The organism is Fodinibius salicampi, from assembly GCF_039545095.1.
In the GTDB taxonomy this organism is placed as follows: domain Bacteria; phylum Bacteroidota; class Rhodothermia; order Balneolales; family Balneolaceae; genus Fodinibius; species Fodinibius salicampi.
Map to the genome: position 1 here is coordinate 1095760 of NZ_BAABRS010000001.1, position 115343 is coordinate 1211102.

General features: G+C 42.5%; 75 protein-coding genes and 1 pseudogene (1 of these 76 running past the window's edge). 26 read left to right on the forward strand and 50 right to left on the reverse strand.

The annotated features are described in order from the left end of the window. The 11 genes from thrS to ABEB05_RS04615 all read left to right on the forward strand — a co-directional run. Positions 1-883, forward strand: the 3' end of a protein-coding gene (gene thrS, locus ABEB05_RS04565) for a threonine--tRNA ligase (protein WP_265787923.1). It extends 1058 nt beyond the left edge of the window; only the last 883 of its 1941 coding nucleotides appear in the window; its start codon lies beyond the left edge, outside the window; it ends in the stop codon at positions 881-883. 30 nt (positions 884-913) lie between these two features. After that, the gene (gene infC / locus ABEB05_RS04570) at positions 914-1474 is read left to right on the forward strand and encodes a translation initiation factor IF-3 (protein ID WP_265789035.1); all 561 of its coding nucleotides are present in this window, start codon (positions 914-916) and stop codon (positions 1472-1474) included. A 144-nt stretch (positions 1475-1618) separates the two neighbouring features. Then, positions 1619-1816 carry a 50S ribosomal protein L35 gene (gene rpmI / locus ABEB05_RS04575; RefSeq protein WP_265787925.1) on the forward strand — a complete coding sequence of 66 codons (198 nt, stop codon included), beginning with the start codon at positions 1619-1621 and terminating at the stop codon, positions 1814-1816. Positions 1817-1864: 48 nt separating this feature from the next. Then, positions 1865-2212 carry a 50S ribosomal protein L20 gene (gene rplT / locus ABEB05_RS04580; protein ID WP_265787926.1) on the forward strand — a complete coding sequence of 116 codons (348 nt, stop codon included), beginning with the start codon at positions 1865-1867 and terminating at the stop codon, positions 2210-2212. A 174-nt stretch (positions 2213-2386) separates the two neighbouring features. Next, positions 2387-3403, forward strand: a complete 1017-nt coding sequence (gene pheS / locus ABEB05_RS04585; RefSeq protein ID WP_265787928.1) for a phenylalanine--tRNA ligase subunit alpha — start codon at positions 2387-2389, stop codon at positions 3401-3403. A gap of 112 nt (positions 3404-3515) precedes the next feature. Then, complete coding sequence (pheT, locus tag ABEB05_RS04590; protein ID WP_265787930.1) at positions 3516-5924, forward strand: phenylalanine--tRNA ligase subunit beta; 2409 nt, start codon at positions 3516-3518, stop codon at positions 5922-5924. Positions 5925-5927: 3 nt separating this feature from the next. Beyond that, entirely contained in the window at positions 5928-6191 is a 264-nt protein-coding gene (locus ABEB05_RS04595; protein WP_286668720.1) for a coiled-coil domain-containing protein, read from the forward strand. Continuing rightward, positions 6188-6481: a cell division protein ZapA gene (locus tag ABEB05_RS04600; protein ID WP_265787932.1), complete on the forward strand. Its 294-nt coding sequence runs from the start codon at positions 6188-6190 to the stop codon at positions 6479-6481. The genes ABEB05_RS04595 and ABEB05_RS04600 overlap by 4 nt, the downstream gene beginning before the upstream one ends. 87 nt (positions 6482-6568) lie before the next feature. After that, entirely contained in the window at positions 6569-7390 is an 822-nt protein-coding gene (locus tag ABEB05_RS04605; protein ID WP_265787934.1) for a TIGR00282 family metallophosphoesterase, read from the forward strand. A 3-nt stretch (positions 7391-7393) separates the two neighbouring features. Further along, positions 7394-8071 (forward strand): ABC transporter ATP-binding protein, encoded by a 678-nt coding sequence (locus ABEB05_RS04610; protein WP_265787935.1) that lies wholly within the window; start codon positions 7394-7396, stop codon positions 8069-8071. 66 nt (positions 8072-8137) lie between these two features. After that, a complete protein-coding gene (locus tag ABEB05_RS04615; RefSeq protein WP_265787936.1) occupies positions 8138-8824 on the forward strand; it encodes a tetratricopeptide repeat protein in 687 nt (228 codons plus the stop codon). An 83-nt stretch (positions 8825-8907) separates the two neighbouring features. On the opposite strand, the gene ABEB05_RS04620 is transcribed toward ABEB05_RS04615, so the two are convergent. Continuing rightward, entirely contained in the window at positions 8908-10071 is a 1164-nt protein-coding gene (locus ABEB05_RS04620; protein ID WP_265787937.1) for a Gfo/Idh/MocA family protein, read from the reverse strand. A 182-nt stretch (positions 10072-10253) separates the two neighbouring features. Between ABEB05_RS04620 and ABEB05_RS04625 the strand changes: the two genes are divergently transcribed. Both ABEB05_RS04625 and ABEB05_RS04630 read left to right on the forward strand, forming a co-directional pair. Next, a complete protein-coding gene (locus ABEB05_RS04625; RefSeq protein ID WP_265787938.1) occupies positions 10254-11975 on the forward strand; it encodes a GMC oxidoreductase in 1722 nt (573 codons plus the stop codon). Between the two features lie 81 nt (positions 11976-12056). Next, positions 12057-12626 (forward strand): gluconate 2-dehydrogenase subunit 3 family protein, encoded by a 570-nt coding sequence (locus ABEB05_RS04630; RefSeq protein ID WP_265787939.1) that lies wholly within the window; start codon positions 12057-12059, stop codon positions 12624-12626. A 35-nt stretch (positions 12627-12661) separates the two neighbouring features. Here ABEB05_RS04630 and ABEB05_RS04635 read toward each other — a convergent pair whose 3' ends face one another. The 5 genes from ABEB05_RS04635 to ABEB05_RS04655 all read right to left on the reverse strand — a co-directional run bounded on the left by ABEB05_RS04635 (position 12662) and on the right by ABEB05_RS04655 (position 18580). Beyond that, positions 12662-14239 carry a glycoside hydrolase family 10-like protein gene (locus ABEB05_RS04635; RefSeq protein ID WP_265787941.1) on the reverse strand — a complete coding sequence of 526 codons (1578 nt, stop codon included), beginning with the start codon at positions 14237-14239 and terminating at the stop codon, positions 12662-12664. Between the two features lie 117 nt (positions 14240-14356). Beyond that, a complete protein-coding gene (locus tag ABEB05_RS04640) occupies positions 14357-15073 on the reverse strand; it encodes a 3-keto-disaccharide hydrolase (protein ID WP_265787943.1) in 717 nt (238 codons plus the stop codon). A gap of 39 nt (positions 15074-15112) precedes the next feature. Beyond that, the gene (locus ABEB05_RS04645) at positions 15113-15727 is read right to left on the reverse strand and encodes a gluconate 2-dehydrogenase subunit 3 family protein (RefSeq protein WP_265787945.1); all 615 of its coding nucleotides are present in this window, start codon (positions 15725-15727) and stop codon (positions 15113-15115) included. 82 nt (positions 15728-15809) lie between these two features. Then, positions 15810-17522: a GMC family oxidoreductase gene (locus tag ABEB05_RS04650; protein ID WP_265787947.1), complete on the reverse strand. Its 1713-nt coding sequence runs from the start codon at positions 17520-17522 to the stop codon at positions 15810-15812. 122 nt (positions 17523-17644) lie between these two features. After that, a complete protein-coding gene (locus ABEB05_RS04655; protein ID WP_265787949.1) occupies positions 17645-18580 on the reverse strand; it encodes a sugar phosphate isomerase/epimerase family protein in 936 nt (311 codons plus the stop codon). A gap of 305 nt (positions 18581-18885) precedes the next feature. Between ABEB05_RS04655 and ABEB05_RS04660 the strand changes: the two genes are divergently transcribed. From ABEB05_RS04660 to ABEB05_RS04670, 3 genes are all read left to right on the forward strand, one after another. Continuing rightward, a complete protein-coding gene (locus tag ABEB05_RS04660; protein ID WP_265787951.1) occupies positions 18886-20139 on the forward strand; it encodes an MFS transporter in 1254 nt (417 codons plus the stop codon). Positions 20140-20340: 201 nt separating this feature from the next. Continuing rightward, a complete protein-coding gene (locus tag ABEB05_RS04665; protein WP_265787953.1) occupies positions 20341-23763 on the forward strand; it encodes a HEAT repeat domain-containing protein in 3423 nt (1140 codons plus the stop codon). A 33-nt stretch (positions 23764-23796) separates the two neighbouring features. Next, positions 23797-24621 carry a 3-keto-disaccharide hydrolase gene (locus tag ABEB05_RS04670; RefSeq protein ID WP_265787955.1) on the forward strand — a complete coding sequence of 275 codons (825 nt, stop codon included), beginning with the start codon at positions 23797-23799 and terminating at the stop codon, positions 24619-24621. A gap of 90 nt (positions 24622-24711) precedes the next feature. Here ABEB05_RS04670 and ABEB05_RS04675 read toward each other — a convergent pair whose 3' ends face one another. The 5 genes from ABEB05_RS04675 to ABEB05_RS04695 form a co-directional block, all read right to left on the reverse strand. Then, on the reverse strand, positions 24712-28011 hold the full coding sequence (locus tag ABEB05_RS04675; RefSeq protein ID WP_265787957.1) for a VCBS repeat-containing protein: 3300 nt from the start codon (positions 28009-28011) through the stop codon (positions 24712-24714). 136 nt (positions 28012-28147) lie between these two features. Next, on the reverse strand, positions 28148-28753 hold the full coding sequence (locus tag ABEB05_RS04680; RefSeq protein ID WP_265787959.1) for a hypothetical protein: 606 nt from the start codon (positions 28751-28753) through the stop codon (positions 28148-28150). A 55-nt stretch (positions 28754-28808) separates the two neighbouring features. Continuing rightward, positions 28809-32165, reverse strand: coding sequence for a VCBS repeat-containing protein (locus ABEB05_RS04685; protein WP_265787960.1), 3357 nt, complete (start codon positions 32163-32165; stop codon positions 28809-28811). Positions 32166-32409: 244 nt separating this feature from the next. Continuing rightward, the gene (locus ABEB05_RS04690; protein ID WP_265787962.1) at positions 32410-34065 is read right to left on the reverse strand and encodes a RagB/SusD family nutrient uptake outer membrane protein; all 1656 of its coding nucleotides are present in this window, start codon (positions 34063-34065) and stop codon (positions 32410-32412) included. 22 nt (positions 34066-34087) lie between these two features. Further along, a complete protein-coding gene (locus tag ABEB05_RS04695) occupies positions 34088-37147 on the reverse strand; it encodes a SusC/RagA family TonB-linked outer membrane protein (RefSeq protein ID WP_265787963.1) in 3060 nt (1019 codons plus the stop codon). A 462-nt stretch (positions 37148-37609) separates the two neighbouring features. Here ABEB05_RS04695 and ABEB05_RS04700 point away from each other — a divergent pair, with 462 nt between their 5' ends. Further along, the gene (locus tag ABEB05_RS04700; protein ID WP_265787964.1) at positions 37610-41089 is read left to right on the forward strand and encodes a HEAT repeat domain-containing protein; all 3480 of its coding nucleotides are present in this window, start codon (positions 37610-37612) and stop codon (positions 41087-41089) included. A 121-nt stretch (positions 41090-41210) separates the two neighbouring features. On the opposite strand, the gene ABEB05_RS04705 is transcribed toward ABEB05_RS04700, so the two are convergent. The 3 genes and pseudogenes from ABEB05_RS04705 to ABEB05_RS04715 all read right to left on the reverse strand — a co-directional run. Beyond that, positions 41211-42584: an alkaline phosphatase family protein gene (locus ABEB05_RS04705; protein WP_265787965.1), complete on the reverse strand. Its 1374-nt coding sequence runs from the start codon at positions 42582-42584 to the stop codon at positions 41211-41213. A 42-nt stretch (positions 42585-42626) separates the two neighbouring features. Further along, a complete protein-coding gene (eboE, locus tag ABEB05_RS04710; protein WP_265787966.1) occupies positions 42627-43838 on the reverse strand; it encodes a metabolite traffic protein EboE in 1212 nt (403 codons plus the stop codon). A 33-nt stretch (positions 43839-43871) separates the two neighbouring features. Next, positions 43872-45062 (reverse strand): annotated as a pseudogene (locus ABEB05_RS04715) (3-dehydroquinate synthase); the annotation flags it as partial. A gap of 201 nt (positions 45063-45263) precedes the next feature. On the opposite strand from ABEB05_RS04715, the gene ABEB05_RS04720 reads away from it, so the two are divergent. The 3 genes from ABEB05_RS04720 to eboC all read left to right on the forward strand — a co-directional run bounded on the left by ABEB05_RS04720 (position 45264) and on the right by eboC (position 48130). Then, positions 45264-46169: an EboA domain-containing protein gene (locus ABEB05_RS04720; RefSeq protein WP_265787969.1), complete on the forward strand. Its 906-nt coding sequence runs from the start codon at positions 45264-45266 to the stop codon at positions 46167-46169. A 61-nt stretch (positions 46170-46230) separates the two neighbouring features. Beyond that, on the forward strand, positions 46231-47166 hold the full coding sequence (locus ABEB05_RS04725) for a TatD family hydrolase (protein ID WP_265787971.1): 936 nt from the start codon (positions 46231-46233) through the stop codon (positions 47164-47166). 43 nt (positions 47167-47209) lie between these two features. After that, a complete protein-coding gene (gene eboC, locus ABEB05_RS04730) occupies positions 47210-48130 on the forward strand; it encodes a UbiA-like protein EboC (RefSeq protein ID WP_265787973.1) in 921 nt (306 codons plus the stop codon). Between the two features lie 24 nt (positions 48131-48154). Here the strand turns inward: eboC and ABEB05_RS04735 are convergent, their stop codons facing one another. The 6 genes from ABEB05_RS04735 to ABEB05_RS04760 all read right to left on the reverse strand — a co-directional run bounded on the left by ABEB05_RS04735 (position 48155) and on the right by ABEB05_RS04760 (position 61786). Then, positions 48155-50188, reverse strand: coding sequence for a plastocyanin/azurin family copper-binding protein (locus ABEB05_RS04735; protein ID WP_265787975.1), 2034 nt, complete (start codon positions 50186-50188; stop codon positions 48155-48157). A gap of 42 nt (positions 50189-50230) precedes the next feature. Next, a complete protein-coding gene (locus ABEB05_RS04740) occupies positions 50231-52147 on the reverse strand; it encodes a 3-keto-alpha-glucoside-1,2-lyase-like domain-containing protein (RefSeq protein WP_265787977.1) in 1917 nt (638 codons plus the stop codon). Between the two features lie 132 nt (positions 52148-52279). Beyond that, entirely contained in the window at positions 52280-53143 is an 864-nt protein-coding gene (locus ABEB05_RS04745; protein WP_265787979.1) for an RnfABCDGE type electron transport complex subunit D, read from the reverse strand. Beyond that, positions 53136-54944 (reverse strand): CRTAC1 family protein, encoded by a 1809-nt coding sequence (locus ABEB05_RS04750; RefSeq protein ID WP_265787981.1) that lies wholly within the window; start codon positions 54942-54944, stop codon positions 53136-53138. The genes ABEB05_RS04745 and ABEB05_RS04750 overlap by 8 nt, the downstream gene beginning before the upstream one ends. 27 nt (positions 54945-54971) lie before the next feature. Next, positions 54972-58436: an FG-GAP-like repeat-containing protein gene (locus ABEB05_RS04755; protein ID WP_265787982.1), complete on the reverse strand. Its 3465-nt coding sequence runs from the start codon at positions 58434-58436 to the stop codon at positions 54972-54974. Between the two features lie 68 nt (positions 58437-58504). Next, positions 58505-61786, reverse strand: coding sequence for a VCBS repeat-containing protein (locus ABEB05_RS04760; RefSeq protein WP_265787984.1), 3282 nt, complete (start codon positions 61784-61786; stop codon positions 58505-58507). A 392-nt stretch (positions 61787-62178) separates the two neighbouring features. Between ABEB05_RS04760 and ABEB05_RS04765 the strand changes: the two genes are divergently transcribed. Continuing rightward, positions 62179-63180: a LacI family DNA-binding transcriptional regulator gene (locus tag ABEB05_RS04765; protein ID WP_265787986.1), complete on the forward strand. Its 1002-nt coding sequence runs from the start codon at positions 62179-62181 to the stop codon at positions 63178-63180. A 279-nt stretch (positions 63181-63459) separates the two neighbouring features. Here ABEB05_RS04765 and ABEB05_RS04770 read toward each other — a convergent pair whose 3' ends face one another. The 6 genes from ABEB05_RS04770 to ABEB05_RS04795 form a co-directional block, all read right to left on the reverse strand. After that, positions 63460-63867 carry an RraA family protein gene (locus ABEB05_RS04770; protein ID WP_265787987.1) on the reverse strand — a complete coding sequence of 136 codons (408 nt, stop codon included), beginning with the start codon at positions 63865-63867 and terminating at the stop codon, positions 63460-63462. A 455-nt stretch (positions 63868-64322) separates the two neighbouring features. Then, positions 64323-65573 (reverse strand): glycan-binding surface protein, encoded by a 1251-nt coding sequence (locus ABEB05_RS04775; protein ID WP_265787991.1) that lies wholly within the window; start codon positions 65571-65573, stop codon positions 64323-64325. An 86-nt stretch (positions 65574-65659) separates the two neighbouring features. Then, positions 65660-67297, reverse strand: coding sequence for a RagB/SusD family nutrient uptake outer membrane protein (locus tag ABEB05_RS04780; RefSeq protein WP_265787993.1), 1638 nt, complete (start codon positions 67295-67297; stop codon positions 65660-65662). 30 nt (positions 67298-67327) lie between these two features. After that, positions 67328-70747: a SusC/RagA family TonB-linked outer membrane protein gene (locus tag ABEB05_RS04785; protein WP_265787995.1), complete on the reverse strand. Its 3420-nt coding sequence runs from the start codon at positions 70745-70747 to the stop codon at positions 67328-67330. A gap of 83 nt (positions 70748-70830) precedes the next feature. Further along, on the reverse strand, positions 70831-71883 hold the full coding sequence (locus tag ABEB05_RS04790; RefSeq protein ID WP_265787997.1) for a FecR family protein: 1053 nt from the start codon (positions 71881-71883) through the stop codon (positions 70831-70833). Between the two features lie 297 nt (positions 71884-72180). Then, the gene (locus ABEB05_RS04795; RefSeq protein ID WP_265787999.1) at positions 72181-72813 is read right to left on the reverse strand and encodes an RNA polymerase sigma factor; all 633 of its coding nucleotides are present in this window, start codon (positions 72811-72813) and stop codon (positions 72181-72183) included. Between the two features lie 677 nt (positions 72814-73490). Between ABEB05_RS04795 and ABEB05_RS04800 the strand changes: the two genes are divergently transcribed. Beyond that, positions 73491-74486: a LacI family DNA-binding transcriptional regulator gene (locus tag ABEB05_RS04800; protein ID WP_265788001.1), complete on the forward strand. Its 996-nt coding sequence runs from the start codon at positions 73491-73493 to the stop codon at positions 74484-74486. A 97-nt stretch (positions 74487-74583) separates the two neighbouring features. Continuing rightward, positions 74584-75360: an endonuclease/exonuclease/phosphatase family protein gene (locus ABEB05_RS04805; protein ID WP_265788003.1), complete on the forward strand. Its 777-nt coding sequence runs from the start codon at positions 74584-74586 to the stop codon at positions 75358-75360. 18 nt (positions 75361-75378) lie between these two features. On the opposite strand, the gene ABEB05_RS04810 is transcribed toward ABEB05_RS04805, so the two are convergent. The 4 genes from ABEB05_RS04810 to ABEB05_RS04825 all read right to left on the reverse strand — a co-directional run bounded on the left by ABEB05_RS04810 (position 75379) and on the right by ABEB05_RS04825 (position 84061). Then, positions 75379-76164 (reverse strand): carboxylesterase family protein, encoded by a 786-nt coding sequence (locus tag ABEB05_RS04810; RefSeq protein WP_265788005.1) that lies wholly within the window; start codon positions 76162-76164, stop codon positions 75379-75381. A gap of 97 nt (positions 76165-76261) precedes the next feature. After that, positions 76262-79735 carry a methylmalonyl-CoA mutase family protein gene (locus ABEB05_RS04815; protein WP_425558399.1) on the reverse strand — a complete coding sequence of 1158 codons (3474 nt, stop codon included), beginning with the start codon at positions 79733-79735 and terminating at the stop codon, positions 76262-76264. Positions 79736-79831: 96 nt separating this feature from the next. Next, entirely contained in the window at positions 79832-82426 is a 2595-nt protein-coding gene (gene mprF, locus ABEB05_RS04820) for a bifunctional lysylphosphatidylglycerol flippase/synthetase MprF (protein WP_265788009.1), read from the reverse strand. A gap of 15 nt (positions 82427-82441) precedes the next feature. Continuing rightward, positions 82442-84061, reverse strand: coding sequence for an Ig-like domain-containing protein (locus ABEB05_RS04825; protein WP_265788010.1), 1620 nt, complete (start codon positions 84059-84061; stop codon positions 82442-82444). Positions 84062-84250: 189 nt separating this feature from the next. Between ABEB05_RS04825 and ABEB05_RS04830 the strand changes: the two genes are divergently transcribed. From ABEB05_RS04830 to ABEB05_RS04840, 3 genes are all read left to right on the forward strand, one after another. Then, positions 84251-85687 carry a nicotinate phosphoribosyltransferase gene (locus ABEB05_RS04830; protein WP_265788011.1) on the forward strand — a complete coding sequence of 479 codons (1437 nt, stop codon included), beginning with the start codon at positions 84251-84253 and terminating at the stop codon, positions 85685-85687. An 11-nt stretch (positions 85688-85698) separates the two neighbouring features. Next, positions 85699-86313 (forward strand): bifunctional nicotinamidase/pyrazinamidase, encoded by a 615-nt coding sequence (gene pncA / locus ABEB05_RS04835; RefSeq protein WP_265788012.1) that lies wholly within the window; start codon positions 85699-85701, stop codon positions 86311-86313. Between the two features lie 208 nt (positions 86314-86521). Beyond that, positions 86522-87616, forward strand: coding sequence for an NAD(P)/FAD-dependent oxidoreductase (locus tag ABEB05_RS04840; RefSeq protein ID WP_265788014.1), 1095 nt, complete (start codon positions 86522-86524; stop codon positions 87614-87616). Positions 87617-87778: 162 nt separating this feature from the next. Here ABEB05_RS04840 and ABEB05_RS04845 read toward each other — a convergent pair whose 3' ends face one another. The 20 genes from ABEB05_RS04845 to ABEB05_RS04940 form a co-directional block, all read right to left on the reverse strand. Further along, positions 87779-88864, reverse strand: a complete 1086-nt coding sequence (locus ABEB05_RS04845; protein ID WP_265788015.1) for a hypothetical protein — start codon at positions 88862-88864, stop codon at positions 87779-87781. A gap of 639 nt (positions 88865-89503) precedes the next feature. Next, positions 89504-92707, reverse strand: coding sequence for an efflux RND transporter permease subunit (locus tag ABEB05_RS04850; protein WP_265788016.1), 3204 nt, complete (start codon positions 92705-92707; stop codon positions 89504-89506). 48 nt (positions 92708-92755) lie between these two features. After that, positions 92756-93937, reverse strand: a complete 1182-nt coding sequence (locus ABEB05_RS04855; RefSeq protein ID WP_265788017.1) for an NHL repeat-containing protein — start codon at positions 93935-93937, stop codon at positions 92756-92758. A gap of 11 nt (positions 93938-93948) precedes the next feature. Continuing rightward, on the reverse strand, positions 93949-94983 hold the full coding sequence (locus tag ABEB05_RS04860; protein WP_265788018.1) for a hypothetical protein: 1035 nt from the start codon (positions 94981-94983) through the stop codon (positions 93949-93951). A gap of 33 nt (positions 94984-95016) precedes the next feature. Continuing rightward, positions 95017-96171 carry a 6-bladed beta-propeller gene (locus ABEB05_RS04865; RefSeq protein ID WP_265788019.1) on the reverse strand — a complete coding sequence of 385 codons (1155 nt, stop codon included), beginning with the start codon at positions 96169-96171 and terminating at the stop codon, positions 95017-95019. A 129-nt stretch (positions 96172-96300) separates the two neighbouring features. Continuing rightward, positions 96301-97539, reverse strand: a complete 1239-nt coding sequence (locus ABEB05_RS04870; protein WP_265788021.1) for a 6-bladed beta-propeller — start codon at positions 97537-97539, stop codon at positions 96301-96303. 33 nt (positions 97540-97572) lie between these two features. Beyond that, positions 97573-98766 carry a 6-bladed beta-propeller gene (locus ABEB05_RS04875; protein ID WP_265788023.1) on the reverse strand — a complete coding sequence of 398 codons (1194 nt, stop codon included), beginning with the start codon at positions 98764-98766 and terminating at the stop codon, positions 97573-97575. Between the two features lie 338 nt (positions 98767-99104). Then, positions 99105-99962, reverse strand: a complete 858-nt coding sequence (locus tag ABEB05_RS04880; RefSeq protein WP_265788025.1) for a hypothetical protein — start codon at positions 99960-99962, stop codon at positions 99105-99107. 270 nt (positions 99963-100232) lie between these two features. Beyond that, on the reverse strand, positions 100233-101165 hold the full coding sequence (locus tag ABEB05_RS04885; protein ID WP_265788027.1) for a 6-bladed beta-propeller: 933 nt from the start codon (positions 101163-101165) through the stop codon (positions 100233-100235). Positions 101166-101469: 304 nt separating this feature from the next. Continuing rightward, a complete protein-coding gene (locus tag ABEB05_RS04890; RefSeq protein ID WP_265788028.1) occupies positions 101470-102705 on the reverse strand; it encodes a 6-bladed beta-propeller in 1236 nt (411 codons plus the stop codon). A gap of 670 nt (positions 102706-103375) precedes the next feature. Next, complete coding sequence (locus tag ABEB05_RS04895; protein WP_265788030.1) at positions 103376-104716, reverse strand: HlyD family secretion protein; 1341 nt, start codon at positions 104714-104716, stop codon at positions 103376-103378. A gap of 87 nt (positions 104717-104803) precedes the next feature. Further along, positions 104804-106993, reverse strand: coding sequence for a peptidase domain-containing ABC transporter (locus ABEB05_RS04900; RefSeq protein ID WP_265788032.1), 2190 nt, complete (start codon positions 106991-106993; stop codon positions 104804-104806). Positions 106994-107017: 24 nt separating this feature from the next. Continuing rightward, positions 107018-108136, reverse strand: coding sequence for a 6-bladed beta-propeller (locus tag ABEB05_RS04905; RefSeq protein ID WP_265788034.1), 1119 nt, complete (start codon positions 108134-108136; stop codon positions 107018-107020). Positions 108137-108435: 299 nt separating this feature from the next. Next, positions 108436-108702, reverse strand: a complete 267-nt coding sequence (locus ABEB05_RS04910) for a hypothetical protein (protein ID WP_265788035.1) — start codon at positions 108700-108702, stop codon at positions 108436-108438. A gap of 121 nt (positions 108703-108823) precedes the next feature. Next, complete coding sequence (locus tag ABEB05_RS04915) at positions 108824-110458, reverse strand: vitamin K epoxide reductase family protein (RefSeq protein WP_265788038.1); 1635 nt, start codon at positions 110456-110458, stop codon at positions 108824-108826. A 196-nt stretch (positions 110459-110654) separates the two neighbouring features. Then, entirely contained in the window at positions 110655-110849 is a 195-nt protein-coding gene (locus tag ABEB05_RS04920) for a cysteine peptidase family C39 domain-containing protein (protein WP_265788040.1), read from the reverse strand. Positions 110850-110950: 101 nt separating this feature from the next. Continuing rightward, positions 110951-112264 carry a 6-bladed beta-propeller gene (locus ABEB05_RS04925; RefSeq protein WP_265788042.1) on the reverse strand — a complete coding sequence of 438 codons (1314 nt, stop codon included), beginning with the start codon at positions 112262-112264 and terminating at the stop codon, positions 110951-110953. A 550-nt stretch (positions 112265-112814) separates the two neighbouring features. Continuing rightward, the gene (locus tag ABEB05_RS04930; protein WP_265788044.1) at positions 112815-113597 is read right to left on the reverse strand and encodes a galactosyltransferase-related protein; all 783 of its coding nucleotides are present in this window, start codon (positions 113595-113597) and stop codon (positions 112815-112817) included. 73 nt (positions 113598-113670) lie between these two features. After that, entirely contained in the window at positions 113671-114771 is a 1101-nt protein-coding gene (locus tag ABEB05_RS04935; RefSeq protein WP_265788045.1) for a lanthionine synthetase LanC family protein, read from the reverse strand. A 133-nt stretch (positions 114772-114904) separates the two neighbouring features. Then, on the reverse strand, positions 114905-115294 hold the full coding sequence (locus ABEB05_RS04940; RefSeq protein WP_265788047.1) for a helix-turn-helix transcriptional regulator: 390 nt from the start codon (positions 115292-115294) through the stop codon (positions 114905-114907). Positions 115295-115343 lie beyond the last annotated feature (49 nt).

Sequence of the window (115343 nt, forward strand, 5' to 3'; positions counted from 1 at the left end):
TGATCTGCCACTTCGACTGGCAGAGTTCGGAAACGTGTATCGGTTTGAGCAATCCGGGGAGTTGAGTGGTATGTCTAGAGTCCGCGGTTTCACCCAGGATGATGCTCATATTTATTGCACACACGATCAGCTTAAAGATGAAATCAAAAACTGTTTGGAACTTACTGAGCTCGTTTTTGGTATCTTTGATATGCCGGTGGATATCCGATTGTCTTTCCGTGATGATAATGAAGAAAAATACGGGGGCAAGACAGAATTCTGGGACCGGGCCGAACAAGAAATAAGAGAAGTGGCCGATGAAGAAGAACTCGACTACACCATCGGTCGCGGTGAGGCCAGCTTTTATGGACCTAAGATTGACTTTATTATCCGTGATGCTATTGGACGAAAATGGCAGCTGGGAACCATCCAAGTTGACTATGTAATGCCCGAACGATTTGATTTGAATTATGTAGGATCCGACAATCAGAAACACCGTCCGGTAATAATTCACAGAGCTCCTTTTGGTTCCATGGAGCGGTTCACCAGCATTCTAATAGAACACTTTGCCGGAGATTTCCCTGTTTGGTTGGCACCAACACAGGTTGAAATAATTCCCGTATCCGATGATTCTAACAATTATGCTTATAAATGTGCTTCAACACTTGCAGAAAATGACGTTCGTGTTGAAGTAGATGACCGAAGTGAAAAAGTCGGAGGAAAAATTCGTGATGCTGAAACGAGCAAGATTCCATATATGTTAATAGTAGGTAGTGATGAAGAGTCGGAAGGAACTGTTTCGGTTCGCCGGCATAAAGAAGGTGATATTGGAACTTTTGATTTTTCTGATTTTATTTCTAATCTCACTGATGAGATTAAAAATAAAGAACTACCACAACACTAACTTAATTTTAATAAAACCACAGAGGTTACTATCGCAAGAACCAGACGACGAAGACCACGGGGCAACGAAGACCGCCCTAATGCTAATGAGGAAATCAGATCATCCAAAGTCAGAGTTATTCATCCCGAAGATGCTGACAAAGAGCACGAGGTTGTACCTATAGATCGTGCTCGTGAAATAGCTGAATCTTATGGGCTTGATCTTGTTGAAGTGGCACCCAATGCTGAACCACCGGTTTGCAAGGTGCTCGACTTCGGCAAGTATATGTACAAGAAGAAAAAGAAGGAAAAAGAAGCCAAAAAGAAACAGCATACGGTACAAGTTAAAGAACTCCGGTTTAGACCTAATACCGACGACCACGATCTCGAATTCAAAACCCGTCATGCTCGCGGATTTCTTGAAGATGGTGATAAAGTTAAGGCGACCGTTCAATTTCGTGGCCGGGATATGCTCTACACTGAACGCGGTAAGGAACTGCTCATGGATTTAGCAGAAGAACTTAACGATATCAGCGAGATTGAAACAAAGCCTAACATGGAAGGTCGCCGAATGATTATGATGTTGGCTCCTTCAGGAAAAGGCGGGGCTTAATTAAAGTAATATCAACGCTTTTGTTGATATTTGGGGATAAAATCTTTTATAATAAATATTCTCAGTATAGAGTTTATTCTCTAAACTCTTATGCTTATCTTTGAAGCCTTTTAATTCCAAGAAATTCTATACAGGTGTTTCGTTATGCCAAAGATGAAATCTAACAGTGGAGCGAAAAAACGCTTTAGAAAAACCAGTTCTGGTAAAATTAAGCGTAAAAAGGCTGGAAAAAGCCATATCCTCACTAAGAAACGAAGTAAAAGAAAGCGTAAACTCGGTAAGACTACTTTGGTCGACAAGACTCAAAAGAAGGATGTCGAACAAATGCTTCCTTACAAATAACGTTTCTATACATTTAAATTAAACATTAACACTTAAACATTAGACAAAATGCCACGTTCAAGAAATAAGGTGGCTTCCCGTCGCCGTCGCCGCAAGATTTTAAAACAGGCGAAAGGTTACTGGGGCAAGCGAAAAAATGTTTATCGTTTTGCGAAAAACGCGGTAGAAAAAGGGATGCTATATCAGTATCGCGACCGTAAAGTTCGTAAACGAGAATTCCGGAAGCTCTGGATTACACGCATTAATGCTGCTGCCCGACAAAACGGTTCAACCTATTCAAGGCTGATGGGGGCCCTTAACAAGAAAGATATTCAGATCAATCGTAAGGTATTAGCAGATCTTGCCGTAAATGATCCGGATGCTTTCACTGCTATTGTAGAAGAAGCATCTAATTAATAGTATTATTCTATATAAAAGCCGATCCGCCAATATTTCTGGATGGATCGGCTTTTTTTATTTTTAAGGATTAGATAAGTTAGACCTTCCCTGCACACCCTGATATCTTATCCTAATTTGTCTGGTTTGCATATACACATAAAAGCATATAATTATATCGATTACTGAAATTTCATGCTCGACGATATCCAAGAACTGAAAGAAGAAGTCATTAATTATAATATCTCCACTGAAGACGAACTAGAGGAGTTTCGGCTGGAATTTCTATCCCGCAATGGAAAAGTCCAGAATATGTTTTCCCGGATGAGTGAAGTGCCCAATGAAAAAAAAGCCAAAGTGGGAAGAGCCATGAATGAAGTTAAAAATCTGGCTCAACAAACATTTAACGAGCATAAAAAACGACTGGCCCGTAAGCAAACGTCTGATATAAAAGCGACGGATGATCTTTCACTTCCGGCTCCGCCTCTCTCCTCGGGCTCCTACCATCCGCTAACCCAAACGATGGAGGAAATGAAAAATATTTTCTATCGCCTCGGTTTTTCTATTGCAGATGGTCCGGAAGTAGAGGATGATTTTCATAATTTTACAGCGCTCAATTTTCCTCCCAATCACCCGGCCCGTGACGAACAGGATACCTTTTTTATCCGGAAAGACGAGAATCCCAATGTAGATGACCTCGTACTTCGCACACACACCTCCCCTGTTCAAATACGACTGATGCAAGAAAAAGAACCACCGATACGAACCATCATGCCCGGGCGTGTTTACCGAAATGAGGCAGTATCACCCAAGTCCTATTTCCTTTTTCACCAGGTTGAGGCCCTCTATATTGATACGGATGTTAGTGTTGCTGAGCTCAAAGAAACCCTTATAAGCTTTGCTAAGCTAATGTTTGGCAGTGATGTAAAATATCGACTTCGACCGGGTTTTTTTCCCTTTACAGAACCCAGTCTTGAAATGGATATCTGGTGGGAAACCCCGAATTCATCGAACGACGGACGCTGGCTGGAAATTTTAGGATCCGGAATGGTGGATCCAAATGTATTGAAAGCAGTGGATATCGATCCTGAAAAATATACCGGATATGCCTGGGGAATGGGCGTTGAACGCATTGCCCTGCTCCGCCACGAGATAGATGATATCCGAATCTTTTATGAAAACGACATTCGATTCTTAGAACAGTTTCACTAACCAAATTCTGAACTGAACGCAGATGATTTAGATCAATCCAAGCGTAGAACCGCTTACCTGAACGGTACCATTCGTTAGATTGATTTAAAATCAATAAACAATGATCAAATAAATGAAAATTTCTTACAACTGGCTTTCTGAATTTATTAATTTAGAACTTACTCCTGAAGAAACCGCCGAAAAGCTCACTCTTATCGGCCTGGAAGTTGAAGAGGTTTCCTCTTATGGAAGTAAGCTGGAAGGGGTAGTAGTCGGTGAAGTGTTAGACGTTAAGGAACATCCCAATGCCGACCGCCTGCGAATATGCTCAGTGAACCTGGGAGATGAAGAAGTACAAATAATTTGCGGGGCCAATAATGTAGCCGCCGGACAAAAAGTCCCCGTTGCAACGGTCGGTACGACGCTTCCTGTCGAAACGGAAAACGGTGAGCCTTTTACCATCCGTAAGGCCAAACTGCGGGGCGAAAAATCTACCGGCATGATCTGTGCTGAGGATGAACTGGGGCTCGGAGAAGATCACAGTGGCATCATGGTGTTGGATGAGCGCCTCAAACCCGGCACCCCCCTTCATAAGGCTATTGATATCTATCAGGATACGGTTATTGACATTGAAATCACCCCCAACCGTCCGGATGCAACCTGTCATCTGGGGGTAGCGCGAGACCTTGCAGCCGCCCTCTCCCTGGATCTTTCCAAACCTTTTGAAACGGATTTTGAAGCTGCCGAGCCTCTGCAGGAAATTGATATAAATATAGAAGCCCCCCAAAAGTGTCCCCGGTACGTGGGCAAGCTGGTTAAAGATGTGACCATAGAGGAATCTCCTACCTGGCTTCAGAATCGGTTAAAGGTCCTGGGCATACGTCCCGTTAACAACATTGTGGATATTACTAATTATGTAATGTTCGAACTGGGGCAACCTCTGCACGCTTTTGATGCAGATACCATTAAAGGCAATAGCATAATCATCAAAGATTTTGATGAAGAAATTACATTTGAAACACTCGATCATGAAGAACGCACTTGTTCAGCCGGAACGCTCTTTATTTGTGATGAGCAGGAACCGATAGCCATTGCAGGCGTAATGGGAGGCGTTGATTCGGAAGTAGGTGACCAAACTAAAAACGTACTGATTGAAAGTGCCTATTTTGATCCCGCTAGCATACGTAAAACAGCCAAAGAGCAGGTACTGCAAACTGATGCCTCCTACCGTTTCGAACGGGGCATTGATCCCCAACTGCAACGTATTGCCGCTGAACGGGCGGCACAGCTAATTGCGGACATATGTAACGGTAAAATAAGCGGTGGTTGTACGGATGTGCATCCGGTAAAGACGGAACCGCAACTACTGGAACTTAGAAAATCATATGTTAATCGTCTTCTGGGAACCAATTTTACCGTCGATCAGATTGTAGAAATACTGGACGGACTGGAACTGGATCTTATTAATCGGGATGAGGAATCCATTACATACAAAATTCCCACTTTCCGTCCGGATCTCGAACGTGAAGTTGATCTTATAGAGGAAATAGGTCGATTATACGATTATAATCGGATTCCACCTCCTAAACATGGTAAATTCACTTCTCCCGAACCTCTTACCGATTGGGAGAAGCTACGTACCAAAGCAAAAGAAACAGCAAAGGGGCTTCGATTCCGGGAAATCTATTCAAACTCACTAATGCCCGAAGCAGATGCAGAATGGCTGGGCGAATTGAAAGGCATGATTCATACGCTCAACCCCATTTCAAAAGAGATGACCACGCTTCGCCCTTCCCTGCTGTACGGTTTTCTTAAATCTGTAGCTTACAATTTTAATCGTAAAGCCCAGCAGCTTCGCTTTTTTGAAATTGGAAATGTTTTTGAGAAATCGGACAATGGTACCTATCACCATGGTATCAAAGAAGAAACCCATATTTTATTTGGCCTGGCAGGTTTTAAAACCATTGAGCATTGGAAAACTGAACCGAAACACTATGATGCCTTTGACTTAAAAGCTTCCGTAAACAGCTTCTTGCAGGAGGTTGAAGTTTTATCTGAGGTGGAAACATTTGTGGATGACAATAATGTACTCACTTATAAAGCAGATGGAGAAAAAATAGGTGAATTAAAAAATATCTCTCAAAAGATGAGAAAAAATTATGAGATAAAACTACCTGCTGTAGCTGCCGAATTTTCCCTGTCCAAGATATTCGATATTAAGCAGCGAACAGAGGGAAAAACTTATGAACCGGTATCCAAGTTTCCCTCCTTTGAGTTCGACTTTGCAGTCATTGTCGATCGGGGAATCAAGGCTGGAAAACTGGTAAAAGCAATTAAAGAAACGGCGGGGGGTAATCTTCATGATCTCCAAATATTTGACGTTTTTGAAGGTCCTTCGCTTGGTGAAAATAAAAAAAGTTTGGCCTTCAGACTTTCATTCTTGGATAAAAACAAAACATTGACTATCAATGAAGTAGAGCCTATAATTAACAAAGTAGTTGAAAGGCTCGAAAAGGAGTATTCCGCTAAACTTCGATCATAATAATTGACCGTGCTAACAGACGACAGTCCATACAAAAAAGAGTTTAATCGACTCATCAATGAGATCCGAAAAGAGGTGACTTCTCTCAGAGAGGAAATTGATGAGCTCGAAAAAGAGAATAGTAAACTCAAGTCGAAACTCCGAAAAATTGAGCAGGGACAAGCTGATATTTTTTCAGAGGTTTCTGAATCAGAGCGGCTGGCCATACGTCATCAGGTATTGGGCTTGATTTCTAAAATTGACAATCATCTGGAGGATAGCCAATGAAATCTGTCAAAGTAACTATTTTAGGCAAGCAGTTTCCTTTAAAAGTAAAGGATTCTGAAGAGGAAACGATGAAACGTATTGCCCATTATGTAGATGATAAATTCCGGCAATACAAAAAAGAATTAAATAAGCAGCCCGATACTACGGTTATGTCGCTTGCTGCTTTAGCGATTGCCGAAGAACTTTTTGAGGAGCGCAAGCAAAACAGAGAGCTTAATCAACAGGAAGAAAAAGTAATGGAAAAGGTAAATGGCTCTCTTGAAGAGTTTGTTGATGAAATAACTTCCTGATTAAATTCCATTCTGAGAAGGCCGTTAATTTCCTTACCTTTAGCTTTTTAATTCATCAGATTTTCCTTTGGCCTAATTTCAGTAGCCATGCCCAGCAAATTACTAAATATACTTTTTGTCGGAGATATCGTTGGCGATCCCGGATTAAGTCTTTTAGAAACTATTTTACCCAGCCTCATCGATAAACATGAAGCGGACTTCGTTATTGCGAATGGGGAAAATTCCCATGAGGGCAAGGGTATCAATCGTTCAATCATTCAGCGACTCTATGACTTAGGCGTTGACGTAATTACAGGAGGCAACCACTCCTTCGCCAAATGGAAGGTCTTTGACTACATGAAAGAAGATGCCAATATTCTACGTCCGATGAATTATCCAAAAGGTAATCCTGGCTATGGATTTGGTGTTTATGACCTATCTGATAGCGACCAAAAAATTGGAGTCCTTAATCTACAGGGACGTACCTTTATGAATGCCATCGACGATCCTTTTTCAACTGCCGACTGGGTTATTGAACGAATGAAGGAGGAAACAGATATAATATTTGTAGATTTCCATGCTGAAGCCACCGCAGAAAAAATGGCGTTGGCCTGGCATCTGGATGGAGAGATTTCTATGTTCGTAGGAACCCATACGCATATTCCAACCAACGATGCCCGGCTTTTACCTAACGGCACGGGCTATATCAGCGATGCAGGCATGACCGGTTCTTTTGATTCAGTATTGGGAATGGATAAAAATACTTCTATGAAACGGTTTAAACTAGGTACTCCCCATCGCTATCGACTGGCAAACGGAAATAATCATCTCTGTGCCGTCTTGGGAAAAGTTGATATTGAAACGGGTAAATGCAAGCATATTGAGCCGATCATTTATCCTTCCTTTCAATCAAATAGCTTAGAAGAATAAAAAATGCCCATTTTAGAAGCTCGTGATATCACCAAAACCTATAATGGTCGAGATGGGAATCCCCTTACCGTTTTAGATAATACTTCCATTGCCATAGAAAAGGGATCGATTGTGACTATTGTTGGTGCGAGCGGATGTGGAAAAAGTACTTTGCTCCATATTCTGGGTGGACTGGATCGTCCTGATTCAGGAACGGTGTTGTGGCAGGAGGAATCAATATATGACATGGGCAAAGAGATACTAGCCAAATTCAGAAACAAAAATTTGGGCTTTGTTTTCCAATTCCATCACCTGTTGCCGGAATTTACGGCTGTAGAAAACATTATGATGCCCGCATTGATTGGCAATGCAACGGAACAGCAGGCCAAGGAAAAAGCATTGCTACTCCTTCGGGATTTTGGTATTGCTGACCGGGCAGAACACCGTCCCACACAACTTTCCGGTGGGGAACAACAGCGGGTGGCCATGGCACGTGCCCTTATCAATGACCCCGATCTTATTTTGGCCGACGAACCTACAGGAAATCTTGATGAAAGAAATACCGAAATTCTGCTCGATCTTCTTTATGACATCCGAAGGAAAAAAGATGTAAGTATTCTCTTAATTACCCATGAAAAAAATATTGCAGAGCGATCAGATTTAGTTTACGAACTCTCTCATGGAAAACTGGCAGAACTTTAGATTTTGCTATCATCCAAAACAATGATATTTTTACCGACCAAAAATAAAGTTTAATCCAATTTTATTATGTCCAAGAAACAAGCGCGCGAAGAGTTAGAAAGCGATCCGCTATTAGAAACTTTTTCCAAGGCACAAAGTTTTTATGACCAAAATAAGTCTGCTGTAATCGGAGGTATTATAGCTTTAATTCTGATTATTGGAGGAGGGATAGGTTATTACTATTATTCCACCTCTCAAGAAGAAAGTGCCCAGCAATTATTATCAGACGCTACAACCTATTATATCAACGGGAATTACCAACAAGCACTTACAGGATCTGATGAGGATTTTGCAGTTGGGTTTGAACAAATCATTGATAATTATCCCCGTACCGATGCTGCTAATTTGGCTCGCTATTATGCTGCAGTAAGTGCATTTAACCTGGGCAACCTACAAGAAGCTATCTCTTATATTGAAGGCTATGAACTTCCTGATGGTATTTTAGGAGTTGGCCCTATTTCCTTTCATGCGATGCTTATGACTGAAGAAGGAAATTATAGTGAGGCTGCGAAGCTGTATATAAAAGCAGCTGAATGGGATGAAAACAGCTCAACAACTCCCTTCAATTATTTAAAAGCTGCCCAGACCTACAACTCTGCCGGAGAAAAAGAACAAGCTAAGGAATATGCTCAGCTTGTTGTAGATGAATACAGCAATAGTCCACAGGCATCTGAAGCGCAACGTCTTTTAGGTACTTTAGCTACCGCCAATTAATAAAAGAAATCAATATAAAAAAGGAGGATTCTCTTCTCAGAATCCTCCTTTAGTTCATTTATTATGAGCTTTTCGATTAAGTATTAACTTCCCGGCGGTTGATAGTCCATATCTACCCACCGACGATTTTTCCCGCTTTCAATTGATTTGTGGATAAAATGAACTCCCCGTGCTCCATCCTGGACTGTTGGAAAATCTTGGGCAAATTCATGAGGCTCCTCTCCTGCCAGTCGGGCAGCAATAGTATCGGCTACATTTGAATAGATGTTGGCAAAAGCTTCAATAAAGCCTTCCGGATGTCCGGGAGGAATACGATTGCCCGCACCTGCTACGTCTGACAAGTATGGATTACCTCTTTTATAAATTTCTTCGGCTCCATCCGGATATTTAACCTGCAGATAGTTTGGATTTTCCTGGTGCCATTCCAGTCCTGCCTTTTCTCCGTAAATTCTAACATTCAGGTCATTCTCTTCACCAACGGCAATTTGCGAGACATGCAAGACTCCCTGAACTCCACCTTCATAATGAATCAGCATATTCGCATCATCTTCCAGATCTCTTCCTTCGCCAAAAGTATTAATATCGGCATACAGCTCCTCCATCTGGAGTCCGGTAATGTATTCGACCAGGTTTTCAGCATGAGTCCCGATGTCTCCTATACAGGAAGATATACCCGCTTTGTCAGGATCTAATCTCCATACCTCATCATCGTTATCACTCTGGGATAACCAACCTTGCGGATATTCCACTACGACTTTCCGAAGCTTACCCAGCCTTCCGTCATCGACTATTTTCTTGGCTTCTTTAACCATAGGATAGCCGGTATAATTATGGGTAAGACCAAAAATAACATCGTGTTCTTCTACCAGCCGGCATAATTCCTCCGCTTCCTCAATGGTATTGGTCATTGGCTTATCACAAACAACGTGAATACCTGCCTCAATAAACACCTTTGCTACCGGGTAGTGCAGAAAGTTTGGGGTTGTAATACTTACAAAATCAATTCGCTCATTTTCAGGCAGTGCAGACTCTTTTTCAGCCATTTCTTCATAAGAATCATATACCCTGTCCGGATCCAGGTGCAGTCGTTCTCCCATTTCCCGGGACTTTTCAGGCTTTGAGGAAAAAGCTCCTGCAATGAGTTCCATCTTACCATCTAGTGCGGCAGCCATACGGTGGACTTCTCCGATAAATGCACCGGGACCACCACCGACCATTCCGTAACGAATTTTCCTATCTATACTCATGGATTAATTCTAATTTTTTTACTTAAAATTTAATTATCGATTGTAATAAGCACCTTTAAAATTGAAAATGCAAAAGTTTAGCATGTCGAAGAAATTTCCAAAATTATTTCTGCAAATTTCTTGCAAATATCGTGCTCCACATATATGTTGATGCAGTAGTATAAGAAAAACAAAAAAGGATCATGAAAAATAAAAATTTCTACGTTTCAGATGCCCAGAGTGAAAACGAATATGATGCTATAGTTGTAGGATCAGGAATTTCTGGCGGATGGGCAGCAAAAGAATTAACAGAAAAGGGATTGAAAACATTGGTTCTTGAACGGGGACGTGATGTAAAGCACGGGGAAGATTATAAAACGGAACACATGCCTCCCTGGGAAGCTGAATTTAGGGGTCGTGGTGACCGAAAGCTCTTTGAGGAAGAGTATCCCCGACAGCTTCGGTCAGATGTTATCAATGAGTATAACTATCATTTTTTCGTAAATGATAAGAAACACCCCTATCAAACTGATGAGGAAGATCCTTTTTTATGGGTGAGGGGATACCAAGTTGGAGGCCGTTCTCTTACATGGGGTCGCCAGGTTTACCGGTGGAGTGATCTTGATTTTGAAGCGAATGCCAAAGAAGGCATAGCTGTAGACTGGCCTATCCGATATGAAGATATTGCCCCATGGTACGATTATGTGGAAGAGTTTATAGGTGTTAGCGGCCAGGAAGAAGGTCTTGACCACCTACCTGATGGAAATTTTTTGCCTCCCATGGACTTAAATTGCGTTGAACAAGACGTAAAGGAGAAGATTGAAAATAATTTTGAATACCGATATCTGACGATAGGTCGCTGTGCAGTATTAACGGAACCACATAAAGGACGCGGCGCCTGTCACTATTGTGGCCCCTGCTCTCGTGGATGTAGTGTAGGAGCATACTTCTCCAGCCAAAGCAGCACCCTCCCTGCTGCACGCAATACGGGAAACCTTACCTTGCGCCCAAACAGTATTGTAGATAGTATCATTTATGATAAGGAAACCAATCGGGCGAAAGGGGTACGCGTTATTGATCGGTTGACAAAGGAGACAAAAGAGTATCATGCTAAGGTCATATTTTTAAACGCCTCTGCCCTTGGCTCTACCCAGATCATGCTGAACTCTACTTCCGATGCTTTCCCAAATGGAATTGCAAACTCAAGTGGTGTAATGGGACATTACCTGATGGACCACCACTTCCGGGTAGGAGCTTCCGGCACTTTTGAAGGATATGAAGATCGCTATTACAAGGGAAACAGGCCTAATGGTATATATATTCCTCGATTCCGTAATATAAACGAAGAAACCAAGCATGATGAATTTATTCGTGGATATGGCTTCCAGGGTCGCGCAAGCAGGGCCAGCTGGGGGCGTGGCACTTCTATGGATGGCTTTGGGAAAGAATTCAAAGAAAAACTGCGTGATCCCGGTCCCTGGAATTTTGGAATGACCGCTTTTGGAGAAATACTTCCCTATGAGGATAATCACGTGACTCTTTCTGAAGAAACTGATGAATGGGGCTTACCCCAATTAGAAATTCATGCTTCCATTAATGAAAATGAAGAAAAAATGCGGGAAGATATGGCTGAAACAGCAGCTGAAATGCTGGAAGCTGCCGGCGGCAAAAATGTAAGTCCCTATTTTGGGGAGTATCTGGTCGGTGAAGGTATCCATGAAATGGGTACTGCACGTATGGGAAGAGATCCGGAAACTTCCGTTTTAAATGCCCATAACCAAACGCACGACGTCCCGAACCTTTTTGTCACCGATGGGGCTTGCATGACTTCGGCAGCTTGTCAGAATCCATCCTTAACCTATATGGCATTAACCGCCCGGGCGGTAGATTATGCAGTGGATGAGCTGAATAAAGGTAATATTTAACGACCGTAATATCAGTGAGGTCTTTAATCAGTTTTTTATTTTTTCGAGAACCTTATTTCATGACTTAAAATTAGGTATACAATGAATAGAAGAGAAGCTTTAAAACAACTTGCACTTTTAAGCGGAGGAGCCCTGTCCCTTACCACTGTAGCCGGGATTATGGGAGGATGTTCGGCAGAAACGAACGGTGGTGCCGGATTTACTCCGCAAACGTTATCACAGGCACAGAATGAACTGGTTACCCAGTTTTCTGAACGTATAATTCCCGCTACCGATACTCCCGGAGCAAAAGCTGCTGGCGTAAATCAGTTTATTGATCACATGCTTACCAACTGGAATACCGAGGAGGAGCGTAAACATTTTTTGGAGGGACTTGACCGCATTGATCAACTCAGCAACCAAAAATTTGACGATGTTTTCGCAGAACTTGGAGAAGCAGATCAAATTACAGTTATGGAAGAACTGGAGCAGGAAGCCCAAAATAACTCTGATGCAGATTTGAAACCGATCTTTTCAATGATGAAGGAGTTTACCGTCGTAGGGTATTATACTTCTGAGATTGGTGCTTCTCAAGAGCTCGTTTCCGACATTGTTCCTGGTTATTACGATGCCTGCATGCCCTATTCCGAAGTAGGCAGGGCTTATTCATAAAATATGGGTGGCATAAATTGAAATCACTTTTATACTTAACTCTCTAAAATCTGGGAGGTACTTTCTTTCCCCAGTTCATTTACCACGGTTACAACGGCCCCGGAAAATGTATTTCCCTCAAAGGTCTCGGGAATAGCAATACTTTGTTTCCAGCCAGGATAGATATCCGTTTCCCACCTATTCCCAAATTTCTTTTTAACAACCCATAGCCATGAATCTTTAGTTGTGTTAAGAGTAAGCACAAATTGATTACCTACCTTTTCAAGCTCTGCATCCGGCTTTTCTGGTAAACCGCCCGGAAGCCAGTCTGTAGAAGGAACCAAAGCTGATGAAGTGTAGACCTTATCCATTAATCGACCCGAAATTTGATCGGGATTCTGCATTAATGCCTTCATGCTAAAGTGTATGGCGCCTTCAGCACCGGGCTGATTTCGTATTATTTGAATTTGCTCTGCAATTTCTTCTGAGGACCATCCATCAGAAGTAGAAAGCAATTTACTTGTATACAGTCCCGGCCAAAGGTGACGATTTTTAATATTCTGCTGTTGCCACCACTCCAAGAGTACAGGAAAACTCTGCGCTTGCTGACTAATTGGCCAATACAGCTGTGGGGTGAGATAATCTACCCACCCTTCGCGCAACCATTTTCTGGCATCAGCAAAGATTTCATTATAGGCATCAAAGCCCTCTATCTGCTCCGGATGTCCCGGGCGCCAAATGCCAAACGGTGAAATACCAAACCTCACCTTCGGATCTATAAGCTTAATTTCTTCATTTAATCGCTTTACAAATGTATTTATATTTTCTCGACGCCACTCATTCCTGTTTCCAGAAGTAGTTTTATCCCTGAATTTAGCATAAGAAGCATAATCTGGAAAGCCGATCGATTGACCGGAATTACTTTTAGCAGGATACGGATAAAAGTAATCATCAAGATGAACCCCATCTATATCATAGCGGCGTACCACATCTGCAATAACGTCAATAGAATATTGCCGTGCTTCTTCCTTTCCCGGATCTAACCACAAATATGACCCATAGGAAACAACAAGATCAGATTTCCTATTCCTAATATGATTTGGCGCCAAAGGTCCACGGGCAGCGGGATGATGCGCACGAAACGGATTGAACCACGCATGCAGTTCGAGTCCCCGACGATGTGCTTCCTCTACAGCAAATTTCAGGGGATCGTAATACGGCTCTGGGGGTTCTCCCTGTTTCCCGGTCAGATAAGCCGACCAAGGTTCATACGGGGAGTTATAAAAGGCATCAGCCGATGGCCTGACTTGGAATATAATAGCATTCAGGTTAAGCAATACCGCCCTGTCCATGATGGCTCTAAGCTCTTTTTTTTGCTCCGAAACCGTAAGACCGGAATCCGAGGGCCAATCAATATTATCTACAGTGGCAATCCAAGCCCCCCGAAATTCTCTGGGCGTCTTGGGAATCTCATCAATATTTATTTTCGTAGCTTTCTCTTCATCTCTCTCTCTTTGTTCAACAATACCTTCGTTCTCTGGCCTCTCAGGTTCACTAACAGGTTTTGTAGTCGTACAACTAGCTGCAACAACAGCAATAAATAAAGTTAGAGATAATGCTCGTTCGAAAGTCATACTTATCAAAAGCTGATCAAGTTAAAGCTACTAAAAATAATATTGGAAATTTCTTTTTAACATAAAATAGGCCATCATAAATAACTATGATGGCCTGAGAAAAAACGAGAAAAAAAATTACAGTTCTTTGATTTTGATATTGCGGAAACTCACTCGATCACCATGATCCTGCAAGCTAATGTGTCCTTCCCGGGGATCGCCAAACTCCGGATGCTCACTAAACTTGCTATTACGTATCATTTCGTACCAATCATTGGTCCACATTTCATAGGTAACCACTTTCTCTCCATTTTGCCAATGTTCTATGGTGGATCCCTTAGCCACGATCTTTGCGCTGTTCCATTCTCCATACGGATTCGCATTCTGTGGTTCGGCCGGGATCAGATCATATAAGGAAGCTGATTTTCGGTTTCCATCTTCTCCCATATCTGCATCCGGATGATTTTCATTATCCAGGATTTGAAACTCGGGAGCAGACCAGTAAATCGGTTGGTTAGGCTGTTCAATCCCGCGGTAAAGAATACCACTGTTGCCACTTTCCTGAACCTTCCATTCGAGTTTAAGTATAAAATCACCATATTTATGGCGAGTGATAATATCACCTCCCCCACCATCTTCGAGCACAGTAAGGGCTCCATCTTCTGCTACCCAACCGTCTTCAGGAAATGTACCGCTATTATAACTGCGCCAGTGATCAAAGGACTCCCCGTCAAACAATAAAATCCATCCCTCCTGCTGCTCTTTCTCTGTTAAGGTATTATGTTGGGCATTACTCATGTTGATACTTAATCCTAAAATTAAAAGTAATGAAAATACGGTAGATAAAAATTTCATAGTGATTCTGTTATTTGGATTTGATTATGATAAAGTAATTCACGCTGAACTAGCTTTGTCAGCTAAATCAATATGTTCAAGTGCCTCGTGGGAGCATCCCTGCCAATCAAAAGGCTGATTACCCATATATCCGATATCCTCAATCCCTATTTTACTAGACCAAAAACCGGATGCCACCAGATCCCGAAAACGATTAAAAAAGGCTACTCCCTGCTGCATTTCTGGTTTTGCCTCCTCCGGATAGGCAATGTCATCAAGTATATCCGTTTTCTCATTCTCCGAACAATCAATAAACTTTTTGTCATATCGCTTTTGACACTGTACATCAAGCCATTGCAAACCACCACGAATAGGCGTCTGGTTTTCGGGTCGATCAAGCATCATAAAATCGATAAATTCGGGGACCCCAGCCTCTTCTGCATTGCCCGAACGCTCGTCTGCGGGAATAATCATATTCGCAAGCTGGCGAACCGTTTCGAACTCATGGTCGGTAAAGAACTGAGTCTCCCATTTTTCCAGATCTTGTTCGGTCACATGCTTCCAAAATTTATGTTCCTTTGCTGCCTCCTGCGGTGGTGTTTCACAGCCGGTAAGGGTAAAACTTGCCGCCAGCGTGCCAAGCGATAAGGTTTTCAGAGCTTCTCTTCTATCCATAGTGAGTTAGATTTTTAGTATAAAGTAGTGTAATGAGCTTGTTTTCGGGTATTAATTCCGGCCTTCTACCTTATACATTTGTTTAAAGATTTCCTTTATTCATTTGATTTGTCATGTACTCCGATGCACGCATCGATAGGGCTAAGATTGTCCACGTCGGATTTTTATGCGGTTGCGATACAAATGATCCTCCATCAACAACAAACAGGTTGTCAACATCGTGGGCCTGGCAATACTTATTCAATACTGAGGTATCCGGATCATCGCCCATACGCGTTGTCCCTACTTCGTGAATGATCTCGCCGGGATTCGTAATACCGTAGCCATCTTCTTTGGAAGGCATATCCCAAAGCGCCTTCCCTCCCATTTGATCGATAATGGAGCGGAAGGTCTCCTGCATGTGCTTGACCTGATTGTATTCGTGATCACTCCAGTTATAATTAAACCGTAATGTAGGAATACCCCATTCGTCAACCATATTGGGATCAATTTCGCAGTAATTATCTTCATAGGCGATGCTTTCGCCCCGGCCAGACATCCCGATAATAGAGCCATAATACTTCCGATAATCTTCTTTTAGCTCCTTGCCATATCCGCCACTGCGTTTAGGGCCTTCTCGGAACATGTCATTGTAATTTTGGATACCTCCCATAAATCCGTAACTCGGCATGCCTCGTCCACCCCACAGCTCAACGTGATAACCTCGTGGAAAGTCCAGCGTACTGTTGTCCTTCCACCAAGGTATATAGAGATGCATGCCGCCTGTTCCATCTTCGTTATGGGCCGGCATATCCATCAAGTCGGGAACCAAACCGGCTACTGAGGTTCCTGTAGAATCCATCAGATATTTACCCACCACACCACTGGAATTGGCCAAGCCATTGGGAAAGTCCGAGGACTTTGAATTCAATAGCAAGCGTGCAGATTCACAGGCACTTGCGGCCAGTACTACAATTTTAGCCCTGACCTTATACTCTTTGTTCTCCGTTTTATCAATATATGAAACACCAGTCGCCTTACCGTCGCTATACGTCACTTCCCGGACCATTGCATTATCTATAATCTCAAGATTACCGGTTTCAAGGGCCGGTGGAAGCAGTACGGAAGGCGTAGAAAAATTAGAATGGGTAGAACAGCTTCGGTTACACTGACCGCAATAGTGACAGGCCGCCCGTCCGTTATGTGGTTCCGTAATGATTGATAAACGCGACGGGATCGCCGGAATTCCCATATCATCACAGGCATCTTTGATCAGATGCTCATAGCAACGGGGCTCCGGCGGATCCATAAAAACACCACCAGGCTCATTGTGAATCCCCTCATTGGTACCAAAAACTCCAATTAGACGATCAATGCGGTCATAATAGGGAGCAATTTCTTCATAACTGATGGGCCAGTCACCCCCCAATCCATCTTTGCTTTTTACCCTAAAATCATCGGGACCAAATCGCAGGGAAATACGTCCCCAGTGATTTGTTCGGCCGCCCAACATCCGCCCCCTAAACCAGTCAAAGGTGGTGCCTTCTGTGGTCGAATAAGGTTCGCCTTCAATATCCCACCCTCCAAAGCAAGCATCAAATTCACCAAATGGCTGCAGGCGGGTGGAAGCACCGCGACGAGGTGATTCATAAGGCCAGGTAAACATGGCAAAATCTTCCGAATCAAACCATCCTCCTGCTTCCAGCATAATGACATTAGCGCCGGCCTTGGTCAATTCATGTGCCGCCATCCCGCCTCCGGCTCCGGATCCAACAATGCACACATCATATTCTTCGGTACTTTCTTTAATCTGCATAGAAATCGGTACTCCTAAGATTTAAACTGAAATTCAGATTGAGGTCTATTTTATATCCAACAGAAAATTAATCGAACTAGTAAAAAAGGTCCTCTTGTACAAAACAACAGGACCTCGCTCGTTTAAGAAAGTTCTTTACCAATAGTCATCAGCAGCTCTTTTGAGGCTTTTACACCTTCAAATTCACTTAGCTCGCTTCCCTCATATTCAATACCGATGTATCCATTGAAGCCAGCATCTTTAACAATTTTGAGCATTTTTCTATAATCAATAGTAGTTTCTTCTCCTTCCTCATTAAAAGCATAGGTTTTTGCACTGACTCCGTGAGCAAAAGGCATAAGTTCTTCCGTACCTTTGTACCGGTCATATTCTTCGACACAGGCACCATCTTCTTGATCAATGCAGAAATTGCCAAAGTCAGGTAGAGTACCACAATTTTCCATGTCGACCTGCTCCATTACATCGGCTAGCCATTTACCATTTGAAGAATAGCCGCCATGATTTTCCACAATCACATTAATATCGTAGTCTTTGGCAAAGGTAGCCAAACGACCTAAACTATCGACCGCTGCCTTTTTTTGCTCTTCAGGGGAGGTATTACCATAAGCATTTACCCGAATGGAATGACATCCGAGGTATTGTGCTGCTTCTACCCATTTATAATGGTTTTCAACCGCTTGCAGGCGTTCCTCCTCATCGGAAATAGCGAGTCCTCCTTCTCCATCAATCATAATCAGCACCTGATCAACTCCCAGATCATCACACCGGCTGTTAAGCTCATCCAGGTAATCGGTATCTTCGGCTTTATCTTTAAAAAATTGATTTACATACTCTACTGCACTAATCCCAAATTCATTTTTGGCCGTTGCGGGAAAATCAAGATTCTCTAGCTTTCCATCGAATAATGATTGGTGCAGGCTCCACTCGGCAAGTGATATATCAAAAAACAATTCTTCCTTGGAAGGATTTGCATTAGAATTACATGCAGTAACCAAACCGGGTACTGAAGCCGAAAAAGCCGCCAATCCACTTAATTGTAAAAATTTTTTTCTATCCATCACAAAGATCCCTTTTAAAGTTTAAGGTTAGTAGCAAATCATTATTAACATTGACTACAGAGAATAAAATGCGTGTACCTAATGATCTTATTCTAGCCTGCTAATAATTGACTACAAAAATATAAAATTTTAATTAACTCTATAATGTAATAAAAGATTCGAGGGATGCAATTCACTGCCTGATATTTTTTTGTAATAATAATGCAAAATTTTTTTACAACAATTGGAGTAATTTTTTTACATACTTAGCTGTTTAGAGAAACAAAACTTTTAACTGAAAATCGCACTAAAATTTAGGGGTATTAATGAATAAATTATTGCAGACCAAGCTCAGCCTCATGATGTTTCTGGAATTTTTTATATGGGGTGCATGGTATTCCACCGTAGCAGTTTACATGAGCGTCAATGGCATGGAAAACCTCACCCATTGGCCCTTTACCGTTAATCCGATCGCAGCAATTATTGCTCCTTTTTTTGTAGGGTTTATTGCTGACCGGTATTTTGCGACAGAAAAAGTTTTGGGTTTTTTACATATTTTGGGTGCTGTTTTTATGTTTCTTACACCAATGGCGGTAAATTCGCCCTTGGTCTTTATCCTACTGCTTTTGGCCTATAATATTTGCTATATGCCAACAATGAGTTTGGCCAACTCCCTCTCTTTCCACCATATTAATGACCAAGAAAAAGACTTTCCTATTATACGAGTCTTTGGTACCATTGGCTGGATTGTAGCCGGATTGGCAATCAGCTTTGGGCTCGGATATTTTTTGGCAGAAAATACAATTCCCGAAGAAACGGCCCTGCCACTTTATTTAACTTCGGCAGCCAGCCTGCTGTTGGGTCTCTATAGCTTTACCCTTCCACATACCCCTCCTCCTGCCGCAGGAGAAGAGGTTTCCGTGCGAAGTATTGCGGGTATTGATGCTATCAAGAAACTGGGAAGTAAGTCTTTTTATGTATTCTTGTTCAGTTCGTTTCTGATCTGTATCCCGTTAGCAGCCTATTATAACTTTACCCAAATATTTTTAGGGGATACCGGCTTTGAAAATATTGCCGCTACCTTGACTATCGGACAAATGTCCGAAGCCTTATTTATGGTACTCATTCCTGCCATGTTTGTCCGTCTGGGTGTAAAATGGATGTTGGCTGCGGGTATGTTTGCCTGGGTTCTGCGTTACGCTTTCTTTGCAGTTGGAGCTACAGACCCTATTATCTGGATGATTATTACGGGAATAGCGCTCCACGGAATTTGCTATGATTTCTTCTTTGTTACGGGACAAATTTATGTGGATAAAAAAGCTCCTGAAAGTATTCGCGGTCAGGCACAGGGACTTATTATCCTTATCACTTATGGTGTAGGAATGCTTATTGGTGCACAGGTTGCCGGACAACTTTATAACCTGTTTTTAGGAGAGGCTTCTTCTCTAAGCTTAGCCCAATGGCATGATTTCTGGTGGATCCCTGCTATTTTTGCAGCAGCTGTTATGGTATTCTTTATCATTTTCTTTAACGATCAGGTACTGGATGAAGATGCTACCGCAGAAGACATAACCGTATAATAGAAATAAATATAAATTTAAGGCCGGCCAACTACTAAAAGTTGGACGGCCTTATTTTTTTAAGTTCGGTCTGAAAAATCTGTTATCAGTACAAGTATAAACAAATCCATTAAAACTGGAAGGGATAGCATTTGTTTTAAAACACTTTTTTGCCTATCAATACTCATTGATAAGTGATCTCAATCAATAGAAAATCTACTAATGCCTTTTTGCTTAGATAAGAACGCTTCTGTTTTAACAAAGATTTTTTACATCTTTTTTTTATTCATCGTTACAAGTTGCAGTAGCCAGCCGGAACCAGAAATTATTTCTATTAATGAGAACGAGGCTTCTGAAAGAGCAAAATCAATTCGTGGAGAAGTATCTGTAGAACTTTCAGATAGCTTAAACTTAAGTTTATGGGCTTCAGAAGAATTGCTAGGGGATCCTATTGGATTAGATATTACTAATACTGGAGAGGCTTTTGTTTCGATCACAAACCGCAGAAGTAGTTCCAAACCCGATATCAGGGCTCATCAAGACTGGAATATTGAATCATTGAGCTGGACCACTGTGGAAGAGCGGTCGGATTTTTTAAAACGCCAATTATCACCTGAAAACAGTGAACAGAATGAATGGCTGGAGGATCTTAACGGGGATGGATCTCACGACTGGCGGGATTTAACTGTAAACAAAGAGGAAATATTTAGAATTTCAGACCAGTCCGGCGATGGCATTGCAGACCACTCCCTGCTTTATCTGCGTGATTTTCATGATAGAGAAACCGATGTGGCCGGTACCGTATTGTTCAACAATGGTGATGTTTTTATCGGTGTAGCTCCCGACCTCTGGCGTACCAGTGATACCAATAATGATGGTGTGGCTGATTCCAAAACGTCTATCAGCAGTGGGTATAGTGTGCATATTGGGTTCGGCGGACATGGGATGTCGGGACTTACTACCGGACCTGACGGGCGTATATATTGGAGTATTGGCGATGTTGGATTAAATGTAGAGGGACCAGATGGGGAAAAATGGGCCTATCCAAACCATGGAGCAATCTTACGTTCCGATCCCGATGGCAGTAATTTTGAAGTATTCGCAACAGGGCTTCGTAATCCACACGAGTTTTCATTTGATAAATATGGGAACCTGATCTCGGTCGATCATGATGGGGATCACGCCGGCGAACAAGAGCGCCTGGTATATATCGTTAATGGATCTGACAGCGGCTGGCGCATTAACTGGCAATTCGGAAAATATACCGACCCCAAAAACAACAAATATAAGGTATGGATGGATGAAAATTACTTCAAACCCCGGTTTGCTAACCAGGCAGCTCATATACTCCCACCCCTAGCCAATTATCATAACGGAGCCGCTGGCATGGCTTACAACCCGGGGACAGCCCTTAGCGATAAATGGAAAGATCATTTTTTTATCTCCGATTTTGTGGGATCACCATCCGGATCTGCTATACATGCTTTTGATCTGAAACCAAAAGGAGCCTCCTTTGAACTGAATACTGACCAGCCTATTATGCAGGGAATTCTCCCAACCGGTTTGGATTTTGGTCCGGATGGTGCCCTATACTTTGCCGACTGGATAGAAAGCTGGAATACTAATGATAAGGGACGTATTTGGAAAATTGATACGCCCGCTGAAACCCATTCTGAAGTCAGGCAAGAAACAAAGCAGCTATTAGGGGAAGATTTTAGTTCACATTCAGATGACAAACTAGCTAATCTTCTGCAACATGAAGATATGAGAGTTCGAAAAGAGGCTCAATTTGAGCTGGTTAATCGTTCATCAAAACAAATTTTGCTGGATGCTATTCAACAACAAGAGCACCAACTCGAGAGAATCCATGGAATTTGGGGAATTGGACAGTTGGCACGAAAAAATAGTGAGGAGGCAGAACCCCTGGTTACTTATTTAAATGATGAAGACCCTGAAATAAGGGCCCAAACTGCTAAAACTTTAGGTGATATCCGATATAAACCAGCAGCTGAAGAATTGCTCCCTCTTTTAAAAGATGAATCGCTGCGAGTACAGTTTTTTGCAACCGAGGCATTGGGCCGCATCCGAGACAAAACCTCAGTGCAGCCTATTGTTAAGATGCTGGAAGCCAATGATGATAAGGATGTCTATTTAAGGCATGCCGGGGCTATTGCACTTGCCCGTATTGGAGATGTAAGTGCTGTTGCTCAGTTAGCAGAGCATCCGTCCGAAGCCGTTCGTATTGCTGCGGTAGTCGCCCTTAAAAGGTTGGAAGCACCCGAAGTAGCACGTTTTCTAACGGATGAAAGCGAATTTGTGGTAACCAATGCAGCTCGTGCGATCAATGATGATGCTTTTATTGAAGAAGCACTTCCTGATTTAGCTCGTATGATTGATCAACAAAAATTTCAGAATACCCCGCTCCTTCGCCGTGCTATAAACGCCAGTCTGTATAATGGCACCGCTGATGATGCCGATCGTCTCGCTTCCTTTGCAACACGCGAAGATGTCACTGATTCCCTACGGGCAGAAGCCATTGCCACGCTTTCCGTCTGGCCAAACCCTTCTGTCTTGGACCGGGTAACCGGCAGGTACCGAGGAGAAATCCACAATAATAAAGAAGATGCTATCCAACCCATAAGCTCAATTATTGATCCTTTACTATTCGGCAAAAATAAAATGGTAAAGATTGCCTTAGTGAAAGCTGTCGGTACCTTAAGAATGGATAATGCCGCATCTGATCTTTATGCACTGATGGAGGGCCCATCCACTCCAGAGGTTAAAATTGCGGTACTAAATTCTCTTCAGAAGTTGGATTATAAAGAAATGGATCAAGCGGTGGCAACTGCTTTGTCATCAGATGACCAAAGGGTGCGTATGACAGCCCTCAGAATGACTCCCTCTCTGCAAATTTCAAATCCGCAGAAAGTAGCGTTATTATCTTCCGTATTGAATGATGGTTCTATAATTGAACAGCAAAGTGCAATAAAAGCGCTGGGAGCCATAGATTCAGAAGAATCGCGGGAAGTACTTCAAAATCAATTTGAAAAATTAATGGATGGTGAACTTCCCAAAGAAATTCACCTTGAAGTTGTAACTGCGGCGGACAGTTCTGGATCCGGGGAACTGACTACCATGCTGGAGCAATATAAAAACACTAAGCCTGAGGACGATATTTTAGCACAATATCAGGAAGCGCTTTATGGCGGAAATGCAGAACGAGGATCACAAATTTTTTACAACGACAACACTGCTCAATGTATTCGGTGCCATGCCGTTGGAGGAGAGGGTGGAAATGTGGGACCTGACCTGTCTGATATTGGAGATATCCTTAATCGCGAGCAACTGCTTGAATCAATGGTAGCTCCCAATAAGCGAATACCTCCCGGCTATGGTTCCGTTTCCATCACTACCGAAAAGGGCCGAACCATACAGGGAACTCTGAAAGAAGAGACGGAAACTTATATAACCATTCAAACAACTGATGGAGAAACAACGCAAATCGCTAAACAAGAAATAGCGAAACAAACAACCTCTCCCTCAGCCATGTATTCAATGGAAGATATCCTGTCGAAGAGTGAGCTAAGGGATTTAGTAGAATTTCTCAGCCGCCGTACCCAACAGACAGATAATCAAAAACAATAGATTATCTTAATAATTTAAAAAAATCCTGTTGATATGAAATTTACTAACAATATTTCCTGCCTGAAAAAGATAGGACTCCCTTTTATTGCTGTGTTTATCACTGTTACAATGGGTTTGATGGCCTTTGAAAAGCCAACTACTCCATCATCTCAGGGTGAATGGATTTCCCTCTTCAATGGGAAAAACCTTGAAGGCTGGACTCCCAAGTTTACTGGCCACGAGCTGGGTGTCAATTATAAAAATACTTTCCATGTGGAAGAGGGACTACTTAAAGTTTCCTACGAGAACTATAAGACTTTTGATGGAAAATTCGGACATCTTTTCTACAAACAACCCTATTCTAAATATAAAATACGTCTCGAATACCGGTTTGTCGGCGACCAAATACCCGGAGCTCCAGACTGGGCTTATAAAAACAGTGGAATTAAATTTCATTGCCAGCCCCCGGAATCGATGGAAATTGATCAGCAATCCCCGGTCTCTATAGAAGTTCAACTTTTGGGAGGAAACGGTGAAAACAAGCGTCCAACGGCAAATATCTGCTCGATGGGTACACATATCGTTATGGACGGAGAACTAATTACCCAGCATTGTACAGAGTCTAGTTCCGAAACCTACCATGACAGTCAATGGGTAGAGGTGGAAGCTAAGGTACGTGGAGATGAAATTATTAAACATTATATAAATGGCAAAGAAGTACTCTCCTACTCAAAGCCTCAGTATGATACCAGTGATCCCAATACAAAAAAACTTATTACAGACCCGGATAATTTATTAATTAAAGATGGATATATAGCTCTTCAGGCTGAAAGCCATCCGGTACATTTTCGTAACATTGAACTTCTCCCTCTTGAATAAAAATAAAAAAAAATTAACAGATAATACTTGCCAGAATAACTAAAAAAAATAAAACGAATGGATGCTTTTGTGGCCTCTAAGACTCAACTTCTATTCAGCGGGAGCTACTATCTCAAACATTTTAAGGGATTTATTATTACGAGCCACAATTAGTACTTCCCTCCCACTATTTAGTTCCAGGCGTTTGATGGCCCTGGTCTGTCCTTCTATTTTAAACCCACTCTCCGAACTGCTCAGATATTTATACGAACGTTCCTTCTTCATCCTAAACACTGACCCATAACTAGCGGCATAATTTCCAATTTCGGGCTTAACCTCACGTAGATTACCGCCCGTGATCACTTCAGGTGAACCATTTTTATTCAAATCGATCGTAGAAATATCATATAAAACAGACAGCTGTGCCCTTAAAGGAAGTGAGTCGATTGTGAATGCTCCTTTGTCCCCCGAATTCCAACCGATTATACTATCCATCCGATAGGCCTTGCTATAATGGGCCTCGTTCAGTTGTTCATCTGTAAAAACTTCACCTAATGTCTTCCCTGCAAAGGACTTGTAGGTGGGAAATTTATTCTCAAGGGAAGGGATTTCTTCAATTAAGTCATGGCGTAAAGCCATCGGGTATCGCTGGGAGTTCTTGTATGTTGAGATAATCTGTTCAATAGATCCATTCTGATTAAAATCTCCCGTCCACATTTCAATTGGTTCTTCTTTTGACGCCTCAAAGCGAGAATTCAATCCATAATTGCCAGCCAGTATATCCAGGTTGCCGTCTCCATCCAGATCATCCATATGAATAGATCTCCACCAGCCATTGGTGGAATCCAATCCTGTTTCTGTGTTATTTTTGAGGAGTTTTCCATTCTCATTTTGAAAGTATGTAAGGGGCATCCACTCTCCAACGATCATCAAGTCAGGATAGCCGTTTCCACTTAAATCCCCCCATCCAGCATCGGTTATCATTCCTGTCTCCATCAGTTCGGGACCAAGTTCTTCAGTAACATCTTTAAATTCACCATTTCCATCATTTTCAAGCAAGTACCCGCGAACCGGATATCCGATTGCAAACGGTTTGAGCCGGACCCCCACAAAAAGGTCCACATCTCCATCATTGTCAAAATCAGCAGGCTCTACCGTACTTGTCGTTTCATAACTCCAACCTGCCAAGGATTGATCCGAGCGTTCAAATTGAAGCTCTCCCTGATTAAAATAGAGACGATCTCGAAGGGAAGAACTACTGGAAGAATATTCATTACTTCCACTAGTGACATAAAGATCCATATTTCCGTTACCAGTCGCATCGAAGAAAGCACAATCGGTATCTTCACTGGATGAATCCTGTTCAAATAAATCCAATGTAATTTGTTTAAATTGGCTTTTATTATTCTGGATAAATAAGCTCCCAGTTTGGCCACGGGCTCCACCTACATAGAAATCATCAAGTCCGTCTCCATTAATGTCTTCAACACAGAGAGCAGGTCCCTCAGTCGACCGCATGTGGAAGAGTAATCGATCTCGTTCAAAGTCTGAATATGCATTTTCATTGTGTTTCCATTCCAGGTCAAACTGATCGGTTATATCCTTTAATAATTTTTCTGCTGATTCTTCTTTGCCAGTAATCTCAAATTTGTTATCGGTCTCGTTTGCATCCTCTTCTCTTAATTCTAATAACTGGTTCGTTTCAACATCTTTGAGTTTGGTGCGCCTACCTGCAGGCCAGCGTATGATTAGTGAATCAAGTTTATCGGTCTCTCCCAATCCCAAATGCAGTCGATGATCCACCGTAGATTGAAACCCCCTGATAGGCATCTGCTCCACGAACCAACGTTTACCGCTATCCCAGGCTGTTACCTGGGTTCCAAAAGCAAAGGTATTAGGAGATTTTCCAGTCAGAGAAACCTGTAGCCAGTTATGATCCGGCCGCAACCTTTTAGCTCTGTTTTCATAAACGAATGCTTTGCTCTCTACATTATTTATAACCAGATCGAGGTCGCCATCATTATCCAAATCACCATACGCAGATCCGCTGGAAAAACCGGGTGTTTCAATTCCCCAGCTGGCTGATGAATCTGCAAACTGCATATTCCCTTTATTATGGAATATATAATTCGAAACCGGATTTGATGGAATCATATCGATAAGCTTTTTAAAATCCACCTCGTTGCCTGTAACTATCTTTTTTACCATATCTCCCCTTGAAATACCGGAAATATAGTCGAGATTTGTCAAGTCCTGGTAGATTCCGTTCGCCACAAAGATATCTTTACGTCCATCGAGATCGAAATCGGCAATATTTGCTCCCCAGCTCCAGTCGGTAGCTTCCACTCCGGCCCATCGCCCAACTTCACTAAATGTGCTATCCCCATTATTGAGTTGTAATGTATTACGCGTAAACTGATGATAAAAATCATTATCCACATGTTTGCGATAGCCTTTCCAGTCATCAAAAGTGGTGTTCAGCTTCAAACGGGACTCCGGTTCCGGCAGCATATCCGTTACAAATATTTCCGGATAACCATCCCCATTTAAATCTGCAATATCTGCTCCCATCGACGCAGCACTAATGCTCTTTATCTGATCCTCAAGAGATTCTTCAAATGTACCATCCTGGTTATTTATATAGAGATAATCCCGTTCAAAGAAATCATTTGATATATAGATATCAGGCCAGCCATCACGGTTTACATCTCCGACGGATACCCCCAATGAAAAACCGATTTCACTGCTGTAAATACCCGATTGTTCGCTCACTTCGGTAAATTTTCCCCCATCATTGCGAAACAGTTTATCCCCTCCCTCCTCATTGTATATGGTTCTGTCTGTTTGCTCCAAATCAAAGCTACCGATAGCCCGGTAGGAATTATTAATAACAAAAAGATCCAGATCACCATCTTGATCATAATCAAAGAAAGTGCCGTGAATAGACAGGCCGCTATCGGCAATGCCATATTGTTCTGCTTTTTCTGTAAAAGTTGTATCTCCGTTATTAATATAAAGTTCATTTTTTCTGTCATCTCCTTCTACAATGCCAGAGTTCGTTACATAAATATCAATTAACCCATCTCCATTAACATCTGCCATACTCACCCCGGTTGACCATTCCCGACTTCCCGTTATGCCAGCCTTGTTGGAAACGTCTTCAAACTGCATATCCCCTTTGTTGAGATAGAGTGAATTGTCATCCATGTTTGCTGTGAAAAAGATATCTATGAGTCCGTCTTTATTTATATCTCCAAGGGCGACTCCACCCCCGTTATAAAAATTGCGATAGCGATAAATATTGAAATCGGGGTTAAACGAAAGGTTATTCTCAAAATCGACATTCGTTTTATCGGGTGATAGGGCTTTAAATAGAGAGTGGTGTTCTTTCTCACCAGAACAGCTGCTCATAACAAAAGAAGATAGACCAAATAATATGCAAATTGATAAAAATCGAAAACTCATTATAAAAACATTGCTTTAAATTCTCTGGGAAACATATATTTCGTTTTCAAAATAAATTCTGATGCCAAGCTTCAATCAAAAATCACTTTTGCTCTTGATCCAATTCACGTTTTACGAATAGATCCAAGAATTCTACACGTACGGTCATCTCATCTTGACGATAAATTGAAATTCTTCTATTGCCATCTACTTTTACCCACGCCTTTTTATTGATCTCGGGAAGCTTAGTTTCTATAAACCCCTTTCCATATTTTTCCCTGTATAAATCAACTAATTCTACCATTAAACTATCGGAAGAAAGACCGGGATTCCAAGGTGCCCACGCCTTAAAAGAAATTTCGACTGGCATTCTGAAAATACGATCATCGTGAAAATCCGGATAAAAAACCATTTGAGCCGGAGAAGATAGCTCGTCCAGATCATGCTTCACCTGAACTCCACCTTCAACCACCTTTTTTTGATTTAATTCCCAGCTATGCTGAAAAAATTGCTCACTTTCCATTCCAAATTCATACCCCAGGAAAAGACTATCATGGCGAACTTCTTTCTCTAATTCTTTTTCAACTAACTGCTCATATTCTGATTTCTGCTCACATGAGATTAACATTAGCAAAGGAATGATTAAAAATATAAATTTTCCCCTTTTAAGATGATCAGTAATCATAATGTTTAGTAATATTTTACTCATATATGTAAGATTACTACTTCCAAATGTGTGTCTGAAATAACTGTAATAACTTAAGCTATTCTACATTCTGTATCTCCAAAAGTACAGGCTTATCATTACTGCGAGCAATAACGATATATTGACGCCCATTGGCTCCTTTTATATCCATGATTGCGCGAATTTCTCCGGTTATTTTCAGTCCGCTTTTATGAGAGGGAACTCCAACGAGTCCGTTCTCTTGTATAGTCAACACTGCCCCATAACTACTCCGGTATGGACCGGCAATAGGTTTAACCCCTTCCAAGTTTCCTCCCATTAGAAGTTCTGGCGTATCATCACCGTTTATATCCCCACTCCAGATCCCATACATCGGTGCTAACTGTGCCCGGAGTGGCAGTTTTTCAATCCGTGCTTGTTCAGGTTTATTCCATACCACTATACTGACCAGCTCGTTAGCTTCGGTTTTATAAGCCTCGGATCGCTCTTGGCTGGTTAATATATCCTGAATTGTTTCTCCGGCATAGCTGTCATAGTCCGGATAATTTTGCTCCAAGGAGGGCAGCCTTTTAAGAAGTTCATCTCGCAGTGCAACTGGATAATCATTTCCGTCCTTAACACGGCTCAATAACTGTGTGATCATACCATTCCCTTCAAAGTCTCCTACCCACATACGCACCGGTTGTTCGGTACTAGCCCGGAAACGGGAATTAAGACCATGATTTCCTATAATAAGTTCCGACCGGCCATCTTCATTTAAATCTGCTGCATGTACGGTATTCCACCAACCCTTAAGTTCTGATAATCCCAACTGCTCAGTTATTTCCTCAAATCCGGATTCTATTTTTCTAAATATTCGTGGAGACATCCATTCTCCCACTACCACCAAATCGTTTCGGCCATCACTATCCCAGTCGGTCCAAACTGCATCAGTAACCATCCCCAACTCTCCAAGTTCGGGAATCCACTCTTCACTTCTGTCCTCAAAGCCCCCCTGGCCGTCATTAATTAATAGGAAACCCCGGGCCGGCCGACCAACAGCAAATAAATTCAAACGTTCCCCAACAAACAGGTCAGGATATCCATCCTCATTAACATCTTCCATGGATACTGTTGAACTGCTCACAAAACTTTTTTGGCTGGGCAACAGCTGCTCTGATAGTACAAATCCTCCCTGACCATCTCCCCAATAAAGCCGATCTAATAAGTCCGAAGAACCAGATGAATAGGAATTCCCACCACTGGTCACATATAAATCGAGATGCCCGTTACCATTGGCATCAAACATTACACAGTCCGTATCTTCTGAATTTGCGTCCTGTTCAAAAGCGGGTTGGGAGCGTCTAACAAAGCCTTGCTCTGTCTGCTGGATAAATAACTGCCCGGCCTGACTGCGTCCGCCTCCCAGATAGAAATCTTCGAAACCATCTCCATTAACATCCCCGCTACATAGAGCCGGACCTTCTGTGGAACGCATGTGTACCAATAATTGCTCGCGATCAAAGTCTGAATAGCTATTTTCCTGGTGGCTCCAGTCAATAGTCCGATCACCCGTTACTTTATCAAGCCAAGGTGTTCCTTCCAGGAAAGGTTCTCCGGGTAAATGAGCCGGAACCTTATATACTGTGTCTTGCCCCCGTTTATTGGCTTCAGATTGGACCAGCTTCAATTCTGCCGGTACCTCTATATTCTCCCTATAGCTGACACTGCCGTCCGGCCAGCGCAAGCGCAGTGAATCGATTTTCGAAACTGTACCTAATCCAACATGCAGTTTCGGATCAACACTCGACTGAAAACCTCGATGTAGCATCTGCTCCCGATACCAATGCTTACCGTCAGTCCATACATCCAGTTGAGCCCCAACAGCCTGAGTATTAGGAGCCTTACCATTCAAATCAACTGTTAAAAAACTTCGATTGGGATAGTGCTGTACTGCCTGATTTCGATATACCCGGGCCGGACCATTGACCTCATTAACGATCAAATCCAGAGTTCCATCTCCGTCTAAATCTGCCCATGCAGCCCCACTTGAAAAGCCAGGAGAATCCAAACCCCATTGTTCGCTTAGATCATCAAAGGATAGCCCTCCCATTCCTGCAAAAGCCTTATTCGCAACCGATTCAGAAGGAATTTTTGACATGAGTTTCATAATGGCGTTTCCGGGAGATGACTGTATCATATCCCGTATCCTTCTTGGATTTGACGCATATTCCAGATAATCCTGATCCAGAAGATCTTTATAAATTCCATTTGTAACATAAATATCATTGTGCCCATTATTATCATAATCCCCTATCAAAGTCGCCCAGCTCCAATCTGTTGCTTCTACCCCCGCAAGCCGGCTGGCTTCTGTAAAAGTGCCGTCTCCATTATTGACCTGCAGCGTATTACGGGTAACTTGATGATGAAATCCCTTTTCTACTCCTTCACTATACTCGTCATATGTCTGATACGTCATTTTTGACTTTTGGCGGCGTTCTGTAAAGGGAAGCATATCAGCCACATAGATATCCGGCCAGCCATCACCAGTCAGGTCTGCTATATCTGATCCCATAGAACTGAAACTGATACTCTCCATCTGCTCGGGAAGTACCTCCCGAAAAGTCCCATCCTGATTATTGATGTAAAGATAATCTCGCTCAAAAAAGTCATTGGCCACGTATATATCCGGCCAGCCATCTTTATTTAAATCGCCAACAGAAGCGCTCAGTCCAAAACCTATTTCACTGCTGTATATGCCGGCTTTTTCGGTGACATCCTCAAAATAATTATCGTTATTTTGGAATAATTTACTTCCTCCATCAGGATCTGGAACTTGGCGTCTTGCTCCCGTTACACTTTCATATTCCCCAAAAACATCGAATGAATTATTTAGCAAATACATATCCAGATCGCCGTCCCCATCATAATCAAAAAAAACGGCGTGTGTAGATAGTCCTACTTCATCCAACCCATATTCTTCAGCCTTTTCTGTAAAGGTAAGATTCCCGTTATTAATAAAAAGCTCATTGTGGCGGTTCTCGCCTTCAGGGGAACCTGATTTTGTTATATAAATATCTAATAATCCATCGCTATTTATGTCTACAAAGCTGACTCCGGTTGTCCATACTCCTTCTGAATAAACACCTGCCTTTTTAGTTATATCCTTAAACTCTAAGTTACCTTTATTAAGATAAAGTTTATTAGGAACCATATTCCCGGCAAAGAACAGATCCGGCAGGCCGTCACCATTGATATCACCTGCTCCAACACCCCCTCCGTTATAAAAATTACGAAAAGTGTACATGTTTAATTCTTCGGTAGGAGATAAGCTGTTTTCAAAATGAATGCCTGTTTCCGATGAAGAAAGCTTCTTGAACAATGTCTCATCTATAGGCTCAGAAGTAGTACATTGAATAGCACAACAGGCAATGGCAGGTACAATAAGAAATTTCAAAAAAAATCGCATCCAGTTAAAAGGAGGTTTCATTAAAAAAGCGACTACCGTAAATACTTATCATGTTAATTTAATATTAATACCTATAACAGATTATCCTATAAATAATTTTCCAACTCTTTCTCAGGTGAGAAGAAATTTATCCTTTCAATAATGGTGCTTTTAAAGCACTAGAACTTAAAAAAAAGAAGCATCCCAAAATAATTTAGGATGCTTCCAATTGCGTTACGTTTTGTTGAAGTATTTAATAGCCAGGGTTTTGAACCAGATTTGGATTAGCCTCCAATTGGTTTTGTGGAATGGGAAATACATTCCGATAGGGATCGGAAGAATCTTTCTCCCACCAAGGATCATTGAACTGTGTTTCCTCAGTATCTCCCTCGAAACGGACCAAGTCCTGTCGACGAACAACTTCATAGAACATTTCCCGGCCGCGTTCAGCAAGGAGCTTATCCGCATCAAGAGAACTAAACGGATCTACATTTGCCCGTTCCCGAACTTGATTTACCAGCATAAGGGCTGTCGGATCATTTGGATTCATTCGCCATAATGCTTCCGCTTTCATTAAGAGTACGTCAGAATAACGATATATTACCATATCGTTATTCATATTTGAACCCGAAAGACCAACCTCCATCTCATACTTGGCAATCCGGGCTCCAGCCTGGCGCCAACTATCAGGGGCCAATTCATTAATATACGGCGTATGTGTGATAGGTGGTCCATTGGGATCGCTAGGAAGTACTCCATCATCTTCGATTTGATTACCTTCCTGATCAAGCAAGGGACCAACCAGAAAGTTATCCAACCGTTCATCGAGAGTTCCAGTAACCGTAGAGCCTTCCGGATCGAGTCCAACGACGTCACCCTGAGGACCCGGATTTTGCTCTGAATCTATATAGGATCCATAAAAATCCGTTACCGTTTGGAAACCATTCCAAGGCTGTGTCCCAAAGTCAAAAGCGGGCTGACTTAATATGTGATTTGTCATCACATGGAGATTAAACCCCTGAAGAAATACCTCATCAAAAGGAATGGTAAATATATGTTCCGGTGAACCCGTATTATCTACGGTAAAGTTATCAGCATAATTAGCCATCAGGTTATAATTACCTGAATCTATAATGGCATTGGTATGGGTCACTACTTCATCCCAGTGTGACTCTCCCGTATATACCTCTGCATTAAGATAAAGCTTGGCTAAGGTCATGTGCACAACCCACTTGTTAACTCGTCCGATGGTTCCACTCACATCTGTATCCACTAGTTCCAAAACATCGAGTAGTTCTGATTCGACAAATTCGAATACCGCCTGTCGACCTTCCTGAAAATTATCACTCGGCTGGGCCGTTTCTGCTGGATCTTGCTCAAAGCTGGTAACAATAGGAACGTTGCCAAAGTTATCCAGCAACTGATAGTAGTAGAATGCTCTGAGCGCTCTTAGTTCAGCGATAAAGGCATTGGCATCTTCTTCGCTTACATTCCCAGACTCGATGACTCTTTGGAATTGAAAGATTAATCTATTTGCATTAGCCACACCACTGAAAAACTCATTCCAGGTGTTGTTTATAATATCGTCGGAAGGTCGAAATGTGTGCCGGTGAAGACGGATCCAGATTCCTCCGTCCTCCCAGTCCGCCCCTTTCTGCGCAACAACTATTTCATCACTGGTCACCTCATTTACCGCGGTAACAGCAAAGTTTCCACCATAACTTGTAAGTGGGCTATAAGCATCACCTAATGCCGAAATAAACTCTTCATCCGTTTGGAAAAAGTTATCAGCCGTTACCTCGTTGTTTACATTCTCCGTCAGGTCAGTACAAGAGGTCATCACTACAAATGACATTAACAGACCCAATATAAAAACACTTTTGAAATCTTTGGTTATTTGTATATCCATGATATTCTACCTATAAATTATTTTAAAAATCGATATTTATCCCGAACGTAAATGATCGTGCCGTATACCACTGGTCGCGACGCTCTATACCAATCGCAAGTGGATTACCGTTGTCCTCCCATCTCACAGAAGGATCAATGCCTTGGTAACCCGTAAAAGTCGCGAGGTTCCTCCCCGAGAGTGACAATCGCAACCTTTTTATAAGGCTTTGTTCGGATAAAGGCACATTATATCCAAGAGAAACATTCTGAATGCGCAGATAGGATGCATCTTCAACATGATAACTGGAATAAGCCGGATCTGATTCCAACTCGGTTATATCAAATGCAGTAGTCGTTACATTATAAGTGCTTATATTTGTTGGATTTTCAAAAAATACACGAGCACTGTTAACCAGATCATGTCCATATACTCCTCGCAGAAATACACTGAAGTCCCAGTTTTTATAATTCACTGAATTGGTCCATCCCACCTCAAAGTCGGGGACTCCGTTACCAATTACTGCTTCATCCTCCCGGGCAATTTCATCACTGGTAATTAATTCTCCGTCGGCATTAAGAAATCTCCATATGCCGTCTTCACCAATTTCGGCGAATCTGGGCCCCCATATTTGTCCAAGTGGTTCTCCTTCTTTTACCCGAACCATTTGAGTATTATTTTGACCGGGTGAACCAACGTTTGCCATATAACGAGGCACATCAGATTCAAACTGCTTCAATGTAATATCAAAAGTGCTGAAGGTGGCTCCGGTATTCCATGCATAATTTGAATTCCGAATGACATCATAATCCAAACTAGCTTCTATACCCTTACTTTCAATTTCTCCCACATTTAAAAATGAGGTTGGAAACAGGTTAGGAGGTACTGGCACTTCAATTTCCAGAATCAGATCGTCTGTATTCTTTTGGTAATATTCTATAGTACCAGAGAGTCGTTCATTCAGCAATCCAAAGTCTACACCAATATTATATTCACTGGTTTCTTCCCACTTTAAGTTGGGATTAGGATTGCTAACCGGACCAAAACTTTGTACAAAGCTTCCTCCTACAAAGAAGTTGCCGGTAGGACCAAATCGCAATTTGGAAATACCGTCAAAGGGCGCATCCTGCCCGGTGACTCCGTAACTACCGCGGAGTCTGAGGCGATCCAGAAAATCAACCTCAACAACATTCATGAGTTCAATCCCGGCTCCGGTAGACCAGAAAGTACCCCATTTGTTTTCAACACCAAATCGGGTAGATCCCTCGCGGCGAACCGTCCCATTCAGGAAGTAGGTGTCATCCCAGTTCAAATTAAGTCGGCCAAACCCAGCAATAAGTTTATTGTCATTTTTATAACTGCTGATATCTCCAAGACCATTATCAAAATCCTGGGCAAAACTAAGGTTATTAAAGCCTACAGCATCAGAAATAAAATCTCCTCCGCCTACGAATGTACCTTCACTTTCTGACTTTATATATGAATAACCAGCAAGTGCTTCAATATTCAAGTCATCCGAAGCTTGGGTCGTATAGTTTAAAGTCAAGTCAAACTGCTCTGAAGTATTTTTATTGGTCTCACGTTCTGCACGTCCCCGACCAAGCGAAGATATTGTCGCTCCCCCGGTAATTTTATTCTCTCTGGCGTAAAAAGTATTACGGGCACCATTATAAGTCTGCAGGGAATAAAATGCAGAAGCTGTTAATCCCGGCATGAGATCATCGAAACTATAATCGGCCTTTAAGGCGGCACTGATATCCCGGGTTTCACGGACATTTTCAGCGGTTTCCAATATAGCTACCGGGTTATACACATCAAACGCAGCTATCTCGGTATAACCGCCGGTATTTTCAAAACCCTCACTTTTAACGGGCGCTGTGGGATTAAAGGTTACCGCATACTGGAATGCATTATTGAACCCTAAATCCTGATCCCGATTAGTAGCACTTAAATCAAATGTTAATGCAAGTTTATCATCCAAAGCTGAATGATTCAGATTCAAGCGACCGCTACGCTGTTGAAAACCAGTCGTTCGGAGCAATCCCTGATTATCTCTAAAATTACCCGACACCCGGTAAGAAGTGGTCTCATTCCCACCCTGAATAGAGAGGTTATGAATTTGGGTGTAATTATCTTGGGTAATTTCCTCAAACCAATCCGTACTGGCACCTAAATCACTTACTGCAATATCTGTGATCTCTCCCAATTCTCTAAACTGATCTGCACTCAATACATCTACTTTATTCTCCACAGTAGATGTAGAAACAGATCCATTATAACTAACAGAAGTTGTTCCGCTTTGTCCTTTTTTAGTAGTAATGGCTATAACACCAGCACCACCCCGGGTTCCATAAATAGCAGCAGCAGATGCATCCTTCATTACATCAATAGACTCAATATCATTGGGATCGATATTATCCATACTGGCCCCTATAATGCCATCTACAACGACCAAAGGTTCATTGTTTCCGAAACTCGAAACACCTCGGAGTCGTAAAGTAGGTGGTTCATTAGGGTTGGCTCCAGGGCTTGAAACCATCAAACCCGGTACCTTTCCTTCGATCAGCTCAGATGGGCTACTAACATCTCCCGAAATAAAATCATCGGAATTAACACTTGATATAGAACCTGTAACCTGCTGGCGGTCCTGTGTACCATACCCCACGACCACTACATCTTCAAGCGCCTGAACATCCGAACTCAACTCTACATTAATAGTTGATCGTCCGTTTACAGGTACCTCCTGTGTCACAAATCCCACAAAAGAAAATATCAGTGTGTCCTGTGGGGAAGGTACCGTCAAGGTATAGTTCCCATCGCCATCGGTAGAAGTTCCCCGCGAGGCCATCCCTTTTACTACGATGTTTACCCCGGGGATGGTCTCGCCAGTCTCCACTTCGGTTACTTGTCCCGAAACTTCAACTTCATTTTGCGTGTCTTGTGCGTGCGTAGTGCTAATAAATGCACTTACTATAATGAATAAGGCTGCTACCCCAATTGAGAACATAAATCGCGAACTCATTTTGATATATCGCAACCAGTTATTCGCATAAAGGCCATTACTAAACAGCCTGTGAATGCTTCGTATCCCATTCTTAGTCATAATTTCCCCTAATTTTTATCTTTATAATTATCAATAGCATTAAATTGAATGGACACCATCCGTATATTTAAATGCTATTTCCCTAAGTGATTCCTTAATGGAGTTTACTCTATATTAGACTACTCAATTATTTAATCTTTTTTACAAAGAGTCAATTTTTTTTAAAAGTATTGAAAATATTTTTCTATAGTTTACTCTGATAATTAAAATTAATGTGTGTTTTTTGTACAACATACAGGAACTTAAATCACTTTAAAGTACGACGGCAATCCTAAACACCATTCCATAGTTATTTTCCTGATAATAATTGGACAGCATGAAGTTCCAAATATTCTAATAAAAATCAGATCTACCTTTGGATTAGTGGCAAATTATTATTTAGTATTGTCCGGCAATTTTTTCAAATTTCAGAAATTGTTAACGCTACCAATAATTATCCTTATCTAAAATTCAATAAACCTAATGAATTTCTTTCGAATAAATGAGATATGTGACAACCCGCTGAAATTAATCAGAAAGTATTCTATTTCTAAAACCTTTCTACTGGCTTTACTACTACTGTTTACGGCCTGTAGCAGTGAAGAACAACCAACACCTGAGGTGATTACCCTTGAAGATACTACAGCAGCCGAGGAAGCGAATGAAGTCCGTAATGAAGTATCTGCAGAATTAGCTGAGGACTTAAACTTAAGTCTATGGGCTTCCGAACAATTGTTGGGAGACCCGATCGGTTTGGATATTACAGATAATGGGGAAGCCTTGATTAATGTTACTAACCGCAGTACCAGCTCGGAATTTGACATACGGGGTCACCGGGACTGGATGATCGAATCCATCAGCTGGGAAACCGTTGAAGACCGAAAGAATTTTTTGCATGAGACCCTGTCTCCGGAGAATAGCGAAAAAACTGCAGATTTTCTGGAAGATTATAATGAAGACGGATCCCATGACTGGAGGGACCTGACGGTCGAAAAAGAGGAAATTTATCGTATAAGTGACCAGTCGGGAGATGGCATTGCAGATCGATCTGAGCTCTACCTGAGAGATTTCCACAGCGAAGAAACAGATGTTGCGGGTTCTGTATATGAAGATGGAGAAGATGTATATGTAGCAGTCGCGCCGGATATGTGGCGAACACAGGATAAGAATGGAGACGGTATTGCAGATTCTAAGACTTCCATCAGCAGCGGCTATGCGGTACATATCGGATTTAGCGGCCATGGCATGTCGGGCATTACGAAAGGACCGGATGGCCGTATATACTGGTCTATCGGCGATATCGGACTGAATGTAGAAGGTCCGGATGGTAAACAATGGGAATATCCGAACCAGGGTGCGATCCTCCGTTCCGATCCTGATGGAAGCAATTTTGAAGTTTATGCGGCGGGCGTTCGCAATACCCATGAATTCACTTTTGACAAATACGGAAACCTCATTTCTGTTGACAATGACGGAGATCACGCCGGTGAACACGAACGATTAGTATATTTAATCAATGGATCGGACAGTGGCTGGCGGGCCAACTGGCAATATGGTAAATATGTGGATCCAAAAAATAATGATTACAAAGTCTGGATGGATGAAAATTATTTCAAGCCCCGCTTTGAAGGTCAGGCCGCTCATATTTTACCTCCTATTGCCCCCTATCACAGTGGACCCGCGGGCATGACTTATAATCCCGGCACCGGACTCAGTGAACAGTGGAAAGATCATTTCTTTGTGGCAGAGTTTGTAGGCTCACCTTCAGGTTCGGCTATTCACGCTTTTAGCCTGGAACCCAAAGGCGCTTCCTTCGAGCTAAAGACCAACCAACCAATCATGGAAGGAGTTCTCGCCACCGGACTTGATTTCGGTCCCGAAGGGAGTCTTTATTTTGCTGATTGGATTGAAGGCTGGGGTACCAAAGATAAAGGACGTATTTGGAAAATTGATTCTGAAGATAAATCAGCTGCAGAAATCCAGCAGCAAACCAAGCAGCTTCTTGCCGAAAACTTTGGAGAACGTCCTGAAGAAGAACTTTTAGAGCTTATGGGGCATGCGGATATGCGCGTGCGAATGAAAGCCCAGTTTGAACTGGTTGACCGCTCTTCAAAACAGTCCTTCATCGACGCGATAAATCAAACAGAGAATCAACTGGCAAGACTACATGGTATTTGGGGCATTGGTCAGCTGGCCCGTGACAATCCTGAGGAAGCAGAAGTCCTGATCGACTACTTATCCGACAGCGATCCAGAGGTACGTGCCCAAGCTGCCAAAACCATTGGTGATGTGCGCTATGAGGATGGTGGCGATGCTCTGCTGTCTCTTTTAGAAGACGAATCCATGCGTGTGCAGCTCTTAACGACCGAAGCTTTGGGACGAATAGCCTATGAGCCGGCCTTCTCACCTATTGTTGATATGCTGGAGGCCCATAATGATGAAGATGTGTATTTACGTCACGCCGGTGCTATTGCGATGGAACGCATTGGCAACACGGAGGCCGTGGCTAAACTCGCAGATCATTCTTCCGAGGCTGTACGTATTGCTGCGGTTGTAGCACTCAAACGAATGGAGTCACCGGAAGTGGCCCGATTTCTTTCCGATGAAAGTGAATTTGTGGTTACCAATGCGGCCCGTGCAATTAATGATGACGCACTACTCAAGGATGCCCTTCCTGAACTGGCTGCTGTGCTAGACCAACAGCAATTCACCAATACGCCGTTATTGCGTAGGGCTATCAATGCCAGCCTCTTTAACGGTACAGCAGAAGATGCCGACCGGCTGGCTTCCTTCGCCACCCGTGAAGGAGTCTCCGATTCACTGCGTTCAGAAGCAATAGCTACATTATCTGTCTGGCCCGACCCCTCTACCCTGGATCGCGTAACGGGACGCCATCGCGGAGAAATTTCTAACAACCGTCAGGATGCTGTGGATGCAATAAGCGGTATCATAGAACCTCTTTTTGAGGGGAACAATGAAATTGTGAAAGTAGCTGTGGTTGAGGCCGTCAGCAGTTTGAATATGCAGTCCGAAATCTCAAGATTATATACCTTGCTTCAAAACGATCCTTCTGCTGAGGTTAAAATTGCTTCTATTGAGGCACTTTCTGAATTAAACTTCGATAAAATTGCCGAAGCCGTTGACTTTGCTTTGTCAACTGATCAGGAAGAAGTTCGTATGACGGCTCTTGGTATCATTCCGGAATTAGATATTCAGGATCAGGAAAAAGCCAATTTATTAGCATCGGTTCTGGAGGGCAACACCACAGATGAAGAACAACAAAGTGCCCTTAAAGCATTGGGAACCATACAAACCGAATCCGCATATACGGTACTTGAAAATCAATTCGACAAACTCCTTGCAGATAACATCTCCCCGGCAATACAATTGGAATTGGTTCAGGCAGCTGAGAATTCTGACTCTGAAGAGCTGCAATCGCTTCTTGAACAATACGAAGAAGCCAAGCCAGAAGATAATCCCATTGCGGAATACCAAGAAGCGCTTTATGGCGGTGATTCAGGAAGTGGCGCCCGTATCTTTTATCGCAACAATGCGGCGCAATGTGTGCGCTGCCATGCAGTGGGAGGCAATGGCGGTTCAGTGGGACCCGACCTTGCCAATATCGGAAATACACTCAATCGTGAACAGTTATTAGAATCAATGGTAGCCCCCGATGCTCGTATCGCTCCCGGATATGGGTCTGTTGAAGTTACGTTGGAAAATGGGGAAACCATTAGCGGAGTGCTTAAGGAGGAATCCGATGCCCAAATAAACTTGCAATCAGCGGATGGGGAGACTCATCAGGTTTCAAAAGATCAAATAACTAACCGAGAGAATTCTCCCTCTGCCATGTTCTCCATGGAGGAGATCTTATCCAAGAATGAGCTGCGTGATTTAGTTGAATATCTCAGTCAGCTGCAAGAAACAAATACCGAAGAGGAAGAGCAGGGACATGGTCAGTAGGAATTGTATAAAAAGCTAGAACAAACACTATTATACTAAAGGGCAGCGTTTGAAACGCTGCCCTTTTTTTATACCTATCACCCAACTTATCCCTCAAACAAATTCACCAAGATGTGCTTTACTACTCAAACAAGTGATTCCACAAAATATCATGAACCTGAACGGCTGAAATTGATTCCTCCGGAATGAGGTCAGCAGATTGTGAGGCTATAAGTGGATTCTTATTTTCATCTTCTTCAACCCGCCCGTGCGATCCTCTAACTCCTTCACCGTTGGTGGGAATCAAGTCCATTACATATCGGAAACCGAGCTTTTTGCGGAGCAACTTCCCGGCCGCTTTCAGCTTTGGGAAACGTATATCGGGGTCAAAGAGCATTTCCGCGGGATCGTATCCCGGTTTGTCGTGAATAGAAACCGTAGGGGCAAAATCCGGTGCTTTATTTTCATCCAGCCAGTAATAGTACGTAAACCAAGCCCCCGGTTCTGCAATGGCGACCAGTTCTCCTGACCGCGGGTGGTCTATGCCCATCTCCTTTTGACCTTCATTCCCAAGAATACGCTCCACTCCGGGAATATTTTCTAAAAGCTCTTTTATATTTTCAGTTTCAGAGGATTTTTCTACGTATATATGGGCTACCTGGTGATCCGCAACCGCAAAGGCCTGACTGGCTCCGGCATCAAAAACCTCCCCACCCAACTCTTCACGAACGGTAATATATCCCTCCTTTCGGAGCACTCGGTTTAAGTGGACTGGCTTATCTACCGATGATATACCATACTCCGACAAAATAATAACCTTCCGTTCCTTTTCTTCATAAAATGAAACCAGGTCTTCACACAGCTCATCAACCTTCTGCATATCTTTTTTGATCACAGAATCATCAGGTCCCACCCGCTGAAGATTATAGTCCATATGTGGGATATAGACCAGGGAGAGCGTTGGATCATATTTTTGGGTGACAATTTTAGCCGCATTTGCAATCCATCGGCTTGACTTAATTGAGGTATTGGGTCCCCAAAAATTAAATAACGGGAATTGTCCCAGCTCCTGCTGCAGCTCATCTCGCAGCGACATCGGATTTGCATAGATATCCGGGACTTTTACTCCATCCTTGCAATACATAGGACGTTCAATAACCGTATAGTCTGCCCCGGAATAGGTAGCATACCGCCAAAAAAGATTGGCGCAGCTAAAAGAAGAATCTCTCTGTTTAGCCCGGTCCCAAATTTTTTCTCCCTGCATTAGCTTTCCGGACCGCATCCATAATCGTACTTCTGAGGTATCTCGGAAGTACCAGCCATTGGCAACAATACCGTGCCCCGAAGGCTTTTTCCCGGTTAAATAGGTTGCCTGCACTGAACAAGTAACAGCCGGAAGCATAGATTGTACGGACGCAACTTTTCCCTGTGAAAACCACTCTTTCAAAAAAGGAGTATGCTCTCCTATTAAATCAGGGGTCAATCCAACAATATTTAGAACCGCTGTTTTATTCATAACTTATATATTCTATGTGAAAATCATGTCTGTGAATGATTATCAGAAATGGGTCAGCGTCCATTTATATTCCCGTTCAATTGAATCCAAAAGGTTTGACTTAAGGTGGTCGGGGAGCACATCCCAGGTATAGGTCTCTATTTCAAAGTGCGTACAATCATTCCTTTCTCTCAAGATATTGAGACTTCCCGTGATTGCATCCTGGGTAGACTCCAACCCGTCAAATTGATCAATAAAAATGGGGACGTGATAGTGAATACGCCACTCGTCTCCATCTTCATTATAAATTACTGTAAGGGCCTCATCCAAATCACGGTACTGCAATAACGACTGATCCGGCCGGCGTTCGACCACTTGGTGTAAATACGTATCTTCAGCAAACGACTGTAACTTCCTGGCCACTTCCTGTCTTTGGTTTAAATTCTTGAAATGTACCTTCAGCGCTGCGCTGATCTGCACTTTTCCGATGCGTATTCCCGCTTCTTCAAAAGCATTTATAGTTTCCCGGGGATTTTCATATTCCACCGCGAAATGACAAGTATCATAACATACCCGGATATGCTGCCTAAGTATACGTTCCCCTTCTGTTGCTGGCATATTATATTGATCAGATAAATATTTAGCGCCTTCAGGGAACAACCAATTCGTAAAAAAATCTACTGTTTCCGCAGTATTTTCGATCAAACAGTCCGGTTCGGGTTCTATATCAATGTGCAGTTCTTTCCCAGCCTGCTCCTGTATATGCCCCATCGTTCTGGCACACTCGGCTAACCTTTTACTCGCTTGTTTGAATGCCTCATCCCTTTCCGACTGACGTTCAAGCCAAGGCTTATAGGAGATGGGAGAAGTTGAGATCCCGCCATCCATATCTTCGGGAATTAACTCCGCCAATATTTCAATTAAATTGAGCGTATAGTCTAACCGTGCTTGATTACGCCAGTCGGGTTCATAGACTTTATCCTTTACCACTTCCCCGTGAAAGTTGCCATAGGGAAAACCGTTCATGGTAAAAACGTAGCAATCATGCTGTTTAAGCCACTCCCTGAACTCATCCAGTTTCTCTTCTTCACGAAGTTCCCGCGCAGCCATAGCTGAAAGGCGCAAACCTATCCCAAAAGCTTTATCTTTGGCCAATCGCTCTTTGAGCGAGGGGATATTCACTTTAAGTTGGTTAAAAACTTCCTCCCAACTTTCGCCGGGGTGAATATTACTGCAGTATGTAAGGTGATATTCAGAATTTGAGCCAACTTTCATAATTCAGACTGGATTTTTGACCTTATAATAGATTTACGCCCTCTGTGTTTCTAATTGTTGTTCATAAGATTTTAACTTCTCAATTGCTTCCCGGTATAGCTCGTAATTTACCTCATGGACCTCTTTTCCTTTACCGATTGCATCGAGAAGCATGATCGTAAGCTGGCCGCCAAGATGTTCACGGAATTCTTCCAGACCACTGAAAATAGAATCTTCACTTTCCGGATGCTCAGCATTTTTTTGAAGTTCCGGAACCCACAGTTTAAATCCACATGATTTGAAGGTTTCCAGTATTCGCTGCCATTCATTTTGGGTAATTAACCCATCCAAGTAGGAATAGGTTACGTCCAGACAAATACCAATCGCTACTGCTTCGCCGTGTCGGAGCTCATAATCGGTAAGTTGCTCAAGCTTATGGGCCGACCAGTGTCCAAAATCCAGCGGGCGTGACGAGCCCATTTCAAAGGGATCTCCGGAATTTGCGATATGATCGAGATGAAATTCGGCGCAGCGGTAAATAAGTTCATCCATAGCTTCTCCATCCCGCTGATCCAATGCCTCCCCATTTTCTTCAATAAAAGAAAAGAACTCAGCATCTTTTAACAGGGCAACCTTGATAGCCTCTGATACACCCGACCTCCAGTCCCGCTGATCCAGCGTAGATAAAAACCGGGAATCATTAATAACTGCAAAGGGAGGCAAAAAGGTGCCTAGGAAATTCTTTTTCCCAAAAGCATTAATACCGTTCTTAACACCTACAGCAGCATCATTTTGTGCAAGGACGGTAGTCGGGATACGAATGGCACGAATGCCCCGGTGTGCGGTAGCCGCTGCATAACCTGCGGTATCTATCACTGCCCCGCCCCCTATAATTGCTACATACGAGTGACGGTCAAGTCCTGCTTCATTAATTGCCCGGTGCACCTCATCTACGTGGGACTGATCATTTTTTGCGGCCTCTCCCCCTGGAATAACGATAGGTTCTTCAATAAGAGTAAAAGTATCGTTAAAATGGCGGGCATATTCTTTGATATTTTCAAAAAGCTGCGGATGATGCTCATACATACCTTCATCCAGTACAAACAGTACTTTCCGAGCAACTTCAGGTGATGCAGAAGCTATGAGCTCTGCGAATAATTCATTGTTGGTATCAAAAAGTCCTTCAGTGAAGATCACATCGTAGGAAAACGATACCGGTACCTTTTGTTTTATTTTCTTCATGGTTACCTTCTTTGTATCTGTCTAACTAAACATTTATTTCTTTAGATGCGGGAAGATCAAGATTATATTTGTAATAGTACAATAAACAATGCTTTTTTGGTCTAAATTCATTTTTTTTACAACGCTTTACGGAATGAATTCTTTTCTTTATAACATAGGTGTTCTAAGCTTTCAAACACCAAACCAAAGACGATAAGAAAGATTATGCCAGATACGCAAACGGATATTCAAGCGGTTCGAACAACAATACTCTCATGGCTTCAAAGTCGCCTGGATGAGGAGGCTATGGAGTGGATTAAATCCACTAGCGACAAATTGATCGACGGAGCCGAAGACTGGGTTTTCTACTCCTCTTTTAGCGCCGTTCCCCGTCATACAGGCAAAGAGAACCTTTCCTTAAGCACGAAAGAAAAGGCAAAAGCTAAGGAATTGCGAACTGGATGGTCTCCATCTCACTGGAGTATTGATGATCTGGGCAGAACGTTATTAACGCTATCCATTGCTGAAGAACAGAAGGACGTTTTTTTTGAAAAACTGGAGAAAACGTTTATCTCCAGTGATATAGGTGAAGGTATTGCTCTCTACCAAAGTCTTCCGCTGCTTCCACATCCCAATGACCTTACCGATCGGGCGGCTGAAGGCCTGCGCACTAATATCACTTCTATTTTTAATGCGGTAGCACATCGTAATCCCTACCCTGCGGATTACCTGGATGACGACGCATGGAACCAAATGGTTTTGAAAGCACTTTTCGTGGAAACTCCTCTCTATCCCATTCAGAATATTGATAGCCGCGCAAATAAAAAGTTAGCGGAAATGCTCGTAGATTATGCGCACGAGCGATGGGCAGCTGACCGGGATGTATCCCCCGAATTATGGCGCTCTGTGGGCCCGTTTGCTGATGAAAAAATCGTAAAAAACGACCTGAAGAAAGTCTTACAAAATTCCAGTAAACTACACCAGCAGGCTGCTCTTCTAGCGCTTTCAGATAGTCCGGTTGAGAGTGCAAAACAATTAGTTGTACAACACTCCTCAAAGCTGGACCAAATGCGCCAAAACAATATCGATTGGGACTATATAGGAAAACAGTTTGAACAGGATTCTTTATAACCCCTGTAATTAAAATATTTTTTTATAAACGAAATTATCACAAAACATATATACTATTATTATGGCTGAAGAAAATATGATGTTTATCGATCCACATATTCATATGATTTCCAGAACCACGGATGACTACGAAGCTATGCGGCAGGCCGGGATTGTGGCGGTTATCGAGCCCGCTTTTTGGCTTGGCCAGCCCCGTACCAATGCGGGAGCTATGCTCGACTATTTTAGCACTATTGTTGGATGGGAGCGCTTTCGTGCCGAACAATTCGGTATCGTTCATTACTGTACCATCGGATTAAATGCTAAGGAAGCTAACAATGAGGAATTGGCCGAAAAGACGATGGACCTGCTCCCCCGCTACGCCAGCAAAGAAGGCGTTGTTGCTATCGGAGAAATCGGTTATGATGATATGACTGATCTGGAAGAAAAATATTTTCATCAGCAGCTGGAGCTGGCCAAGAAGATGGATATGCTCGTGCTCATCCATACGCCCCATCGAAATAAAAAGCAGGGTACCATCCGCAGTATGGATTTGTGTGAAGAGCACGGACTGGATCCCTCTAAGGTAATTGTCGATCATAATAACGAGGAGACCGTTGAAGACGTACTGGATAGGGGTTACTGGACTGCCTTTACCATTTATCCCGGCACTAAAATGGGAAATGAGCGAATGGTCGATATCGTTAAAAAGTACGGTACGGAACGCATCTTTATAGACAGCGCCGCGGACTGGGGACGCAGCGATCCCCTGGGCGTGCCAAAGACCGCCCAACTTATGCTTCAACGCGGTATTTCAAAAGAGGACGTCAAAAAAGTATGCTACCAAAATGCACTTGATGCCTACAAGCAGAGTGGAGCCATGAAGGAAGAAGACTGGCTGGATCGTCCAAAAATTGATCAAAGTCAGACCTACGGTGGAAATTCAGTGTTACGCGGGGGACTTGAGCCATTTATTGAAAAAGAAGAACCTTCAGAAGATGATATAATTATCGAATAACAACAGCTATTACTTTCATAATTAATCAATAAATTGATATTCTTTGAGTACTGATTATTCTCTTGCTGATCATATTCGCGCCCTGTTGGAGCTAATACGTCCCGCTAACATCATTACCGCCTTTGCGGATATCATCGCTGGATTTGCTGCTGCAGGGGGTATCATTGCATTCCAATTGGATTCATTCACTGTTATACCGGCAGGCTTGGGCTGGCTCCTACTGTCAACCTTCGGATTATATGGTGGAGGCGTCGTTTTTAATGATGTTTTTGATGCTGAACTGGATGCAGAAGAACGGCCGGAACGTGCTATTCCCAGCGGAAAAATTTCTAAATCTGTAGCTATTCTTTTGGGATCTGTACTTCTCATTACAGGGGTTACAGCCGCTTTTATTGTCAACTATACAGCGGCACTTTTAGCTTTTGGAATCGCATGTTTTGCCCTCGCATACGATTATTGGGCAAAACACTCTTCAGTATGGGGACCACTCTTTATGGGGATATGCCGGGGCGGTAATCTCTTGCTAGGCGTTGCAATCTTTCCTTTTCTTTTGACAAACCTTTGGTTCCTTGCTCTTCTTCCGATAGCTTATATTGGGGGCATTACCCTTATAAGCCAGGGAGAAGTACATGGGGGTGACCAAACATCTGGTTATATAGGTCTGGGCCTTGTATTGTTGGTTACCGGAGCGTTATTGTTAATTGGACTCCAGTCTTCTTACAACACCTTAATAGCCCTTCCCTTTGTTATTATCTTTGGAAGCCTGGTAATACCTCCTTTTTTGAAGGCAGCTTTAAGGCCAGAACCGACGCTGATTAAAAAGGCAGTGAAACGGGGTGTTTTATCGCTTATCCTATTAAATAGTGCACTGGCTGCCGGCTTTGCCGGCTGGACTATGGGTATCATAACAGTCTTGTTGCTTCCCGTATCACTGCTTACTGCCAAACTGTTTGACGTTACCTGATTTACAGTTATACCATTATTATCACTATTCAGTTACCGTCATCACTCCCTGCATCGTCTGCCAGTGTCCCGGGAACGTACACACATAGGGATACTCATCGGGCTCCTCAGGAGCCACAAAATAGATAGATTCAGATTCCCCGACATCGAGCAGACTCGTAAAGAACAAAACATTATCAGATTTAGGCACATACCCCCTGTTGGGCCCGTCGAGTCCCATATTAAGCGCATTTTGGGCCACCGTTTCAAGAGAACCCGGTTTAACAAAAAGGAGATTATGCAACAGATCCGTAGGATTGTTCAATGTGATTTGCACTTTACTCCCGGCTTTTACTTCAAAATCAGTGACGTCAAACTCCATTCCGCTCGTGGCTTCAATAGTTATGACTTTATCAGGTCCCTCCTCCCAAGATTCAGGCATCTCAGTCTTGTGCTTGTGCTCTTCTCCGGCAAAGGGATTGTCGGCTCCTTGTGATTGAGACTCTGGCTCAGTACTCTTCTGGGCTTCCATATCCACTGCTAAAGAATCACCTTCCGGGATGTTATTGAGGGTATAATATCCCACAGGATGCAGCAATGGATAGCCGGTTTCTTCCTCTATAACTCCTGTTGCATTAATTTCATGTATATATCCTTCTCGCAGGTTATCAACGACCAGGCGCGCCGAGAGCCCATCATCAGCTACCTCTACATGCCTTACCGGCGACGGCTCTTGATTAATAATGTCACTTCCATAAGTGGAATGGTAGTGATAAGTAAAACCTGTAACCTGGTATGATCCAGGATCTCCAGCCGAGGCTTTGTCTACAGGTTTCGTAAAAAAGAGTTCAAACCCATCAGGTTTAGCATGCACTTCCTTAATTTCAAAAGGCACTTCCCCATTCCAGACCAGCTGCTGCAGACCATATTGTTCTTTGCCGGTGGAACCCCATCCCCTGCTGGTCATCCCTACAAACATGGAGTTGTCACTGCCCCAGTCCATACGAAACACCCCTGACTCAAATCCTTCTATAAAGGGAAAGACTACTCCCTGGTATTGTCCGTTAATTTTTTCCTGAAAAACCCGCATAACAATGCTTTGTCCCTGATCACCCACAAAAAGCTGTCCCTCGAAAGGTCCAAATGCTCCGCCAGTAGTATCCGGAAGGATATCAGAGGTAGAAATGCCCATCACTCCATGAGGAAACCATACAGAAGGCACTTTCAATTCGGGAATATCTTTAGCTACTTCGTGAAATGGCTTACCGCTATCGGGAATATCCTCCGGCTTCAACGAAATGGGAGAACCCGGCTCATCGGACCAGCGTAGTCCCTCGGGATTTCCTGCAAAGTCGCCTTTTTCAAGATGGGTTATATTTCCAGATCCAACCCAACCTCCCTGGTTTTCGGCATAAAAGAGATCGCCCTCAGCATTATAGTTAAAGGCTGCCGGCGACCGTAATCCACTAACCAGCGGCTCGACGTCTCCATCCGGAGAAACCTGGAGCAACCATCCATCCCATTTGGATAAGCTGGCGCCCTCTCCTATCCAGGCTAAGTTAACCGTGACCAGCATGTCTCCTGAGGGAGTAAAAAGAGGGCCATAAAAATACTCATGATAATTTCCAGAAACCGGTCGTATATATAATGTTTTATACTCATCCGCGCGACCGTCCTCATCCGTATCCGTGAGCCGGGTAATTTCAGTGCGTTGTGCCACATAGATAGCCCCATCTCTGTAGGTAAGTCCCAATGGTTCATGTAATCCTTCGGCAAAGAGACTGTATTCCGGTGGATTTCCCCCTTCCTGAGAAGGATTTTTGATAATCCAGACCTCTCCCCGTCTTGTGCATACCGCCAGGCTTCCATCCGGCATTACGTCCATACCTCCCACTTCCAATACGATATCATCCGGAATAGACAGATCCAGTATTTTATAATAATCCGACTCTGTTGGGACGGAAGATTGTCCGATACTAATTAGCGGATACAGCATTATAGCCAAAATTAGCAAAACTGCTTTACATAGGTTGATTCTGCTGTTTACTCCTTTCATACTTTCTTCCAAAATTTTTGACATTATACCCAATTACATTCTAAACATTATCATAATCATAACAGCTTACCAGATAATCGCATATTCAATGGTTGCTGTTGGAGATTCATTCAGTAGCGGAATACGCAGATCATAACCTTCTTCTGTTTCCACTATCTGAGGCTCCAGCCCACTGGTTTCGATGATATCCAGATAGAAGGTGCGGTCATCGACTACATACATTCCTGTATCGTTCTGAACAATCTCCTCTCCGGAAGCCAAGTGCATCCAAAAATCGTTCTGAGACTCCTCTGATTCAAAATCAACGGTGCGTATCAAACGGCGATTTTGGGCTTCTCCTTCCAGATGATCCGTAATTTTTACTCCGGCCAAATTGTATTTGAATACGGGACTTCCATCTTCCGCAATCGTATATCCTTCCACCTTCAGCTGGTCCCACGAAAGTGAATCGGGCCAGACTGCAGTACCGCTATTCAGTTGGGCTGCAACAGGCTTGCCATCAAAAGAGAATGCAGGTCCCGCAGGACTGGCAACTTGTGGTTCTCCTCTATTAATCCACATTTCATTCGTATTTACAAAAGATCCATTCCAGGCATGAAGCAAAGCTGCCTGTCCCATGTCATAGCTGAAATTAATCTTATTCGGAGCACCTACATTCACCACATGTGTTCGCTTGCCCCCTTCATGCATGGCAAAGGATCGCAGAACTTTAATCCGATCTTCTGCCTCCACTATAAGATCGGGGAGTTCTCGATCCCCGCCCGGGACCGATGATGAAGCGTGAAGCTTTTGATAGCGTAGCTGCGGCCCTTCTGTAAAAAGTCCCAGTCCACCATACCAATTATTATGATGATCTATATATTCCAGTGTGAAATCATGTTGGCCGCTCTCCAGCTCAACGGTATTGGATGCTATTTCATGCATCCTGTAGAATTGATCCTGATCAAAAATTACTTTGTCATCAATCAACATTCGTACCATTCCGGCATTCTGTACCCTGAACAAATAAGTTCCACTATTGGAAGCTTCCAGGGTTCCTCTATATCGTAAGGCATATCGATCGTTCTTATTTATTATACTTCCGGAAAGAGAATCAGTAGTTCCCGATTCTGCTACCTCCAAAGTGTCAAAGTTAGGTATCTGATCTAAGGAGTCATTATAATATTCGTACGAAAGATCATTCAGATGGATCTGGTTTTTATCATATTTCTTATAGCGAATGTTGCGAATAGCAATAGGTCCGTGGTCGCCCTGAATCATAAGCGGACCTTCGGGTTGTTCATCTTCAAAAGCGGCCTTTATGGTTGGTCCACTCACCGCTACATTCTCCTGTATCAAAGTTCCATTAAGCCATATCTCCTCAAATTCAGCATCAGATATTTTTTGTCCGGATTCATTGAATTCCGGAGCTTTGAATAAAATTCTTACATGCTGCCAAAGGCCCGGTGCTCTTGCAGCATTCATTGCAGGAGGATGGCCTCCATACTCTTTCTCTCCTTCCGGCCTGCTTTCATCTCTTTGACGGTATATCCCTCCCAAGTCGCTGTATTCAGGATCCTCAACTCCCCAGCTGTCAAGCAGCTGCATTTCATATCTCCCCATCAGGTAGACTCCTGAATTAGATCCTTTGGGCATTAAAAAATCCAGTTCCAGTTCTAAGTCTCCATGTTCAAACTCTGTAAACAGATGATTGTTAGTTTCTTCAGATGGGTTATTAGCCAGAATTCCCGTTCCATCTTCTAGTTCGAGGTGTCCCTCTATTTCAGGATTACTTTTTAGCCCTCCAACAATCTTCCAGTTCTCTCCTATTTCCTTAAAAGCATCAAAGTTATCTAAAGTTATCTCCTGAAGAGGAAGTCTCTCCAATTCATCTGCATTTTCAACCTGATCAGTACTACAGGCCGTGAATAAATAGCCCCCTCCTGCTATGAGTAGAATTGCTATCACTTTATTGCCAAAGAACTTACAAAAGAACTGTCGCATTATTTTTATGGATAAAATTGGTTTAAATCATTTAAATAACAAAGAAACAATAGTATACATATTTCATATTTAGAAAAAGTAAACTATTGGCTTCAATATAAAAGATTGCTTTGAATATGAAACTATAAATCGTTACACAGCGGACACTTCAGGAGCTGTCTGTTCCTTTTCTTCATCATCTTTTAAAGATTTATGGTAATCAGTATACCAGAGCTCAAAAGCAATGGTTATTGGTCCCACAATAAACAGTGCATAAAAAGGAGCATAGATAGCTTCATTCAACCTAAATATCATCTCAACAAAAGCAATTGCAAAAGCCACCACATATTGCCCCCATCTACTGTTTACTGTGGTCTTTGGATCTGTAATCATAAAGAACACAAACAGCTGGTACATCGGACCTGTAATGGGCGATGCTTCAGCCAGAAAAGGATTGCCTGTTATCCAGCTTCGAATTACAGAAAAAAGAAAAAATGAAAGGACATATGTAAAGCATATATGAAAACGCCGCAGCCGATAAATTGAGATGGAGCCAACAATCCAGATGATAAGCATGGCCCACATGTTATTGCCCCACTGTATACTTAGTACTGAAACACTTTGAGGGACCAGTACAAGCATAGCAACCACTCCAAAGTTTGAGGGATTCCAAATATGCTGTCCCTTGTACCTTAAAACATATTTGGATGCAATAGAAATAATGGAGCACAGGGCAAATGGCCATAACATTGGAGAGCGAATGAGTATACCCACACTGATACCCGAGATATAGGCACTGGACATATCCCGCCATCCTCCAACAATAACTTTATGAAGTATCGCCTCTGCAACAAAACTTGCGACAATAGCCATTAACAGCTGGGGATAGCTTTCTAAAATCCCAAAAGATATATGGGCTGCAAAAAGAATCCCGGTTATTAAAAGTGGAGGAGTGTATCTTTTGTTGTACTTGAACCCCTTAATCTTGTCAAGAATCGTCGTATCCCTTTTATTCATTTAGCTCATTTTCTTTAATCTGGTGCAATTGATTTACTGCGGGATTATTAAGGGTATCTGTTCTTCCGGAAGGCCAACTAATAATAGCTTCATCAATTTGTGCGTTCTCACCCAGACCAAAATGCAGCCGCCGTTGGCTTTGTGAACTAAATCCACTGGCAGATTGCACAAATTGCTTCTGATTCTGATCACCCCAAATCACTTCGACACTGGCACCTATAGCACTCTTATTGCTCTTTGAACCTTTTAACTGAAAGGAAACCCAGTTTTTATCCGCCGCAGTATTACTTTTATAAATTTTAAGTGGTCCACCCTGACTTGCAATGAGAATTTCAAGTCTTCCATCATTGGTTAAATCAGCGAAAGCAACCGATCTGCTATCCAGATCCAGTGAACCTCCCACAGCCTCTGCTACTTCGTTAAATTTACCAGCACCATCATTTAGCCAGATTTTATTTTCCTGGTATCCCGATAAACTACGTCCTTTCATAGCTGGCCAGTTATCAGCATCGGCAATAATTGATTTATTCCCCCCTGCTACCATTGAAAAATCGTACCAATAATCTGTTCCTTTTTGGTCGGATACAAATCCATTGGCTACATAGAGATCTAGTTTTCCGTCAAGATTTAAATCCCCGAATTGTGCCCCATAACTCCAGCCACCGAGCTCTACATTAAAATTACCGGCCAGATTCTGGAAGCTCACATCTTCTCCTTCCCCATTGACCGGCACCCATAAATTATTTCCCTGAAGTAAAACTCCCTGCTCAGTAATATTCGTGACATAAATAGCGGGTCTACCACTATTCATTACATCTCCGAACGAAACGTTCATCCCGCTTTTGGGTGAAAAACCCATACCGGCCTCTTCTCCTTTCTCAACGAATTTTTTCCCTCCCTGGTTAATAAATAATTCATCAACACCGTAATCGTTGGCAATCACTAAATCAGGATAGCCCGAACCATTTAGATCTATAGAGGATGCCGCATAGGACCAGCGATTGCTTTCCAGTCCCACTTCTTTGCTTACTTCTTCAAACTCTCCATTACCCAGATTACGAAACAGGAACTTCCGTCCTCCATTCTGGGCATATTCAAAGCTTTCCGGCATAATACGGGTGGTTTCGAGATCCCAAAGATTTACGCTTTCATGGAAATACCCCCCCATAAAAAGATCCAATCGCCCGTCATTATTATAGTCAAACCAAACAGCCGTATTAGAGTTCACCCAGTCCGGGAAATCCTCTCCCATATCAACTTTTGTAAAACCATCGCCTTGATCGTTGTGATAAAGTGCAGGTTTCCCCCACTTAACCAAGAACAAATCCTCATAACCGTCATTATCGTAATCGCCCCAAACCGAACTCATAGACACCCCTGTTTCGGCATTATTTACCAAGGCAATACCTAGTTCTTCGGCCACATTCTCAAAATTGCCATTTCCATTATTTTTATACAATGCATTGGGAGCCCCATAATCACTATTCGTAACATAGAAATCCTGTAGCCTGTCGTTATTAAAGTCAACAACAGCTACCGATGCCCCTACGGAAGCTATTTGGGGCATAATGTGATCCAGTTTAGAATCGAATTCGGGTTCCCGATGGATAAAATCTATCCCCCAATCTTCAGTAACATCTTCCAGGTAGAATCCATAGCGTTCCAAGGCACGCTCTTGGTCAAATGAGGTATCATCCCCAAACCAATTGCTATAATTGGCAATCAGCACAGGAACTGCCAAGAGAACCAAAAAGAAGGCAATCAGTGGTATTTTATTAGTCGTTTGTTCTTCGCTTTTCATAGTGATATTTCTTACAACTATACTTCATTAATTAAGTCTTACAGCCGTATTAAAATTACCGGGTGTTACAAAACGTGTATGATATTTAACCCAATCCTCTTTGTTTTTCTGGTAGGCTGGATCATCCTGTAGCAGTCCGGGCTCCTCAGAATATTCTTCCAACCCGTGGTACGGCAATGGTCGAACTGTTTTGGAAAAGACGGTATTGTAATCACCGTCTTTAACCCACCCATCTCCTATGAGTACAAAATCCCGTGTCCAGCCTTTGCGGGGTTCTTCCACTCTGGGAAATTTAAACAAAAGTTCATCCCCGGCATTCATAATCACATAGCGATCATCAATTTCTTCGATTAACTCTTTAACATCTCCAAATCGGGTATAAAAACCTTCCAGATCTCTCCACCGCTGATTGGTACCCGCAAGCTCTTGGTAGTTCGGTACCGTGGGAGAAAATCGATCGGTTTGCTCTAACTTGGAAAAACCACGATAACGTAATGTTGAAGTTTCTGCAGCCAACTTTTTTGTCTGGAGTTCTATATCCTCATCGTATATTCCCCAACGAATTTGATCCCAATATATTTCCATATTCGTGTACAATCTAACCTTGTGCTCGGTATTGGGTTCAAAGACGTCTTCCAAATCTACCAGCATGGTTTTGCTTTTTCCCGACGGGAAGCCAATATCAGTATGAACGACTTTCCATCCTCCTGATCCGTTAGGTACTTCCACTCGGATGCCATGCAATGATTTATTTTCATTCTGGCTAATTGCAATATTGATAGACGTATCTGTTGGATAGACCCAACCCGCTGCAATGAGCTTAATCTTCTCTTCTATGGGTACCTCTTGCCCTAGGTCCACCTCAAGATAATGTTCTTCAGTTACGCCCTGGTAAGAAGTAAGCGGCAAATCATCAACATATTCACCCTCCTTTTCTCTGATCTTAGTTGTCACGTCATTGCCATTCCAATCCGTTGCCGTCTGAACCGGTGCTATATCCCGGATGGGATATAATTTTTGCTCAGGTGGTGGGAGCTTAAATCGTTCATCCACAAATACATCAATATCTTCGGGATGATCCACCGCCATCAGTGAGACATGGTCAAAAAAGTGCGTCTCCCATAAATCTGCGGTAATGCGAATATCATAATACCCATCTTTTGGCTTCAACTGATCATCTTCAATCTTTACCCAGTCTATACTATGGATTACCTGGCTAACTCCCTGCCTGTTAATTCGGAGTCCCAGGGCCGTACGCCATAAGAAATCCGTTACAAATTGCATCTTTTCTCCATTATAAGTCATTATCCACGGACATGAACCTTTTAAAATCTGTTCATTTAATATTTGGGAATCAAATCCTAACTCTGCAAACTCTGACTGGGTTGTACCATTGGGCCAATTAACCCGAACCACCTCTGCTTCTTCGTAATTCCCTAGTCCCAGATGTACCCATGGCTGAGTAATTGGTTGTTTTATGTATTGCAGTCCTGACCGGCTTTCAACCTCTCCTCCTATACCAAAAGAGTTTATACGTCGATCACCCGACTGCCGTGCGACACGTGGCTGTAGTATCCTACCCTTATAATCACTATTTCCGCTATTTTTAAGAGCCATACTCTGATTCTCTTCATTTAAGCCCAAAAGGTCGAGGCGGCTGTCTCCATCTAAGTCCGAAACACTATATATATATCCCGAAATGTTTGTAGCTTCAGAAGTTAACTCCACGTTCTCATTGCTAAGCCAATACTGGGTATCCTGGTTATTTGACAACAGCAGATCCAGTGCCCCGTTGTTGTCTAAATCTGCCAGATGTAATTGAGGAATTACTCCTTCTGTTTTTACACTATCTTTAAGTGAAGTAAGCGGTTCTGTACCCCAGCCACCTATAGAATCAACATAGCTGGAACTCACAATCTGATCTGACTGGAGGCTTATTATTTCAAAAGCTCCATCACTGTTCAAATCGCCAAAGCTGATGCTTTGAACCGGACTATCAAGATCAAAGGATTGGTCCAAATGATATTCGCCGGCTCTTTCATTTCGATAAAAATGAAGGTCTCCGTTTTGGCTGAGTGTAACCACATCCGGATCACCATCGCGGTCAAAGTCTGCCCATAAAACATTGCGTATATGCTTTGATTCCTCAAAATACGATTGTACTTCAAAGGTATCATCCCCATTATTTCTCAGCAGCACAGAGGAGCCATCCACTGCTGAAAGCAGCAAATCCAAATCTCCATCCAGCTCAATATCTATCACCCAGGAACCATAATAGGATTTGTTAATAACTTCGGATGGTATTCCCAGTGTACTTGTAGCATCTGTAAAGGTAGAATCTTCTTCCTGACGATAGATTTTAAGTCCCGCTGATCCGGTAAACACAAAATCACTTAAAAAATCATAATTATAATCGATGGAAGTTACTGCAGGTGATGGTAACCGATCAGATCCCGATTCTCCCGGAAATGATATAGCTATATTTTTATTGATTATGGCTTCACCACTATTTATTCGTATCGTACTTGCCTGTTCTTCATCAGCCAGCGTTACAGATTTATACAGTTGTGCCGACTGCCCCGCTACAGTATCAACTGCTGTAAATGATAACTGTTTATCTATGGGAGCAGCGATATGATCGGCCTTGGGCAGCCAACGAAATTCGGTTATTAAAAATCCGACCTGGTTGGTGGGCAGTTCTACTTCTTCAACATCATGCTGAAAACGGGGAAGCTGACTTAAGGTGTTTCTCAAAAAAGCCAGTTCAAACGTTATATTGCTGCCTTCCTTGTTAAGAATTTCAGATTTATGTTCGGCAAATTGCTTTTGTATCTGTTCAGGCCAGCCCGATGTATTTTCTTCAATCTTCGCGAGTGATTGTTCCATGACTGACTGGTTCTGGCTCTTTGCAGCAGTACGTATTTTTTCCAACAGTACGGCCAGGTTATCCGGATGTTCTTCCAATATTTGATCAAGCAAATGAATAATTTCCTGGGCATTTTCTTCCGAATCCTGTCGTTCCAGCTCTTCGGCCAAGGCAAAAAGTATTCGCCCATTCGTGGAATCAAGGCGGGCCGCTTTTCCTAAATGTTCTAATGAAGCCTCTATATTTCCCTTGCGGCTCTCTAAAATACCTGCCAAAAACTGAATATCAGCATCATCTGAACTACGTTTTAAAGCCTCATTTAATTTTTCAGTTGCACCGTCAAAATCACCCTGACGCATTGCATAAACCCCCAAATTCGCCCAGGCTGCAGGTTCTGCTGGATATATCGTGGCAACAGAGTCCATCTTCTCAACCGCAAAAGGAACTTGATCTGACTGCATGGCCGTCAGGCTGACATAAAAATCGGAAACGGCCTGGCGATACTCATCAGACTCTACATCCGGCTTAGATGGTGGCGTGGAGGTACAAGCACTGAAGAGAATTCCCAGTATAACAGGATAAATCCAACGTATTGAGATACCTTTCTTTGAAACTAAATTGCGCATCGCTTTATCTTTATCAGGTGCTAAAAATTTAAATATTGTGGGTTAATAATAGACCTTAATATATTAAATTATTCCAAGAAAACGGGACTTTGATCATTTCTGCCAACTACGATCAATCTATCATTATTACCAATACCTACACTTTTTATTTCACGTATTTCTCCCCTCAGCAGTATCCCACTTTCTTCTGGTGTTAATGCTTCAAATGATTTTCCTGCTGTTCCTTTGAGCAACCATCCATAGCTGGCATCAAATTGCCCCCCGTAGAGAGGAAGAACGGAATAGAAGTTACCACCCGCAAGAATATCAGTAAAGCTATCATGATCAAAATCTTCAGCATGAAAAGAAAAAACCGGAGCGGCCTGAATAGCTCTGGGAAATGGGTGCACCTTAAATTCCCCGTTTTCTCTATTCTCAAAATAAACCGAAGCTAAATTAGTAACAATCTTCTTTTCTGCTTTCTGCAAGCGTTCTTCTCCAAATATTTCATACAGGGTTTTACCGGCATATGATTCGTATCTTGGAAACTTGGAATGCAGGAAATTAAAAGGAGCAAGAAGATGATCACGAGAAGCAATGGGAAGTATTTGATCTTGTTTGGTCTGTCCTATAACCGGATCGGTATGGCCATCACCGTTAAAATCGTCCGTATATACAACCAAAGGTTGTTGTTCTGATGCAGCCAGCGTAGTATTAAGTCCCATATTACCCGCCAGGATATCCAAATCTCCATCCCCATCAATGTCAGCTAGGTGAAGGCTCTGCCATAAGCCCACATCAGACTCAAAGTCCTGGAACCTTTCAAAAACACCCCCATTATTCTGAAATATAACTATAGGCATCCAGTCTCCCGCTACAATAATATCATCCCTGCCATTTCCGGTTATGTCTGCTGAGCGGGCATCACTAATCATCCCCGCCTCCCCTAATTGGGGCCCTATGTCGTTGGTAACATCCCGATAAGTCCCATCCCCATCATTTTCAAGTAGATAGCTATTCGGAGTAGCGCCATAGCTTTTGGGAACAGAACGACTACCTACAAACAGATCTCTGTCTCCATCTTCATCATAATCAAGGGGAAGCACTACCGAACCGTTAGCTTTAAAATCGGGCAAAGCATCGGATTTATGCACAAAATTTCCGGACCCATCATTTATATACAGCCGATCGTATAATTGTTCGTTATTTTTCTGCTCTTCATTCCCACCGCTTACTACATATAAATCTATTGCGCCATCATTATTTGCATCAAAAAAGGCGGCGTCGGTATCTTCAAAAAGAGCGTGATTGTCAAAGACTTTGGTTTCTTTTTTTAAAAATTTCCCATCATCCTGCTGAATATATAAAACCCCACTTTGTTCGGCTCCTCCTCCCATATATAGATCATCCAGCCCATCACTATTCACATCTCCTACTGCAATCGGGGGACCCATTTGTGAGAGCTGATAAGGCATCAATGGTTGTGCGTTAAATCCGTTAAAATCATTCTCAAGGTGACGATAAGAAGGTTCAAGGGGGCTCGGAACCTCTGATAAAAAAGAAGAACGGTCAACTGAGGTTGAAATTGAGGATTGATTCTTCGGCACTTTTCCTTCATCGACAGTCAATTGTTGATTTGGCGCAATATTTTCCATTATTGTTTCCTTTCCGTCGGGCCATATAATTTTTAAACTATCAACTTTATTGACCTCTCCCAGGCCAAAAAACAGACGCGGATCTACTGAAGACTGGAACCCCCGGGTCGGGAATAGTTCCGCAAGCTGATAATTATCACCTGTATAAACAATTCCCTTACTGCCGATCCCTAGTGTATTCGCCCCTTCACCCTTAATAGAAACGGTAAGATAATTGGTGCTATCCTGTTCAACCGTCATGTTTTGATAGATTGAAGCTTCAGTGTTTACGTTGTTAATTACCAAATCAAGATCTCCATCATTATCCAGATCGCCATAGGCTGCCCCGCTTGAATAACTGGGGGTATTAAACCCCCAATTTTCAGTTTGATGTGAAAAGGCAAGCGAATCTTCATTTCGAAAAGCTGCATTTGGAATTTTAAGGTGCGGCATGCTATCAATCACAACAATATTCTGTTCCGTTATGCCCTTTTCTAATGACTGCTGTATACCATCACTGCGTATTAACGAGAGATAGTCTTTATCATTAGGACGGCGATAGATTCCATTTGAAACAAAAAGATCTTTTCGCCCGTCATTATCCATATCAAAGAGTAGTGCAGACCAGCTCCAGTCGGTAGCATGAGTTCCCGTCATCGGTGCAATATCAGAATAAATAGGTACAGAGTTGCTATCACTTCCGACATTTAATTGCAACGTATTTCGGATGAGCTGTGGATGGTATCCGAAATCTCTTTGGGCGGCATATACTTCATAAGTTTCACTGCTCACCGCCTTCTTATGCCACTCTTCTGTCGAGGGAAGCATATCCACTACGGCTATATCAGGTTTTAGATCATTGTTAATATCCGCTATATCATTTCCCATGGATGCCCGACTGGTATGGCTGGTGCTCTGTTCCAGAACTTCTTTAAATGTTCCGTCTTTTTGATTCAGATACAGGTAATCATTTTCATGAAAATCGTTGGAAACATAAATATCGGGATAATTATTTCCATTCAGATCACTTACAGTCACATCCAAACCATATCCCATACCGCTGTTATATATTCCCGCTTCCTTGGTAATATCTGTAAATTTACCCCCATCATTTCTATACAAACGATCTCCTTCTTTTTCACTGCTACCCTTACGCTGCTCGGCTGGTTTAAAGGAGTTTTCATTATGTATTGCATGATTCAAAAGATACATATCTAAATCACCGTCCCGGTCCATATCGAAAAATACGGTCTGCTTTGAATATCCCCTGAAATCAAGTCCATATTCGGCCGCGCGTTCCGTAAACGTAAAATCCCCGTTATTTATAAACAGCTGGTTTTGTCCCTTTTTTGACCGATAGTGCACATTACACACATAAATATCAAGCAATCCATCCCCATTTATGTCAGCCATTGTAGTGCCTGTCGTCCAGTCCCCCGTTCCCCCTACTCTGGCTTTATCCGTAATATCTATAAATTCAAAGTTTCCTTTATTTAAATAGAGTTTATTAGAGTCCATGTTTGCAGTAAAATAAATATCAGGTAGCCCATCATTATTGATATCTCCGATTGAAACCCCGGCCCCGTCATAAAAGTAAAGATAGTTTATCATGTTAAAGTCTAAGCTCTGCTCAACCTCATTAGCAAACGTAATATTGCTTTGCGATGAACCAATACTCCTGAATCTAGACTCTTCATCAGCGGAATGGCAACCAATAAATATTAATAAAATGCTCATGTACATCAGAGCTTTAAACTTGATTTGAAAAACTTCTAACCCCATAGATGTAATTTTAATACAGATCGATCCTTTTGCTAAAATATGTATTTCCAAAGTATCAATTAACAAAATGAATAATATTTAGTACCTCTCTTCTAAAAACCTAATTTTATTATAGTTACCAATTGTATCAGATTTGCCTGCCCTATAATAGGAAAATATCCCATTTATTCGAATCATTTACATTTAGTGACCCTTTTTTACCAAAAAATAAATTATAGAAATGCAAAGCAATGCAATATTTTTATATTTTATTGAAAATTATTTGAAATATTCAATAATGAGATAGTTATTGTATTATAGGTGTTATTATTACAATTAACAGATATTAAACTCTAAACAATGATACATTGAAGGTCACTTTAAAAGATATTGCTGAAGAAACTGGATATTCTATTTCTACTGTATCAAGGGTGTTAAATGGATCTGATAAAATTAGTACACAAACCCGAAGAGAAATATATCAGGCGGCCAAACGCCTTAAATATCCTATTTATCATACTATTAATGGAGACAAAATTGTAGACTCTCTAAAGATCTGCCATGTACTGACCAAATTCAGTGAAGGAGAATTTTATTCTTCAATGTTTAAGGGAATGAGTAGAGCAGCAGAAAAAAATGATGCTCAACTTTCCCTGATGAATTTGGATAAACCTTTTGACGATGTTCTTCGAATTCTCAAAGAAATAAGCAGCGAAAAATATGAGGGCATAGTACTTTTTGCTCCTGAATTCAAAAAGAAACATTACCAAATACTTCGGGATGAATTACCGGAAAACTTTCCTATTATTTCTAATGCCCTCATTGAAAATCCTGTTGTAACATCTGTTACTTTTGACGGCTACAGCGGAGGATTTTTAGCTGGTGAACATTTTAACAATCAGGGATACAAGCAATGTGGAATTCTTAAGGGCCCTTTTGAAGAGCCGGAATCACGGTATAGATTCAATGGCTTCAGAGATTACCTGTATCAAAATACAAAAATGGAGTTTTGCTGGGAATACCAGGGTGATTATTCCTTTGAGTCCGGTCAAAAGGCATTCGAGACCTTTCATAAAACCGAAAATACACCAGAAGCTATTTTTGCCTGTAATGATGATATGGCCCACGGCTTTCTGAAAGAGGCCTTGGCTAACGGTTATAAGATACCCGACGATTTTGGGCTTATCGGTTATGATGATCTTCCTATATGCAGGAGACACAGTCCAACGATCTCTTCTATTCATACTGATTACGAGTCTTTGGGAATGGTTACGATGGAGAAAATGAAGGAAATTCTTGCTAATCCCAACCAACAGGAAGGAGTCCTGAGCCTGATCCCAGTGAGTGTCAACCACAGGGAATCTTCATGACTTAACCTGAGAGATATAGAACTAAAATTAAAAGTATAATCGTTATAAGCCTGCCCGTAAGAAGCCAATCAGGAAAATCGACCGCCAATCTACACACGACTGGTTGGATAAATCAAATCAGATGAATAATGTAACCATCATATCACACGGACTCGCTCCCCCCCCAATAAGCAGTTCAACAATGGATTTCTCCTACATTTTCAGCTTTAAAGGGACATGTAAGTGGTTTCTAGGAGTCTTATAATTCTGATCTGGGTGATAAATTGATTCATAGTTTGGCTAATTGTTCTCTTTAACTGTCTCATCAAGAGGAATTCCCAATTCCTCATAAAGTGCTCTGCGCGCCTCCTTGTCGCTCTTCAAAATTTCACGGGCATATTTGGCTACTTCCCGTGCATGTTTGCGGGGAACTATAATTACACCATCACCATCGGCTACAATAACATCACCGGGATTTACCTGTACTCCTCCCACTACTACAGTGGCATTAACCGACTCTACCTCATTTCTTCCCGGACGAATACCCTGTCCTCTATTAGCATGGTCAAGATAGACTGGAATTTTTGCTTTATAATCTCCATCTATCAACTGATCGGGAACCCCCGGTGGAAGGTTACCGGGCGAGGCATCCCAGAAAAATACATTTGAAATATTTCCACCTGACATACGAATGATATTGGATCTCAAGTCTCTGACCCGCTCAATAAGTGCTTGCTCCTGGTGGATATCCCCGATATATGGATTAATATTATTACCAAAAACAGTAATCGGTATCTTTCCGATAATGGTTTCTGGATTAACTTGTATACGGGCATCAAGTTTTTTTCCTAGTTTAGTTTTCTCCTGATATGCTGGCGAAGCAATATCTTTAGGCTGCCAGCTAATGCAGGAAAAAACCAGGGTATTGATTGCCCTCAGGTACCGTCTCTTCTATTGATTCAAATACCGGATTAGTATCCTGCTCTTTCTCTTCTCCATTAATATTTGTCGATTGATCGGTACAACCATAGCACATAAACAGAAGAATCCAGACAATAAAAAAATCGGGATTTCAAAAAATAATACACATGCAATGAACCTTCTTAAATGTTAACCGATTGCTTGGTTTTCCTGGTCACATGACCAAATAAGCTTCCATTCAATTACGGACCCGCAATCCTCACCACTCGAATATTATCTATAGCCATGCTCAGCTGGCTGATCGCATTTTCTCCATTATTAACCAGCATGATTCCTGCTGATGGTGCTTCCCCATCGGGCAACATGTCAGCGAGGCTCGGCAGAGCAGTACCGGCGCCGTTCAGTCCTTCACTATTGGCCGTTTTAAAGTCACTAAGAGGTATCTGAACCGTTTGCCATCCATTCGTTGCGAATGAATTAATATTTCCATTTTCTCCCTTCCACGGTGCATACCGTGCGGTGTAGGTCCAGGGATTTGCCGCCCGGACTAGCAATGTTCCCTGCTCCCAGGCTCCTTCCACATTGATTTCGAATTTCACAGCAAAGTTTGAGGGATTTTCTCCAAGGTTAGAAGCCTCAATCCATTGTGTCGGATTAAGGTTAATCGAACGGCCGCCATTCCACCATGAGCCGTCTCCCCCGGCAAGGTTAGAAACCTCAAGCATAGCATACTGCCCTTCATTACCCGGGTACAGCGAGGCATCCGAAGAAAGCGCAGCCGACCACCACTGGTAGCTAAACACATCATCAAAGTTACAGATCATGCCGGTGGGATCACGAAAACGGGCACCGGGTGAACTCGTCGAAGTTCCGGAACTTGAAGACATTTTTATCTCTCCGGATGTGGCCCCCTCCGGCACGGTCACTTTCAGAGAACTGCCATCCGCCACAGACTGATAATCAGTGGCCTCGACATTGCCGGGAAAGATGATCTCCGTTATTAGGTACAAGTATTGGCCGTTTAGCGTAATTTCCTTGCCTGCTTCAGCAAATTCGTCACTGATACGATTGATTTGGGGAGGCGGTGGTAACACAGGAAACTCCAGCGAGTCTTCACTGACACTATTGGAAACCTTTATTTGATTCATATAGGAAGCTTCCGGATCCATCTCGCCGAATGGCATGTCAGCAGGAATGGTCACTACCATATGAGATTTGGCAGCCAGTGCTGGGTTAAAAGTAGCCTCGTACCCATTGAAATAGACATTCGCTACCGCATCCATATTGTTTCCTTCTAACGCTACTACATCTCCGGGTCCTACCTGCTTTATATCCGTTGTGGAATCCGGGCTTGTGTAACGAATTCCAGTAATTGATACCGGATCATCATAGTCACCAGTATTGCTTACGGAATTATCCTGGCATCCTTGCATAACGAGCATTGCTGTTAAAACTAAAACAGCAATGCCTCCTGTGCTTATTCTTTTACTCATTGATTTCATACCTAATTACCTTATTACTTTTTACATTCGAAGATTTTTAGACAGCTCATAAATTGTTCAAGCGAGTCAGGGTTAGCCTATTCTTTATTCGCTTCGTTTGTACCCTCCTCGTTTAAAAAATCATAGGGTACCGGCTCCTCCATCAAATTTGGATTCTGAACGATATCCGCCTCTGGGTATGGCAAATTGAAATCGCTATGCTCCGCTGTAATATTCGTGGGTGGTGCCGTATAGGTCGTATCACCGCCCTGCGTATATTCAAACGACATATTGCGTTCCTGATCATCGATAAACTGTAGTACGGCATCGGGTTCATAATAGTGCCAGCGAACCAGTTGAAACCAGTTTTGGCCTTCATAGGCCAATTCCTTCCATTTCTCCAAGAGTATATCTCGATGAGTGATAGTGGTTTTAGAATCGAGTCCCGCCCGATTACGTACAGCATTAAAATATTGTAGTGCCTGGGAATCACTGGTAGACTCCTGATTACCTAACTCGGCCTGAGCATATATCAAATAGACTTCCGCCAGCCGCAACATATAGGTATTAATTCCAGTTCTCATAAATCCGACTCTACCATCATTGTCAGATGGCCGCCCGATAATATATTTTTTTATGGCTGAGCCCGGACCGCTGGCACCCGTACCTTCATAAGTGTATCCCCCCTCTTCCTGCATCAGCTCTGGATAGTGATCACCATTCAGCATAAATGTTGCCTTACGCCGCTGATCATCAGGGTTATACTGCTGAAGCAACCAAGCTGATACGCCTGTACCACCGCCCCAGCCGTCTCCCACCCCCGTGAGCGCTGCCTCGGCAGCAAAATAAGCCTGCGTGGTGTTCTGGACTCCCCACGTATTGCCTTCATAGGTCCACTGCAGTGCAAAAAGAGATTCTTGGTTATTTTCATTTTCAAGCTTAAAGAGATTAGCATAATTATCTACCAAGTTCAGGCCGCTCTCTTCAATCACTTGTCGCGCATATTCTTTTGCGGTATCCAAATCTTGCTGATCTAAAGTACCTCCATCTTGCGCCTTAAAAGCAGCCCTTGCATGATGCAACCGGGCCAACATACCCAGTGCCGACCATTGGGTCACTCTGCCAGGGTCATCCGTTGTAGGCAAATGTTCAGCCGCATATTCAAAGTCATTAATTGCAAACTGATAAACATCTTCGGTTAGGTTTCGGCGTACGTTAGGCTGATCGATGAGTTTTGCAGGATCCGTAAGAATAGGAACTGCTCCCCAAAGCTGAGCAAGATATGAATAGGCATAGCCTCTCATAAAACGAGCTTCAGCGATCGCATTTTCTTTAGCTACTTCAGAAATATCCCCGGCCGCTTTTTGTTGAATATTTTTAATCGTCAGATTTGATTGAGAAATAGCCAGATATAAAGATCGCCATGCCTCATTAAGACGATCATTACCCGAGGTAATGCTAAACAATAGAAACTGTTCATATCCTGCATCTGTCGTAATCATATTACCTGCGCGTGCATCTCCCACCGTAAACGAAGCCTTATCATTGTAATCAAACCAAACCGTATTGTACAATGGAGCCGTTGCCATACGAAGGTCCGTTTCTGTGGCGTAAAAGTTATCCGCTGTTAACTGATCCTGGGGGGGACGGACAAAGAATGAATCACTGCATCCTGCCAAAATACTGGTTAGTATCACGGCTAAAAGCACTATGTAAATACTACTATTGTTCATCATAACACCAAGCTGTTTTTGTTTTAACATTTCTTATAGTCCAATATTTATTCCGAGCGTAAATATGCGCTGAGAGGGATACCGTCCATTATCAATACCCATCAAAAGTGGGTCGGAGGTTTGTGAGCCGATCTCAGGATCATAACCTGAATACCCTGTAAAAGTATGCAGGTTTTCTATACTGCCATATACCCGCATATTTCTAAGATTAAAGCGCGAGGCCAAATTTGATGGCAAGGTATATCCCACCGTTATATTTTGAATCCGCAGGTAGGTACCATCTTCTACAAACCGTGTTGAGGGTCGCTGATTATTATTGGGATCGGATGTTGTTATTCGAGGTACCTTGGTATTTGGATTTGTTACGACCACCTCATTTACGTCTGCATCCAGACTGTTTGGTTCGAGACGAGCGTAGTCAAAAACAGACTCAAGCATACCAAAATCACTCGCTGGATCTTCATTCTGGCGACGCACCTGGTTAAATATCTTATTCCCGTAATTACCATTTAAGAAAATGGAAAAATCGAAATTCTGATAGAAAAACTTATTAGTAATTCCATATTGGAAATCCGGCATCGGATTGCCAATAACCGTTCGATCCTGCTCATCAATCACTCCATCATCGTTAAGATCCTTGAACTTAAGATCTCCGGGCCATACCCCATTAACCGGATTTATGGCATTATTCTGGGTTACATGGTTTTGAATATCCTCCGCATCTTCGAAAACTCCTTCCACAACATATCCAAATAACTGTCCGACCGGTTCTCCCACAATCGTGCGGGTTGCGGTATCGAAGAAGTTGATCTGCCGGTCTATAATGCTGTTTTCACTTTTCAACTGGGTAACAACATTCTTGTTCATTGACAGCACAACATCAGACTCCCATCGTAGGTCACCTTCCATATTTATGGTATTCAGTGAAAACTCAATACCTTTGTTTTCCAGCTGCCCGATATTATCGATCGGAGCATTGATCGAGCCATTTCCAGAAGTTCCGGCCAACAGGGGTAATGGTACATCTGTCAGCAGGTCGTGTGTACGCTTTAAGTAGGCATCAACCGTAAAGTTTATCCGGTGATAAAACACGCTGAGATCAAGGCCGACATTCATTGATTCGGTCGATTCCCATCGCAATCTTTCATTCCCCAAGTTTTGTGGCCTTACTCCATTTCCCCACTGTGTTTCCACAATCGTAAAAGTGTCAATAAATCGGTTACTCGGGATATTTTGATTACCTACAAATCCATACCCTCCCCGTAATTTAAGTTCATCAATAAAATTCACATCCTGCATAAACGATTCGTTGGAAATTCTCCACGCCAATGCTAAGGATGGGAAATACCCCCAACGATTTTGAGCTGCAAAATTCGAAGAACCATCGGTGCGGAGGTTACCCGTCAGCAAATACCGGTCATCGTAGCTAAAATTAAGTCTCGTAAAAAAGGACTGTAGCGAACTCGATCCGGAATAACTGCTATTTTGCGCTGTCTGGGCATCGCCAGCAGCTAATTCATGAAGGTTATTAGTTGGGAAGCGCTCTCGGGAACCGCTTAGTCCCTCCCATTGATTCACCTGTACTTCGTGGCCCAACATAGCATTTACCGACAAACTTTGATACGTATTGGCATAGGTCATAAAATTCTTTAACTGCCAAAATGTACTGTTGCTGGAGCTTCGATTGCTCGAATTTAAATCATTAACCCGCGCATTAAACTGGTAAGTGGGATTGAAAACATAATCATTGGTATAACCAAAAGTTCCATTCGCCTCATTGCGCAGCGTAAGATTTTCATGGAAATCTATTTCTGCATATATATTTCCAATAACTTGTGATCTTTTCTGCTCATTGGTATTCAGCTTGGCAAGCGCAACGGGATTTTCGAGTGTAAATTCACTTTCTGAAGGTCCCCCCCAGCTCCCATCGGGATATTTGACCGGGATGTCCGGGCTTTGCCTGATAGCCATATTTACGATGTCATCGCTGGAGACATTAATATTTTCATTGGTCCTGCTCAAATTGAGGCTGGTTCCTACTTTTAACCAGGAAGTTGACTGATTATCAAGATTTAACCGAAGTGAATACCGATTAAAGTCAGATTCAATAGCAATACCATTTTGATTAAAAAAGCCTGCAGACAACATATACTGTGTAGTCTCATCTCCACCGCTGACCGAAACATTGTGCTTAGTCATCGGGGCATCACGGTAAAGAACATCCTGCCAGTTCGTACCTTCTCCCAATATAGATGGATCTGCAAATTCCGGCTGAGAGCCCCATCCCGCAATTTCTGCCTGTCTGTTCCGGTATTGGGCATATTGGCGCAGGTTCATAACCTCCAATTGCTTCGGCAGCTGCTGTACTCCAACATAGGCGTCATAATTAACCTGCACATCGCCCTCATGTCCCCGTTTAGTGGTAATCAGTACTACTCCATTTGATGCTCGCGAACCATAAATAGCTGCCGCAGAAGCATCTTTAAGGATATCAATAGACTGTATATCACTCGGATTAAGCGTCGCCAAGGGATTGGTAATGCCGTCATCTGAATTCCCTGAAATGGGCACTCCATCAATCACGTACAATGGCTCGGAGCTGCTCTGCAGGGTATTGACGCCCCGAATTTGCATTGAAACTCCACCACCAGGTTTACCCGAATTTTTCATAACCATAACACCGGCGGTACGTCCCTGCAGGGCTTGATCGAACGTACTCGTTACTGAATTCTCTAAATCAGATGCGGTAACAGAGGAGATCGATCCTGTCAAATCTTCTCGCTTACTACTTCCATAACCAATGACAACCAGTTCATCCCCCTCGATAGTTTGCGGAACTAATTGGATATCAATTTGTGTACGACCGTTTATAGGAACCTCCTGCCTTTGAAAACCTACAAAAGTAAAGATGAGGGTATCTTGTAAACTTGGAGCCTTAATCTGGTAATTTCCGCTCATATCGGTTGTTGCTCCTATCTGAGTGCCCTTGACAATAATGTTCACTCCCGGCAACAATTCCCCGCTAGTGGATTCAGTAACACGCCCAGTAACGACCTCTTCAAATACAGGCGAACTTTCAGCATCTGATTTTTCCATAATCACATAAGTCCGCTCAGTGTGTTTTCTATATGTCAATCCCCTTTCGGTCAGTATTTTTCCGAGTAAATTTGCCAGGCTGTCCGTTTCTATACTTGGAATAGAAACATACTCCTCCCCAACCAGACGGTTATCAAATAGGAAAGAAATATTGTGAGAATCCTCTATCTTATTTAAAATGGACTTCAAGGGGACAATTTGCTGTACTTTGTTATCCAACAGCAAATCTTCTTCATTAGATGTGAAATACTGCGTTGTAGATTGACTATAGGCTTGACTACACAGACCGGCCAGTCCACAAATTATCACAACTATACAGATTCTTACAGAAGCATAAAATTGAATTGTCGTCTTCATATCGACCGAGTTAAGATTAACCATTACTTATTTAGACTTTAAAATATTTTGGTACTGCACCCTTACATATTTATAGTAAAAACCTATTTATCGACATAAACTGCATCATCTTTAACTATTATAGGTGTATCTAAGGTATTAGATAGTGCTGATGTAATTACTTCCAGACTTGAATTGTCGATTGCTCCAGAAATTGTTCGTTCATACAGGTCTGCCTGCCTAACTACTACTTTGACACCAAATGTATTTTCTAATCGATCCATTACTTCATCCAAAGGGGTTTTATCAAAAACCAGTTGGTAGGTAGTCCACGAACTATAAACATCTGTATTAACCAAACGGGTCTTGATGCTTTTACTATCAGCATTGAATTCAGCTAATTCTCCAGGTTTCATTATAGTCATTTCTCTATTACCACTGTTCATAGGAGTCAAAGCCACACTTCCTTCTTCTAAGACTACCTGGGTATCTTGATTCCGGGTTGAAACCACAAATTCTGTCCCCATCACTTTTACATACCCTCCTGATGTCCTAACTTTAAAGGGTGAATCTTCGGGGTTTCCTCTTTTTTCTACCGAGAAATGAGCCTCGCCGTCCAGAAAAACTTCTACCGCATTAGAATCCCCAGGATCAACAGAATAAACTAAATTTGAATGTGCGTTCAATATTATACTGGATCCGTCATTTAATTTGATTGTCTTACGTTCTCCATATTTTGTGATCACTTCTTTGCGTACGAGTTGATCCTCCTGCTTTCCAGGCGCTGGTTCATACATAAAATGGATGGCCAGAGCCGTTGATGCTACCAATAAAAAAACGGCGGCCGCTCTAAAAAACCATTGCAGCCTGTCATTGGAGGAGGAAATACTTTTTGACTTTAGATTGTGATCCTTTTTTCCTGGGATATGCTTTTGGAGATTCCTCCAGACCTTTGCACGATTTGGATTTGAAGTAGGCTTTATAGAAAACCCTGCAATTCTTTTTTGCGCCCGCATAGCTAATAAGCGATTCTCGGAAGCCTTTGCTACCCAGTCATCCCAATACTTTTTTTCTTCGGGTTCGGCTTGTCCCTTAACCCAATTTTGAAATGATTCACTATGAATCAGTTCTTCAAAACTATAATCAGATTCTTTCACAGCCTTTATATCTATTCTTTGAAAATTCTATTTCAAGGAATAGACGTTTGTAAAAGCTGTTTGTACTCAAAAAAATCCAAACTTCTTTAAAAAAGAAATAAATATCCCACATTCTCATGAAACCAAATACTCTTGAAGACTTCATATTTAATTATCAAAGTGCCCCAAGACCCTGTATACCTATGTTGCTGGAGATTTTAACATATATTGTAGTGGATCTGTGTCTTGAAGAATAGAAGGTAAAAGGTAATACGATTTTGCAAAGAACTCTATAATTGAATGTCGGGGAATTTGATTTTATAACATACTGAGTAGTCCTGCTAAAATGATGCTGGCTAAAACTTCTGTATGGAGGGTTTTTCGCAAAAATTCTATAGCTCTATATGTATAGTTACGGCAAGTCTGATAATTGACCGACATAATCTGTTCGATCTCCTGATAATTCATGCCTTCGTAGAATTTTAGATACAGTACCTCGCATTCTCGGGATGATAGTTGTTCTATCGCCTTTTTCAATTTTTTGCTTCGAATAGTAGCCTGCTCGTCATTGATGATCAATTCCTCAGAGGAAAGTTGCATGCTCAAATTATCATCATGGTATGTGTTCAAGTACTTCCGTTCAGTCTTCTTTTTGCGGTAACTATCAATAATACGTCTTCTGAGAGCCGCCCATAGGTAAGTTTTCACTGCCATCACCTCTTTAAGAGTGCCTCTCTTCTGCCAAATATATAGAAATAATCCCTGAACGTGATCTTCAGCTATACTCCGTTGTCCGGTCAACTTTAAGGCATAATGAAATAAATCATCAAAATATTTTTGGAACAATAGCTCAAAGGCATCCCGCTCTCCCTCTAATATGGACTGCCATAAATCCGGATCATCCTTAAATTTCACATCACACGTATAATCTGGTTGTATCGATTCAACCATAAACCTCGTTCTTCGTCATAAATAAAAAATTTACCAGAAGTCGTTCCCGTCCTTAAACAATTCTCTCCTGTTAGCAAATGCTATAGAATATTAACTCTTGTCATCTTTAATCATTGTTATTATCCCGCTAATAGAAGTCGGTGAGTACTTACTATATCCATTACCGTATACCAACGATGGAAATAAACGAAAATTTATTTAATATAAATGCAGCTTATTTTAAATAAATTAAAAAAACAAGAAAGTGGTACCGTCTATAGATTTTAAATGTAGTAGATAGTATCAAATCGAGTAGATCAAAATTGGCAGGTACTTTTTTTAAAAAATATTTTCAAATAATTCTCACTAATCGATACAGTAATTATATTTTAGACGTAGAATTCCTTTTGTAATTATTCTTAAAGATTATAAAATATTCCTAAGGATTTATTATATTTCAAAACTTAAAATATGTTGTAATTCTATCGCGAATTGAAAGAATATTAATAAAGTTATTTGATAGGGCTATAAAACAAATGATTAGTCCAACAACTTTTTTACCTTTCGTCTTTTTATCTTATTAAATTAAATTATATCCATATTTATTTTAATTTTATTAGATAAAAAGTTTTATTTGGTTTATTTTACATATTTATACTAAGCTTTAACAAATCATTAACTAACAATACTTTTATACTTTGAAAGTAACACTAAAAGATATTGCAGAAGATACTGGTTTTTCTATATCAACTGTTTCAAGAGTTCTCAATGGCTTCGATACCAATCCCGATACTAAAAAAGCCATCTTAAAAAGCGCAAAAAAATTAAACTACCCCGTACAAAATTATCAAGAAGGTTTAAAGGGGGATAATATATTAGATGTGCTGCTTATAGTAGGTATTCAGGTTGGAGAATTTTATGCCTCCTTTTTTGACGGCCTTAATAAAGCCGCCTCCCGTCAAAATGTACGTTTGAGCCTTTCAAGCTTAGAAGATCATATTCCGAAAATTGAAGACATCGCTCAAAAGGTAAAGAAAGAAGAATATGATGGACTTATCATTAATGCTCCCCGCTTCTGGAAAAAACATTACAAAAAACTGCGAGAGGTATTACCGAAAGACTTTCCTGTGGTTTCTAACGAACTACTCGACAATCCAGTATTCAATACCGTAGGATTTGATAATTATGGCGGTGGACACTTGGTAGGCCAACATTTTAGTGATCGGTCGTATGAAACCTGTGGTATCATTCACGGTCCCGCCGATAAAAATGTCTCGCGTCAGCGTGCACACGGATTTATGGATTATGTAAAACGGCAGGAGGACATTACATTAAACTGGGAATTCGAAGGAGATTTTAGCTTTGAGTCTGGTATTCAAGCTTTCCATGCCTTTGATAAAACCAAAAATAAGCCGCGTGCTATTTTTGCTGGTAACGATAATATGTGTCAGGGCTTTATGCAACAAGCGATGGTCGAAGGCTATGACTTTCCGGAGGATATTGCTATTGTTGGTTTTGATGACCTGCCAATTTGTTCGCGTCACGTTCCCAAAATTTCTTCTGTTCATACCCACTATGAACACCTTGGAACAGTTTCCATACAGAAAATGAAGGCCTTGCTAGGCGAGGATGAACAACCAGATCGTATGATTAATCTGGTTCCTACCGAACTTGTGGCACGAGAATCTTCTTAAGCTTATGGTTCGCTTCTTGTTTTTCATTTTTATACCGCTGCCTCTTTTAGTGAGCATAAGCTCAACTGCTCAGGCACAATCCAGTGGGTTAAATATTATGTCCTATAACATTCGGTACGATAATCCGGATGATGCACCAAACCATTGGGATAATCGTAAAGGAAGGGTTGCTAATGTCATAAAATTCTACGACCCTGCATTCGTAGGTACCCAGGAAGGATTAATACATCAGCTAACCTATCTGGATCAAGAACTTTCCAATTATGAATGGATCGGTCAGGGACGTAAGGATGGTAAACATGGAGGAGAATTTTCCGCTATCTTTTATGATACGCGTAAGGTGAAACTTGTAAAAGAGTCTGACAGTACGGTTTGGCTTTCTGAAACACCCCAAAAACCGAGCAAGAGCTGGGATGCTGCCCTGCCCCGCATCCTCACATGGGGATTATTTGAAGTCAAATCTACCGGTGAGCAAGTTTATGTTTTCAACACCCATTTTGATCATGTCGGGGAAGTGGCCCGTCTTGAAAGCTCAAAGCTCATTTTAAAGGTCATCCGGGAAGTAGCTGGAAAGAAGCCGGCCGTTCTTACCGGGGATTTTAATGTGATGCCGGACAGTGAGCCCTATGCTACACTCACCAGCGGCACCCCTGAACTAAATGATGCCTACGAGATTTCAGTGCTTTCCCATGTGGGGCCCTCATTTACCTTTGAAGGATTCAAGGTAAATGGTGGAAGTGACGGCCGCCGAATTGATTACATCTTTGCAAACAATGAAATTCGGGTTAATAAGCACGCAATATTAACCTCTTTTCAAGAAGGGTTCTATCCCTCTGATCATCTGCCCGTTTATGCAGAAATTGAGATAAAATAACCTATACCTCCCCAGAATTTACCGATCCAGTTCCTTGCTGAACAGCCATTTATATAATTCGGGATCCCGGTAAGCCTTTACGAAAGCCCCGACATGATCCGCATGAGGATATTCTGTATATCCAGGACTCCCCCCTGCCAGTCGAATAGCATCTACCATTTTACGAGAATATCGAACATCCACAACCTCGTCCTGGGCTCCGTGAAATATCCAAAGTGGAGTCTTTTCTAACAAAAATGCCCGGGTCAGATCTCCGCCACCACAGATGGGTGCCGCAGCCGCAAATTTTTCCGGGTACCGGACCAACAAATCAAAAGTGCCATAACCACCCATCGAAAGTCCCGTTACATAAATACGATCCTTATCAATGGCATACTCTTTTTCAAGTTTATCAAGCAGTTGGATGGTTAGGCGCATTGGTTCCATTGGATCTTCGCGCAGGGGCACGGTATAGGTTGTGGTGTCTCCTTTTTCCGTTCTGAGGTTAGACCACCACTCTCCCTCCGGTACCTGTGGAGCTACAACAAATGCCGGGTACTCCTCCCGCATTTCCGGAATGGCCAAACGATTTACTCCCCATTTCAATTGACTAAAATTATCGCTTCCCCGTTCACCGGCTCCATGTAAAAAAAGTACCAACGGATATGATTTTGAAGTATCATATTCTGCCGGTTTTAGTATCCTGTAATTCAGTTCATTTCCGTTCTCATCCTGGTAGGATTCCGCTTTAAAGTCGGTAATTTGAGCAGATGCCATTATTGGTGTCAATAATAACACTGCAGCCAGAGCAATTTTTTTAGCCATAGGTGTATATTTGTTATAAGATTGATGTGTGGATACGTTGATGCTACAGATAGTAGAAAATAAAAAGGATAAGATAAAATCCGATAGGCATACCTGTTTACATATTACGACGGTACTGTCCTCCAACTTCATACAAAGCTTTGGAAATCTGTCCTAACGAGGCCACTTTCACGGTTTCCATGAGTTCCTCAAACATATTTCCATCCTCCCGGGCTACCTTTTTAAGGCGCTCAATTGCTTCTTCAGCCTCATCTTTATTGCGCTCCCAAAACGACTCCAGATTTTCAATCTGCTGCTCTTTTTCTTCCGTTGTAGAACGAATAAGATCAACCTCATTATCTTCTTCGGCCCCTTCCGCATCTTCACTCTGGAACGTATTTACGCCAACAATGGGCAGTTCACCGCTGTGCTTTTTGGATTCGTAATACAGGCTCTCATCCTGGATTTTCCCACGCTGGTACATATGCTCCATCGCTCCCAGTACCCCACCACGCTCGGTGATCCGATCAAATTCAGAGAGGATAGCTTCCTCAACCAAATCCGTTAATTCTTCAATAAAATAGGATCCCTGGTTAATATTCTCATTTTTAGCCGTTCCCAGCTCCTTGTTAATGATCAGCTGTATAGCAAGCGCACGCCGGACAGATTCTTCGGTCGGGGTTGTGATAGCCTCGTCATACGCATTGGTATGCAGTGAGTTACAGTTATCATAAATAGCCATTAACGCCTGCAGGGTAGTACGGATATCATTGAATTGAATTTCCTGGGCATGGAGCGACCGGCCGCTGGTTTGGATATGGTACTTCAATTTCTGGGAGCGCTTATTGGCACCATATTTCTCGCGCATGGCTACCGCCCAAATCCGCCGCGCCACCCGGCCGATTACCGCATACTCCGGATCAAGTCCATTGCTAAAAAAGAAGGAAAGATTGTGGGCAAAGGTGTCGATATCCATACCGCGGGACAAATAATATTCGACATAGGTGAACCCATTGGCCAGCGTAAAAGCAGCCTGTGTTATGGGATTCGCTCCAGCCTCGGCAATATGATAGCCTGAGATAGAGACTGAATAATAATTACGCACCTCGAGGTCAGTAAAATATTGCTGAATATCGCCCATCATCTTCAGGGCAAATTCGGTAGAAAAAATGCAGGTATTTTGCGCCTGGTCTTCTTTCAGAATGTCTGCCTGCACCGTACCGCGGACGACGGACATTGCCTCTTCTTTGATCTGCTTATAGGTTTCTTCATCCACGAGCTTATCGCCCGTAATACCGAGTAGACCAAGCCCAAAACCTTCATTGGTTTCCGGCAGATCACCATGGTATTGAGGAGCTTCAACCCCTTTCTTTTTGAAGTACTTCCTGATCTGTTTCTTTGCTTCCTCCCATCGACCGTTATCTTTCAGATAGCGTTCCACCTCTTGGTCAATGGCCGTATTCATAAACATGGCCAGGATCATCGGTGCCGGACCGTTAATCGTCATGGATACTGATGTTTTCCGGGAAGTGAGCTCAAAACCAGAATAGAGCTTCTTCATATCATCCAGAGTACAGATACTCACGCCGGAGTTTCCTACCTTACCATAGATATCCGGACGATGATCAGGATCTTCCCCATATAGAGTAACAGAATCAAAAGCGGTAGAAAGTCGAGCCGCCGGCATACCCTCACTTACATAGTGAAATCGTTTGTTGGTGCGCTCCGGCGTGCCTTCACCGGCAAACATTCGCGTAGGATCCTCCCCCTCCCGCTTGAATGGGAAAACGCCCGCCGTAAATGGATAATAGCCCGGCAAATTTTCTTTAAGAGCAAACTTCAGCTGTTCTCCTTTATTATCTGTTTTGGGTAGAGCCACCCGCGGTATTTCCAGGCCACTGAGCGATTCGCGAAACATCTCATTCTTAAAGGTTTTATCCCGTATCTGGACCTCAACATAATCCTGCCGGTACTCCTCATAGAGTTCATCCCATCCCTCCAGGATTTTCTTGCAGCGTGCATCCAGCTTGCTGAGCCAGTGCTCTCTCATATCGTTGAGCTTCTGCTCAAATGATTCGCTGTCTTCTGGCTCCCATCGCTGGATCTGGTCGAGAGTTCCCTCAACCTGGTCTAGCTTTTGGGCAACATTCACTTGATCTTCCGCCCAATCATGATAATCACGAATAGAGTCCGAGATTTCAGAAAGATAGCGCTGTCGCTTACCCGGAATAATAGCTTGCCCCTGAATATCCTCTGCCGGCTCCGGATTAGTATATATTGCGGTCTCCCAACTTAGATCATAATAGCCATTAACTTTATCGACAAGCGCTTTAAATAGCCGGTTAACGCCCTTATCATTAAACTGAGCGGCAATGGTCGGATAAACCGGCATGGCTTCTGCCTCAAGATCCCATGCACCGCGATTTCGTTTCATTTGTTTTCGCACATCCCGAAGGGCATCCAGAGAGCCCTTTTTCTCAAACTTATTGAGAACAACCAGCTCCGCCAGATCCAGCATGTTTATCTTTTCCAGCTGTGTAGCCGCGCCATACTCGCTGGTCATTACATAAAGCGGGATATCAGAGATATTAACAATTTCGGTATCGTTCTGACCAATACCGCTGGTCTCTACAAGAATCAGATCAAATCCAGCGGTCTTGCAAATTTCTATTGCTCCTTTAACCGAATCGCTGGTTGCCTTGTTGCTTGCCCTTGTTGCCAGGCTCCGCATATACACCCTGTCGGGATCTAAACTATTCATCCGAATGCGATCTCCCAAAAGCGCGCCCCCGGTTCGTACCTTGGAGGGATCAATCGATATAACCGCAATGGTAATATCTTCAAATTCCGTTAGAAAACGACGGATCAGCTCATCCGTAAGTGAACTTTTGCCAGCTCCGCCCGTACCGGTTATTCCGATGAGTGGAATGGGTTGTCCGTTTTTTGATGGCTGTATTTCCTTTGACTGGCCGTCTCTTAACTTCCCATCCTTAAAACTGATAATCTTGGGATGCTCATTCTCAATGGCCGATATGCATCGGGCAATAGCTTTATGATCTTTATTAACAATATCCCGGGCATTAATTTCTTCGACATCGGCAGTATCAAAATCACATTCCTCCATCATAAAATTGATCATCCCCTGCAGTCCCATCGTACTGCCATCCTCAACCGAAAATATGTGGTCCACTCCGTACTTGTGCAGCTCCTGAATTTCTTCTTCAACAATCACACCACCGCCGCCCCCAAATACCTTTATATGAGAAGCGCCCCGTTCATCAAGCAGATCAACCATATACTTAAAATATTCCATATGTCCGCCCTGATACGAACTTACGGCGATACCCTGAACATCTTCCTGGATGGCACAGTCTACAATTTCTTGTACCGATCGGTTATGTCCAAGATGTATTACCTCGGCCCCGGTGCTCTGTAAAATCCGGCGCATAATATTAATACTGACATCATGTCCGTCAAACAGACTGGCAGCCGTAACAAAGCGAATCTTATGTTCGGCATTGTAGACCTCAGGCTGGCTTCTTTCGGAGGAGTGCTCCTGATCAGCCGATTGGGTTTTTATATCGGATGTCATAGATTCTTTAGGCATAATATCAATTTCTTCTATTGGCCTTCTTTATCTGCTTTAAGATAAGAAATTTACAGCTTTTTTTTGAGAACAGGTTTGAGGCTATATATCCTTCTCCTGTTTCCTCTTCTTCTTAAGAGGGTAGCTTTCAATTTTCCCGCTTACAAGACTCTTTAAGCCACCGGAAACAATGTCTTTGAGGTTGGAAAGAATGCCTGGTAAGGCAAGTCCCGCGGGACAGACCAGGTATTTTGGCTCCCAATCAGGGTGGTATTGCTCCTTATAGGCACGCACTGTTTGTAGTCCGTAAAAGTTTTCACCGTAACGATAGATAAAATCCGCCATCTTTTGCCAGCGCGAGGAGAAATAATCCTCATCCCTGCCGGATAGAGGAGCCATACCAAGATTAAAATAGCTGTATCCTTCTTCGGCTCCCCATTTTATCGTTTCCAAAATCATGAAATCAATAATGCTGTGTGGTATCTTTGACCGGTATCGAAGTAAATCAGTAGAGAGCTCCTCCCGATTGCCACTTTGCAAAATATTGGAAAAAGCCACAATCTTTTCATTTCTCTTAATCAATGCAATAGGGAAATTATGGAGATATCTCTCATTAAAGGTTCCCAAAGAAAATCCGGGCTCCTTCCGGTTTTGATCCTTGAGATTAGACTCTGATATCCTCCGCAAAGTTGACATGTAGGGAACTGTATCCTGCGGTGGTATTAGCTCCCACTGATATCCCCTTTCTTTCAGGAATTTGCTGTTGGATACAAGATCCGATGCTACACTTGACTCACTGAACTTCTCAAGATTCACTCTACCTTCTTCCCCGATCTTAAAAAAGGTAAGTCCCAGATCCATATAATAAGACAAGTACTCATCACCAGTCTGGTAAAATACCGGCTTTACATCCGCATCATAACAGCGTTCCTGGAATTCCCAGATCAGTTCTTCTGCCTCATTGGAAGGCCCCACAGGATCACCAAGGGCAATCCAGCTTCGACTTTCCCTGCGAAACATTATAAAAGAATTTCCTGATGCACTAAAAAGCAACTCTTTGTCCCCTAGCAGAGCTAAATTACTTATTACATTATCAGAATTTGCAATTACACTTTTTGCCCGATCAAGATCATTCTCGGCTACAAAATTATCAGGAGAATCAGGGCGCAAGAGCTTGATCAATCCGATAATTACCGCAAATCCCAAAGCGGCGACGGTGGCACGTAAATACCGGGGAGCATCTCCCATCAATGAAAATTCCCACCATAAATCCCTTTGATATTCTACATGCTGATAGGAAAAAGTCCCCAACCACACGACACTTGCAAATACAATTAATATCATTGTAAGCCATCGGGAGGAATACTGACTGGAAAAAAGAGAAGCTTTGCGGTAGAACTCTTTCCTACAGGAAATAAGTGAAACCAACATTACCGATAATACAGAAGCCTCTTCATAGTCTCCTCCCTTCAGCAGGGAAAAGAGAATACCAAAGACAAGCAGCGCAACCGTCATATGATACGCGGCATCCACCCGCCGCTGGAGTGCCCCTGCCAACACTAATAAGGCTGCTCCCACCAGGCTTGCAAAGAAATGGGACATTTCGATGACCGGTAACGGAATAATATGTTGCAACCACTGCATACGCGGGACATCAGAAGGCAAAGCCCCCGAAAAAAGGAGGATGGTCCCGCCTAAAAATACAGAAAAGCTCATCACCTGCGGGACCACTCCCGGTACCCAGTCGGCCGCTTTCTTGCCCATTTTTTGAACCGCTTGCCGATTTACCTGGTATTCCTGATATCCCAGCACAACAATTGCGGCCAGCAGGGGAAGAATATAGTATATCAATCGATAGACGAGCAGTATGCCTAGAATCTGGGGGCCGACCATAAAGTTAGATAAGTAGAGCAGCATAACTGATTCAAAGACTCCTAATCCACCTGGCACCTGACTGAATAATCCAGCTATTTGTGCAAGCAGAAATATGCCAACGAAACTAAAAAAGCTGACGCCAACTTCGGGAAGCAAGACATACAGTACGGCCGCAGCCATAAGCCAATCCACCGAGGCAATGGCCACCTGCTTAATTGATAGTGTAAGGGAGGGGAATTTAAATGACCAGTCACGGAACGATAGCTCCTTTTTGATTAGGGCACTGGCCCCGATATATCCCACAACCATCATTAATAAGACAGCTCCCAACACCTGCAAAGAAATAAACGGAACAATCACATCATCCGGGAAAACGGGCGTTGCAAACAGCAGTGCCAGCCCTCCTACGGCACAAAAACCGATCCACAGCGTAAACGCACTAAAACCCACAATCTGCGTCACCTGTAGTCCCGAAAACCCCCAAGCCGAATAGATGCGATAGCGGATGGATCCCCCGGTAATAAGTGCCAACCCAATATTGTGGCTAAATGCATAGCCCACGAATCCCGCCCGGATAATCTTGCCCGGCTCCAGCTCTTCTCCAATATATCGAACTCCCAGAGCATCGTAGCCCGTGAGTATAACATAGCTTAAAAAAGAAAGCAGCAAAGATATTAAAATATAGTGATTCGGAATATCCGAGAGCTGTGCCGTAATTTCTGCCAGTTCATATTGCTGTAGTTCCTGATCAAGAAACCACAATGCAAAGCCGAAAAAGATAATACTTATAAAAGGAGTTAGCTTTTTTAAGGCTTTCTTCATTTTAGATTTGTACTACTACTGTTGGAATGAGATCGTCAAATCGCCTGTAAATCCTTCTTTGACAGGTACCTGACCCTGAATAAAATAGGGTTCCGGTTCCTCAAAAGGCTCAACGCTTCCATAATCCCACTGGCCATTATTATTCACATCATGATATGCTCGTACCCGATAGCTAAGCGGCGGAAGTGCTTCTATTTCAACCTGCTGGCTGAAAACGGTATCCCGCTGAATACCTGCTTCTTCATTTGATATCCTGAGTCGGATATCCGACAGGGTTGAATCTTCAGCTATAATATTTAATTGGCCCATTTGGGACTGGTACCAAACCTCCGGTTGTAATTTCCTGTAATCCTCAATAATAGGATCCCAAATTCTCAGCTCATAATCCACACCATCCTCCCATACGGAGTCGGGGGAGATCCGAAGCATGTTGAGTTGTATATCTACATTAGGCCAGGAATCATGCATCTCCGTACCTTCTACCACTTTCAGCGAATCTCTGATTTCCGGCTCATCAATCGGTTTGGCATAGGTTACTTCCACCGGATCCGATGGATAATAGCCCGATAAATTATTCCGGGTAATAATCCGCTGCTGAGTAGTATCTTCCTGGGCTGAACCACTGAATGTCTGCGATATTTCTGTCAATTCATTCCCTGACTGATCTGTTATTCCATTAATACTTAACGAATAGGTATCTGATTCAGCCAAAGGTTCTTCTGCCTGTGCAAAAAGTACATATTTTTCTCCCGGAGGGATGTAAAGCGGATTCGCATCCAGAAGTACATTCCCGGTAGAATCGGTTACATTGATCTCAGAATTATTAGTGATTTCAATATTTTCACTAAAGCGCATTCTCATACGCTGCGAAGAGAATAATCCTACCCCCTGTAATACAGGCCGGGTCGTATCCGAGAGAGTAACGAAGACGGTACCGATGGTATCTTCGGCCGCCTTTTCGAGCGTTACAAACTCTTTCTGAAAAGGCTGTGCCCGCTCCTGTTCCCGATCCCAAATCTTATTACGATTGCGATCAGCCATCCAAAACACCTTATACTTGCCATCACTGAGATATGAAAACTGAAAAACACCCCCGGTATCGGGTGATGCTACATAATCAGCCTTTGCGCTCAGATCAATGGGTTCACGATATAATAACAAGCGACCTTCTTCGGAGCCCTCCCCGGTCCGGGCATCGACAATACGTCCAAAGAGCTTTCCTTCATCAATTTCATCGCCGGTTGATACTGCAACTTTATACGGAGAAGACATCTCGTTGCCATTGGTATCCCTGAGCTCAGTATCAATAGTTACTATAAGCGTGGTGGAATCAGGAATGGCGCTGCTAAATTCTATTTCAACCGATTTACGCCCCCAATCCAATTCATAATCTATCCCAATATCAGGCTCCACCACTATAGCCTGAGTCAGTGACGAGCGTTCCACAAATTCCGAAAAATGAAGCGTGATACTCCTCTCTCCAAAATTTGTAGTTCCTGTTTCTGGTTCAGTTCGAATAATCGAGGGGCCTTCTTCGTCGCGGGGCCCACCGGTTGGTGAGGATGGTGTAGCACAACTTGCCGCAATGAGTATTACACATAAAATTGTGTTGAAATAGATATAATTTTTTATCAAACCAGATCGCCTTCCATATTTCATTTCCTGACAAAGATACAAATTTTTAAAGGCCTTTATACCCGAATTTTGGAACAACTCCTATTTTAAAGCTAAGTCTGTAAACAGCCTGGGAATGGTTACAGCTTATCCATTGTATTATGTATCTTAAGTCTGCAGTATATACCATATACGAACTAATTCTTACTTATGAGCCTTGTTCAAACCAAAAAGCAGACTTCTCTGCTACGTCATCCTGCTATTTATACGGATTATTATGAATTAACTATGGCCCAGGGCTATTATTTGGCCGGTCGTAAAGATGAGCGCGCCTGTTTTGACTACTTTTTCCGGGATAATCCCTTTGATGGGGGCTATGTAGTATTTGCCGGACTTGCGGATCTCCTTGAGTTAATTGATGACTTTCAATTTCATGAAGATGAGATTCAGTATCTTGCAGAACAAGGATTCCGGAAAGAATTCCTGAATTATCTTCGCGACTTCAGGCTCCAGGTAGACATTGACGCTGCTAAAGAGGGGGAGATTGTTTTTCCCAGCACTCCCCTATTACGCGTGGAAGGATCAATTATAGAGACGCAAATCCTGGAAACCCTGATCCTCAATATCCTCAACTTCGAATCCCTTATCGCAACGAAGGCTTCCCGGATGAAATATGCGGCCGGTGATAAAAAAGTACTGGACTTCGGACTTCGGCGTGCCCAGGGTTATGGTGGCATCCAGGCCAGTAAGGCAGCCATTATAGGAGGCGTCGAGGCTACTTCAAATACCTATTCTTCGTTTGTGCACGATATCCCTGCCAGCGGTACCATGGCCCATTCTTGGATACAATCTTTTGATGATGAACTTACCGCTTTTAGGAAATATGCCGAATTTTATCCCGACGACTGCATTTTACTGGTAGATACCTATAGTACTCTGAAGAGCGGCGTACCCAATGCTATTAAAGTAGCCAAAGAGCTGGAAGAAAAGGGACATCGTCTCAAAGGCATTCGTCTGGATAGCGGAGACTTAGCGTACTTTGCTCGCAAATCGCGCCAACAGCTCGATGAAGCAGGACTTGATTACGTTAAAATCGCCGTTTCCAATCAATTGGATGAGCATCTTATAAAAAGTTTATTAACACAAAACGCTCCTATTGATCTCTTTGGCGTGGGTACCCGCCTGGCAACCGGCAATGACAGTCCGGCCCTCGATGGTGTGTATAAGCTAGCCTCTGTAAACAATGAGCCAAAGCTTAAACTTTCGGAAAATGTTGAAAAAATTACTCTCCCCGGTCGTAAAAAAGTAATGCGCTACAGCGATAGCCAAGGTCGGTTCTATGGCGACGGTATTCTCCTAATGGAAAATGACCCCGGCAACGTCATTCATCATCCCCACTATCCCGCTAAACACGTAAATATTAGCTCCTACCAGGCCGAACCACTGTTATCAACAGTCGTAAAGAATGGAAAAGTTCAGATCGATATTCCCACTCCGATTGAAAGCGCCCAGTATGCCAAGCAGCGACTAAGTAAATTAAATGAAGAGCATAAACGTTTTGATAATCCTCACATTTACAAAGTGGGTATCAGCGAAAAGCTAATGGATTTACGCGATACACTCACTCAAAAGTTGAAGGAAAATTAATTCTTAGCATCATGAAAGCACTATTAATTGTTGACGTTCAAAATGATTTTTGTCCAGGAGGAGCACTGGAAGTACCCGATGGAGATCAGATCATACCTGTTATCAATGCTCTTTCTGATACTTTTGATGTTGTAATCCAAACGCAGGACTGGCACCCCAAGGGACATTCTTCTTTTGCTTCCTCCCACAGCGGCAAAGAACCTTTTGAAACGATAGAAATGCCCTATGGCAACCAGGTTCTATGGCCCGATCACTGCGTGCAAGGCTCTGAAGGAGCCGATTTTCATCCCGAACTGGAGACCAATCGCTGTCAGCTTATTGTCCGCAAGGGCTTTCGAAAAGAGATTGACTCTTATTCCGCCTTTTATGAAAACGACGAAACCACCACAACGGGACTTACGGGTTATCTTCTTGAGCGAGAGATTGACACTCTTTATGCCGTCGGACTCGCTACCGATTTTTGTGTGAAATGGTCTGTAATTGACGGGATCAAAGAGGGTTTTGATGTTTTTGTGGTAGAAGACGCTGTAAAAGGCATTGATATTGAAGGTTCGGTCAATCAGGCCTGGGAAGAAATGCTGGATGCCGGTGCAGAAAAAGTATCTTCCGAAGCATTGCTTTCATAACGCTTAATGCAGGATACCAGATTCCGGATTACAAATACTGGCTATTCGGTTGTTAATCTATAGCTGTCATAGAACCTAAAGATAGAATCTTCCCATAACCTTACAGCCTTTTCTGAGCCGTAATCGTCCGTTTGCAGCGAAAGTATATATTCTAGAATATTGACCTATAAATGCCTTAACAGTTAGATTTTAATTAGTTACAACTTAAATGCACCATCAAACAGACTATTGTATTCTCGGGGCTGGACTGGCCGGACTTTCCCTGGCCGATGCCTTCCAAAAAGCCGATTTTGAATCCATTGTTATAGAGAAAAACAGCATTGCGGCCGGTGCCTCCGGCACTCCCGGTGGACTTGTTAACCTTGCTACCGGACGTCGCGCTACGAAGGCATGGAAAGCGGAACAGTGCTACGAAGCCATCGCCCAGAATCTTGAAAAGGTACAGAGCCGAACTCATGAGTCTTTTTACCAAAAAAACGGCCTGCTGCGTCCTGCACTGCTCGAAAAGATGGCTCGCAAGATGAAGGCCCAGCATGAAAAGACGAGCTGGCCCGAAGGCTGGTGCCAGTGGAAAAGCAAGGCTGAAATACAGGAGATCCATCCCGGTATTCAATGTGTGGACGGGGGATTATGGCTACCCATCGGTCTTACGGTGGATGTAGGAAGCTATCTGCAGGCTTATGCCCGATATCTATCGGAGAAAGGCATACCTATCCAGACTGGTATAGATGCGGAGATAGCTCAATCAGAACAAGGATGGAACATTTCTTTTGATAATACAACCATCCAGGCCCGAAATATCGTCTTTGCCATTGGCCCCGCTACGGCTCAGTCCAAATACTGGGACTGGCTTCCCCTTAACCTCATTAAAGGTCAGGTTGCCACCTTTTCTACCGGTGAAGAACCACTAAACTTTTCCCACTCCATCTCAAGCTTAGGATATATCGCCCGGATGGGGACTCGTAATACCTTTGTACAGGGAAGCACTTACGAACACGATTTCACTCATGTAAATCCGGATCAGGAAGGCGAAGAATACCTTCGGAAACGATTACGGCGCACCCTTCCGCAACTGGAAGAGAAGGTCAGTACTGTTGATCAGTGGGCGGGTGTTCGGACTTCCACGCCCAACTATAAACCCATCTTAGGGAGGCATCCACGGAATTCTACCATGCATGTATTCACCGGACTGGGCTCCAAAGGACTACTCCTCAGTAAATTTCTGGCTGATCACTATGTGGATCATCTGACCAATGGCACTGCGCTCTATCCGGAAATAAGCATAGAACGAGTGGAAGAGTAGGATTTGCGTATAAAACCTAGTTCAATATAGCCTTTGTTGCCAAAAGAATACTTTAAAAAAAGAGCTCGCTTTCTTTGATTCTTCGAGACTGTTATAAAATCTACAATGTCATGCTAACTTTGTTTCAGCATCTGCTAAATAGACTCTCTCAGATATTAACAACTAATCAACAGGTTTAAAGACCGCAAAGGTAACGTCGTCCAACCGCACTCCCAGATGGTCAGGTGAAATATGAGTCAACATTCCTCCCTTGGGCAGATGGACAATTTTAAGCGGCTCTCCTTCCGGATCCAGAACCAACCATTTCTGAGTCGTGCCCCGATAGTTTAACCTCAGCCAAAACCGATTCCGGTGATCTACTTTAAATTCTTCAACCGGTGTTTTAATCTCGGGTAATTTTTCCTCTAAGGATTTCTCATATCTTGGTCCGCTATCTTCTTTCAGTGAGTCACGCTCCTCGGGGCTGAGTTCCTGCGAAGGCAAGTTAAGATAAATTGTTTGCAAGGTGTCAAAATCAGATGTTATTTCCGTTATTCGCGATGTTTCTGTATCATGTAAAAAAAGAGTCTCGCTCTTTGGGCTGTAGTGCACTAAATCGATAGGAGTATAGGGTATCGTGCGGCCACCTGCTCTGCTTTCCGACATAGCAATTAATCTGTCTTTCAAGACAATTTTTTTGCCGTATGTATTCGTCTCCATATTAAACTGAGCCAAATAACGTTCCGGTTCCCGACTCCTGTCCATATAATAGGCGTAAGAAGACAATTCAATAATAAACTCATTCTCTTTATCAGAAGGTAAAGCTGAAGAAATCGTATTTTGGTCATCCGGTTTCACATTAAACTCTTCCGAGTACTTCAGCTGATCATTAAATTGTATTATCTTTTGATTCCGTTGATCGTATACTAAAATTCCTTCTTCAGCGGTCTTGATAAGTGATAAGATATCCTGCATTTCGCCGGGCCCTCTTCCTGAACGCGCAACCACCTGCTTAATTCCCCCATTGGAACTGATCCTTAATATCACCTGTCCTTGTCTATCATAAAGTACTATACCCCCATCCAATGGGACCGTCTGGTATCCCAAATGACCAAAATAGATAGAATCGGCCTCCTGGAAGCGATTCATTTCTTCGGGAAATTCCTGTGGTAATTTCTCTACATAATCAGATGGATTCTCCGGCTCGTTATCACTACTGCATGAAAAGAGAAATAATCCCATCACAACAACACTTAAAAGTTCTCTCATACCTACTCCCTCTTTATTTATATGTTACGTAATACCTTAGGCGGTGAGGCTGTTTTAGCTTTAGATAAAAATAATTGGTCATTTCCCACTCCTCCCCTTCAGTTATCTTCAAAAACTTAACTTTTCAAAAGGTGTTCCACAAGTTGATTTTTCATTCGCCTATCCTGCTAAGGCCGGTGGAGTGATTTTCCTTACCACTTTCTCGTTATATAGAAATGGACCGTGGTCTGGCTCTGTCGCTTTCAGAATAGCCTATCCGGCCTTTGAATATGTTGCTGATAAAAGTGCAGGGGCCGTAGTGGCAAAAAATCATTTTTATCTGACGACCAGCGGGAGGAGTTTAAATGATTTTAACGAAGGCCCCTAAACGGCAGCAACATTTTCATCGCCGGCGACTTTTTTGGGGTTCCGTTTTTTCGTCGCTGAAAAAATGGAACAAAAGCGTTTAAAAGCCCCCAAGAATAAAGGAGGCAAACACACCCCGAGCTTCCGCAAACCCACGGAAGCCCATCCTTCTCAAGAGGAGACTTTGTCAGAGCCAGCCTTAAAACATCCAACCTGCAACAGCTAACGTTCATCCTGCAACTTAAAACTTTCTACTTAATACTTAACACTTCCTACCATTCAACTTATCAGTAATCATCCGGAGCTCTTTTCCCTCAAACGAACAGATTTTACCGGTTTCTCCCATAGTCCCATCAGCAATAAAATAAGCACGGTACTGGTTCCCAGTCCCCAGACAACCACTGTAGCCAACAGCTCCCAGAATTCACTCCCCTCCATCAGAATAAGCGGCAGCAATCCCCCGATGGTAGTTAAGGTCGTAATGAGCACCGCCCGCATTTTATTCTTATAAACGTACAGCCAGCTGCGAAGCCCATGGATTCCGCGCTCCCTGCAGTACTGCTTTTCATGCATTAATAAAATTGAATTATTCACTACCACCCCCACGCATAGCAGCGTACCGGCAATAGCTCCGCGATCAAAAGCCAGATCGTGGTAAAGCGTTCCAGCCATCACGCCCAACAGGCTCAGCGGCACGGCCAAGATAACCACGAGAGGGTCAGCCCAGGACTCCAGCAAAGCCGAAACAATCATCCAAACGCTGAGAATGGTCAGTCCCAGCAGCAGTAATAAGTTGCGCGTGTTTTGATCGCTTCCAAAGCCAAAAATACCCCCCGACCCGAATTCGACATTCATGCCTACAGGCACGGGCGTCTGCTCCAGCACTTCTTCTATATAATCACTCCCCAGCCGATAGGGTCCCAAAAAATCCACTGTCACAATACGCTGATAGGATTGATCCTCACGGCGGATACTCGACTGGCTTTTATCTCTTCCCAGCTGCGCTACCTCTTCCAGCGAAAACAGGGTACTGTCGGTAGGCGAAAGCCGCTTCTCCCGCATCAATTCTGCACTTCGGTTTTGACGGGTTTTATTACGCCCGATGAGATGCATCTGCTCACCCGCCAGCTCTACCTTGCCAAAGCTGTTAGTGGGATTTACATCCAGCGAAATAGCTGAAAAAACATCTCTCCTATTCAGTCCGTGCAGGGCCAGCTGCTGATCATTCAGTTCCAAATAATACTGGTACAAATCCTCCCGGTCCTGCCAGCTACCTGTGCCATGGATATCCACCTCCTGCACCCGCTTATTCTGCATCAGGCGATTACGCAAATTACGGGCAAGAGCTAACAGCTCATCATAGGAATAGCCGGTCAATGAAATGCGAAGACCTGATGTACTACTCCCCAAAGCGGTGCTCACCCCCTCTCCCAATCCGCTGCTTACAGATATCCCCGAGTTGCCTATCTGAGACGCCAGGTACCTCGTTTCATGAAAAAATATATATGGATCCGGGATGCTCAAATACTCATCTTTGATATAGAAGATCAGCCGCGCTCCACTATATTCCGAAATCTGCGTTTCATAAAACGAAAATACCTCTTCATAGGGCTCGGCGATTCTTTCATACTCCCGAGCCATTTTATCAATCTCTTCCAGCGGCGTCCCCTGCGGGGTCCTGATATTAACATAAACACGCTGCTGCTGATCCCGGCCTCCCCATGGACTGCCAAAATAGGTGTCATTAAAAAAGCGATACGTAATGCCGCCGATCCAGGGATCAATGTCATTTCTATTATCGAAATAGACCTGCGTAAATTCCGGCCATGCTGTATTCTCCTCCCATTCTGGGGTTTCAATGGCAAAGAGGGGAATCCCAATGGCTGCAATAAGTGCTGCATACCATAACCAACGCACCTTGTATCGCCAGACAAACAGCTGCATCATAAAACGACGAATAGTTGAAAACAGTCCGTTTTTAAGCTTGTAAAGAACCGATTTGCTGGAATGAGAAGTGTGTGGCACCAGCCAGATAAGCGCATAAGGGATCCAGCTAAGTGATATCAATACCGAAGAAATGAGGGTCAGGGAAAGCGCTACTGCCAGTGGCACCAAAAAGAGCTGTAATTCCTCCATTGCGAAATAGAGCGGAATAAAAATCCCAACCGTTGTAAAAGTACTGCCCAGCACCGGCACGAGAGCACGCGGAAGCTGCTCCTGAATATGGATAATTCGCTGCTCCAGTTCCTCCGGCAGGCCGGGATTCACCTGCTCAAAGACCACCACCGCATTATCGATAATCATCCCCAACGATACCGTAAGTCCCGCCAGGGTGATAATATTCAGGGAATAGCCGATAAAGTAGAGAATACCTACGCTCATTAGCAGTGAAAACAAGATACTTCCCAATATCACAAAAGGGGCACGCAGGCGGCGGATAAAAAAGAGCAAGACACAAAAGACCACCAACAGGCTAAGCACGGCCTGGTACTGAAGGTTGCCAAACTGCTCGCGCAGTTCCTCGGTCGCATCCTGCTCAAGTTGTATGGTCATGTCTGACGGAATGGCCTGCGATATCTGATCGATTTCCGCCCGGATACGCTCGGCCAATCCTATAGCATCAGCCCCGCTTTCTTTCACAAACTCCACGCTTAGCGCCGGACTCCCATTAATACGCTTCATGCTTTTGGCAGGAAAATCCTGAATACTCACCTCCGCCACATCAGCCAGCTGGATGATCCGCCGGCTTCCCGGCAGCGGAAGCGGTAGCTCCCTGATCGCTTTCAGCCCTGAAAACTGGGGCTCCACCAGCATGCTGATACGCTGACCCGAGGACTCTACATAGCCGGACGATCGCCACTCCAGGTTTTCCTGTATCGTAGCCAGTACCTGTTGCGGACTGATATCGTATCGCTCCAGCAGATCCGTATCAAACTCCACCGTAAGAGCCGGATCGCGTGCCCCGTTGATTTCCACCTCGGCTACGCCCTCAAGTCCCAGCAGCGGCAGTTCAATATTCCGGCGGGCATACTCCAGCAGCTCTCGCACGGGTCGTTCGCCGCTAATCGAATAGACCACAAAGGTTTGCATATCCTGCAGCTCTTCGGGTACCCGCCGGCTGATATTAGGCTGGCGCACATCAGTAGGCAAGTCCTCCTGCAACGAGAACAGATACTCCTGCAGCTCCACCTTGCGATATTCAACGGGGGCCTCGCGGTTGAAGGTAATGGTGACCGTGGCCTGACCTTCCCGTGAAATAGATTCTATGCGCTCAACATCCCGCAGGCGATTGGCGGCCTGCTCCACGCGGCGGGTCACCTCCTGTTCCATTACTTCCGGCGATGTGCTGCCCCAGCCATAGCTGACGGTAATAGACGGCAGGCTCAGATCGGGTGACATCTCCAAAGAGATGTTCTGCCACGCTACAATGCCGATCACCACAACCAGCACGTAGCTTAACGAAATGAAATAGCGTCTATGAAAAAGTCTTGATAGCATATTGATAAGTTAAGCGCATAAAGGAAAATTTCAAGCAGTAAACTTCATCTATAAATCTATACTGTAAACCATGATGCTGTGTCCCCTTTCCGGATTTTTGTACAGGGTATAAATCCGGTTACCTCTAAAATATCTGATGTCGTCAAATTCGGACAGATAAAATTTGCCAATAGGTTCTGGTTCTCCTTTCATTGTAAGTACCACCATTTCTTTCCCATTCCTGCTGTTGTCTGTATGTAATAGAATGTGGTTTTCTGAAACCCAAATATTCAGGAATGGAGGTTTTAATTCGGGCACATACCTTTTCAACCTCTGGCGGACATCTCTGGGTTCATCACGGAAATGATAATCCAAATCAGTTTTTTGTACGCTTCGGCTCTCTACATTCAGAGGTATTTGCCTGACAAGTTCGTGATTCTTGTTATAGATAAATAGAGCCGTACTGTCGGGCCGTGCTATTAGATATTGACCGTCATCCATCAATCTAAAACGATCCTGATAACGATAGGGTGGCATACCCACCGGAGTTTTCCCACCAAAGGTGATATTTGTGGAGTATTTCGTTGGGTCTGCATATACATAATTGGGTCTCTTCAGCATGTGAAGAGAATCCCGGATAATATGCTGGAATCCATCCAACATAACTATGGAATCCATTTTGTATTCCGGGAGGTCAGTGTCAACCTCCGTTTTGCTTCTGATAGCATAATAGTAACTTGATCCGGAAGGTGAACCGACGAAAAATAACGGATGATAATTCTCCCTATAATCTGTTTTACTTGACCTTGCGTGGGTATATATCCCACCGGAGTCTCGTCCAAAAAAGTCAACCTGTGTTGATGAGCTATGCTGAACGATAAGCGTATCGTTTCCCCCACCCGCAAGAGTAAATATAAAAGGCAACTCACCCGGACCTCGTCCTTCGCGGGCTATAGTTCCCATGTGTTTGCCCTCGGTATTAAACTGCTCGATCGTTTTTTTCTGCACATCTGAAACCAGCAGGGTTCCATCCGACATCAGGATCAGATCACTGAGTCGGCCGGGTAGATATCCTTGTTCATCCCCGATCTCTTTATCGATATCTGCTTGTATAACCGGAAGTTCTTCATATTCTACAGGATCCCCTTCCTGCGCTAATAAAATGGCACTGTTTCCCATCCACAGTAAAAAAATAAGCATTCCAATAAGAATAGATATTTCTCTTGTTGGAACAGATCTCCTAGATTCCATAATCTAAACTTTTACCTCATCTTATATTTTATGATAGAATATCTTTTATCCCCGTATGACAATGTATATAAGCTGTTACCATGCACGAATATCCTTTTAGACATAACGGGCAGGTCAAGACTACCTATATACTTTTTTGATTTCTTATCGATTACCAGAACTTCTCTGGTATTATCTGATTTCTCAATCTCTTCGGCCAGTTTACCTGTAATTCCATTTACCAGCTGCCGAAAAGGTCCAACATCAAATTTTTTACCCGAAAATAAAATGTAAATATGATCATCATCTGTACTTATATCCAAGGTAGCCTCTGGTGACTTTCCATGGTCCGGAGCCATATATCCCTTGTCATAATCAACAATAGGGAAAGGCAAATTATAAGGAGTAGATATCGTATCTACTTTTCCTTCTGCAGAAAGAGCCAGAACGGTAGAACCGAAATAGAATCCCATATAAGCAGCATCCCGATCAGCAAACATGGGTCCCTGATTAAGCAAAGGATTCTCTGTAATAGGAAGCAGGCTTTTAAAATCCCCGGAGTTTATACTAAATAATGCTTTACCCCCAATACGATTCCCTTCAAGTGGGTATAGTGCTACGACATTATCTCCATCAAAAGCCTTCTTGGCAATAACCGTTGTATCATTCACTATTAATGCCGTACCGATCCCATGATCTTTTGCCACTACATCAGTCAAATAGTTTAGCTTATCGTCAAAAATCATTCCTTTTTGCTGTCCCTCATCCCAGACCCAAATAGAATCCTTCCCCATCTTAGAAATATATTTCAGACCATTTTGGGACAGTTCCCCCGGTCCCCGACCCCCGCGTCGGGTGGCAATTACCTGTTTATTCTTAATATCATGCAAGCTTAAAACTGCGTCTCGGTTACCCAGTTCGACAGTTAATATAGTATCTTCACCAAGCACGTAAAATGCGGAGGGAGTATAGATATTCTCATGATAGCTATATACTTCTTTAAGTTCCTGGCAAATACCGGACTTAATAGTTATACCGACAAATAAAAAAATTCCAAATAATCTCATAACAGGCAGCAGGTATTTACTTTATATTTTAAATTACTCACCAAATCCATACGCCCTGATCTCAGCCTCTTCTGTTACCGTAAACATTTGCTGGTTGGCAAAATCGATATCAAAGATAGCCGCTAAGTTGACATCTTCTAATATTAGTCGAAACCTTCGTCTGAGCTCTCCGTTATTTGTAAACTCATGTATCCACAAATCGTTGGACGCTTCCTCAAAGCCATACTTCCCTAAAACCAGATATAACAGACCATTTTCACTACTCACACCCGACATATAGGTGTTAAGTGCTACCGTTCCTCCCTCACGCAGTCCTTCGGATTTCTCATAAAAAAGAGTATAAACAGAATCCAGTTCGATCGTTTCAGGAACAGCCTGCTCCCAAAGCTTTTTTCCGGATGTATTGTATTTCACAATTTTCGGAAAAGCAGTATAGATGAAATATAACTCATCGTTATTGGCCTGATCATTGACCGGAAACACTCTGGGTTTGTAATACCCCGGAACTTCCCGTTCGTTTATCGCATCCCGGTACTGTTCCCCATCCAGTACAAAAACACTTCCCTCGGGAATATCCCCTATCTTCGTCAATTCCTTTCCTTCCCAATCGACTAAGGTATATAGGCTGCTGACTTCCTCCTTTTGCCGGATAGCTGGCAGCAATACATCTCCGCTAGCAGTCACAAAGGGTTCATTCGTAATATTTTTAGCTCGAGAGATTAATGACTGCGGGGGCGGAGGAGGCATTGACTGGGAACCTTTCTGTCCATAATCCAGCGAACCCTCTACCTCACCGTCAAGGCTATATTTTATAATGCGGAATTGTACCGGATCGACGATATAAAAATAATCATCATTCAAATAGATATTATTAAACCATATAACCTCTCCCGGGCCTCGACCTTCTCCGCCGAATTCACGTGTAGTTTCACCGTTTTTATTCAGTGCCAATACCTGCTTATGCTCAAAATCATAGATATAAAGCAGCGAATCCCCGTCATACTTCATAGCCGCCGGATTGGCCAGGATGCCGTCTTTGTAAGAAACAACTGTTTTGTAGTCTTTCAGCTCGACCACTTCCCCGCCTGATGAAGTACTGTCCGAAGCCGATTCGCTTTGACATCCTATTATTGATATTACCATATATACTAAAACAAAAAATATCTCCTGACGAATATTGCTATACATCTTATATATCCCTCTAATCCCTTTTTAGAATTTAATAATATCTATATTGGCTATTTTTGTACATATAATCAAGAATGCTCTAGATGAGGAAGTTATGATAACCTATGAGTAATTCCGGACCATGCACCATCATGATTCTATCCTGATATTGTATCTTGCTATTCTGGCTACCCCATCCTCATCCCTTTCTTTCGCATAAAGTTTTCCATCTTTGATTTGCTGAATGTCTTGATTTCGCGGCCACCTGAACCGAGCCAGTAATTGTCCGTCAGCAGCATCCAATACCCACCACTGGTACACTTCCTGATCATCTACAATGGTCGAAATCCACAGGCGGTTTTCATCATCCACCAACATGGAATGTAGCGCCGGCCAGGTTTCCGGTAGATCCCGGGTCCGCGCAGCCTGTAATCCAGGAGAATTAGATCCATGGTCATATCGCTGTACCAGGTCATCCCGGTCCAACGGACTGTTTTCATAGGGATAGTAAAAAGACTGCTCATAATTGCCATTTTCATCGTATGCTTTGACCAAAAACTCTCCCGATTGGGCCGCATAAATTCTTCCCTCCCTCGATACTGCTATTAATGGTCTTTCATAAACCGGTAAAGAAATTTCAAGCGACAATCCCCTGAAATTCTCAGTAATACCTCTTTGACTTTTAAGACTTAAGATTACATCCGAAATGATTTCCCCATTTTCATTCATCCAGTTGTAAATACCCTGTTCTTTTTTTTGCGTTTCAGAACCGCTACCAGCTTCTACCTCATCTGGAAAGATTGACATAGCTTCTAATAATAGGTTCCCATCATTTGTAACTAAAAAACTGGTGGTTGGTATCACCGTTGATAACCTCTCGTTTTGACTATCCTCTTGAGGTTCACGGTTAAGACTGATAGAATGGGTGAAAATGAGGGAATCAAGCGAGAATACATTGATCTTTCTTAGTTTATCATCAGAAACATATAATTGGTCTTGACTAATGCTAATCGAGCCAATAATAAGAAATTCTCCCGGCCCTTTGCCTTCCCGGCCTATATGGGTTACATAACGACCATCCGGTGCAAATACGTGAATGGTATTCTGTTGGCGATCAGGGATAAATACCCTGCCGTTATCATCTACCCGCGCTAAGTTACGGGAAGAGCCACCCACCAAAACAAGAGTATCATCGGTACTGCCAAAGCTCTCTTCGCGCTCAAGATACAGGCTGTCCACCGGTTGATTCGCAGAAAGGATCGTAAGATTATCCGTTTTCTTTATATCAACGGGAATCTCAACCTCTTCCTGTGAGGTACAGCTACATAATAAGAAAAGTGCGGCATAGCATAATATCCAACTTTTTATGATTGCCTTTGCTTTTTCCATCACCATTAATCCCTGTTTTAATTTTTCTTGTTATTAAAGGCCTGCAATGCGACCTATTCGTACGGCTGGTGTACCTCGCTCATCAATAATATAAAATCGATCCGCTTTATCTTTCCAGATATCCGCTATCAATGGTTCTTGTACTGTTTTCTCAAACGTAAACTTTTCCAGCTGTCCAACACCTTTTAATGTTCCCTCATCATCAAAAACTTCTGCTATCGTCTTTCTCTGTCCATCCTGTAGCTGCGAACTCAAATGGATCAAGCCACCGTCCTTCATTTCAAAAATCCCCAGACTTACACTTTTCATATAAGCAGAGCCTGATTCCATGCCCTCATCCGTATAGATAACTATTGCCATAGTCCCTTGCATGTCGGAATCAAGCTCTAACGGTTTCTCAGGAAGAAGCTGTCCCCGTAGTGTTTGAGCTAACGTCCAACCGTTCTCTTCTTTCCGGAACTTATATAAACGACCCGCATAAATGGGAGGAGCATACCATACTGCTCCCTCTTCGGACGACCAAAAATTACCTGCATTGGTTGTACTGGTATATATTTTAGTAAAATCGCTCGGTGAATCCATCAAGCTATCAATGTGTCCAAATGAAGCAAGATGAGTAAAGGTACTATCATAGAGATGCAGCATCGTGGATTGTATATGAAGGTCCTCCGGGTCCTCTATACCCGGTATTTCCCTTTTCTTTTGAAGTATTAGAAAGTTGCCTTTATCCATCTGACGAAAATATTGAGGCCATATCACCGACCCTTCTGCTGAATTATAATTTGACAATACTTCGCCGGTTTTTGAAAAATGTGTAATGCGCTTGTTGCTGGCATCAATGGTCATCAATGCCTGTTTATTATTTATTTCGATAGCATTGATAGCGCCAAACTCTCCGGGTCCACCACCCGCTCCGCCTATAGAACGCAGGAAGTTTCCATCTGCATCAAACACCTGTACTGCAGACAGTTTAGTATCTGCAATGTAAATGTTTCCCTCCCTGTCCGTCCTTATTTCTGAAGGCGACGCCAGCACAGGCTCTTGCGAGATACCTCCATCATCACCGATAAGCAACTCCTGCTCGAAGTGCAGGGATAAGGAATCAGGCTCTGCCGACTGTACTTGTCCCTGTTCCTTTTCTGTACATCCCCATGCCAAGCATGAAAAACAAACATACAATAACAAAAAGCTTTTATATAAGAGCGGAGTTATCTTATTTTTTTGCATTTCAGATACCTTCGAATTTAAAGTTATTATGAACTTTTATAACTAATGCATAATCAAACATTTGATATTTAAAATTTATATAGCCGAATTCCGGTCCCATCTAACAAGGGCACAAAAATTTGGCTGCTATTAAAATCAATCGCTAAGTGGTAAGAAAGGTTAGTATTAGATGTTATCTTATACCTTTGTATTAGTTTACCTTTTGGATCAAATTGATGAATCCAGAGAGGCCGGGCAGGAACAGAAGTAAAAATATTATTATAAGTTGCCAAAAATAGATAACCTTCTTTACTGGTTGCTCCCCATACATATTTTCTCACTGCCGGCAGGTAATCAGATCAGTTTTTGGTTATTTGGGCCAAATCAACTGTAAGAGAATCGACTTCCGGAGTTACCGGAATCTTGCGTTCCCATATTTTTTCACCTGAAATACTATATTTGGCAATCTTCGGAATTGTACCATAGATCAGAAATACTTCATCAGGTGCAGAGCGATCAGTTACGATAAAAGTTTTATGTAAATCTACGGAAGGAACTTTTCGAGCTGCGAGAGTCTCTCGTATTGTCTCTTTATCAATTTGCGGGACGTAGTTTTCAGGAATTTCTCCCAAATCTGCCAAATGCTTTCCTTCCCAGTCGAATAATTTATAAAGCGACTTGCCCTGGGTATGGGCTGGAAGTAATACATTGCCATCTATTGTAATATAGGGTTCATTATAATTATCATAAAGCGCAGGGGGAGGCGGGTGAAAAGAGTTATTCGCTTTTTCTAAAAGCAACTCTCCATAATCCAAGGCAGAAATAAACTCTCCATTCCGGTTGTACTTATTTATCAAAAAACTTGAACGGTCTACAATAAAAAGGTAATCTCCCCTTACATAAAAGTCCTCAACTCCCTGTAGCTCACCTGGCCCCCGCCCTTTTTTCCCGTATGCACAAATGATTTCGCTGTCTTTGTTTATTTCGAGTATTTTTTGAAAAGCAAGATCAAAGGCCAAGATATGATCAGTTCTTTCATCATATTTAATTCTTGCTGGAAGTCCCAAATGTTCCTTAATCTGGAAATCTTGAAATGTATCAATAGTCTGAACATTTACTTTAATATTTGCCGATTGATCATTTACCTCTCTTTGACAACTTATCGATATACAAAACAAAGTAAGGACAAGGAGCTGGCAAGGTCGCTTCAAATTCATATATCAAAGATTTGATTAAAGGTCATTATGATTAAAAGAATTAGTATAGGGTGCGACATCCCTTCTCGGTTGATGCCACTCCGAACCCTGCCGGGTCTCCATCTTATAGCTCCTCCCGTGGTGCCTAACATCATGTTCAGACATTTTACACTGCAGCCTAAGGTGTCATATTGACGGTATATTTTAAATGTGCCCATTAAATTGAATCTTTATATACTTCTGATATGAGCCTCTTTGAGTGCTTACATATCCACTAGAAACTACATTTCATTACAGACGCTCATCTTCATACATAAGCAAACTTTTCCCCATCATATCATTAACAATGATTTTATGATCGTCGGTTACTGCCAACGCAGAACCATACATAAGCTTATCCTGATCAGAACGAAATAATTTAAAGGTCTGCTCGTGGGTGACACCACCGCCAGTGTTCAGCTTGTATTTAAACAGAAATGTAAAATTTGTATCGTAAGCCTTCGTATTTTCGTTGGGGTGTTTAGCCACTAATAAGTATATATTATTGTTATGTATAGCTGCATCAAAAAATAGAAGGGAAAAACCTCTCGCGTCAGGGTCCTCGTTTTCCTCTCTTACATACGCTATTAGTTCATGAATTTCAGGAGGGTCGATCCTGGTAGTACTGAGGAAGGTGCCTTCCAAACTATAGACTTCCAGCACTGGTTCGGACCTTCCAATGGCAATTAATCGGTCATTATAAATAAACAACATACGCGAATTTCTACGATAGTGCCTGCTATCTTCACCGATCGTATTACGACCAAACGTCGTGATTTGTTGCCCTTCTGCGGAAAACTTGGTTATAGGATCACTGCGACTTGGTGTTGATAAAAAAAAATGGCTGCGTTCATCCACGGCCATGTGTGAAGCGGAAGCCTCTGATATCTTCGTTTCCCGGATAAATTTTTTGTTATGGTCAAATACTAGAATTTTTGCCTGAGTCTCGTTATACACATACAAACTGTCATTAATAATACTCATATCCGTTACTGAAGTAAACTCCCCCGGGCCCTTCCCATTTCGTTGAATGATCCCACGTAGATCCAGGTCGGGCCCAAGTTGTAGAATCTGAGACGAGCCACCACCGAGATATAAAGAAAGAAAAAATTGATTATGGATAGATTCTATTGAACTAACATTGGCAATAAACGTAGAATCATTAAGTCCCGACACGTTCTTCACTGGTTCCAAACTAATGGGTTTTTGCGTCTTTTTTTTATTACTACAACCTGTTAAAAGAAGCATTAGAAACCAAAGCAATAGAAAAATGTTATTCAATCTTGGCATATTGATGATTAAATATATTGAGGCAACACCTCGGTACTATGTCCTCATTAGAATTAATAATTGAAAATAATGCTACCAAAATTTTCTTTACTTATTGAGATTCCTATGAACCTCTGCTTTGTAGTTAAAATTAAGCCACTTATCATGAAAATTAGGTCTCAAGCTATATACCCATTTCCTGAAAAATTGTTCTGAATTTTTACCTCTGTTCGGTCATGACAATATCATACCGCACAATTTTCTCAAGTCCGGTCTCGTCCTCTGTTTCGCGGGCGTAGAGCTTGTCGTTTCTGACTTCCTCAATGGGATGGTCCCGGGGCCACTCAAATTTAGTAATCACTTCTCCGGTATCTTCGAGTATCCACCACTCATATACCTCGTTATCCTCAACAATAGTTGAAACCCACAGACGGTTTTCGTCATAAAAAAACATAGTCTCCAGAGCCGGCCAGTCTTCGGGAAGCTCATGCTGATTGATCATCTTCCGTCTCACTTTATTTTCGGTATTTACTACTAGTTCACTTTGATTGAGTTCTGTTTGGTTGAAAGGATGTTGGATTTCCCGCAGATATTTTCCATTCCGGTTATATACTTTTATCAGAAATTCTTTGCTCCGTGCAGAATACAGCAATCCATCTTTCGATATGGCAAACAAGGATTTTTCTAAAAAAGGAAACGTATAAGCAACTGTGTATCCATCTGGATACTTGTATACCAGATATCTGAGATCTTTCTGCTCAAATATTTTATCAGAAATGATTTCTCCATTTTCATCTTGCATATAATAATGGAGAAAGCTTTCCTCATCCAGATAATCAGTTCCCGGTCTTGAGTAGCTTACAAGGAACGATTCGTCATCTCTTGGATAGAACTGACTTGGGTACTTTCCGTTGAGTTCTTCAAACGCTCCTCGGTTATTTGACCAAAGCGGTATAGTATGAGAAAACTCCCACGAATCCAGTGAATAGGCATGAACTCTGAGGGGAAAGGGACTCCTATCGGCTGCATATAACATACCCGCATGAATCTTAATCGAACCTATGCCACTAAACTCACCCGGACCTTTTCCCTCCCGCCCGAGAGAAGTGTTATAACTGCCATCTGGGTTATAAACATGAATGGTTGTTTGATCCCGGTCCGCAATAAAGACCCGGCCGCTGTCATCGACCGTAAATGTTTCGATCGTCCCGACCACCACTTCATCGGTGGAACCAAAACGCTGCTCCCGCTCAAACTGAATCTCAGGGGTTAGTTTTGAATCGGCTGCGGGCTTGCTTGAATCTTCCGTAGCAACTGGTTCCCGTACCTGACTTGTATCTTCGGCGGTGGTTGATGCTTCCCTTTGATTGGTGGATGGACTACGTTCCCCAGACTTCTCTCCCGAACAGCTCAAAAAGAACACGGAAAGCAGCAGTATAAGCGTTGATGATCTCATGATAAAATATTCCCATTCCCATATAATATTACCTATATAGTAGAAAAATATAATGTAGACCGCAAGTTTTTGGCTTTTTGGAATGATAAGGTTGCTTTCCGGCAGGCTAACTTAACTCCCTATTATCCCAGTTATTCCATCTCGATGCGGGAGTGTACAATCTCCTCCCGCCCGACAGTAAAAAAATCATGATACTAAATAAAATAGGTCTAACTCCTTATGTAGCTAAAAATGGGAGATAATGTCCTGTAAACAGATGATCAATCTCCCTAAATCCCTCTTCTCCAAGAGGGACCTCCGGAAATTGCTTCTCAAAATAATTTATAATAAAACCTGTTGAGCAACGGACTCCTTCTTGGAGAATAGCCTGTCCGCCTACTGCCGGAAGTACAAGAGGACTGACCTAACTTTAATAGAACCAATCAGTTCATTTAAATAGATATCCAACCCTCAATGAGTTAGGTTTATTCAATTTCTTCCACTTCGTTCCAATACCTTACAATCTTCTGAATTTCTGTCACTTTATTCCTCTCACCAGAGTATACGTATCCATTTTTTGGCCTCAATACCATCTAACACTGGCGCATATTCTGTTAAAATGGGGACCAAACAGATTAACTGCTATATACTATTGATCTCCACTCGCTTAACAAATCACCTTAACATTTTGTTATTGTAATTGTTTTGAGATATTGTTATAAAAGCGTTCCAATAATCGCATATCCTGGGTGATAATTTCTGCTTGACCCATCATCGCGTCTCTGGGCGGCAGTTCCTGACCATAATTTGTAGTGAGTCCCTGGGGGAAATTAACCTTTCCAATAAAGACACTGTCTCTGACCGGTATATCCGATAAATAGTTTATTTCTCCCGTAACGGTCCCAAATTCCTGGTCCGGATACCCGCTAAATCGAACCAATACCTGCTGTCCCTCTTTAATCTTACCAAATGAACGTTGAGAGACCCTCAATTGACCAAAGAACTGAGTATTCTCGGGCTGTATATAAAACAGCTCCTGCCCTGTTTGGAGCGTTTGTTTTTCCTGGAGAATACTTGCATATATTATTTTTCCACTAAGCGGCGCTGAAATCAAATAATTGGATTTCCATTCATCTATGGCACTCTTCAAAGCATTCAATTCCTGCAAGAAGACAGATTTTTGCTCGCTAATCTGTCGATCAAGCTCCATCAGCTCTTGCTCTTTAGCCGCTTGAGTAATATGATTATTGATAATGGCCGATTCCGTTTGCTGCAGAGGCAGTCTTTGATTCAACAGTTTACTTTCATGCTGTGCAAGCTCCATGGGAGCGACCAACTCTTTCTCTGAAAGTCGCTTCTTCATTGCATACTCCTGTTGGGAAAGCTTAAAATCTTTTGTTTGTATCTCCTTTTGCTGTCTCAGCTTATCCAGCAGTTGTTGATTGTATTCCATCTCCTCCTCCAAAATACGACGTTTCTTATGATAAAAACCATCCGGAAGAAATGACTTAAACTCACGCCAGGCTTGATCAAAAGCCTGGAATTGTGTCTGCAAGCCGCCCAGATCAGAAAAACGGCTCAACTTTACGTTGCGAAACTTATTCAGATGGTCATTTATCAGCCAATGATACATGCTATCAACCCGGGCAGAAAGTTCTATCACTTCTTCATGGCTGGCGGTCGTCTCAAGCCATGCTAGTATCTCTCCCTCTTCAACCACAGTATCATTTTCGGATATTAAGTTAACCAGCTTCCCGTTAACCTTGCTTTCCAGCATTTTAGGAGCATTAACTGCCGTTAGTTTCAGAGGAACTTTGATGGTCTCGGGATATTCAACAAACCATGCACTCAGTAATACCAATAGTAAAATGATCATAAAAGCCGCTATCCCTCCGCGTACCAACCAGTGTGGCGGACGGCCAATGATTTCCTGGACTTCCGCACTGCGGACATTCAGCTCCGGCAAATCACTGCCTTCAGGAGTCTCCCGATTGGGAGCTCCGTTATCGATCAGGTTATTTGTTACTTCCATTAATTTTAAAAGTTAAAGGTTCAATGTTACCGGTTGCATATTACCAGCTTCTTACTCTTACCGTTCAAGCTGTAACCTTTAATCCATCTAAGCATCCAGCTCCAATTGATTCTCCACCAGATCAAAATAAGCCCCCTCCGAATGAATCAATTCACGATGCGTCCCCTGCTCTATCAGACGCCCTTCATCCAGAACCACGATATTATCAGCATTTTTGACCGTACTTAACCGGTGCGCTACAACAATAACCGTGCGATTCTGGAAGAACTCCTCCAGGCTTTCCATAATGGTACGCTCATTATTTGCATCTAATGCATTGGTTGCCTCATCAAAGAAAATAAAGGCCGGGTCCTTATAGACCGCACGGGCAATTAATATACGTTGTTGTTGTCCCTGGCTAATACCATTACCTTCATCACCGATATTTGTATTAAAGCCCAGTGGTAGCGATTCAATAAAGGATCGGATATTTGCAACTTCTACCGCATGCTCTAGCTTCTCCAGATCCGGATGGTCTTCCCCCACCGCGATATTTCCAGCGATCGTATCAGAAAAAATAAAACCGTCCTGCATTACCACCCCACAGTGCTTCCGCCAGGTCCGGGGACTTAAGGTTTTAAAGCTTCGCTTTCCCAGACGTATGTTTCCTTTATCAGGCTGGTAAAACTTTAGCAATAGCTTGAGCAATGTAGTCTTTCCACTTCCACTCATTCCAACTATAGCCGTTGTTTTACCTTCGGGAATTTGTAAATCGATCTCCTTCAGAACAGGTTCGTTACCTGCTCCGGGATAGCTAAACCATAAATCTTCAATTGCCAGATCCTTTTTCTCGGGCAGACGATGTACAAACATCTGTTCCTCAGGCTCTTCATCTTCTTTGGTATGAATCTCATTAAGGCGTTCCAGGCTGATGTGGGCATCCTGGGCGGACTGAACAAAGCCGATGAGTTGTTCAATAGGGCTATTCAGTTGCCCGATAATGTACTGAATCGCCATCATTGCGCCCAGCGTTAGCTGACCGTTAACCACTGCTACTGCCGCAATAAAGGTGATACCAATATTTTTTCCCTCATTAATAAAAAAGGCGCCCCCCTGCTGATACTGATTCAGGGTAAGATTCTTAATTCTATACTGAAACAAACGGGCCTGCAGACGTTCCCACTCCCACCGTTTTTGGGTTTCGCACCCGTTAAGCTTAATCTCCTGCATGCCCTGAATCAGCTGAATGACCTTACTCTGGTCGCTGGATGAAATACTAAACCGCCGGTGATCTAACTCTCTTCTCTTTTTCAAGAACAGGAACACCCAAATAATATAGAGCGCACTGCTGACTAAAAACACCGAGAAAATCAGCATATTATAATAGGCTAAGACAGCAGAAAACACCAGCAGATTCATGAATGAAAAGAGCGTGCCAAGCATCTGGCTGGTCAAAAAGTTTTGAATACGGGCATGATCCTCCATCCGCTGCATAATATCCCCCACCATTTTCGTATCAAAAAATGACATTGGCAGTCTCATTAACTTGATCAGGAAATCGGAAAGGATGGAGATATTAATGCGGGTGCTCATATGCAACAGAATCCATGATCGGATAAACTCTACCGCCGTGCGCCCCATAAAAAGCATTACCTGGGCAATAAGTATCAGGTAAATAAAATTCAGATCACGGGTCTGAATTCCAATGTCCACCACCGCCTGAGTGAGAAAGGGGAAAATAAGCTGCAGGATACTGCCGGCCAGCAGCCCCAGCGCCAGCTGTACAATTAAATTCTTATAGGGAAGGACGTATCGAACCAGCATACCAAAATCCAGCCCCTCCCGTTCTTCATCTTCGAGCTCATAAAATTTCGGGGAGGTATAAAGGAGCAAACAAATTCCTGTACTCCGACCATTTTGTTTGGCATTGAGCCAGGCCTCTAAAAATTCCTCCTTCTGATATATCACTTTCCCTTTGGCAGGGTCCGCAATATATACCTTATTTCCTTTAATGCGGTAGACCACCACGAAATGGAATTGATTCCAATAGACAATACACGGCAACTGCGCCTCTTTTTTTAGCTGCTCCCAACTTAGTTTTGCCCCAACGGTTCGCAATCCTATGCTTTCTGCGGCCTCGCTAATGCCCAGCAGTGATACCCCTTCCCGGTTGATCCCACTTTTTTCACGCAGGGTTTCCATTGTATAACTTCGGCCGTGATGTTTGGCTACCATCCGAAGACAGGTCGGACCGCAATCCATTTGGTCGTGTTGAAGATAAAGCTTAAAGCTATTCATCTTAAGTTCGTTCAATTATTTATCCTATCTTACAGGGAATCGGTAAATGTACTCTGTGAACCCAGAAGCAAAATAAATAGTATCACCTTTGACGTACATTGACTTTGAAGGAACACGTATGGAACCAGATCTTCCCGGTACAATCTTCTCGTTTGTCACAAATTCTATGGCTTCTTTCAAGCGGTAGCTGCCGTTCTCTATTCCAAGTATATAAAAAGCATCTTGGGTCCGAAGATATATACTTCCATTATCTGATAGATAAAGATGGAGTATATAATATACTACCCTCCCATTTTCTCTACTGGCATATTCTACCGGTTTAACAGAAGGATTCTCTTTTTTAATTTCCTCCCATAATGAGGACTCAAGGTAGAGTATCTGATCCACCTGCTGGTTACTATCAAGAATAAACAGATAAGGTAAACCGACAAAGGCCATTGCCACCTGATTATCGTTATTTGCAGCAATGACATAGTTATTGTAAGCCAGAGGCTGCCGACCGTAAGGAATAATGGGAGACAAAAATGAACCTATGGTATCAAACGGTGGAGTAGCTTTCAGTTTTCCAATTAAATTATTCTGTTCCGTGTAGTCCGCCAGCATGTAGATGGCGTGGTCATTAACCACTATCTCTCTGCCACTACTTATGGCAGCCCGCTCGAATGAGCTTTTCATATTAAACTGATGATCATATACCTGGATACGGGCATTATTTTTATCAAACGTAAATATATAATCGCTGTTACCGTCAATTCCTTCCAGTCCACTAAACTCACCGGGGCCATTGCCCGTGCGTCCGATCCTGCGGATCCATTTTCCCTGATTATCCATGACCCATATACACTGCTGTCCACCATCAGCCACATACAGGCTATCTCCTATTTTGGCGAGGTCCACTGGGCGGTCCAATGTTGCCGGAGAAGTTAGGGAAGGGAGGCGCGTTTTCCCCATAGTATTCTCTTCCTGGGCAAGCACCGTATCCACTGGAATTTCGTCTAGGTTGATAGTCGTTATTTCAGCACTCTGGAGCAACTTGTTGAGTACTGAATTTTCTGTTTGGGGAGTTTTGTCAGATATAAAGCTACATCCCGTGATAAACAATACTAATAAGTAAATTGTCGCTTTTTTTTCTGTGAATAACAATCTGAACATTTTTTTATAAATAGTGCGCGTTGAGGTATTAAAAAATCAAATTCTATAAATATAAAAACCATCCCAGACTTGAGCTGGGATTTCATAGGATTCAGTAGCATTTATATAGTTTTGAAATAGTTAACAACACTAGTATCCTACGATATTCTATCTTATAGTATAGGATGACAGAGCTTTTAGCTATTATCTACTCCCTTAGAGATTTAAAATGACTTCCATTAATATGGTCGGAATATCCTGGGTTGAAACATGTTTCAACCCAGGATTGTTTATGATGGCTAAATAAATTTTTAATAAGAACATTCACCTCCACATACTGTTCCATGTTGATTGGAACCAGCATACCAAGAGTCATAAAATCCATCTAAACAACTCACCGTGATTTGTGTACCGAACATACTACCAGAATCCACGGTAACTTGACAATTAGAACTACCACTAGAATAATTACACGTACAATCAGGACTCCCACTACCACTGCCTGCAACAATAGTTTTCATCTCATTACGACTTAGTACATCGTCTTCTTTTACGTTCATTACATTGAGTGTTTTCATAATCTCCTCTATTTAATTAATTATAATGACTTGTTTATTTGTTTTAGAAGGGGAAGGGACAAGTCGAATTAAACCCTTCTCTCATTTACGGCAGTTGCCGTAAATACCAATATATCAATATCTATTTGTAGGTAATATGACTATAATTTTGTATACCTTCATCCATTCCAGTTACAGGAATTTCTTCCACTATTCCAGGTATTAGTCCCATCAACTCTTCCATACGATATTCCTTTGGTACTTCATATCCATTTATAAAAAAGGTGGGGGTTCGGCTAATGTCTACCTTTTCAAACCACCTTTTCCATCGGTCAATTAGCTCACGACCTTCTTCCTGTCCGTCTCCATTCAACGTAATCGAATATTCTTTCTTGAAGAGTTCCAAATCCATAAAGTCATACCACGTCTGAAGCAGCTCTTTCGTACGAATTGACTCATCTCGTTTTCCATATATTCTTTTCTGCCAGTAATGCAGGAGGTACATATCGGGAGTAACAGCACCGTTAGTAGCACCACTCAGTAAAAAACGGATGCGCAAACTAATCTTCTGAGGATATGTTCGAACCAATTGTATCGCCTTTTCAAATCCTTCTTTACAGGGACTACAACCAAGACTTCCTACCATCAGGAGTGTTATTGGGGCATCAGGACTTCCAATCCCTAAATCCTTTTCCTCGGATGTTATATTCACCTGTATTTGCTGGGTAAGGAGATGCATAAATACCGAAGGAGCATTTTTAATTCGGGTTGCTCTTATCTCACCCTCCGTTGCTCTTTTGGCTTTCTGAAGCTTGTTTTTAAATAGCAAAATTGCTGTCCCGATCGCTATAAAAAGAAAGCCTGTGTCAACAATTATCCCCGGATGAATATCATTTAGTGGTATCATATTTTCAAAGTACAGGGCACCAAAAAGCACTGATTGAACTATCAGCACTCCATCTATCGCCAAACAAAGCCGGCACCATGTTTTTAACTTTACCGACTGATAATAGAGAGAGTATCCAATAATCGGAATGGTCATAGCGCTTAATACCGCTAATATTCCCAAAAAAGAAAATGCTGATTCGGCAACTGGAATGAATAGGCTGAGTATAACCAGTTGAAAAATAAAGTAGGTTGCCACTGCATCCGAAAGGGTTACCTTTCCAAATAGCTGAGCGGCATCAGGCTGTAATACGGCATCGCAGTTGATCTTTTTCCCTTGCTTACAAAACGATTCCACTAGCTCATAAGTAATACCAACCTCCTTTGCTATAAGCAGATATCCGGCCATACTACCAGCTATTGCTGTTACAAGTAATAAAGCATGCATCCACGAGGATACTTGTATGGAGGAAATAACAACTATTCCTGCAATAGCAGCTGTTAAAATAATGGCTGTAGCCTTCAAAAACGTTTCTTCCGACCGCTGCTCATTATTTTTTTCATCTGTGATGGTATCGGTAGGTTCTACCTGGAGTACTGCTCCATGGGTATAAGTATCGCTATTATCGATTTCAGGAAGATCCTGCCGGTTTTTTATAAGCATTAGCTCCCCTCTGTCACCATTAATTTGGAGCAGATACGGAAACTCCAGTTTGTCAACGGTTTCCTTTGTAATACGGGCGGCCTGATATCGGATGCCAAGCTGCTCCAACGTATCGGCAATACTCAGCAATGATGGATAGTCGGGATGGGACAGAATTAATTTCTTACAATACTTTGATGATACAGGAATATTAAGCTCTTTCAGGTATTCAACTACAGTTTCTTCCATAGCTCATTTGATGATTATAACAGCATCTTACTTTGTTACTGAAATATGGGGTTCATATTGAATCAACTATTTTCACGATAAAAATTTTAACCGCTCCTCGCTTAACAAATCACATTAACATTTCACTTAACATTTTTAACATTGAAGTAGACGCCTCAAGTAAATTTTTACCCTCCCCTTAATACAATATTATATCTTATAATCCGCTGATAGTCCAGCTCTCCGCAGCCTCACAAATACCCAGCAGTGATACGCCCTCTCGGTAAATACCGCTCCGGCCCCGCAGGGTTTCCATTGTATAGCTGCGACCATGATGCCGTGCCACCATGCACAGGCAGGTAGGGCTACGGTTCATTTTATTATGCTGCTTATAAAAACGGAATGTATTCATAATCACATCAGAAAAGTAGTAGCCCTGTCAACAAACAAAAAGGATTTCAGGAGGCATTATATTGAAGCTATAAGCAGAAAGTTTAATACAAAATTAATCATTTAATTCTCAGTTAGCTCAAGACGATATTTAACGACATATTCTGCACCTGTTTCTTCATCCACTTTTTTGCTGTAGAGATACCCGTTTTTGATGTCGTAAATCGGTTGATCACGGGGGAGCAATAACTTCGCAAGCAGTTTACCGGAAGAGTTGAGGATCCACCATTCATAGATATTACTTTTTGCACCGATAGGTACTGCAACCCATATTCTATTTTCATCATCCACCATTAATTTATCTATCACAGGTGAGGTTTTCGGTAACTCTTCATCTATGTCTTTGAAAGCTTTTTTCACTTCATCTATCTTTGGAATACTTGGTCCAAATTTTCTCCCAGATTTTAGAAACTCTTCAAAATCCAATGATGAACCCTCTATGGGATAATAAAAAGCGGATTGATAAATACCGTTTGGGTTATACTTTTTGATTAAAAATTCCTGAGTATTAGCAGCGAATAATTCACCTTCACTTGACATTGCAGTCAGAGTACGACCAATAGGAAAAATATTTGGAAAAGGATAATTTTTCTCTGTCACAATTCGAAGATTCCCATAAAAAGTAAAAGGCTTGAAATCCAAACTATTCCCGTCCAAATCCATCAGTAGATACGTAGATTTACTCCTCGAGGAAACTTCATTTAAACTAGGTTTATAGAATTCTACCAAAATTTTTCCGTCATTTCGGACCTTCATTCCTCCTAACCTGAACCCTTGTATATCTTTTTCATTTCTGATGTCCCAACGTTCCTCAGGCGAGGTCTTAAATATCGAATAATCATCTATGTTATACGCATTTATACGCATGCCAGTAACATCATATAGATACACCCTTCCAACATTTCCTTGCAGAAAAAACGGTTCAAGATACTCACCAGGACCCCTACCCGGTCTACCAAGCGGAGTACGGTAGGTGCCATCATCGTTAAATACATGCAATGTTAATGCATAGTTTGACCCACGATCGGCTATAATTACACGACGCTTATCGTCAACCGTGAGCCACTCAACTTTTGTTAAATAATATTCTCCCGTTTTACCATACGTTTGTAGCGGAACAAGTTGAGCAGAAAATGGGGCATTTGAATCTCCTCGGAAAACGGAGAGATTTTCAACCTGCTTAATATGTTTTGGAATTTCCTCAAGTACCCGGTAATATGATGAATGCCTATATTCTTCCAGCTGAAGTTGCCCTAGCTTATTTAGTTGCTCTGTTACATTTCGCTGATTACCTTTTTTTTGCGAAGAATGTTCAGAACACCCAGCAAAAAAAACACACAAAAAAGAGAGCAATATTATATTTAGAAGAAATTTCATAGTATAAAAACGTATGATTTAAATAAAAGGGTCAGAAAAACCCTTTTATTTAAAATGTCAATCTACCTATAGATAATCTTTATTACATAACGCTATCCTGTTCGTCTCCTGTCGACCCACAAGATTTATACAATCAATTGCTTCCTGACTACCTGAATACCAAGAGGTACAATTACCTCTTTGACAATTATAATATGAACTTATACCTGTACAGCCATCGCTAGGGTATTGACATCCATCAATAGTAATACCACTTCCTGCCATAATAGACTTCATCTCATCTCGATTCAGTACATCCTCTTCTTTTACGTTCATTACGTTGAGTGTTTTCATAACTTTCTCCGTTTTATTTATATTTTTAATTTTTAATCACACCTACATGTGAAAAAGAAAACCTTCTGTTATTAAACCGTCTGCTTATTCCACTAGAAATAAATCAATAGCAGATCAAGTATCTTTACTATAACAATTCTGATCACTCCCCGCTTAACAAATCACCTTAACATTTCACTTAACATTTTCTAAAAGACGAAGAAGACTAAAAAATAATCTATCCTCTCCATGAGTTTACCTCTTCACCTAATTCCTTCTTTGACATTGAAGCAATCCGGTATATTTCGGAAATCTTGATATTTTTTTGTTCTTCGGCGTGGAATGTACTGTTCTCCCCCCGGTCATGGGTTAGATGAAAAAGAGGTCCGGGAACGCGTTCTACCGTAAAATCCAAAATTTCCCAGCGGTTAAGTCGATCTCCATCCTCTCTCCCCCAGCCATAATAATGCTCGTTTTCCATACCAGATTTGATATAGGCTTCTCTTTCCGCTAAAAAACCACCGCCGACCGGATTGGGTGAATAGAGTTCCTTCATTTTTCCCGCATGCTCTTTCAATAAGTCAAGGTCCCGGCTCTTAATATACAGCTCCCGCAGAATTGAGCTTGTATCCAAGAACTTATCTTCATAAGGGTATACGAAGTCCGCTTCTTCATTTCTTAAGAGGTTCACGGACTGGATAAGTTGATCTGGCGAGACGATCACATCGGTATCCCAAACAGCCAGATAGGGTGTAGAGGATCTCTCAACCAATTGATTGATATACTTCGTACGGTGAAAAACCGGATCGTGATCCTCTACAAATGTAATGTTAACCCCCGAAGGCAGCAGCCTTTCTAATACCTTATTGTTATAGGCAGTAGCTTCCAGCAGGTGAATAGAAGTCTCAAAATGAGTCAATAAAAAATCAGTGACCAACATAATATTTTCGAGGCGCACGATAGAATCTACTCGCACCGGGATAAGAAAGGTTACATCCTCTATACTTGTTTTTTCACTCATTGCTTTGCACTTATTTTATGATTTATCCAGAGATGAAAAATAAAAGCTGTCTCTCCAAACATATGGTTGGTAGCTATACACTACGCATACTCACCGGTTCTTTTTGGGATAATTCCAGCAGTTCCATACCAATGCCCGCAAGTCCGGAAAGCAATCCAAAATTTATTTTTTCCGGTTCTCTCTCTTTTACAAGCTGCCAATACTCAGAAGTATTTATTTTCTTAATCAGGTCATCTCTTTTGAACCGTAACCTTTCATCATTGGTTAACGAAAAAAGCTGACGACTGATAAAAGAGATTCCGGCCGCTCCATTTACCAAGCCTATATTTTTATTCGTTAAATCGTTTCGCAGAATATCAGGTAAGAAAATATCCTTTTTTAGCAACCCGAAGTGTCTATCCCAGTCTTCTATATGGATTTGCTGAAGAACACTTTGCAAACCGAGCAAAAGATATAACCTGTTGCTCGGCGAACGGGGATAGAGAGAAAGTAATACCGGTGACAAGCACTCCAGTATTCGATCAATTTTGGAATTATAAAAATTCATGCTCCTGATCTTTGCAAGCAATATGAGAGAAAGAGGAAGGTCCCATGTCAAATCAAATAGCAAGGGCTCCTGTAGCCTAAGCTTCCGTTCTTCCGTCAGTGTTCCCATGCGGTTGACAAGGCGAATTATTAGCCGTTTATAAATAAAAATATTTGGATCTTCTGCATCAATATTCTTGCCTTTTAAGCGGGATAGAATATAAATAAGAAAGCCTATTACTCCCTTTGATATTCCAATCGGAAGCTTTTCAGCAGAACGGAGATACTGATATATTTTTTCATCAACTTTTGATAAAACCGCATCCGTATCGGCCTCTAAAAATTTATTTTGCACCAAGTACTCGAGGCCCCAGGCAATTCCGGCCAGACCGTTTTTAAAATCAACGGGTGGCTGTTTGTTACTTACTTCCTCATATACCTCATCAATTAACTGTTCAGCAACTTCCCGGTAATCAGAATTCTCGGTTTTCCTGACAAGGTGAAAAAAGTAAATACTTATACCCATCTTGCCATTAAGTAAGCCGACATTATTTATAGTCGGGATATTCTGAACCAGCAGCTGAGCGATTTCTTGATCTTTTCCTGATAGCGCAGCCGTACTATTATTTATATTGATATTGTGGGACATGATAATTTGAGTTACCCAAACCGGGTGGTATATGGAGACCTCAGTCCGGCATTCTGTTTATTAGTTTAAATAATTATAATGAGCTGGAGCGATCCCCGCTTAACAAATCACCTTAACATTTCACTTAACATTTTCAGGACTCGTGGCGAAATTCTGACGGCGTGACTCCTTTCCGGCGTTTAAACGTCCGGCTGAAAGCAGAGTGGCTGCTAAAACCAACAACAATTGCTACATGCAATATGGGATATTCTGCCGGTACTCTCTTTAACAGCCTGCATGCAGCGGCTATTCGATATTTTACTATATACTCCTTCGGTGATAACCCTACGTAATATTTAAAGGTGCCGGAAAAATTAGTGCCGTTTGCTGTACATTTTTCTTTTAACTGCTGCACCGTCAATGTTGGATCAAACAAATGTTCATGAATACAATGAAGAACACGATGAATCTTATTCGGCCACTCTGGTTTGGGCTCAGGCAGCTCTTTGCGAAATATTTTTAATTCCAATTCTATTTTGCTCATAGCGCTTACTCCTCTCAAAATTTACTTTCCCCACCGATAGGTCTTTGAT

Excerpts from the sequence above, each read along its gene's own strand:
- ABEB05_RS04720 (WP_265787969.1), top strand. The coding sequence starts at position 45,264 with ATGCCAGATACGCAAACGGATATTCAAGCGGTTCGAACAACAATACTC.
- ABEB05_RS04740 (WP_265787977.1), bottom strand. The coding sequence starts at position 52,147 with ATGCGACAGTTCTTTTGTAAGTTCTTTGGCAATAAAGTGATAGCAATT.
- ABEB05_RS04785 (WP_265787995.1), bottom strand. The coding sequence starts at position 70,747 with ATGAAGACGACAATTCAATTTTATGCTTCTGTAAGAATCTGTATAGTT.
- ABEB05_RS04895 (WP_265788030.1), bottom strand. The coding sequence starts at position 104,716 with ATGGAAGTAACAAATAACCTGATCGATAACGGAGCTCCCAATCGGGAG.
- ABEB05_RS04940 (WP_265788047.1), bottom strand. The coding sequence starts at position 115,294 with ATGAGCAAAATAGAATTGGAATTAAAAATATTTCGCAAAGAGCTGCCT.
- ABEB05_RS04630 (WP_265787939.1), top strand. The coding sequence starts at position 12,057 with ATGAATAGAAGAGAAGCTTTAAAACAACTTGCACTTTTAAGCGGAGGA.
- ABEB05_RS04925 (WP_265788042.1), bottom strand. The coding sequence starts at position 112,264 with ATGAAATTTCTTCTAAATATAATATTGCTCTCTTTTTTGTGTGTTTTT.
- ABEB05_RS04760 (WP_265787984.1), bottom strand. The coding sequence starts at position 61,786 with ATGAGCATTTTATTAATATTTATTGGTTGCCATTCCGCTGATGAAGAG.
- ABEB05_RS04655 (WP_265787949.1), bottom strand. The coding sequence starts at position 18,580 with ATGGATAGAAAAAAATTTTTACAATTAAGTGGATTGGCGGCTTTTTCG.
- ABEB05_RS04640 (WP_265787943.1), bottom strand. The coding sequence starts at position 15,073 with ATGAAATTTTTATCTACCGTATTTTCATTACTTTTAATTTTAGGATTA.
- ABEB05_RS04615 (WP_265787936.1), top strand. The coding sequence starts at position 8,138 with ATGTCCAAGAAACAAGCGCGCGAAGAGTTAGAAAGCGATCCGCTATTA.
- ABEB05_RS04805 (WP_265788003.1), top strand. The coding sequence starts at position 74,584 with ATGTCCTATAACATTCGGTACGATAATCCGGATGATGCACCAAACCAT.
- ABEB05_RS04845 (WP_265788015.1), bottom strand. The coding sequence starts at position 88,864 with ATGAGAGAACTTTTAAGTGTTGTTGTGATGGGATTATTTCTCTTTTCA.
- ABEB05_RS04875 (WP_265788023.1), bottom strand. The coding sequence starts at position 98,766 with ATGCAAAAAAATAAGATAACTCCGCTCTTATATAAAAGCTTTTTGTTA.
- ABEB05_RS04690 (WP_265787962.1), bottom strand. The coding sequence starts at position 34,065 with ATGGATATACAAATAACCAAAGATTTCAAAAGTGTTTTTATATTGGGT.
- ABEB05_RS04815 (WP_425558399.1), bottom strand. The coding sequence starts at position 79,735 with ATGACATCCGATATAAAAACCCAATCGGCTGATCAGGAGCACTCCTCC.
- pheT (WP_265787930.1), top strand. The coding sequence starts at position 3,516 with ATGAAAATTTCTTACAACTGGCTTTCTGAATTTATTAATTTAGAACTT.
- pncA (WP_265788012.1), top strand. The coding sequence starts at position 85,699 with ATGAAAGCACTATTAATTGTTGACGTTCAAAATGATTTTTGTCCAGGA.
- ABEB05_RS04675 (WP_265787957.1), bottom strand. The coding sequence starts at position 28,011 with ATGAGCAGCTGTTCTGGTGAGAAAGAACACCACTCTCTATTTAAAGCC.
- ABEB05_RS04750 (WP_265787981.1), bottom strand. The coding sequence starts at position 54,944 with ATGAAAAGCGAAGAACAAACGACTAATAAAATACCACTGATTGCCTTC.
- rpmI (WP_265787925.1), top strand. The coding sequence starts at position 1,619 with ATGCCAAAGATGAAATCTAACAGTGGAGCGAAAAAACGCTTTAGAAAA.
- ABEB05_RS04855 (WP_265788017.1), bottom strand. The coding sequence starts at position 93,937 with ATGGAATCTAGGAGATCTGTTCCAACAAGAGAAATATCTATTCTTATT.
- ABEB05_RS04910 (WP_265788035.1), bottom strand. The coding sequence starts at position 108,702 with ATGAAAACACTCAATGTAATGAACGTAAAAGAAGACGATGTACTAAGT.
- ABEB05_RS04915 (WP_265788038.1), bottom strand. The coding sequence starts at position 110,458 with ATGGAAGAAACTGTAGTTGAATACCTGAAAGAGCTTAATATTCCTGTA.
- ABEB05_RS04860 (WP_265788018.1), bottom strand. The coding sequence starts at position 94,983 with ATGAGATTATTTGGAATTTTTTTATTTGTCGGTATAACTATTAAGTCC.
- ABEB05_RS04745 (WP_265787979.1), bottom strand. The coding sequence starts at position 53,143 with ATGAATAAAAGGGATACGACGATTCTTGACAAGATTAAGGGGTTCAAG.
- ABEB05_RS04605 (WP_265787934.1), top strand. The coding sequence starts at position 6,569 with ATGCCCAGCAAATTACTAAATATACTTTTTGTCGGAGATATCGTTGGC.
- ABEB05_RS04920 (WP_265788040.1), bottom strand. The coding sequence starts at position 110,849 with ATGAATACATTCCGTTTTTATAAGCAGCATAATAAAATGAACCGTAGC.
- ABEB05_RS04700 (WP_265787964.1), top strand. The coding sequence starts at position 37,610 with ATGAATTTCTTTCGAATAAATGAGATATGTGACAACCCGCTGAAATTA.
- ABEB05_RS04625 (WP_265787938.1), top strand. The coding sequence starts at position 10,254 with ATGAAAAATAAAAATTTCTACGTTTCAGATGCCCAGAGTGAAAACGAA.
- rplT (WP_265787926.1), top strand. The coding sequence starts at position 1,865 with ATGCCACGTTCAAGAAATAAGGTGGCTTCCCGTCGCCGTCGCCGCAAG.
- ABEB05_RS04840 (WP_265788014.1), top strand. The coding sequence starts at position 86,522 with ATGCACCATCAAACAGACTATTGTATTCTCGGGGCTGGACTGGCCGGA.
- ABEB05_RS04795 (WP_265787999.1), bottom strand. The coding sequence starts at position 72,813 with ATGGTTGAATCGATACAACCAGATTATACGTGTGATGTGAAATTTAAG.
- ABEB05_RS04755 (WP_265787982.1), bottom strand. The coding sequence starts at position 58,436 with ATGCGCAATTTAGTTTCAAAGAAAGGTATCTCAATACGTTGGATTTAT.
- ABEB05_RS04865 (WP_265788019.1), bottom strand. The coding sequence starts at position 96,171 with ATGTATAGCAATATTCGTCAGGAGATATTTTTTGTTTTAGTATATATG.
- pheS (WP_265787928.1), top strand. The coding sequence starts at position 2,387 with ATGCTCGACGATATCCAAGAACTGAAAGAAGAAGTCATTAATTATAAT.
- ABEB05_RS04780 (WP_265787993.1), bottom strand. The coding sequence starts at position 67,297 with ATGATGAACAATAGTAGTATTTACATAGTGCTTTTAGCCGTGATACTA.
- ABEB05_RS04880 (WP_265788025.1), bottom strand. The coding sequence starts at position 99,962 with ATGAATTTGAAGCGACCTTGCCAGCTCCTTGTCCTTACTTTGTTTTGT.
- ABEB05_RS04680 (WP_265787959.1), bottom strand. The coding sequence starts at position 28,753 with ATGAGTAAAATATTACTAAACATTATGATTACTGATCATCTTAAAAGG.
- ABEB05_RS04890 (WP_265788028.1), bottom strand. The coding sequence starts at position 102,705 with ATGAGATCATCAACGCTTATACTGCTGCTTTCCGTGTTCTTTTTGAGC.
- ABEB05_RS04610 (WP_265787935.1), top strand. The coding sequence starts at position 7,394 with ATGCCCATTTTAGAAGCTCGTGATATCACCAAAACCTATAATGGTCGA.
- ABEB05_RS04635 (WP_265787941.1), bottom strand. The coding sequence starts at position 14,239 with ATGACTTTCGAACGAGCATTATCTCTAACTTTATTTATTGCTGTTGTT.
- ABEB05_RS04900 (WP_265788032.1), bottom strand. The coding sequence starts at position 106,993 with ATGAATAGCTTTAAGCTTTATCTTCAACACGACCAAATGGATTGCGGT.
- ABEB05_RS04645 (WP_265787945.1), bottom strand. The coding sequence starts at position 15,727 with ATGGATAGAAGAGAAGCTCTGAAAACCTTATCGCTTGGCACGCTGGCG.
- mprF (WP_265788009.1), bottom strand. The coding sequence starts at position 82,426 with ATGAAGAAAGCCTTAAAAAAGCTAACTCCTTTTATAAGTATTATCTTT.
- ABEB05_RS04660 (WP_265787951.1), top strand. The coding sequence starts at position 18,886 with ATGAATAAATTATTGCAGACCAAGCTCAGCCTCATGATGTTTCTGGAA.
- ABEB05_RS04830 (WP_265788011.1), top strand. The coding sequence starts at position 84,251 with ATGAGCCTTGTTCAAACCAAAAAGCAGACTTCTCTGCTACGTCATCCT.
- ABEB05_RS04665 (WP_265787953.1), top strand. The coding sequence starts at position 20,341 with ATGCCTTTTTGCTTAGATAAGAACGCTTCTGTTTTAACAAAGATTTTT.
- ABEB05_RS04850 (WP_265788016.1), bottom strand. The coding sequence starts at position 92,707 with ATGCTATCAAGACTTTTTCATAGACGCTATTTCATTTCGTTAAGCTAC.
- ABEB05_RS04810 (WP_265788005.1), bottom strand. The coding sequence starts at position 76,164 with ATGGCTAAAAAAATTGCTCTGGCTGCAGTGTTATTATTGACACCAATA.
- ABEB05_RS04935 (WP_265788045.1), bottom strand. The coding sequence starts at position 114,771 with ATGTCCCACAATATCAATATAAATAATAGTACGGCTGCGCTATCAGGA.
- ABEB05_RS04670 (WP_265787955.1), top strand. The coding sequence starts at position 23,797 with ATGAAATTTACTAACAATATTTCCTGCCTGAAAAAGATAGGACTCCCT.
- ABEB05_RS04620 (WP_265787937.1), bottom strand. The coding sequence starts at position 10,071 with ATGAGTATAGATAGGAAAATTCGTTACGGAATGGTCGGTGGTGGTCCC.
- ABEB05_RS04735 (WP_265787975.1), bottom strand. The coding sequence starts at position 50,188 with ATGTCAAAAATTTTGGAAGAAAGTATGAAAGGAGTAAACAGCAGAATC.
- ABEB05_RS04870 (WP_265788021.1), bottom strand. The coding sequence starts at position 97,539 with ATGGAAAAAGCAAAGGCAATCATAAAAAGTTGGATATTATGCTATGCC.
- ABEB05_RS04695 (WP_265787963.1), bottom strand. The coding sequence starts at position 37,147 with ATGACTAAGAATGGGATACGAAGCATTCACAGGCTGTTTAGTAATGGC.
- ABEB05_RS04930 (WP_265788044.1), bottom strand. The coding sequence starts at position 113,597 with ATGAGTGAAAAAACAAGTATAGAGGATGTAACCTTTCTTATCCCGGTG.
- eboE (WP_265787966.1), bottom strand. The coding sequence starts at position 43,838 with ATGAAAGTTGGCTCAAATTCTGAATATCACCTTACATACTGCAGTAAT.
- ABEB05_RS04725 (WP_265787971.1), top strand. The coding sequence starts at position 46,231 with ATGGCTGAAGAAAATATGATGTTTATCGATCCACATATTCATATGATT.
- ABEB05_RS04775 (WP_265787991.1), bottom strand. The coding sequence starts at position 65,573 with ATGAGTAAAAGAATAAGCACAGGAGGCATTGCTGTTTTAGTTTTAACA.
- ABEB05_RS04600 (WP_265787932.1), top strand. The coding sequence starts at position 6,188 with ATGAAATCTGTCAAAGTAACTATTTTAGGCAAGCAGTTTCCTTTAAAA.
- ABEB05_RS04705 (WP_265787965.1), bottom strand. The coding sequence starts at position 42,584 with ATGAATAAAACAGCGGTTCTAAATATTGTTGGATTGACCCCTGATTTA.
- ABEB05_RS04650 (WP_265787947.1), bottom strand. The coding sequence starts at position 17,522 with ATGCAGATTAAAGAAAGTACCGAAGAATATGATGTGTGCATTGTTGGA.